Here is a 112,611-nt window from a genome sequence, read left to right as displayed (position 1 = left end):
GAGGTCTACCACGCCCTCAAGGGCCTGCTGAAGAGCAAGGGCCTGGCAACCGGCCTCGGCGACGAGGGTGGCTTCGCTCCCAACCTGCCGAGCAACCGCGCCGCACTCGACCTCATCGTCGAAGCGATCACGCTGGCCGGCTACACGCCCGGCACCGACATCGGCCTCGCGCTCGACTGTGCCGCCACCGAGTTCTTCAAGGACGGCGTCTACCACTTCGAGGGCAAGGAACTGTCCTCCACCGAGATCGTCGCGTACTACGCAGAGCTCCTCGAGGCGTACCCGCTCGTCTCGATCGAAGACCCGCTCGAGGAGGAGGACTGGGAGGGCTACGTGCACCTCACCGCTCAGCTCGGCGACAAGGTGCAGATCGTCGGAGACGACCTGTTCGTCACCAACCCGATCCGCCTGGCCAAGGGCCTCGAGATCAAGGCTGCCAACTCGATCCTGATCAAGGTCAACCAGATCGGCACCCTGACCGAGACGATGGATGCCGTCGCCCTCGCCCAGCGCGCCGGCTACACGACCGTCATCTCGCACCGCTCCGGTGAGACCGAAGACACCTTCATCGCCGACCTCGCGGTCGCCACGGATGCCGGCCAGATCAAGACCGGCGCCCCGGCCCGCAGCGAGCGTGTGGCCAAGTACAACCAGCTCCTGCGCATCGAAGAAGAGCTCGGCGAGGCCGCGGTCTACGCCGGCCGCTCCGCGTTCCCGCGCTTCAAGGCCTAACCCGCCCGGTTCACACCAGAAGTAGGACCCCAGCCCATCGGGCTGGGGTCCTTTTTTCGTCCCGCACGCCCCGAATGGGTGATTTCTGCCTGCGGATATGCACAGGATCCCCGCTCCAGCGCCCGTGGTGACCGTACTCGGCTCAAAGATCTGGCACTCTAGATCAGGGGAGACTCGGCGTGCGCCGAGCGCCCCGACGCTATCGGGAAGGAGCCACATGAGCTGGAACGGCTCTGGCATGACTCCGCCGCGCCTCCCCGAACCCCGCCGGCAGAAGCCGAGGACCGCGCAGAAGACGACAGCGACGTCCGCGCAGACGACCTCTGTGCAGTCGACGAAAGCGACGACCGCGCCGAAGTCGGGGTCAAAGACCACGCAGACGAGCGCCCAGGTGTCGCACCCGGAAACCCCAGCGGGCAACTGGCTGCGCGGGCTGCGCCTGTCCGGTTTTTCCTTCGTGATGATGGGCATCCTCGTGCTCGCGGTGGTGGTGCTCGCCCCGAGCGTGCGCACCTACGCCGAACAGCGCCAGCAGATCGATGAACTCAGCGCCAGCGTCGCCGACCAGGAGGCCGAGGTCGACAACCTCAAGGCCGAGCGGGAACGCTGGAATGACCGCACCTTCGTGACGACCCAGGCCAGGGACCGGCTTTCCTACGTAATGCCGGGCGACATCAGCTTCCTCGTTCTCAACGACACCGGAGCCAGCGCGGACGGCGCCACGGACGGCGCCGCCGTATCCACCGCCATCCAGGACACCGAAGTCGACTGGGTCGACTCGATGTTCCGTTCGGTGATGACAGCAGGACTCGCTCCCCAGGAGGCAGCACAGTGACCAGACCCCCCTTCGACCCAGCCAGCGCGGCCGACATCAGCACCGTGTCGGCCCAGCTGGGCCGGCCGGCCCGGAACGTCATCGGCATAGCCGCTCGCTGCGTCTGCGGCGCACCGACCGTGGTCGCCACGGCGCCGCGGCTCGAGGACGGCACGCCGTTCCCGACCCTCTATTACCTGTCCCACCCCGCGGCGACGGCGGCGCTGTCCTTCCTCGAAGCCACGCAGGTGATGAACGAGTACAACCAGATGCTCGCCGACGACGAGGACCTGCGCGCGCACTATCGCGCCGCGCACGAGAGCTTCCTTGCCGACCGCGAGATGATCGGTGTTGTGCCGGAGCTCGCCGGCGTGTCTTCCGGTGGCATGCCGGTGCGGGTCAAGTGCCTGCACGCCCTCGCGGCGCACGCCCTGGCGGCGGGCCCTGGTGTCAATCCCATTGGTGACCTGGCGCTCCTTCGCGCCGCCTGGTCGCCGACGGTGTGCGAATGCCTGGACTACGCCCCGCCGTCGGCACCGCCGGCCGACGCGTGAGACGGCCTTTCCGCCGCGCTCTTGCTGGCTTCGCGATCATCCTCGCCGCGGGCGTTCCCGTGGTCGCTGTGGTCGGTGACGCGCCGGCCGCCCGTGCCGACCAGGTGCGAGACCTCGAATACTGGCTCAACGACTACGGATTCAGCGAGGCCTGGGGCACCAGCACGGGCTCGGACGTGACGGTCGCCGTCATCGACACCGGCGTTGACGGCAGCGTCGCCGAACTCGACGGAGTGGTCGTCGGCGGGACGGATGTCTCCGGGCTCGGCTCCGCCAACGGCCAGACGCCGGTGGGCCTGGACAACGAGCACGGCACTCTGGTGGCCTCCCTGCTCGCCGGGCGCGGCACCGGCGAAGACAGCGGACTGATCGGTGTCGCCCCCGCGGCGTCCATTCTCAGCGTGTCCGTGGCCTTCGGCACGAGCGGCGCCGACCTGAGCAATGACGACCAGATCGCCAAGGGCATCCGCTGGGCTGTCGACAACGGCGCCGACGTTATCAATATGTCCCTCACCCGCAACACCCTGGACTGGCCGACCAGCTGGGACGACGCCTTCATGTACGCCTTCGAGAACGATGTGGTCGTGGTCGCGGCCGCCGGCAACCGGGGCAGCGGCACCACCGAGGTCGGTGCTCCGGCGACGATCCCCGGCGTTCTGACCGTCGCCGGTGTCGACCGAGACAAGGAAGCCAGCTTCGACGCCTCGTCGCAGGGCATCACCATCGCCGTCGCGGCGCCCAGCGAAAAACTCGTCGGCGTCGCCCCCGGCGGCGGGTACCTGCAGTGGGACGGCACGAGTGCGGCCGCTCCGATCGTGTCCGGCCTGGTTGCGCTCGTGCGATCGGCCTACCCCAAGCTGGACGCGGCCGGTGTGATCGACCGGGTCATCGAGACCGCCAACGCCAACGGGCACACCGTGCCCAGCCCGATCTACGGCAACGGCCTCATCGACGCCGCCGCAGCCGTGTCGGATTCGGTGCCGAGATCCACCTCTGACACCCCGACCGAGCTGCTGCAGGAGTGGATCACCCTGCACCGCCGGGCGATCAGCGCACCGACGACGCCCACCGAACCGAGCACCGCCGAGCCGGTTGTGCCTGACCCCGACCCGCCGCTACCGGAGCGGGACACCGCCGCCGCATGGCTACCCACCCCCCTCACATTGACCTACGTGAGCCTGCCGCTCGCCGTGCTGGTGGGGTTTGGTATCCTTGTAACGCTGTTCGGCATTGGGGCCACGCGGCATTTCAAGCGAATTCATTCCAAGCACTAAATCTCGCGTATCCAATCCTTGTAGGAGGCCTTCTAATCGTGCCCAAAATTCTCATCGTCGGTGGCGGCTACGCGGGTTTCTATACCGCCTGGAAACTGGAGAAATGGCTCCGTCCCGGCGAAGCCGAGGTCACCATGGTGGACCCGCTGCCGTACATGACCTACCAGCCGTTCCTGCCTGAGGTGGCCGCCGGATCCATCGATCCCCGCCACTCCGTCGTCTCGCACCGCCGTCACCTGAAGAAGACCAGCGTCCTCACCGCGAAGGTCACCAATGTGAACCACGCCGAGAAGAAGGCGACCATCACGCCTCCCGTCGGCGAACCGTGGGAATTCGAGTACGACATCGTCGTGGTCACCGCCGGTGCGGTGTCGCGGACCTTCCCGATCCCCGGCGTCGCCGACCAGGCCATCGGCCTGAAGACCATCGAGGAAGCCGTCGCGATCCGTGACAAGGTCCTCACCAACTTCGACAAGGCCGCGCAGCTGCCCGCCGGACCCGAACGCGACCGCCTGCTGACCTTCGTGGTCATCGGCGGCGGCTTCGCCGGCATCGAGGTCTTCGCCGAACTGCGCTCGTTCGCGAGCTCGCTGCTCACGAAGTACCCGGAGATCGCTTTCGAGGACACCCACTTCCACCTCATCGAGGCCATGGGCCGCATCATGCCGGAGGTGTCGGAGAAGACCGCGCTCTGGGTCATCAAGAACCTGGCCGAGCGTGGTGCAGAGGTGCACCTGAACACCCAGCTCACGTCCGCCGTCGATGGCAAGATCGAGCTGTCCACCGGTGAGTCGTTCGAATCCGACCTCATCGTCTGGACCGCCGGCGTCATGGCGAACCCGGGCATCGTGCGCAACACCGACCTGCCGGTCGAAGAGCGCGGCCGTCTGCGGGTGCGCACCGACCTGCGCGTCGGCACCGACGAAGAGATCATCGAAGACGCCTGGGCCGCCGGTGACATCACCGCCGTTCCCGACCTCTCCGGTGGCGGCGTCGGCGGTTTCTGCGTACCCAACGCTCAGCACGCCGTTCGCCAGGGCAAGCTCATGGCCAAGAACATCGTCGCCGTGCTCCGCGGCGAAGGCACCGTGGAGTACAACCACAAGAACCTCGGAGCCGTCGCCGGCCTCGGTGTGGGCGTCGGTGCGTTCCAGTCCGGCACGTTCGCCATCACGGGCTTCCCCGCCTGGGTCGCCCACCGTGGCTACCACGGTCTGGCCATGCCGAGCTGGGAGCGCAAGATCCGCGTTGTCGCCGGTTGGGTTCTCAACGTCGTTCTCGGCCGCGACATCGTGTCGATCGAGGCCGTGCAGACGCCCCGCGCCGTGTTCGAGGAGTTCGCCTCCCGTCCCAAGCCGCCGGCGGCCGCACCCGCAGAGGCCCCGGCCGCAACGGTCAAGGCGCCCCGTGCGCCGCGCAAGGCTCCGGCCAAGAAGCCCGTCGAGGTCGCCGCAGCCGAATCCGGCACGGAGACCGTCGCCGCACCGTAATGTCGCCAGTGGATGCCGCACCCTGGTGCGGCATCCACTCGTGACGCCCGGCTAGACCGGGCGTGCCCCCGTAGCCCAACCGGCAGAGGCAGGCGACTTAAAATCGTCACAGTCTGGGTTCGAATCCCAGCGGGGGCACCAGTTCGACGTCACCAGTTCGACGTCAGCAGAACGTCGTCAGCGGAGCGCCGGCGCCACGAAGCGCTGCCAGGCCCAGATGGCCAGACTCACCCCGGCGAAGCCCACCGCGGCCACCCAGAGCAGCCGCACGGTGCCGTCGCCGGCCCAGCCGGCGAAGGTCGGCGAGAGCAGCACGAACAGGGCCAGGAACGCCGGCAGGGCCAGTGCGGCCCAGACCGGCGGCGACCAGGCCAGGATGCTGCGCCCGCTCGTGCTGCCGACCGGGATGAGGACCAGCACGGCGGAGCCGATCGAGGCCAACACGACGGTGTTGACGAACTCGGCGGCGAGCGAACTGAAGAAGCCGTCCGCGGCCGGCAGAGTGCCGACGACGACGAGGCCGGCCAGCCCGAGCGCGAGCAGGCTGCCCGCCCGCACCGCGGCCAGTTGGCCCTTCTGCGCGGCCAGCGGGCCGTTGCCCACGACGATGCTGCCCAACAGGCCGAAGAGCAGCGCGGGGTGCAGCTCGAAGGCACGGGAGCCGAGCGCCGTGATCGCCACGAGCACCAGGTAGCGCGGCAGGACGGTCGTGGTCACGTCCAGGTGCAGGGCTCTGGAGCCCCACCACTGCGGAACGAGGGTGGCCACAGCGTTCACCACGGCCAGGGCGAGTATCACCGCGAGCACCAGCCGAAGGTAGTTCGGGGTCCCAGCCACCGGTCCGGAGAGCAGTACGAAGACCGCGGCGGTGACGAGCGCTGCACCGGCGATGACGGACCGGCTCAGGTTCACTGTCGGGGCGACCTCGAAGTCTTCCCGCGGGTGGTTGCGCCCCGACAAGTGATGCCCGCCGAAGACCGGTCGGCCGTCCCTGGCCTTGGACACGGTGCCGGCCAGGAGGCGGGCGGGAATGACCAGGAGCAGCAACGCGCCCAGGGTGAGGAGGCCGGCCTGCAGCCACGGGAACTGGGCGACGGTCCACGGCGGAATGACCGCGGTGCTGAACTGGGTGGGGTCGCTCCATCCGCCTGGCACCGTCAGCTCCGCCGGCAGGTCGTCGTCGGGGCCGGCCGGGGCCGGAACGGCGGGTGAGGGCGTTGCCGACGGTGTCCCTGGGGTGCCGGGGGACGGCGCCGCTGCCGTGACGGTCGGTGTCGGGGTCGGGGTGGCTTGAGGAGAGGCGGTGGGGCGGGGCGTGGGCGTGCCGGTGGGCTTTGGGGTTGCGGTCGGGCTCGGCGTGGCCGCGGCGGGGCCGTAGCGCACGCGCACGGCCTCGCTGCCGGCGCTGACGTTGCCGGCGGCATCCTGCTGGATCACCCGCAGGTCGTAGGAGCCGGCCGCGACCCCCGACCCGGAGCAGGCCCAGGTGCCGCCGGAGACGGGGCTGGTGCAGACCGAGTACGGGCCGGCGAAGACCGTGATGGTGGCCCCGTTCTCACCCTGGCCGTAGTACTGCGACCCGGTCAGCGAGAGCGTGGCGCCGGGGGCGGGAGCGGCCAGGACGGGAGCGGCCGGGGGATCGACGTCGATGAGCAGCGAGACCGGGGCGCTGGCCGGGGACGACGCCGGCGCACTGAAGTCGGTCTGCTGGGAGGCGGTGATCTGCTCCTGCCCGCTGAGAAGAGGTCCCGGCAGCATGCAGGCCCAGGCGCCGGAGGAATCCACCTGGAACGAGCAGCTCTGGCCGCTGCCGAGCGTGGCGGTGACGGTGGCGCCGGGGTAGCCGGTGCCGCGCACCAGTCCGCTCGTGCTGGACTGGCCCGTGGCGCCGCCGGTGACGGTGGGGGCCTGCAGCACCCGCACGGTCTGGGCGGCGGAGAAGCTGGACTGGCCGGTCACCTCGACGCGGAGCTCAACCGCCGGTCCGCTGGGCAGCAGCACCCCGGAGCAGCTCCAGGTGGGACTACCGTCGGCGGCGACGACGCACACCGTACCGGAGGGGGAGAACAGCCGGACCTCGTGGGCGGGATCGCGGGTGCCGGATACCGTGGTGCTGCCGCCGACGAAACTGCCGGCCGCCGGGGCCTCGATGGTCGGTGCCGATGCCGGGGGAGTGGGCGTCGGTGTCGGCGACGGCGACGGCGTCGCCGTCGGTGTCGGTGTGGGGGTCGGCGTCGGTGTCTGGCTGGGTGTCTGGCTCGGCGTCGGGGTGGCCGTCGGCGAGGGCGCTCGCGTGGGGGACGGGGACGGGGAGGGTGATCTGGTGGCCGTCGGAGACGGCGCCGACGCGGGCGGCGTCGACGGGTCCGGTGCGCTGGTCTGCGGCGGGGCGACGCTCTCCAGCGGCGCCTGCGGCGGCCGCGGCGCCGGTGTTGCCGTACCGGACGGAGTCGGAGTGGGCGGCGGAGTCGGAGTGGGCGTTGGTGTAGGCGTAGGCGTAGGCGTCGCCGTGGCCGTGGCCGTGGCCGTGGCGGTCGGGGTGGGGGTCGAGGTTGCGGCGATCGTGGGTTGCACCGGGGCCAGCAGCAGCAGACCGAGCACCGCAGCCACCAGCGCGGGGGCAGCACGAATCACGCGACGGGGTCGAACGACCGACCCGTGCGCGCGAAGATGACGTGGCGTGGACATGAACCCCCTCCATCCATTTCACGGGCCACGCCGAGGAAAGTCAACGTGGCGCGCCTCTCGGCGCAAAAAACCGCGCGATTGTTATCTCAGCCGGGGCGTTACGCCATACTGGCGATTGGGTCGGCACGAGAAGGTGGTCAGCAGATGAAGCCCGATTCCTCCTCCGAGTCGTCACTTGACCTGTCGGTCCGGCCGGATGCCACGCCCTGGCTCACCCCGGAGCAGTACTGGGAGGGTCTCACCGAGGCCACGCGGGGCCTGGACACCCCCGTCGGAGCGCTGCATCTGGACGCGCTGCGGCACAACGCACAGGACATGCTCGGTCGCGCGGCCGGCACACCGTTGCGCGTTGCGAGCAAGTCGCTGCGGGTGCGCGGCGTGCTCGAGGCCCTGCTCGCGCTGCCCGGCTACCGCGGGGTGCTCGCCTACACGCTCGCGGAGGCGCTCTGGCTCGCCGAGACCGTCGGAGACGTTCTGGTGGCCTATCCCAGCGTCGACAGGTCCGCGATCCGCAGCCTGGGCCGTTCCGCCGAGCTGGCCGGCCGGGTCACGCTGATGGTGGATTCCCTCGATCACCTCGACGCCGTCGACGCCGTGCTCCCGCCGACGAGGAGAGAGCGGATCAGGGTGTGCCTGGAGTTGGACGCATCCTGGAACGCGCCAGTGCTCGGCCGGGTGGGGGTGTGGCGCTCACCCGTGCACACGCCGGAGGAAGCCAGGGCCCTGGCACTGGCGATTGTGTCCAGGCCCGGCTTCGAGCTGGTCGGGCTGATGGCCTACGAGGCGCAGGTCGCCGGGCTCGTCGACCGGCCGGCCGGTCGCCCCGTGCGGGGTGGAGTGAACCGGTGGCTACGGCACCACTCCGTCATCGAGATCACCGCCCGCCGCGCCGCGGCCGTCGCGGCCGTGCGGCAGGTCGCCGACCTCGAATTCGTCAACGGCGGGGGCACGGGTTCGTTGGAGAGCACGGCCACCGACCGCTCGGTGACGGACATCGCCGCCGGCAGTGGGCTCTTCGGCGGGCACCTGTTCGACAACTACTCCGGGTTCCGGCCCGCGCCCGCTGCCGCGTTTGCGCTCTCCGTCGTGCGGAAGCCCTCCTCGGCGACGGCGACCCTGCTCGGCGGCGGCTGGATCGCGTCTGGCCCAGGCGGGGCCGACCGGTCGCCCCGGCTGGTCTGGCCGGAGGGGCTCAACCTGGTACCGCGGGAAATGGCCGGAGAGGTGCAGACGCCCGTCACCGGCGCGCCCGCCGGCACCCTGCGGGTGGGTGACCGGGTCTGGCTGCGGCACACCAAGTCGGGCGAGCTCGCCGAACACCTCACCGAGTTCGCGCTGGTGCACGACGGTAGGGTGGTCGACATGCTGCCGACCTACCGAGGCGAGGGCAAGGCCTTCCTGTGACCGCAACCGGAGCGCTCTGGCGCAACTGGTCCCGCAGCCAGTCGATCATCCCCGCCCGGGTAGAGCGGCCCACCAGCCCGGAGGCGGTGCAGCGCGCCGTGGCCGCCGCCGCTCGCACCGGTTCCCGCATCAAAGCCGTCGGCGCTGGCCACAGCTTCTCGGGTATCGCCCTGGCGCCCGGGGTGCAACTAGACCTGGACTGGAGCGGGATCCGCGCCGTCGACGAGGCCACCGGCCGGGTCACACTCGCTGCGGGCACCCGGCTGCAGGCCCTGCCGGCACTGCTGCGACCGTACGGGCTCGCTCTGCAGAACATGGGTGACGTCGACAGGCAGACCATCGCCGGCGCCATCTCCACCGGCACGCACGGCACCGGTGACGGCTTCACCGGGTTGGCCGGCCAGGTCGTCGGTGTGACCCTCGTCACCGCAGACGGGTCGCTCCTGTCGGTCAGCGACACCGAGAATGCCGAGCTGCTGCCCGCGGTGCGGGTGTCGCTGGGAGCCCTCGGCGTCCTGGTCGATGTCACCCTGCAGTGCGTGCCGGCCTTCCTGCTGCACGCCGAGGAAACGGCGGAACCCTACGAGGCGGTGCTGGAGTCCTACCTGCAACGGAGCAGCGCCGTCGATCACTTCGAATTCTTCTGGTTCCCGCACACCGACACCGTCCTGACCAAGAGCAACACCAGACTCCCGATCAACGCCGGTCGGGCGCCCTTGGGCCGGATGCGCCGCCTCGTCGACGACGAACTCGTCGCGAACGGTCTCTACCGGGCCACCTGCGCCGCGGGCCGGCTCCTCCCGGCACTGGTGCCGCCGGTGAACCGTGTCGCAGACCGGCTCACCGGCAACCGGGCCTACACCGACCTCTCCCACCGGGTCTTCGTCACCAATCGGACGGTGCGGTTCCATGAGATGGAGTTCGCCCTGCCGCGTGAGCGTGTTCCCCAGGCCCTGCGCGAGGTGCGCGCACTGATCGAGAAGCGCCGCTGGCGAATCTCCTTCCCCATCGAGGTGCGCTCCGCCGCCGCCGACGACGGGTGGCTGTCAGGCGCGGCGGGCCGTGCCACCGGCTATGTCGCGGTGCACCGGTACTACCGCGAAAACCCGGCAGAGTACTTCGCCGGCGTCGAGGCGATTATGCGCGCACACGACGGTCGCCCACACTGGGGGAAGATGCACGACCTGGCCGCCGACTCCCTCCGGGGGCTGTACCCGCACTTCGACGATTTCCTCGCAGTGCGTGACCGGTTCGATCCGGAGCGTCGCTTCACCAACCGCTACCTGGAAAGAGTCCTCGGCCGATGAACAGCAACACCCCGGCGTCCCGCGCCTGGCAGCACCGGGCGGGGGAGCTGGGCGACCGCCTTCCCGCCACCCTCCGCATCGGAACCGCCACCTCCGCCTTCCAGATCGAGGGCGCGGCCCGCGACGGCGGCCGGGGCGAGTCCGGGTGGGATGCCTTCACCAGGCAGAGCGGGCGCATCCTCGACGGACAGAACGCCTCGGTCTCCACCGACCACCTCGCCAACCTCACCGGAGACGTCACCCTGCTCGGTGAGCTCGGGGTGGACAGCTACCGGTTCTCCTTCGCCTGGCCGCGACTGCAGCCCGACGGCCGGGGAGGCCTGAACCGCGCCGGGCTGGCCGTGTACGACCGTCTGCTCGACGCCCTGCTGCAGCGCCGCATCAGCCCGATGGCCACCCTGTACCACTGGGATACCCCGCTCGCGCTGGCCGGCGGTTGGCGCAACCGGGACACCGCCATGCGTTTCGGCGATTACGCCCACCAGCTCGGTGAGGTTTTCGGCGACCGCATCGACGCCTGGGTGACCGTCGACGAACCCGCCAGCGTCACCTTGAACGGGTACATGACCGGGGTGCACGCCCCTGGCGACACGCTCCTGTTCGACGCGCTGCCCACCGGCCACCACCAGCTGCTCGCCCACGGTGTGGCCGTGCAGGGCCTGCGCGCCGCCGATGTGCGCGGGCAGATCGGCATCAGCAACCTGCACACGCCCGTGCAGCCCGGTACCGACCGGGAGGAGGACCGGGATGCCGCCGCGCTGTACGACCTGCTGCACAACCGGCTCTTCGCCGATCCGGTACTGCTCGGCGAGTACCCGGACCCGACCGGCGTGTTCGAGAACGAGCTGCGTTACCTGCACGAGATCGATCCAGACGACCTGCGCACCATCCACCAGCCGCTGGACTTCTACGGCGTCGCCTACGCCGGACCCAGCCGGGTGTCCGCGCACCGGGCCGCTCCGCTCGCCGCCCGCCCCGCCGGCCCGGCCGAGGACCGCCCGGCCACCGACCGGCTCCCGTTCCGGCTGGAGGCGTTCCGTGAGCATCCGGTGACCGGGAACGGCCGGCCGAACGCGCCGGAATACCTGCCGGTGCTGCTGGCCGAGCTGCGGGACCGGTACGCCGACGCCCTGCCGCCCGTGCACCTCACCGCGCTGGGAGCCGCCTACCCCGACCAGGCAGACCTCCGCGGCGCAGTGTCCGACCCGGCCCGCATCGACTACCTGGCCGAGCACCTGGTGGCGGCCGTGGAGGCCGTGGCCCCCGGTGGGCCGGCCGAGGGTGTCGACCTGCGCGGGGTGCAGGTCTGGTCGTTGCTGGACTCGTTCGAGTGGGCCGCCGGCTACACCCAGCGGTTCGGCCTGGTGCGGGTGGACTTCGCCGACCCGGCCCGCACGCGCATCCCCAAGCTCTCCTACGCCTGGCTGCAGCACGTCCTGAGCGCCCGCTGACCCCGCCAACGCTCCAGTGCCGCCTCGCGGACCTTGGAGTGTGGTGGGAAGCACATGGGAGCCTCAGCGGGCTTCGTTATGATGGCTGCACCGCACACGTTCGCACGCAATCGCAAGGAGACGCTGCCATGGAATGGCTCATCCCGGTCCTCATCGTCGGAGTACTCGTGGCGATCGCGGGTATCTATCTGTGGGCCACCTACAACTCCCTCGTCACGCTCAAGGTGCGGGTGGATGAAGCGTGGAGCGACATCACGGTGCAGCTCAAGCGTCGTGCCGACCTGATCCCCAACCTGATCGAGGCCGTCAAGGGCTACGCGGCCCACGAGAAGTCGGTCTTCGAGAACGTCACCAAGGCCCGTGCCGAGACGCTCTCCGCTCAGGGCCCGGTCGACGCCGCAGCGGCCGAGAACCACATGCAGACCGCCCTGAAGAGCATCTTCGCCGTCGCCGAGGCCTACCCGCAGCTGCAGGCCAGCCAGAACTACCTGCAGTTGCAGGGCGAACTGGTCGACACCGAAGACAAGATCCAGGCCTCACGCCGGTTCTACAACGGCGGTGTGCGCGAACTGAACACCAAGATGCAGACCTTCCCGAACCACACCTTCGCGAAGCAGCTGGGGTTCAGCCAGCGTGAATTCTTCGAGGTCACCGACTCCGCGGCCATCGCCGAGCCGCCCCGCGTGCAGTTCTAGTCGCTCAGAGCAGCCATGTATAGCGCGATCGCGCGGAACAAGCGCAACACCATCGTCATCATCGTGCTCTTCCTGGCGATCATCAGCGGGCTGGGCTGGCTCGCCGGTCTCGCCTACGGGGTGCAGGGTCCCTGGGTGCTCCTCCTCACCCTGGTCATCGCCGGCGGATACGCCCTGATCCAGTACTTCGCGGCCGGGCGGCAGTCGATCGCCATGAGCGGCGGCATCCGGGTGAACAGCGTCACCGATCACCCGCGGCTCTGGCGCATCGTCGAGAACCTCTCGATCACCACCGGCACGCCCATGCCGGAGGTGTACATCATCAACGACCCCGCGCCCAACGCCTTCGCCACCGGCCGCGACCCCCAGCATGCCATCGTGGCCGCCACAACCGGCCTGCTCGACATCATGGACGACGCCGAGCTGGAGGGCGTGATGGCCCACGAGATCGGCCATGTGCGCAACTACGACATCCGGGTGTCGATGATCGTGTTCGGCCTGGTCGTGGCCGTCGGCTTCATCTCCGACATCTTCCTGCGGATGGCCTTCTTCGGTCGCGGCAACAACAACAACGGCAACCCGCTCGTGCTGGTCTTCGGCCTGGTCGCCATGATCGTGGCCCCGCTGATCGCATCGGTCGTGCAGCTGGCCGTGTCGCGTCAGCGTGAATACCTGGCGGATGCCACCGGCGCGCTCACCACCCGGCAGCCGGATGCCCTCGCCAGCGCGCTGGCCAAGCTCGGCGAGTACGGCCGCCCGATGCGGAAGCAGAACACCTCGATGGCGCACCTCTGGATCGCCGACCCGCTCAAGCCCGGCGTGATGGACAAGCTCTTCGCCACCCATCCGCCGCTGACCGAGCGGATCGAACGACTGCACGCGATGGGCAGCAAGTTCTAACCGACTAACTGTTCCCACAGCGGACAATTGCGCCCGGTGCGCCGGGCGCAATTGTCCGCACGGGCAACAGTTGCGAGGCGGAAACTAGGCCAGCTCCGCGGCCAGGCCGGCGGCGAGCGTGCCGCGGGGCACCACCTCGATGGCGGACAGACCCTGCCACGCGGCCGTGCTGCGCAGGACCTCGGCCAGACGGGCGGCCGTGTCGGCCGGCGCCGTGGGCTCGGCCCAGCTGGCCTGCACCCGCAGCACCCCAGCCTGACGGTCGTTCTTGAGGTCCACCCGGCCCACGATGGTGTCGCCCAACAGCACCGGCAGCACGTAGTAGCCGAACTGACGTTTCTCCTGCGGCGTGTAGATCTCGATGCGGTAGTGGAAGTCGAACAGGCGCAACGCCCGCGCACGTTCCCACACCACGGGGTCGAACGGGCTGAGCACGGCCGCGGCGTCGATGCGGCGCGGCAGCCGGGCATCCCGGTGCAGCCAGGCGTCGCCGGCCGCACCGCCGCGGCCCCAGCCGGGCACCCGCACCGGGATCAGCTCCCCGGAATCCACGAGGTCGGCGATCGCCGCGCGGGCCGGTTCAGTGCGCAACCGGAAGTAGTCGGCGAGGTCCGTCACGGTGCCGATCCCGTGTGCGCGGGCCGCCTGGCCGATCAGCGTGCGGTGGGCCTCCGCGGCCGGGATCTCCCGGTCGAGCAGCTCGGTGGAGAAGACCTGCTCCGGCAGCGCGTAGACCCGCTCGAACCGGTGCCGACCGCCGCTGACCACATCCCCCCACCGGAACAGGGTTTCCAGGCCGATCTTCACGTCCGACCAGCCCCACCAGGGTCCACTGCGCCGGTTGGCGTCGTGCTCGATCTCACTGGCCCGCATCGGCCCGTTCTCGGCCAACTCGGCCAGCAGCCAGGCCAGCATGGGCGCGTTCGCCTGTGACCAGTGCGCGTCGTCGCGGCCGGCCTTGTCCCGGTAGGCCTGCATCCGCCAGCGAAACAGCGGCCAGTCATCCACCGGGATCAGCGACGCCTCGTGCACCCAGTACTCGGTGAGCCGCGGGGTCTTGCCGCTGCTCAACCGGTCGAGCTGGGCCTTGTCGTACGGGCCGAGCCTGCTGAACGCTGGCAGGTAGTGGCTGCGCTCGAAGACGTTCACCGAGTCGATCTGCAGCAACGCCAGGCGCTCGACCAGGGCCGTGAGCTGGCGGATGCCGACAGCGGCGGTGTGCCCGGCAGACGGGGCCGGCCGGCCGAAGCCCTGCGCGGCCAGGGCGACACGGCGGGCGAGGGCGGGGGAGAGGGTCTGGACCACGCCTCGACCCTACCGGCGGCGGCCGACACTGACCGTTCACACGCCGTTCAGGGCTCGGGCAGACCGGCGCCACCCACCGCTTCTAGTCTCGCAGCGACCGGCAACCCGGCGGTCGAACTTTCTCACACGGAGGACCCTGTGCTCACCACCCGAACCCTGTCCGCTTCCCTCGCAGCGACGGCCATCGTCGCGCTGACCCTCACCGGATGCGCGAGCGGCGCCGCCGACGCCGCCGGCGCCGACGGGAGCGTCGACGCGGCCACCGCCACCAGCCTGTCCGCCTTCGGCGAGCTGGCCGACCTCGAGGCCGCGGCCATCGAGGAGGGCGCCCTGAACGTCATCGCGCTCCCGAGGGACTGGGCCAATTACGGTGCCGTGCTCGACCTCTTCGCCGAGAAGTACCCCGAGATCACCATCACAGAGGCCGCCCCTGACGGCTCCAGCGCCGAGGAGATCCAGGCCGCCCAGAACCTCGAGGGTCAGGACACCGCCCCGGACGTCTTCGACCTCGGCCTGGCCGTTGCCCTCGAGAACACCGACCAGTTCGCCCCGTACCAGGTCGCCACCTGGTCAGACATCCCGGATGCGCTCAAGGAGGAAAGCGGCCTGTACGTGGGCGATTACGGCGGATACATGGCCGTGGGGTACGACCCCGACGCGGTCCCAGCGCCGGAATCCCTCGACGACCTGCTCGGCGCCGAATACCGGGGCAAGGTCGCCATCAACGGTGACCCGACCCAGGCCGGCGCCGCGTTCGCCGCCGTCGGCATGGCCGCCGTGCAGAACGACGGCTCCGTCGACGACTTCCAGGCGGGCATCGACTTCTTCGCCGACCTCAACGCCGCGGGCAACTTCGTCAAGCTCGACCCCACCCCCGCCACCATCGCGTCCGGTGAGACCCCCGTGGTCTTCGACTGGGACTACCTCAACGTGGGTTACGGCACCCAGCTGGAGGGCGAGCGCAACTGGGAGGTCGTGGTCTTCCCCGGCACCGGCTACGCCGGCTATTACAACCAGGCGATCAACGTGGATGCGCCGAACCCGGCCGCCGCGCGCCTGTGGCAGGAATTCCTCTACAGCGACGAGGCGCAGAACCTGTGGCTCGAGGGCGGCGCCCGCCCGGCCCGTGCCGACGCGTTGGCCGAAGCCGGAACCATCGACACCGACCTGTTCGAGGCCCTGCCGGAGACCCCGGAGACCACCGTGGTGCCCACGGCCGACCAGAGCGAAGCCGCAGCCACGCTGCTCGGCGAGAAGTGGGCAGCGGCTGTCCAGTAGGTACCGTGTACCGGCAGCAGCCTTCGGGCTGCTGCCGTTCGCGGTGTACGTGCTGCTCTTCCTGGCGCTGCCGACCCTGATCGCCGTCGGCACCGGATTTCTCGGCACCGACGGCGGCTTCACCCTCGACACCGTCGCCGCTCTCGGCGACCCGGTGGTGCTGTCGGCGTTCGGCAGTTCGATCTGGTTGTCAGCGCTGACCGCGATCGTGGGCGCCGTGGTGGGCGCCCTGCTCTGTTACGCCCTGCTCGGTGCCCGGCCGGACGGCGCCCTGCGCTCCACGGTCGACTCGATCAGCAGCGTGATCGCCCAGTTCGGTGGTGCCATGTTGGCGTTCGCGTTCACCGCGACCATCGGCATCCAGGGCATGGTCACCCTGTTCCTGCGCAACAGCCTGGGCATCGACATCTTCGCCGGCGGGGTCTGGCTTTACGAGCTGCCCGGCCTGGTGCTGCCGTACATCTACTTTCAGGTGCCGCTTATGGTGATCACGTTCATGCCAGCGCTGGCGTCGCTCAAGGCCACCTGGGCCGAGGCCAACGCCACCCTCGGCGGAAGCACCCGCAGCTACTGGCTGCGAATCGCGGTGCCGATCCTGGCCCCCTCGTTCCTCGGCAGCCTGTTGCTGCTGTTCGCCAACGCGTTCTCGTCGTACGCGACCGCCGCCACACTGATCAGCCAGGGGGCCCAGATCGTGCCGTTGCAGATCCGGTCGGCGCTGACCAGCGAGACCATGCTCGGTCGGGAAAACCTCGCCGGGGCCCTGGCGCTGGGCATGATCCTGGTGATGACCGTCGTGATGATCGGCTACTCGGCCCTGCAGTCCAGGGCCGCGAGGTGGCAGCGATGACCGCCACCGGGCCCGGCCGCACCGCGCGCGTCCTGATCCTCGGCCTCGTCGGCCTGGTCTTCGCGGTGCCGATCCTGGCGATGATCGAGTTCACCCTGCGCCGGGGTCTCGCCGGCGGTTACGACCTGGCCCGCTGGACCGCGCTGTTCCAGGGTGGCCTCACCGGGGAGTACCGCCTCGTGCTCGTGGCCCTGGGAAATTCGGTGGGCCTGGCGGTGGGTACGGTGGCGATCGTTCTGGTGCTGCTGGTGCCGACCATGCTGCTTGTGCACCTCCGGTTCCCCCGGCTGCGCCGGGTGCTCGAGATCATCTGCATCCTGCCGATCTCGATTCCCGCGATCGTGCTCGTGGTCGGTCTGGCGCCGGTGTTCTCCGTCGTGGCCCGACTCGCGGGCAGCGGAGTCTGGTCGCTGGCCCTGGCCTACGGCATCACCGTGCTGCCGTTCGCTTACCGGGCCATCCAGTCCAACCTCGACGGTGTGGACGTGCGCACCCTGAGCGAAGCGGCCCGTACCCTCGGCGCCGGCTGGGGCAGCGTGCTGCTGCGGGTCCTCGTGCCCAACCTGCGCCGCGGCATCCTCGCCGGCTCGTTCATCGCCGTGGCCGTGGTGCTGGGCGAGTTCACCATCGCCTCGCTGCTCGGCCGCACCAACCTGCAGACCGCCCTGGTGGTGGTCGGCAAGAACGACCCGTACGTCGCGGTGATCCTGTCGCTGATCGCCCTGTTCACGGCCTTCCTGCTGCTGCTCGGGATCGGCCGGCTCGGCGCGGCCCGGCCGGGCCGAAAAGCCGGCACCCGCACACCATCCGTCAGCCAGCCGACCTCGACCGGAGCCCCCTCATGAGCCAGACAGCCACGGCCACGCCGCAGACCGGAACCCGCACGGGCACCGTCGTCGAATTCGCCGGCGTGGTCAAACGCTTCGGCAGCCACCTGGCGTTGACCGACTTCGACCTCACCCTGGCCGCGGGCGAGCTCGTCGCCCTGCTCGGCCCCAGCGGCAGCGGCAAGACCACGGCGCTTCGCGTGCTCGCCGGCCTCGAGGACACCGACGACGGTCGCATCCTGATCAACGGTGACGACGTCTCCGGGCTGCCGACCAGTCGGCGCGACATGGGCATGGTGTTCCAGTCCTACTCGCTGTTCCCGCATCTCAGCGCCGGGCAGAACGTCGAGTTCGGGTTGCGGATGCGCCGGGTGTCGGCCGCCGAACGGCGCAGCCGGGCCACGGCGGCGTTGGCCCTCGTGGGTCTGGACGCGCACTACGACCGGTTCGCCCACCAGCTCTCTGGCGGTCAGCAGCAGCGGGTGGCGCTGGCGCGGGCGCTGGTGACCGAGCCCAGGGTGCTGCTGCTGGACGAGCCGCTCTCGGCCCTGGACGCGAAGGTGCGGGTGGCACTGCGCGAACAGATCCGGCGGATCCAGACGGAACTGGGCATCACCACCCTGTTCGTGACCCACGACCAGGACGAGGCCCTGGCCGTCGCCGACCGGGTCGCGGTGATGCGGGACGGCCGGATCGAGCAGGTGGGCACCCCGGAGGAGCTGTACACCCGCCCGGCGACACCCTTCATCGCCGACTTCGTCGGCCTGTCCAACCGGCTGCAGGGCGAGGTGCGGCACGGCTTCGCCGAGGTCTGCGGCATGACCCTGCCGTTGCTCGACCCGTCCCAGGCCGACGGCCCGGTGCGGGTGTTCGTGCGACCGGAGGATCTGGCCTTGGAACCGGCGGGCGACAGCCGGGGGACGGGCGAGTCCGGGGTCCTGGCCGGCACCGTGCTGCTCTCCAGCTTTCTCGGGTCGCTGCGGCGCACGAGCGTGCTGCTGGAGCGCGGTGAGACCGTGGTGGTGCAACACGATGTGCGCCAACGACCGGTGGTAGGGGACCGGGTGGGGGTGCGCTTCGGGGGAGCCCCCGTGCCGGTCCAGGATCTGCGCGTCACGCCGTCCTAGACTGGTTCGGTGAGCAGAGGAACGGGACGATCCGGCTGGTTCGGTAAACGGAAACGCGTCGAGCCTGCGCCGCTGCCCGGCGGCACGACAGCGACGGTTGTTCCGCCGCCGGCGCCGAACGGGGTCGACGAGAACATCCCGTCCGGGCTCCGCCTGGCCGCCGCCTGGTCGTGGCGCCTGATCGTCATCGCCGCCGCCATCGCTGTGGTGCTGTTCCTCATCGTGCAGCTGCGGTTCATCGTCATCCCGCTGCTCGTTGCGGTGCTGGTCTCCGCGCTGCTCGTGCCGTTGGTGGGGGTGCTCACCCGGCACCGGTGGCCCAAGGGCCTCGCCGTGGCGGTGGCGCTGGTGGGCACCCTCACGGTGATCGCCGGGCTGGTCACGCTGGCCGTCACCCAGATCGCCGCGGGGTCAGCGGGGCTGAGCGAGAGGTTCACCGCGTCCTACGAGAGCCTCAAGAGCGCCCTGGCCGCGTCGCCGCTGCAGCTCACCGAATCCGAGATCAGCACCTTCCTCAGCGACGCGGTCGACGCCATCCAGACCGACAGTGAGGTCTTCATCACCGGTGCGCTCTCGGTCGGTTCGTCCCTGGGCCATCTGCTCACCGGGCTGCTGCTGGCGCTGTTCAGCCTGCTGTTCATCCTCATCGACGGCAAGAGCATCTGGAAGTGGATCGTCCGGCTCTTCCCCCGGCGGGCCCGACCCGCCGTCGACGGCGCGGGCATCGCCGGTTGGACGACCCTGGGCAACTTCGCCAAGGTGCAGATCCTGGTCGCGTCGATCGACGCCATCGGCATCGGCGCGGGTGCAGCGATCCTCGGCGTTCCGATGGCCGTGCCGATCGGCATCCTGGTCTTCCTCGGCTCTTTCATCCCCATCGTCGGCGCCGTGGCGACGGGCGCGGTGGCCGTGGTGATCGCGCTGATCTTCAACGACTGGTTCGTGGCCCTTCTGATGCTGGGGGTGGTGCTGCTGGTACAGCAGATCGAGGGCCACGTGCTGCAGCCGCTGATCATGGGCACGGCCGTGAAGGTGCACCCGCTCGGCGTCGTTCTCGTCGTCGCCGCGGGAGTGATCCTCGCCGGTATCCCCGGGGCGTTGTTCGCCGTGCCCGTCGCCGCAGTCCTGAACGTTATGATCAGCTACATCCACAGCGGCGTCTGGCGCTCCGATGTACCCCCACTGGCCACCCCGGTCGGATCGGTGCTGTGGCAAATCGTTCCCCAGCGACCAGGTTTTCGGCAGCCGCGCCCCCTCGACGCCACCATTGCCACTCCAGCACGAGAGACCCGTTCATGACCGACACCCCCACAGTCCTCGCCGGCCCCACCCTGGCCGACTTCGAAGCGGCCCGCGCCGTTGTCGCGCGGGTGGCCGATCTCACCCCGATGGAGAGCTCCCGCTACCTGTCCACCATCCTGGGCGCCCCGGTGTTCCTCAAGTGCGAGAACCTCCAGCGCACCGGGTCGTACAAGATCCGCGGGGCGTACAACCGGCTCTCCAAGCTCACCGACGAGGAGAAGGCGCGCGGTGTCGTGGCCGCGTCGGCCGGCAACCACGCCCAGGGGGTCGCCTTCGCCGCCCGCGAACTGGGCATCCAGGCCACGATCTTCATGCCCGTGGGCGTGGCCCTGCCCAAGCTGCAGGCCACCCGCGACTACGGCGCCCAGGTGATCCTGCGCGGCCACACCGTGGCCGAACCATTGCTGGCCGCGGCGGAGTACGCCCGAGAGACCGGCGCCATCCTGATCCCGCCGTTCGACCACCCGGATGTCGTCGCCGGCGCCGGCACCCTCGGGCTGGAGATCCTCGACCAGGTGCCGGATCTCGACACCGTGATCGTGCCCATCGGCGGCGGCGGCCTCACCGCCGGCATGGCCAGTGTGCTCAAGCAGTACGCCGCCAGACACGGCCGCGAGATCCGCGTCATCGGCGTTCAGTCGGAGAACGCGGCGGCCTACCCGCCCTCGCTCCTGGCCGGGGAAGCCCTCGCCATCGACATCACCCCCACCATGGCCGACGGCATCGCCGTGGCCAAACCGGGGCTGCTCAACTTCGCGATCATCCGTGACGCCGTCGACGAGATCGTCACGGTCACCGAGGACGACATGGCCAGGGCCCTGCTGGTGCTGCTGGAGCGGGCGAAGCTGGTCGTCGAGCCCGCCGGTGCGGTCTCGGTGGCGGCCATCCTGGCCGGCAAGATCCGCCCGACCGGCAACACCGTGGCCATGCTCTCCGGCGGCAACATCGACCCGATGCTCATGCAGCGCGTGATCAGCCACGGCTTGAGCGCCTCCGGCCGGTACCTGAACCTGCGCATCATGCTGCCCGACCGCCCGGGCCAGCTGGCCCGGATCTCCGAGCTTCTGGCCGAGGCGGCCGCGAACGTCATGGAGGTGTTGCACACCCGACACGGCGTCGGCCTGCAGATCAGCGAGGTCGAACTCGATATCAGCGTGGAGACCCGCGGTCCTGAGCACCGCCAGCACGTCGTGGAGATCCTGCGCGCGGCCGGCTACGACCCGCGCACCGACTAGAACGCCGGCGAGCGGGGTTAGCCCGTGAAGGTCTCGACCAGGTGGATCTCCACCTGGATCTGCTTGCCGTTGGGGGTCTCGTAGCTCGTCTTCGCGCCGACCTTCAGACCGATGATGGCCTCGCCCAGCGGGCTCTTCTCGCTGTACACATCGAGGTCGCTGTCTCCGGCGATCTCGCGGCTGCCGATCAGGAAGCGCGTCTCGTCGCCCGCGATGGTGGCGGTGATGATGGTGCCCGGCTCGACTACACCCTTGCTCTCGGGGGCGTGGCCCACCTCTGCGGTGCGCAGCAGAAGCGTCAGGGTGCGGATGCGGGCCTCCATCTTGCCCTGCTCCTCCTTGGCGGCGTGGTAACCGGCATTCTCCTTGAGGTCACCCTCGGAGCGGGCCGATTCGATCTTGTTGGCGATATCGATCCGAGCCACGGTGCTGAGAGTGTCCAACTCCGCAGCGAGGCGGTCGTAGGCCTCCTGGGTCAGCCAGGTGACCGAAGTTTCGGTAGTCATGGTTCTCTCCTTCTCGTGCTGATCGGTGATACGCCGGCAGATGGTGCGCCGATGGTGCCGCAGGGAGCGGCCGTTCGTCGCTGAGACGGCCTGAGGCCGGATGCAGCTGAGATACAACTGACGCCCCGACGACTGCCAGGGCGAATACATCAGTCTAGGTCAACCAACAGCGGTAAATCAATCCGGTGTTGCTCAGCTCAGTGGTGTGCACAACCTCGGTCAGCGAGCGGGTGTAGAGCTCGCTCGGGGGCAGGTCGATGACTTTCCAGCCCACCACGGTGAAGGTCTCGTTGAGCGCCTGCACGGCACAGCTGGACGCCGTGCCCGTCGGTAGGGACACCTCGAAGGTGACGCTGATGCTGTTGTCGTCGATGATCTGGTGCCGGGTGTCGCGCGCTTCGATCGACGGGCCGGCGCCGTCAAGGCCCGCCCAGACCACCCAGCCGGTGAGCACGACGGCGAAGACGCCGGCGACGATCCAGCGCAGCCGGCGGTCGCGCCGGGTGCTGCTGGGGGTTCGCCCATAGCGATCGTCGAGGTTGCTGCTCTCGGGCACTGAAGACTCCGCACTTTTCGGTTCTAGTTTAGGCTTGACCCAAGGTTAGCTGGCATTTCTGAGGAGTTTCATGACGCTGCGGCTCTTGGCAGTGCACGCCCATCCCGACGACGAGTCGAGCAAGGGCGCGGCAACATACGCGTACTACCGGAGCATCGGTGCCGAGGTCATGATCGTCAGTTGCACGGGCGGCGAACGCGGCAGCATCCTCAACGAGGAGGTCGAGAACGTGCCCATGGCCCACCGCGACCTCAGCGGCCTTCGCCGCCTCGAGATGAAGGCGGCGCAGCAGGCGCTCGGCGTGCAACACCGCTGGTTGGGCTACCAGGATTCCGGCATGCAGGACGACGGCGGGGTACCGAAGAACTCCTTCGCCGACGTTCCGCTGGAATACTCGGCCGAACCCCTGGTTCGCATCATCCGGGAGTTCCGGCCGCAGGTTCTGATCACCTACGACGAGAACGGCGGGTACCCGCACCCCGACCACATCCGGTGCCACCAGGTGTCCGTCGAGGCGTTCGCCGCCGCGGCCGACGCCGAGCGCTACCCGGATGCCGGCCCGGTCTGGCAGATCGACAAGCTGTACTACGACCGCATCTTCAATCTCGAACGCATGGACGCGATGTACCTCGAGCTCAGCGTCACCGAGCCGGACTCCGATCTGCTCGAACCCCTCGCCACCGCCAGGGAGCGGATGAGCGAATACCCCAAGCTCGCCACCACGCACGTGCCGATCGGTGACTTCCTCGACGTGCGCGATGAGGCCCTCAAGTCCCACGCCAGCCAGGTCTCACCCACGAGCAGTTTCTTCTTCTGGCCCAATGACATGGTGCGGAAGGCCTGGCCCTACGAGGACTTCCAGCTCGTCGAATCGAAAGTTGACAGTGACATGCCCGAATCCGATCTCTTCTCCGGTGTCATCGACGAGGCCAGCGCATGAGCGTGCTGGTCGACGCCGTGCTGCTGAACCCCACGGTCGGGTACATCCTGTCCAACACCCCACCGCCGGAGTTCGACCCGGACACCGTGACCCCCGGCCCCTGGGGCTTCTTCGCGATCTTCTTCGTCGCCGCGGTCACCCTGCTGCTGGGGATGGACCTGGCCAGGCGCATCCGCCGCACCAACTACCGGGCCGAGATGCAGGAACGGTTGCAGGCCGAGGTCGCCGAGCGCGACGCGCTGGCGGCTCAGAAGAACGACCCGCCCCAGGAGTAGCTCCTTAGGGGTAGAGCGGGTTGGTCGCGATGATCAGGATCGCGACCCAGTGGCAGAGGAACGCCACGACGGTCAGCGCGTGGAAGATCTCGTGGAAGCCGAACACGCCTGGGATCGGGTTGGGCCGCTTCAGCCCGTAGACAACGGCGCCGACCGAGTAGCAGAGCCCGCCGACCATGATCAGGGTCATCATCAGGGCGTCGGCCTGGAAGAAGTCGACGATGAACATCAGGGCGCCCCAGCCGAGGGCCAGGTAGAGCGGCACGTACAGCCAGCGTGGCGCGTTGATCCAGAACACCCGGAAGGCGATGCCGAGGATGGCCCCGCCCCAGACCAGGCTGAGCAGCAGTACGGCCTTCTCCGGTGGCAGCGCCAGGACCGTGATCGGGGTGTATGAGCCCGCGATCAGCAGGAAGATGTTCGCGTGGTCGATCCGCTTGAGCAGCATCCGGGTGCGCGGCTGCCAGTTGAACCGGTGGTACAGCGCGGAGTTGCCGAACAGGAGCATGGAACTGGCCACGAACACCGCCGAACTCCACCTGGCGGCCGGGCCGTCGGCGGCGAGGAGCAGGATGATGCCGGCGACGATCGTGATCGGGAAGGTGCCGGCGTGGATCCAGCCGCGCCAGGTCGGCTTCTCTGCCACCGGATGTTCGATCTCGTCGTCGAGCAGGGGGAGGTTCGGGATGTCGTCCGCCGGGGCAGCGCTGTTCGGGGCAGTGCTGTCCGGGGCGGTGCTGTCAGGGGCAGTGCTGTCAGGAAGCGCCATGCTGACAGGATACGGCAGCCCCGCGGGCGGTGCGGCGCGAACGCGGGCCGGATTGGGCTAGCGTAACTGTGTGCAGATGCGGCAACTGACCCTCGGACGCGGACTCCTCTATCGGGTCTACCAGCGTCGGCTGCGCCGCGGGCTGACCGCAGCCGTCCTCCCTCGGCACGTGGCCATGATCATCGACGGCAACCGCCGCTGGGCCAGGCAGCTCGGCTACGATTCCGCCGCACACGGCCACCGCGCTGGGGCCGCGAAGATGCGCGAGTTCCTGGAGTGGTGCGACGACCTGGGCATCTCGGTGGTCACCCTCTACCTGCTCTCCGCCGACAACCTCACCCAGCGGCCCAGCGAGGAACTCAGCGCCCTGTTCGAGATCATCGCCGACCTCGCGGAGGACCTCTCCCACTACCGCGACTGGCGGGTGCAGCAGGTCGGCTCGAAGGAGTGCCTCCCCGGCCCCCTCGAGGGTGCCCTGGGTGCCGCCCAGGAGCGCACGGCGGGCAAGACCGGGCTGCACGTGAATCTCGCCGTCGGCTACGGCGGCCGCACCGAGATCACCGACGCCATGCGCAGCATCGTCTCCACCCACCACGCCCACGGCGGCTCCCTGGAGGACCTCGCCGAAACGCTCACGCCAGAGCTGATCGGACAGCACCTGTACACCGGCGGCCAGCCGGACCCCGACCTCGTGATTCGCACCTCGGGGGAGCAGCGTCTCAGCGACTTCATGCTCTGGCAGAGCGCGCACAGCGAGTTCTACTTCGTCGAGGCCCTCGGACCCGACCTCCGTCAGGTCGACTTCCTGCGCGCACTGCGTGACTACGCCAAGCGGCACCGCCGGTTCGGCGGATGAGACCTGCCGCTCCCTGGGACGCCTACCTGAACGGTTTCACCGAAGATCCCGGCTACCTCGACTACGGCCGGATCGGCCCGCTCTCCCTGGCCGTCGCCGCCGAAGCGCTCGGTCAGACCGACGTGCTCACCAGAGCCAGGTTCGGCAGCCTCGACCACTTCGGCGAACACGACCCGCGGATGCGCCGCGCCGTCGCCGCCGTGACCGGTTTCCGCGACGACCAGGTGGTCGCGCAGCCGAACACCAGCATGGGCCTGATGCACGCCATGTTCGGCCTCACCGGCGACGTGCTGCTCTCGCCGGCCGACTTCCCCAGTGTGCCGTTCGCGGCCGCTCGCGCTGCGGAGGCCCTGCACGTCGCCGTTCCGCTCTGGCTGGACTCCTCCGGCACTTCTGACACCGCGGGGCAGGTCACGCCGGGCCAGGTGCGCGACCAGCTCACCGACTCGACCGTGGCAGTGGCCGTCAGTCTGGTCGACTCCCGCACCGGGTTCAGGGTCGACCTGGACGGCATCCGTCAGGTCATCGGCGACCGACTGCTCATCGTCGACGCGATCCAGGGTTTCGGCGTTGTCGACGCCGCGTACGGCGCGGCCGATGTCATCGCCTCCGGCGGCCAGAAATGGGCCAGGTCGGGCTGGGGCACCGGGTTCCTCGCCCTGAGCGACCGCGCCGTGGACCGGCTCACCCCGGTGATGAGCGGCTTCACGGGCACCGGCCAGACCGAACCGTGGGACGACGTGCCGCCGCCGGTGCGCGCGGCGTCCGCCTTCGCGGTATCCAACGGCGACGGCCTGGCGCAGGCCAGGTTCGCCGCCGGGCTCGAGGAGATCGCCACCGTGGGCGTGGCCGCGATCGAGGCGGCCGTCGCCGCCAATGCCGACCGGTTGATCGACCTGGCCGATGAGTTCGGCATCCCGGTGCGCTCGCCCAGGGACGCCCGCGAACGCGCGGGCCTGGTGGTGCTCGAGCCGGCCGCCGAGCGCCTCACGGCGTTGGGTGCTGCCCTGCACAACCACGGCGTCACCGCCACCAGCCGGGGCGGCACCGTGCGGCTGAGCACGCATGCCCGGCTGAGCGAGGAGACCGTGGACATGCTGCGCGCCGCCTTCGCCGCCTACTGACCCGCCGCTGCCTGTGGCCCGAGCGCCAACGTTAACGTCTCGTGACGTTGGGCGTGTCGCTTTTCCAATTCCCAGCCTGTCGACGTACCTTCGACTCATCAGGTACGGCACCTGATCGAGACGGCCACATAAGTACGGCTCGAGAAAACAGCGTGTGGTCGCTCGCCAACAGATCCGCATCCTCGGGTGCGGGGTGGGAGTGGTTGTGACCGCTAATCGAACCGACTACCTGAACGACGAACGCCAGATGTCAGGGGTCGACCAAACCGAGCGAACCTTCGTGCTTGACACCTCGGTTCTCCTCTCCGATCCGAAGGCGATCTTCCGTTTCGCCGAGCACTCAGTGGTTCTCCCCGTGGTGGTGATCACCGAACTCGAGTCCAAGCGCAACGATCCGGAGATCGGCTATTTCGCCCGGCAGGCGCTGCGTTACCTCGACGAACTGCGGGTGACACACGAGAGGCTCGACTTCGCCATCCCGGTGGGGGAGGGCGGCAGCCTGCGGGTCGAGTTGAACCACTCGAACATGTCGGTGCTGCCCTCCGGCCTGCAGCTGGGCGACAACGACTCGCGCATCCTGGCGGTGGCGATGAACCTGGCCAACGACGGCCTCGCGGTCACCGTGGTCTCCAAGGACCTGCCGTTGCGGGTGAAGGCGGCGTCGATCGGCCTGGCCGCCGACGAATACCGGCACGAACTGGCGGTGGACTCCGGCTGGACCGGCATGGACGAGATCACCCTGAGTGCCGAGCAGGTGAACGACCTCTACGACAAGGAGTCCCTGCAGACCCGGCTGGTGCAGGACATGCCGGTCAACACGGGCCTGGTGATCCACTCCGACCGCGGCTCGGCACTGGGTCGGGTCACCGGCAGAGGCGAGCTGCGGCTGGTGCGCGGCGACCGGGACCTGTTCGGCCTGCACGGGCGTTCGGCCGAGCAGCGCCTGGCCATCGACCTCCTCCTCGACCCGGAAATCGGCATCCTGTCGTTGGGAGGTCGAGCGGGGACGGGGAAGTCGGCGCTCGCCCTCTGCGCGGGACTGGAGGCCGTGCTCGAGCGTCAGCAGCACCGCAAGATCATGGTGTTCCGCCCGCTCTACGCCGTCGGCGGCCAGGAGCTCGGGTACCTGCCAGGCGACGCGCAGGAAAAGATGGGGCCGTGGGGGCAGGCGGTGTTCGACACCCTCGGAGCGCTGGTGAGCGAGAACGTTCTCGAAGAGGTGGTCGAACGCGGCATCCTCGAGGTGCTGCCGCTCACCCACATCCGTGGGCGCAGTCTGCACGACGCCTTCGTGATCGTCGATGAGGCGCAGTCGCTGGAGCGGAACGTGCTGCTCACGGTACTCAGCCGGATCGGGCAGAACTCCCGGGTGGTGCTCACCCACGACGTCGCCCAGCGCGACAACCTGCGGGTGGGCCGCTTCGACGGGGTCGCGAGCGTGATCGAAACGCTCAAGGGGCATCCGCTGTTCGCGCACATGACCCTCACCCGCTCGGAGCGGAGTGCGATCGCCGCCCTGGTCACCGAGATGCTGGAGGGCAACGAGCTGGCCTGACGACCCCGTTGGTCGAGCTTGAGCTTCGCTGGTCGAGCTTGTCGAGACCTAGAGACCCGGTAACCAGGTCTCGACAGGCTCGACCAGCGACTACGCCAGCGACTACGCCTGCGGCGGCCGGGTCATGCTCAGCACGTCGAGGGCGGTGTCGAGCTGCTCGAGGGTGACCTCGCCGCGCTCGACGAAGCCGAGGTCGATGACGGCCTCGCGCACGGTAAGGCCCTGGGCCACGGAGTGCTTGGCGACCTTGGCCGCTGCCTCGTAGCCGATCACCCGGTTGAGCGGGGTGACGATCGACGGCGACGACTCGGCCAGGGCGCGGGCACGGTCGAGGTTGGCCTCGAGGCCGTCGACGGTCTTGTCGGCCAACACACGGGCACCGTTGGTGAGCAACCGGATCGACTCGAGCAGGGCGGTGCCCATCACCGGGATGGCCACGTTGAGCTCGAACGCGCCGGAGGCGCCGGACCAGGCGATGGTGGCGTCGTTGCCGATCACCCGGGAGCAGACCATGAGCACGGCCTCGGGGATGACGGGGTTGACCTTGCCGGGCATGATCGACGAGCCGGGCTGCAGGTCGGGGATGCTGAGCTCACCGATGCCGGTGTTGGGCCCAGAGCCCATCCAGCGCAGGTCGTTGCAGATCTTGGTGAGGCCGACGGCGATGGTGCGGAGGGCGCCGGAGGCGTCGACGAGGCCGTCCCGGTTGGCCTGCGCTTCGAAGTGGTCGACGGCCTCGGTGATGGGCAGTTCGGTCTCGTCGCAGAGCAGCTCGATGACCAGCTGCGGGAACCCGGCGGGAGTGTTGATGCCGGTGCCGACGGCGGTGCCGCCGAGCGGCACCTCTGACACCCGGGGGAGCGCGGTGCGCACCCGCTCGATGCCGAGGCGCATCTGGCGGGCGTAGCCGCCGAACTCCTGGCCGAGGGTGACCGGTGTGGCATCCATCAGGTGGGTGCGGCCGGCCTTGACGGCGGTCGCCCACAGTTCGGCCTTGGTCTCGAATGCCACAGCGAGGTGGTCGAGGGCCGGGATGAGGTCGTCGATGAGCGCGCTGGTGACGGCGATGTGCACCGAGGTGGGGAAGACGTCGTTGGAGGACTGCGAGGCGTTGACGTGGTCGTTGGGGTGCACGGGGCTGCCCAGGCGCCGGGTGGCGAGGGTGGCGAGCACCTCGTTCATGTTCATGTTCGACGACGTGCCGCTGCCGGTCTGGTAGACGTCGACCGGGAACTCGGAGTCGTGCCGGCCCGTGATGACCTCGTCGGCGGCGGCGGCGATGGCGTCGGCGATGGTGGCGTCCAGCACGCCCAGTCGGGCGTTGGCCAGGGCGGCGGACTTCTTGATCCGGGCCAGCGCCGCGATCTGCGCGGACTCGAGCACGGAGCCGGAGATGGGGAAGTTCTCGACGGCCCGCTGGGTCTGTGCGCCGTAGAGCGCGTTCGCGGGAACCCGGACCTCGCCCATGGTGTCGTGTTCGATCCGGAAGTCTGTGTTGGTCGAGCCTGTGTCAGTTGAAATGTCCACCACGGTGTGTCATACCTTTCGATTCTGTGAGCAGTTGTCGGCGGGAGGCGAGTGAGCGCCTACACGACGCCGACGACGATGTCTGGATCGGCGCGGCCCTCGAGGAGTCGGTAGTTCGCGCCGACGATAGCCAATGTACCTTCTGCGATGGCGTCGCTGATCATCTCGGAGCGCTGCACGAGCTCAGCGACGGTGTCGCGCAGGTGTTCCCGCCCCACCGCGGATGCGTCCACCAGGTCAGGGTCGAGCGGCTCGGTCGTCGGGCCGCCGACCCGTCGCACGGCCGGCACGATCTTCTCGATGATGCCGTTGATGTGCGGGGGCAGGGGAAGAGCATCCGGCGCCTGCGAGTCGATGGCGGCCTGCACGGCGCCGCAGCGGTCATGGCCGAGCACCAGAATGAGCTTCACCTTGAGCACCGCGACGGCGTACTCGAGGGAGCCGAGCACGGAGTCGGAGATGACCTGGCCGGCGTTGCGCACCACGAACAGGTCGCCGAGGCCCTTGTCGAAGATGATCTCGGCGGCGAGCCTGGAGTCACTGCAGCCGAACAGGGCGGCCGAGGGGGTCTGCACGAACGCCGTCTCGGCACGACGGTCGACGTCCTGACGCGGATGCTGGGGTTCCCCGGCCACAAACCGCTCGTTGCCGCTGGCGAGTTCGCTCCAGACCTGGGCGGGGGTGGGGCTGTCCGTCATGGGGTGGATCCATCCTGTTCGGTGCTGGACTGGTCGGTACTGGTCGATTCGGTGCTGATCTGCTCGGCGAGGGCGCCCGCGAGGACGGCGAATTCCTCGTCCGGCGCCGTGCCGATGAGCAGGTAGCTGCTGTCACCGGCCTCGGTGACGAGGGCGGCGTCGAAGTTGCCGCGCTCATCTGCCGGTGCCGGATTACGGTACACGTCCCACTCGACACCCTCGATGGTGATGGTGTCGGCCGCGGTCACATCGTCCAATTGTTCGGAGATCCAGGTGGGATTCGCGTCGACCGCCTGGGTGAGGCCGATGAACTCGTCCTCTGGGGTGAGCAGGCCGATGTACCAGCTGGACACGCCATCGCCGCCGCCCGCACGCCACTCGGCGACGTTCGCGCCCCAGCCGTCCGGCAGGATCGGGGCGGCCAGGGGAACGTCGATACCGGGCTGGGCCTGTTCGGCGACGGCGTTGAAGTCGACCAGGCGGGTGAGCGGGGTGTCGCTGCGGGGCACGAGGAGCACGAGCACGATGGCGGCGCCCAGGGTCGCCAGCAGCGAGAAGACCAGGTTGTTGATGGTCTTGCGGGAGCGGTAGTTGCGCGAGTTGGTGGCCAGACGGGTGGCGCGCTCGTCGGCGGTCTCCGGTCGGCCGAGCTCCGCGACGACCCGCAGGGGCCGAGGCTGCCGGCTCATTCCGCGGTGGCCGCGCCGCGGGCAGCGTCCAGGCGCGCCTTCGCGCCGATCAGCCATTCCTCGCAGCGGGTGGCGAGGGCCTCGCCGCGTTCCCAGAGCGCCAGGGACTCTTCGAGAGTGGATGCGCCCTGTTCGAGCACCGAGACGACGCGGATCAGTTCATCCCTGGCCTGCTCGTAGCTGAGGTCGTCGACCGGAGAGGGGGTGGTGGCGGGCGAAGTCATGTGGTCCATTCTATTTCGACGAATCCAGCGTCGACACAGCGGGCACGGTGCCGACGCCGACGGTGATGAGCAGGTCGGTGCCGGCCGGCGCCTGGTCGGCGGAGCGGAGCACGTGGCCGTCCGGCAGTTGCACGATCGCGTAGCCCCGGTCCAGGGTGCCCTGGGGGGAGAGGGCGCGCAGCTGGGAACGGAGTTCGACGACCGTCGACCCGGCCCGTTCGAGGGTGCGCTGCAGAAGCTCGGCGCCGCGGGCGACGTACCGGGTGAGGTCCTGTGACCGGCTGTCGATGATCCAGTCCGAGCCGCTGAGCACGGGCCGGCTGCGGAGCTGGCTGAGCCGGTCGACCTCGTGAGAGAGGATGCCGGTGAGCCGGCTGCTCAGCCGCGCCCTGGCCTGCTGTACCCGGTTGAGTTCGTCGGAGACATCCGGCACCACCCGCTTGGCCGCGTCGGTGGGGGTGGAGGCGCGTAGGTCGGCGACGTCGTCAAGCAGCGGCCGGTCGGCCTCATGACCGATGGCGCTCACCACCGGGGTGGTGCAGGCGGCGACGGCGCGGATCAAGCCCTCGTCGCTGAAGCCGAGCAGGTTCTGGAAGTCTCCGCCGCCACGGGCCACGATGATGACGTCGACGCTGGGGTCGGCATCCAGTCGTTGGATGGCCGCGGTCACCTCGCCCACCATGCGGTCGCCCTGCACGGCGGCGTGCACCACGCTGAAGTCCACGGCCGGCCAGCGCAGCTGGGCGTTGCGCAGCACGTCTTTCTCGGCGTCGGAGTCTTTGCCGGTGACCAGGCCGATGCGGTGGGGGAGGAACGGCAGGGCGCGTTTGCGGGAGGCGTCGAAGAGGCCCTCGGCGCTCAACTGGGCGCGCAGGCGTTCGAGCCGTTCGAGCAGGTCGCCCAGACCCACGTGCCGCAGTTCGAAGACCTGCATGGTGAGGGTGCCGCCCTTGACCCAATAGTTGGGCTTGACGAGGGCGATCACCCGGTCGCCCTGCTTGAAGTCGCCGGTGAGGCGGGCCTTGACCGACGACCAGACCGTGAAGCTCACCGTGGCGTCGATGGTGAGGTCCTTGAGCTTGCCGTAGACGTTGCCGCCGCTGGCGCCCCACTGCACGATCTCACCCTCGACCCAGGCGGTGCCGAGCCGTTCGATGTAGCCGCGGATCTTGTTGGAGAGCACCCCCACCGGCCAGGGTGAGTCGACGGTGGGCGGGGCATCACCCGCGGCGGGCATCGTGACGGCGTTCATGTCGCTCCGTTCCTGAGTGCTCTATACAGACGCGCCCGCTTAGACTGGTCGGGTGAGTACCAGTACAGAATCGCCCGTGATCGGCCTTGGCATGCCCAGAATTCCGAGCTTGCGCAACAGGCTCAAGGATACCCCGGTGGATGGGCTGAAAAAGGTGCTGCTCGCAGCACCCCGCGGCTACTGCGCCGGCGTCGACCGCGCGGTCATCGCCGTGGAGAAGGCCCTCGAGCTGTACGGCGCCCCGGTGTACGTGCGCAAGCAGATCGTGCACAACACCCACGTGGTGAGCGAACTCGAGAAGAAGGGTGCCATCTTCGTCGAGGAAGTGGACGAGGTTCCCACCGGTTCGCACATCGTCTTCAGCGCCCACGGTGTGTCCCCTGCCGTCGTGAACGCCGCCGCCGCGCGCGGCCTGTCGGCCATCGACGCCACCTGCCCGCTGGTCACCAAGGTGCACCGCGAGGCCGTGCGCTTCGCCCGTGACGACTTCGAAATCCTTCTGATCGGTCACGAAGGTCACGAAGAGGTCGAGGGAACCGCCGGAGAGGCGCCGGAGCACACCACCCTGGTGGGCAGCCCCGACGAGGCAGACACCATCACCGTGCGCGACCCCAACAAGGTGGTCTGGCTGAGCCAGACCACGCTGAGCGTGGACGAGACGATGGAGACGGTCCGTCGCCTTCGTACGCGCTTCCCGAACCTGCAGGACCCGCCCAGTGACGACATCTGCTACGCCACCCAGAACCGCCAGGTCGCGATCAAGAAGGTCGCTCGCGATTCCGATCTCGTGATCGTGGTCGGTTCGGCGAACTCGTCCAACTCGGTGCGCCTCGTCGAGGTGGCACTGGAGTACGGTGCCAAGGCCGCCTATCGGGTGGACTATGCCAGCGAAGTGAAGCAGGAATGGCTCGACGGGGTCAACACCGTCGGTGTGACCAGTGGCGCGTCCGTGCCGGAGGAACTCGTGGAGGAGTTGCTGCGCGACCTGGCCGGTGCCGGCTACGGCGACGTGGAACAGATCAAGACGGCGGAGGAAGACCTGCTCTTCTCCCTGCCCAAGGAGCTGCGCAAGGACCTGCAGGGCAAGACGGATGCGCGCGCCATCGGTGGGCGGGTCAGCCGCCCCGAGTAAGGCGGGGCCCGAGTAGGGCCCGAGCCGGTTAGGGCTGGCTGAAGTAGTCCAGCAGGGCCGCGTCGCCGGCGAGAACGGCGGCCATGGCGGCCACGAGGATCACGAAGGCGATGACGCCGCCGATGAGCGGAACGTAGAACGCCCGGCGGCGTCGCAGCAGCAGCAGGATGGAGATGGCGGCCGTGGCCAGCCAGAGAACGCCCTGACCGACGCTGCCGACCGTGACGATCGTGGCGACGGAGTCGGCGGCGGTGTAGTCACCGAGGCCGGCCTGCGTGTAGATCATCTGCAGCGACTCGGTCAGTGTGCCGAGCATGGAGATGGTGAAGAAGGCCCCGAGCAGCCCGAACACGAGCAGGCTGATGGTGACGGGCCGGTCCCAGCCCGGAGCGGGCGCCCGGGTGCCGGCCGCGGGCGTGGGGACCGGTCGTTCGGCCGATCCCCACGTCTGTGCAGCGGGTGCGGGGGTGACGGTGGCAGAGTCCGCTGGCGCGTTGGCGTCCTGCGGCGGGGTCCAGGTCCAGCCCTCCGGAGCCAGCTCGCCGTAACGAGGCTGGGGGCGGTGGTCGACCGGCGGCGTTGCGGCCGCCCGATCCTGGTCCGAGGAGTTCTCTGCCATCGTCATCCGCTAGCTGTTGGAGTGGCCGGCTGAGCCGAGCTGGCGGGTGGCCTGAGCGACGCGAGCGGCCATGGCCGACTCGGCGACCTTGCCCCAGGCGCGCGGGTCGTAGAGCTTCTTGTTGCCCACTTCACCGTCGACCTTGAGCACGCCGTCGTAGTTCTTCAGCATGTAGTCGGCGATGGCACGCGTGAAGGCGTACTGGGTGTCGGTGTCGACGTTCATCTTGACGACACCGTTCTTGACGGCCTCGGCGATCTCGGCGTCGGTCGAACCCGAACCGCCGTGGAAGACGAGGTCGAGCGGCAGGGCGCTGGTGCCGTACTTGGCGGCGACGCTGGCCTGGATCTCCGCGAGGAGCTCCGGGCGCAGCTTGACGTTGCCGGGCTTGTAGACGCCGTGCACGTTGCCGAAGGTGAGCGCGGCCATGTAACGGCCCTGCTCGCCGAGGCCGAGGGCCTCGATCATCTTGACGGTGTCGTCGAAGGTCGTGTAGAGGTTGTCGTTGATGTCGCCCTCAACGCCGTCTTCTTCGCCGCCGACGGCGCCGATCTCGACCTCGAGGATGGCGTTGATCGCCTTCGTGCGAGCGATGATGCCCTTGGCGATCTCGAGGTTCTCGTCGAGCGGGATGGCCGAACCGTCCCACATGTGCGACTGGAAGATCGGGTTGAAGCCGTCGGCCACAGCGGTCTCTGAGGCCGAGATCAGGGGCAGGACGAAGTCGTCCAGCGCGCCCTTGGGGCAGTGGTCGGTGTGCAGCGCAATGGTGACGGGGTAGTTGTCAGCGACGGCGTGCGCGAACTTGGCGAACGCGAGGGCACCCGCGGCACGGTTCTTGACGGTGTGACCGGCGAAGTAGTCCGCGCCGCCCGTGGTCACCTGGAGGATGCCGTCGGAGCCGGCTTCGGTCAGGCCCTGGAGCACGGCGTTGATCGACTGCGAGGAGGAAACATTGAATGCGGGGTACGCGAACCCCTTCGACTTGGCCTTGTTCAGCATTTCGGCGTATTGGTCTGGGGTTGCTATGGGCATTGCTTCTCCTCGAAATCGAGCGGGGTTGTCCCTCAAGTGTAGCGAGGGCAGAGGGTACAAGGTCCCGGAGGATCGGTGCTGGGTAAGCTGTGCCCGTACCGGAGAAGGCTTCCGGCTCAGTCCCTCAGCAACCCACATACGATCTCGAAGGACACCAACACACAGTGACTACCGAACACGATTCCCTCTACCTCCACCCCGATCGCAGCCTGGGCATGGAGCTGGTGCGGGCCACGGAGGCCGCCGCCATCCGTGCCGTGCCCTTCATCGGTCGCGGCGACAAGAACGCCGCAGACGCCGCGGCCGTCGACGCCATGCGCAAGTTCCTCGGCACGGTCGATTTCGACGGTGTCGTCGTGATCGGCGAGGGCGAGAAAGACGACGCCCCGATGCTGTTCAACGGTGAACACGTCGGCAGCGGCCGCGGCCCGGCCTGCGACATCGCGGTCGACCCGATCGACGGCACCTCGCTCACGGCCAACGGCCGGCAGAACGCGCTGAGCATGATCGCCGTCGCCGACCGGGGCAGCATGTACGACCCCAGCGCGGTGTTCTACATGGACAAGATCGTCACCGGCTGGGAGGGACACGGCGTCGTGGACCTCCGCCAGCCGATCGGCGAGAACATCCGTGCGCTGGCCAAGGCCAAGGGCAAGGACGTGTCCGACATGACCGTCGCGATCCTCGACCGGCCCCGGCACGCCGGCCTGATCGAAGAGGTGCGCGCCGCGGGCGCCGGCACCCGACTGATGCTGGACGGCGACGTGGCCGGTGGAATCAACGCGGCGATCACGGAGACCCGCATCGACATGTGTGTGGGTATCGGTGGAACACCCGAGGGCATCATCACGGCCTGTGCGCTCAAGGCCCTCGGCGGGTTCATCCAGGCGAAGCTGCACCCCAGGGACGACGACGAGGCCCAGCGGGCCATCGACGCCGGCCACGACCTGAACCAGATCCTGGGGGTGAACGACCTCGTCACCAGCGACAACACCTATTTCGTCGCCACCGGCGTCACCGACGGCCAGCTGGTCGGCGGCGTGCGCAAGATGGGCCCGAAGATCCGCACCGAATCCATCGTGCTGCGGGGGCGCACCGGCACCATCCGCCGGGTCGTGGCCGAGCACCTCGCGGAGAAGTGGCTCTGACCACTCCCTGACCGTCATTCACCGCTGACGGTTACCGAACGATGATGCCCAGCTGCGCGGCGAGCAACGGAGCGAGCAGCGCGAGCTGGGCATCGTCGATGGTGGCGCCCTTCAGGCCCGTCAGGCTGTGGATCGCCGAGAAGTCGCTCGAGCGCAGATCCACATCGGCGAGCCGGGCGCCGGCGACGTCGAGCGTGCCGATCCGGCAGTCGCGCAGTTCCAGCCGCTGCACGACGGCGCTGGAGAGGTCCAGTTCGTCGATGATGCAGTTGCTGAGCAGCACGTCGGTGAGGGTGGCGCCCCGCAGGTTCACGAAGTCCAGCTTCGAGCCGTCGATCTGCACGCTGCGCATGGTCGACTCGTACATCTCCACCGAACCGAGCCTGGAGTGCTCGATGCGCACGTCACGCCAGGCCGACCGGGGTGCGCTGAACACTGCGGCGTGCAGTTCGGTGGCCACGCACTCCGCCCAGGTGCTGCCGCGCAGCACCGTGGTGTTCAGGTCCACGGCGTTCAATTCGCACTCGGTGAACCCCGTTCCGGTGAAGTCCCGGCTGGAGAAATCGACCCGGCTGTACCGTTCGGCTTCACGGTCGTCACCGCGCCCGATCAGGGCGCCGTCAGAGTCAACCAGGTTGTCCAGCACGATGGGGTCGAGCTGCGGGCCGCGCGTGGTGACCCTGGCCATCAGGAGTGCGGCGTCTCGGTGACGGGCTCGAGCAGGAATACCGGGATCACCCGGTCGGTCTTGACCTGATAGTCGGCGTACGGCGGGTACGCGGCGACGGCGCGCTCCCACCAGATGGCCTTTTCGTCTCCGGTGAGCTCGCGAGCGACCATATCCTGCCTGACCGGGCCATCCTGCACCTCGACCAACGGATGCGCGAGCACATTGGCGTACCAGACCGGGTTCTTCGGGCTGCCGCCGAGAGAGGCCACCGCGGCGTAACGGCCGTCGTGCTCGACCCGCATGAGCGGAGCCTTGCGGATCTTGCCGGACTTGGCGCCGAGTGTGGTCAGCACGATGACGGGCATGCCGCGCAGGGTGGTGCCCCTGGTTCCGCCGGACGACTCGTACAGCTCGACCTGGTCGCGGACCCACTTCTCGGGGCTGGGCACGTACTCACCGTTCAGGGGCATGGTGGCTATCTTTCTCTCGGGGTGATCCGGGGATGGCGCGGCGCGTACCGGGGGATGTAACGCCAGAGAACACCGGCGCCGATCAATCCGACCACGCCCATGACACCGCTGGCGACCGACAGCGACAACGCCGCGATCATGCCCGCGACGGCCAGGGGAGCGGCGGCGCTGCCGAAGTCCGCCGTGAACCGCCAGGCACCCAGGAACGGGGCGGGGCCGGTGACCGGCGCCAGGTCGGCGCCCAGGGTCATCAGCAGACCGCTGCCGATGCCGTTGGCCAGGGACAGGAACATGGCCACGGCGATGAACCAGCCCACGTTGTCTGGCAGGTCGTGGGTGAACGCGAGTGCGAGCATCCCGACGCCCAGGCCGATCATCGAGGGGATCGCGGTCCACATGCGGCCGAACCGGTCCATGATCTGGCCGCTGGCGTAGAAGAGCGCGAAATCGATACCGCCGGCGATGCCGATGATGAGCGCGGTGTCCGGCTCATTGATGCCGATACTCACCGCCCAGAGCGGCAGCATGACCGTGCGGGTGGCCCGCATCGCGCCCACCAGGCCGGCGCCGGTGCCCAGGCGCAGCAGCACGCCACGGTAGGTCCAGATCGTCGCGAACAGGCCGGCGGCGGGCACCGCGGCAACCCGGGTCTTCGCGGCGAAGGTGACGGTCGGGTCTGGCAGCAGCATCAGCACCAGGGCCGCCGCGACGCAGCAGACGATGAAGACCCAGAAGACGGCGGTGGTGCTGCCGGTGAGGTGGATGACGCCGGCCGCGAGGAACGGGCCGACGAACCAGCCGGCCCGGAAGACCCCGCCGAGCGTGGACAGGGCCCTGGCGCGGTAGGCGACGGGCACATAACTGGTCATGAAGGCGTGCCGAGCCAGCGCGAAGATGGCCGTGGCCAGGCCGATCAGGAAGATGCCCACCGTGAGGACGATCGGGTTGGGCGCGACGATGCAGACCAGGACGGCGATGATCGCCAGCAGCGAGGCGCCGATCATGGAGTTGCGTTCGCCGATGCGCGACACCACGGCACCGCTGGGGATGTCGCCGACGAGTTCACCGACCATGACCATGGCCGCGATGAAGCCGGCCAGGGCGAGGGAGGCGCCGAGGCTGTCGGCCACCAGCGGGATGAGGGGAATCATCGCGCCCTCGCCGATCGAGAACAGCAGAGTGGGCAGGAACGCGGCCAGGGCGACTCCCCGCAGGCTGAAGGGGCGCTCGGTACTCATCGGTTCGATGCTACCCGGCGCCCGGTAGGCTGGTTTGCACAATGATTGAGCTGGATTTCTCTGAGCAGATCGCCGCGCTGCGGGCCACGTTTGACGACATCCGGTCGGTGATCGACATCGACCGCCTGAAGTTGGACATTGCCGAACTGAACGACCAGGCGGGCGCACCCGACCTGTGGAACGACTCCGAGCACGCCCAGAAGGTGACCAGTGAGCTCAGCCACCGGCAGAGCGAACTCAAGCGCATCGAAAGCATCGAGAGCCGCCTGGACGACCTCGAAGTGCTCGTGGAGCTCGCCAACGCGGAGGGCGACCAGGAGTCGGCCGACGAGGCGACGGCCGAGCTGAAGAGCGTGCAGAAGGTGCTCGGCGACCTCGAGGTACACACCCTGCTCAACGGCGAGTTCGACCCGAACCCGGCCGTGATCACGATCCGCGCCGGTGCCGGTGGCGTCGACGCCGCCGACTTCGCCGAGATGCTGCTGCGCATGTACCTGCGCTGGGCCGAGCAGCACGACTACACCACCAGCGTTCTCGACGTGAGCTACGCCGAGGAGGCCGGCATCAAGTCCGCCACCTTCGAGGTGAACGCCCCGTACGCCTTCGGCACGCTCAGCGTCGAGGCCGGCACGCACCGCCTGGTACGGATGAGCCCGTTCAACTCCGCCGGCAAGCGCCAGACCTCCTTCGCCGCCGTCGAGGTGGTTCCGCTGATCGCCCAGGCCGAGGCCGTGGAGATCCCCGACAACGACATCCGCGTCGACGTGTTCCGCTCCAGCGGCCCCGGCGGCCAGTCGGTGAACACCACCGACTCCGCCGTGCGCATCACCCACCTCCCCACCGGCCTGGTGGTGAGCTGCCAGAACGAGAAGAGCCAGATCCAGAACCGGGCCGCCGCGATGCGGGTGCTGGCATCCCGGCTGCTGCTGCTGCAGCGTGAGCAGGAGGCGGCCACCAAGAAGGAGTTTGCCGGCATCATCACCGCCAGCTGGGGCGACCAGATGCGCAGCTACGTGCTCGCGCCCTACCAAATGGTCAAGGACCTCCGCACCGAGTACGAGGTGAACAACCCGTCGAATGTGTTCGACGGTGACCTCGACGGGTTCATCGCCGCGGGCATCCGCTGGCGCAAGACGCCGACGGACTAGAAAGCTGGCGACTTGCCCCCTGGGGTATGTCGCAATTGGAAAAACCGGGGATGCTGCTTAGGCTCGAAACGCCATGATCCGATTTGATCACATCACCAAGAAATACCCCGGTACGAACCGACCGGCCCTGAACTCAATCGACGTCGAAATTCTTCGCGGCGAATTTGTCTTCCTGGTCGGAGCTTCGGGCTCGGGGAAATCCAGCTGCCTTCGCCTGATGCTCAAGGAGGAGAAGCCGTCCAGCGGCAGCATTCACGTGCTGGGCCAGGACCTGCGCTCCATCTCCAACCGCAAGGTGCCCTACTTCCGGCGCAACCTCGGGGTGGTCTTCCAGGACTTCCGGCTGCTGCCGAACAAGTCGGTCTACGACAATGTCGCGTTCAGCCTGCAGGTGATCGGCAAGTCCCGCGGCTACATTCAGCAGGCCGTGCCCGACACGCTCCAGATGGTCGGACTGGCCGAGAAGGCCCAGCGCCTGCCGCACGAACTCTCCGGTGGTGAACAGCAGCGCGTGGCCATCGCCAGGGCGATCGTGAACAAGCCGCAGATCGTGCTGGCCGATGAGCCCACCGGAAACCTCGACCCCACCACCAGCGCGGAGATCATGTCGCTGCTGGCCCGCATCAATGCCAGCGGCACCACGGTGATCATGGCCACGCACGAGGCCGGCATCGTCGACAAGATGAAGCGTCGGGTGATCGAGCTGTCCGCAGGTCAGATCGTGCGCGACGAGCGCCAGGGCGGGTACGCCACCGCGGCGATCCCGATGGTGCTGCCCGCCGGCGAACGTGCCGCGTCCAGGTCGTCCCGGATGCCCGCCACCGGTTCGGCACCGGCCGAACCCCTGACCTTCCCCGCCGACCCGAGCCCCGCGCTCACTCAGCCGAGCGAGACCGTGCCGGCCGAGTCTGGGCACGCCGAGACCGTGCCGGCCGAGCCTGTGCACGCCGAGACCGTGCCTGATTCTGCGCCGGCCGGGACCGTGCACGCCGACGCACCCGCGACGAGCCCGTCCTTCAGTGAGCCGGAGAGCGCGCCGGTGCCCGTGGCCGCCGCGGTCATCCCGGAGCCAGAGGAGATCACCGCGCCCGCGCAGGTGGAGCCCGTGCGGTTCACGGCGCTCGAACCACCCGAGCCCGTGGCTCTGCCGGCCCCGGAACCCGCGACCACCACCATGTCCCGGCCGCAGTTGCCGGTCACCCAGCATGACGAGCCGGAACAGCTCACCCTGGCCGAGAAACTCGGCCTGCGGGCTCCGGGCGAAAAGCCCGACCCCACCACCGAGCAGAACGTAGGACCCACCCGATGAGACTCGGACTTGTGCTTTCCGAAGCATCCACCGGCCTGCGCCGCAACGCCTCGATGGTGGTCTCGGTGGTACTGGTGACCTTCATCTCGCTCACCTTCGTCGGTGCGGCCATCCTCATGCAGATGCAGATCGGCCAGATGAAGAACTTCTGGTACGACCGCGCCCAGGTGGGCATTTACATGTGCACCAGCCTGTCCACCACGGACACCTGCACCGCGGGGGAGGCCTCGCCGGAGCAGATCGAGTCGGTCAAGGCCCAGCTGGAGTCGCCCACTCTGGCGGCCTTCATCGACAAGTACTACTTCGAGACCCACGAGCAGGCGTACGAGAACTTCCAGGCGCAGTTCGCCGGCAACCCTGTGGCCGAGTACGTGACCCCTGAACAGCTCAACCAGACCTACTGGGTGAACCTGGTGAACCCGGGCGACTCCGATGTTCTGGTGGAGGGTCTCTCCGGTGTGGCCGGCGTCGAGAGTGTCGCGGACCAACGCAAGTACCTCGACCAGATCTTCTCGGTGCTCAACGTGGCCAGTTACACCGCGATCGGCATTGCCGCGCTGATGCTCGTCGCGGCGGCGCTGCTGATCGCCACGACCATCCGGCTGTCAGCGTTCTCCCGCCGCAAGGAGCTGGGAATCATGCGGCTGGTGGGCGCGTCGAACCGGTTCATCCAAACACCGTTCATCCTGGAGGGTGTGTTCGCGGCGCTGCTGGGTTCGGTGCTCGCCGGTGGTGCGACGGTGGCGATCGTGCAGTACTTCGTTCAGGGGTATCTGGGGGAGAACCTCAGTGGCTTCGCCCTGGTGGGGCTGGAGGACGCGATCCTGGTGGTTCCGATCCTGGTGCTGATCGGTGCGGCGTTGGCCGCGGCGTCGGCGAACTTCGCGATCACCCGCTATCTGAAGGTCTGATCCGCGGCCCACGCGGCCGTCCACTAGACTGATGGGCTGCCCGGCGACTGCCGGGCATCCCACCGACCGATCGAGGAGAATGCCGTGCCCAGGGAAAAAGGCGAGAAGGTCGTCGCGACCAATCGCAAGGCGCGCCACGACTACCTCATTGAGGACACGTACGAGGCCGGAATGGTGCTCAGCGGCACCGAGGTGAAGTCCCTCCGCGCCGGTCGGGCCTCGCTCGTCGACGGCTACGCGTTCATCGAGTCCGGGGAGGCCTGGCTCGATGCTGTGCACATCCCCGAGTACACCGCCGGAACCTGGACCAATCACCCGCCGCGTCGTAAGCGCAAACTGCTGCTGCACAAGCAGGAGATCATCAAGATCAGCCACAAGACCAAAGAGGGCGGCTACACCCTCATTCCGTTGAAGATCTATTTCAGCGACGGCAAGGCCAAGGTCGAGATCGCCGTGGCGAAGGGTAAGAAGGAGTTCGACAAGCGCCAGACGCTGCGCGAACGCCAGGACAAGCGCGAGTCCGACCGGGCCATCTCCGCCCGCCGCAACCTCGGCGACTAGGCCGGGGGGTCGCGCCCCGCTACCGGGAACCGGGGCAGGTGTTGTAGACTGAAAGGCCGTGGTGGAAGCATCGCGGGTTTGGAAACTCAACAGCGTGTGACAACAACCGCCTTCCACCCGGCTCTGCGCCGGGGGATCGTGAACATGGGGATGATCGGTTTCGACATTGCCTGCGTAACTGTGAGAAGCGGGTCGAGGATGCAGGGTTATCTCGTAAACGATCTCTGCAAAACAATAAGTGCCAATTCAAACCGCACTGTCTCGCGTTCCGCTTTCGCCCTCGCGGCCTAAGTAGAACCACATTGAGACCGTCAGACCGGGAATGCTCTCTACTCGGACCCTGACGTCATTTAGAGAGATTGCTCCTATCCTGAGCCTCGGGGTATAGGGGGACTTAAACGAGGGCTGGGCTCGTCGGATCAGCTGCCAGTGGCAAGTTCCGGAGCCGAGTAGAACGCCTTCACTGGATACACCCGTAGAAGAAACATGACCACAGCAATGGACCGGGGTTCAATTCCCCGCATCTCCACCATTGGGTTGTTGCCACACGCTGTTGATTCCTGCGCTGTTGACCAGCGCCGAAACGCCACCCTCGCGGGTGGCGTTTCGTGCGTTGACGGCCGGGTCACGCGGCCAGGAAGGGCTGATGCCGGTAGCCGTCGGGGTCGATGGTGAGCGCGGACGACTCCGGTACCTCGAGGAAGGCGCCCGGCAGGTCGTTGAGCGGCTCGGAGACGACGACCTTCGCCGTGTCGCCGAAGGTGGCGAGGCGCTCCTGGTCGGGATACATCTGGCGCAGGGTGGGAATGTCGACCGAGTGGAACAGCGAGCGGGTGCGGCCCTGCGTGGAGTAGCGCACGGCCCACAACGAGGTGCCGTCCGAGACGGCAACGGTGCCCTGCCACGGGAATCGCACATTCTTCGCTTCGCCGACGGACTCGACCATGCGGATGTCCCGCCCGAGGGCGCCGAGCGGGTCGTCGCGCAGTCCGAGGGTGAGTGCGAGGTGGAAGACCACCTCGGAGTCCGTCGTCCCGAGCACAGTGGGGTACAGCGACGGGTCGATCGCCAGGGTGAGGTCTCGCCTGAGTTCCCGCCAGCCCGCGATGGCACCGTTGTGCATGAACATCCAGTTGTCGTGCCGGAACGGATGACAGTTGGTCTGCTGCACTGGCGGCGTGGTGGCCGCGCGAACGTGGGTGAAGAACAGCGGGCTTTCGATCGCTCGGGTGATCTCGCGCAGGTTCACGTCGTTCCAGGCCGGCTCGATGCTGTGGAAGAACGCCGGCGCCGTGCCCGCTGCCGCGTCAGTGGGGTACCAGCCGAAGCCGAAGCCGTCGCCGTTCACGGTCTCGGCGCCGAGCGGGGAATCGAGCGACTGAGCCACGATCGAGTGCTTGGCGTCGAGCACGATAGTGGACGGACGTAGCGGTTCCCCGATGTAGGCCAGCCATCTGCACATTCGCCCATCTCCTGTTCGGCTCGCCTGGGGCGGCGGGCACGCGACCATAATGCACCTATCTGCAGCATCGATGCAGGAGGTGACCTACGTCACCGTGAGACTCCTGACAAGGCCTTGACCACCCATCCGGGAAAGGTGAAGATCGTGCCAATCGAATTCACGCCGTTGTGAGCGGACGGCGGCGGGGAGGTCATCGTGGCGACGTTCGGCATAGAAGAGGAATTCCAATTCCTCGACCCTGAGACCCTGCGACCGGTGGATGCCGGTGCCACAGTCTTCGAGACCCTCTCGGCCACGACCGACTGGCGGGAGGTCACCCACCGGGAGTTCCTGGCGTCGCAGATCGAGCACGCGTCGGCGGTCTTCGAGCAGATCGATGACGCCCACGTCGCCCTCACCGGGTTCCGGCGATTGGTTGCGGCACACGCGGCCGAACTCGGTGTCGTCGTGGCCAGTATCGGCACCCCACCGGACACCACAGCGTTCCCGTCGATCACCGACACCGAGCGCTACCACCGCATCGTGCGCACCATGGACGCGGTCATCGCCGACCACCAGGTGAGCGGTCTGCACGTGCACGTGGGCATCCCCAACCGTGAGGCGGGCGTGATCGTGCTCAACGCGGTGCGGCCGTGGTTGCCGCTTCTGACGGCGATCGCGTCGAACTCACCGCTCTGGCGCGGGCAAGACACCGGACACGACAGCTGGCGCACGGTATTGCTGCGCCGGTGGACGACCTCTGGCTGCCCGCCCGCTTTCGTCGACGCCGCGGACTACGACCGGAGGATCGCCAGACTGCTGGGCATCGGCGGCACCGTCGACCTGGGTGTGATCATGTGGGACGTGCGCCTCTCCGAGCACCTGCCCACGATCGAGTTCCGGATGGCCGACGCGCAGCTGGACGCGCGGAGCACCCTGTTCATCGCGGCCCTGTGCCGGGCGCTGGTGGCGCACTCCCTCGGCGTTCCCGGCGCACAGAGCGCCGCGGCCAGAGCGTCGGCCGAGATGCCGTCGGAGTTGCTGTCGGCGGCGTTGCTGCACTCGGCGCACTACGGTATGCGTCAGGAGGTCTTCGATCCGATCATCGGCGCTCTGGTACCGGCGCACGCCTGCCTGGCCCGGCTGCTACGGATGCTGGCGCCAGAGCTGGGGCAGCTGGCCGATCTGGAGATGGCGACAGAGGCCGTGGCGCGGCTGGCGGTGGACGGCACCGGCGCCCAGCAGCAGCGGGCGGCGTTCAGCCGGAGCGGACTACCCGGCCTGCGCCGGCTGCTTTCCGCTTCTGTCACTGCGGCTACTGTCACCGCAGCCGCCGTCAACCCGGCCACCGTCAGCCCGCCCCGCGGCGACGCCAAGGTCGCGGCGGTGGTGGGATCCACCGTCGGCTAGGCGGGCGCCAGGAGGCGCAGGCCGGCGGAGGTGCTGATGGCCTCCCGCTGGCCGCCGGAGTGCACGATGTCGGTGCCGTGCACGGTGAGTTGGCTGGCGTGCGCGCGCAAGGCATCCGTCACCAGGGGCAGGTGCTCGGGGAGGTCGAACCACTCGGCGCCGGCCTGGCGGGTCTCGACGACCTCGGCGAACGGGGTTCGGGTGGCTCTGCTCGCGGCCACGGCGGCATCGTGGGCGCGCACGTGATCCGGATGCCCATAGCCGCCGCCGTTGTCGTAGCTGACCACAAGCGACGGGCGCAGCACCGCGATCAGGGCGACGAGGTCGTTGACCACCTCGGCCAGGGCGGCCACAGACAGGGCGTCCTCGGCGGCGTCGGAGGCCGGTCCGGCCAGGCCGGGCCGGATCCAGACCATGCCGGAGTCGCGGTAACGCCGCGGGGCCAGGCCTGGCACCCTGGCGGGGGGATCACCCAGCCAGAAGCGCTCGGTGACGCCCAGGATCCTGGTGGCACGGGCCAGTTCCCGCTCGCGCTCGCGGGCCAGGCGACCGGTGCCGGCCAGTGCCGTGAGCGGTCCGGGCACGATCTCGCCGCGTTCGCCGCGGGAACAGGTGACGAGGTAGACCTCGCTGCCCCTCGCGACGTATTCGGCGATGAGCGCTCCGGTGGAAATGGTTTCGTCGTCTGGATGGGCGTGCACGAAGAGGACGGCACGCTGGTCGTCGAGCAGGCTCACGCGCAGACCGCGACCGGGAGCAAACCGCAGTACACGTGCACCAGGCCGGCGGCGGAGCGGGGCCAATCGAAGACCTCGGCGCGCGCACGGGCCGCCGCGGAGAGGCGACGGGCCAGCTCGGGGTTGCCGAGCACCTCCGTGAGGGCGTCCGCCCAGTCGCGGGGGTCACGGGACTCGATGATGAGCCCGGTATCGCCGGCCAGCACGGCCTCCCGCAGACCGCCCGTGCCCTGGGCGACCACCGGAACACCGCTGGCCGCGGCCTCGAGGGCCACCAGTCCGAAGGTCTCGGAGTGTGACGGCACCAGGACGACCCTGGCGTTGCGGAACAGGGCGGCCAGCTCGACGCGGGAACGCGGGCCGACGAAGCGCACGCCGTCGGCGATGCCGTGCCCGGCGGCCAGCCGGGTGAGTTCGTCGATGTAACCGGCGTAGTCGGCAGAGGCATCACCCGCGATCACCAGCTCGGGGCGCAGGTGTGCCGGCACGGCGGCCAACGCTTCGATGGCGAGGTCGAGGCCCTTGAGCGGCTGCAGTCGTCCGGCGACCACGGCGTAGCCGTTCGGGTGGGCGCCGCGGGCCGGCGGCCGGGTGCGAGGGTGGAAGAGGGTGCCGTCGACACCGGGGTGCACGACCGTGACGCGGTCGGCGGACCCGCCCAGACGCTCCACGACGGTCGCGGCCTCCGCGGCGCTGATCGCCACGATGGCGTCGGATTCGCGGGCCAGCCAGGCCTCGCCGGCCATCCGCCCGGTTGACTCCGGACGCTCACCCTCGGACAGCGGCGTGGTGGCGTCGGCGGCGATGGAATGGAAGCTCTGCACGTGCGGCACGCCCAGGCTGCGGGCCAGGGGAAGCATGGCCATGCCGGAGAACCAGTGGTGCGAGTGGATGACATCCCACGGTCCGAGGGTGGCGGCCCGGCCACGGAATTCGTCGATGAAACCCTCGTGGTCGCCCTTGGGCACCGACCGTAGCGGTCCGGCATCCAGGTAACGCAGGGTCACGCCGGGGCCGAGGCGACGGGCGGCCGGCCTGTCGGGGGAGGACCGCCGGGTGAGGATCTCGACATGGTGTCCCGCCGCAGCCATGGCCTCTGCCTGGTGGCGGACGACGACGTTCATGCCACCGGCGTCACCGGAACCCGGCTCTGCGCCGGGGGAGGTATGCAAGGAAACGAGGGCGATGCGGAGGGGATCGGTAGCGGGAGACACTACAGAATCTTAGGACATCGGGCGGATGCGTATGATGATGACCAGTTGTATGCAATGTTCGCTTGCGGCCGGGTTCGCGCTCACCGCATCCAGTTGGAGGGTCACGTGGGCGGAATCCTTCGCTGGATCATGGCTCCCGTGATGCGCGGCTGGGTCCTGAATATCGAGCGGAAGTTCGCCGGCATCCCGCAGCCCCTCGACGCCCCGCAGGCGCACTCGGCAGGTCTGGACAGCCACCGCATCCTCCTGGTCGGCGGCGGCGCGGCCGTCGGGTGGGGCGTACTCAGCCACACCCTCGGCCTGCCGGGTTCCCTGGCCAGGGCCCTGACGGCCCGCACGGGTCGCGGCGCCGATGTCGACGTCTTCGCCGCCTCGAACATGACGGCGAGGTCCGCTGTGGGGTACATCGACGTCGACACCCTCCGCCGGTACCACGCCGTCGTGTTGACGCTGGGCGTCGGCGACGCCGGCCGGCTCACCTCTCCACGGGCCTGGCGACAGGACCTGGCCCGACTGGTCGACCGCGTCCTGCAGTCCAGTCCGAGCGGCACCGAGATCTATCTGGCCGGCATTGTCCCGCTGGCCTCCCTGCCCCTGTTCCGAACCCCGCTCGGTGCGCTGGCCGGAGCCCAGGCTCGAACGCTCAACGAGGTGAGCGCCCGGTTCTGTGCCAGACAGGACGGCATCACCTTCGTGCCGCTGCCGGCAACCCCGGCGTCGGAGTCCGGCCGGTTCCGTTCGGCCAGCGACTACGAGGTCTGGGCGGAAACCCTCGCCGCGCGCATGGTGGACCACCTCCAGCCGGAGCCTGGCTCGCCCGACAGTGCCGTGTCGGGCGGCTCGGCAGCACGCTCGGAGGCAGACACCGAAGAGGCCAGACGGCGTGCCCTCCAGGCCCTCAACCTGCTGGATACCGCCCCGGAGGAGCGGTTCGACCGCATCGTCGCCCTGGCCAGTTCCGCACTGGGCACCAGCGCCGCGGCGTTCACCGTGCTCGACGGTGACCGGCAATGGCACAAGTCTGTGGTGGGACTGACCGACACCGAGATTCCGCGGAGCAGTTCGTTCTGCACGGTCACCGTGCTGGAGCCGGCCGCACTGGTCGTTCCGGATGCGCTCCTCGACGACAGGTTCAGGACCAACCCGTTGGTCGTGTCCGGGCCCCGGCTGCGGTTCTATGCCGGCTTTCCCATCGAATCGCCCTCCGGCGAGCGGATCGGCGCGCTCTGCGTCTATGACGAGATGCCGCGGTCCGTCGCCGACGTCGACGTGGTGCTTCTGCGTGAGCTGGCCCTGGTGCTGCAGAACGAACTCTGGCAGTCGACAGGGGCGGCAGGCCCCGCTGCCGATGCCGGCGCAGTCACGGAGTGACGCGGTTCTACCTCGCTGCGCCCGCCAGGGAGCCGGTCACCGGCCCGCTCATGTCGCCGATGAGGCAGCGCACCACCCGTCCTCGATCGGCAGACCCGTCCGGCACCAGATAGGTGTAGCCGAGCGCGGATGTGGCGGTGTCTGGCAGGTCGAGGAACGGCCGGAGGGCCGCGCCGCAGCCTTCCTCTGCGGCGGCCACGACCGCATCCGTGTCGTCGATATCGTCGGAGTGTTGCGGCCGGCCCGCGATCTCGAGGTCGAGATAGACCTCCCAGTCGTGCGGGGCGGTGCAGGGCACGGGGTCGAACCCGGAGTGCAGATCACCGTCGACCACCGTCGACCACCGTGATGCAGTCGCCCACGGTGAGCTGCTCGATCTCACCGCTTCCGGCGCGCGCCACCATGCCCCCAGCGGCATCCTCCGGCGGGGCGAGCGTGAGGTCGGTGCAGCCGGTGAGCAGCAGGGCGGCAGCGGCGAGCAGGACCGGGCGGAGGCGGGCTGAACTGATACGGCGAGCAGTCATGACGCGGGGCGTTCAGGTGAACCGGTGCGGGGTCACGCCGTCGGGGCGGCCAGGGCGGCCAGGGTCAGCTCGTGCAGGCGGCCATTCGTGGCGAGGGCGCTGCCGTGCCACGGGCCGTCCTGCCCGTCGACGGAGGTGAAGCGCCCGCCGGCCTCCTGCACGATCGGCACCAGGGCGGCCATGTCGTATGGCTGCAGGTCGAATTCGCCCGCGATATCGAGATGGCCTTCGGCGAGGAGCATGTACGACCACATGTCGCCGTAGGCGCGGGTGCGCCAGACCTGACGGCTCAGCGAGACGACCGAGTCCAGCCGACCGGCCGCATCCCACTGCTGGATGCTGTTGTAGCTGAGGGAGGCGTCGGCGAGGGTTTCGACGCCGGAGACGCTGATCCGTGTGGGCGGGGCGTCCGGCAAGCGCGCGTCGCTCGACCAGGCGCCACCGCCGAGGGCCGCCCACCAGCGTTTGCCGAGGGCGGGGGAGCTGACCACGCCGAGCACGGGAACGCCGTCCACGGCGAGGGCGATGAGGGTGCCCCAGATGGGGATGCCGCGCAGGAACCCGGCGGTGCCGTCGATCGGGTCGATGATCCACTGCCGGCTGGTGGAACCCGCCGTGCCGAATTCTTCGCCGAGGATGCCGTCGGCAGGGCGCCGCTCGGCCAGCAGGTCGCGGATGGCGCGTTCAACGGCCTGATCGGCGTCGGTGACAGGCGTGCGGTCGGGTTTGGTGGTCACGATCAGGTCGAGCGACTCGAACCTGGCCATCGAGATCGCGTCGGCGGCATCGGCCAGCTCCAGAGCGAGGGTGAGATCATCGGCGAGGGTGGGCAGCGGGGTCTCGGTCACGCTCCCAGAGTAGTGCTCTCCTGCGACACGCCGATGTTCGCCCTCGATTGGCGCCGGGTTCAATACTGGTGGTAATGTCTCATGTCGGCAGGGGAAGCCCAGCCGACAAACATGCACCTCTAGCTCAATTGGCAGAGCAGCTGACTCTTAATCAGCGGGTTCCCGGTTCAAGTCCGGGGGGGTGCACCACAGTGGGAAGCCCGGTTGCGATCATTCGCAGCCGGGCTTTTTTGTCGTCCCGGGCGATTCGCCAGCCCTGCGTTTTAGGATCGAATGACACGTGACCAGACGCTCTGCGAAAGGACCCCACATTGTTCACGCACACCGACTTGATCCGACTGATGACCAGTGAGTCGCCCTCTGCAGTGTCGATTTTCCTGCAGACGCATCCCACCGGGAAGGAGGTGCGACAGGACCCGATCCGGCTCAAGAACCTCTTGGCGGACGCCCGGACCAAACTCACCCGAACCAGCCTGACCGAGGCGGAAGCCGATGCGTTGCTCCAACCAGCGACTGACCTCCTGGAGGACCGTGAATTCTGGCAGCACCGGTCCACCGGGCTGGCGCTCTTCATCGGGCAGGATCAGTTGGACGATTTCCACGTACCGCTCGACTTCGAGGACCGGGTCGTCGTGGGACACGCCTTCGATGTCCGGCCCCTGTTGCCCCTGCTCACGGCCGATGGGCAGTTCCGAGTCCTGACGGTCACGTCCGAGTCGGCTCGTCTCTACACCGGATCGCGCCACGACCTGGTCCTGGACACCACCGCGGGGTTGCCGGAGCGAGCCTCGGTGGAGAACGACTATGAAAACCCTGTGCAGGCCAGTCCACCGGCCCGGCCGAGAGTGGGCAGCGCCAACATCTCAAATGCCCAGGTGTATGGCGACGGCCCGCCCGACTTCCGCAAGGCCCTTCTCCAGGAGTTCGTCGGGGCCGTGGCCAAAGCCGTCGACAAGCTGAACGCCGCAGACCCTCAGCCCCTGGTCCTGGTGGCGGATGCCGAGGTCGGCGGACATTTCCAGCACGACGCTCATCTCGGCTCGATGCTCATCGGCGTGGTCCACACCAATCCGGCGTCGCTGGATGTGCGGGAATTGCACGACCTCGCCTACCCCGAGGCGAAGAGTCGGCTGGACAGTGGCAGGGTCGACGCCATTGCCAAAGCGGCCGAGCTCCTGGGTCGGGGCGATCAGGGCGCGACGAGCGTTCTTCCCGACATCGTGCGAGCCGCCTACCGCGGACAGGTCGACACCCTGCTGCTCGGTGAGGGCGAACCGGTCTGGGGGCGGTATGACCTGGATGCCGACCGCCTGGAGACCGGGCCGGCCTTTGAAGCGTCGGGAGAGGACCTCTGGGCGAGTGCGGCGGTGCAGACCCTGCAGCACGGCGGATCGGTACATCTGACGAAGCCGGACGAGCTGCCGGATCAAGCCGCAGCCGTCGCTCTGCTGCGGTTCTGATCGAGCGAGGCTGGGAGGCTGCTGTGCGCACCGGCGCGGCTGGAACAGCGAACCACCCGCGAGCGTTGGCACCGAGGAAGCGACGGCTGAGTGAGCGTCCGTATGCTGGTCACAACTGAGAAAGGCACACCATGAGCGCAACAACTGAGAAGGCGACACTGGCGGGCGGCTGTTTCTGGGGCGTCGAGGAGCTTGTGCGCAAGCAGCCCGGCGTGCTCTCCACCCGGGTCGGTTACACCGGCGGCGACACCCCCAACGCTACCTACCGCAACCACGGCGACCACGCCGAGGCCATCGAGATCACCTTCGACCCCGAGCGCACCAGTTTCCGTGCGATGCTGGAATTCTTCTTCCAGATCCACGACCCGTCGACCAAGGACCGTCAGGGCAACGACCGCGGCCGCAGCTACCGCTCCGCGATCTTCTACGCGGATGCCGAGCAGGAGCGGGTCGCCCGCGACACCATCGCCGATGTCGACGCATCCGGCATCTGGCCAGGCCCGGTCGTGACCGAGGTTGAACCGCTGGGCGACTTCTGGCTGGCCGAGCCCGAGCACCAGGACTACCTGCAGAACTACCCCAACGGCTACACCTGCCACTTCGTGCGGCCGGGCTGGGTTCTGCCGCGCCGCGAGGTCGCCAGCAACAGCTGATCAGTCTAGGTTGAGCGCATGAGCCACGAACGGGCCGCGGAGGAGAGATCCCCGCGGCCCGTTCTGCTGTCTCTACCTTTCTCCGGCCGGTGGCTGGTGCAGAACAGTCCGGCCCAGCGGGTGCCCAGTCATGGAAGCGACCTGTTCGGCGAGCGCTATGCGATCGATTTCGTCGGCGTCGATGAGTGGGGCCGCACCGCGGGAACGCGCGACTGGGCAACCGTGTTCGGCACGGAACCCCCTGACCGGTTCGTCGGGTTCGGCCGGAGCGTCCTCGCTCCCGCCGCCGGCTCGGTCATCGCCGTACACGACGGCGAGGGTGATCACCAGGCCCGCCGGTCTCCACTCGCTCTCCTGCCGTACGCCCTGGGGCAGGCGGCGCGGGTGCGGGCCGGTGTGGCCGCGATCGCCGGCAACCACGTCATCATCGAGCTGACCGATGGCGCCGGATTCCTCGCCCTGGTGCATCTACGGGCCGAGTCGATCCTCGTCGGCGTCGGCGAGTCCGTGACGACGGGTCAACCGGTCGCCCGCTGCGGCAATTCCGGCAATTCCACCCAGCCGCACCTGCACCTGCAGGCCATGGACAGCGCGAACCTCGGCGTGGCCAGGGGTCTGCCGATCGCCTTCACCTGCTACTCCGAACACGTCGGCCTGGCTGGCCCGCCGGTGCACCGGGCGTCGGGTGTGCCCGCTGAGGGGTCAATCGTTGAGCCGGATTCACCCGCGAGGCCGGCGAACGGAGCGGGGCGGTGACGGGCGCCGTGGACGCTGAGGTGGACCTGAACCGGTGGCTCACCACCCGGCTGGGTTCGCGGCATCCGGTGGCGGCCGTCGCCACCGTCTCTGCCGGTGCCGTGAGAGTCGCCGTACACGGATGCGAGCCCGCGGCCGATTTCGAGATCGGCTCGCTCTCGAAGGGCATCACCGGACTGCTCTACGTCGACGCCCTCCATCGGGGAGAGGTGCAGCCGGACAGCACCCTGGGTGACCTGCTGCCGCTGGATGGCAGCGCCGTGGCCGGGGTGACCCTGGCCGCGCTGAGCACACACTCCTCTGGCGTGCCCCGGCTGCCGCCATCGTCGCAGGTGCTTCGGCGCAGTTTCGCGCTGTGGCGGCACGGGACGAACCCGTACGGAGAGAGCGTGGAGGAACTCCTGGAGCAGGCGCGCGGCGTGCGCCTGGGCCGGCCTCGCCCGAAGTACTCCAATCTCGGCTTCGAACTGCTCGGCCACGCTGTGGCCGCGGCCGCACAACTGAGCTACCCCGACCTGGTCGAGCAGCGTCTGAGCAAGCCGCTGCAGCTCACCGGGATGTACACGCCCGCGCACCCCGGCGAATTGAGCCAGGTCGCCCTGGTCGGTCGCAGCCGGAACGGTCGGCCCCGCGAACCGTGGACGGGCGCGGCCATCGCACCGGCGGGGGGTATCCGCGCGTCGATCGGCGACATGGCGCGGCTCGCGGCGGCGCTGGTGGACTCCACAGCGCCCGGACTGAGCGCGTTGGATCCGGTGGCGCCGATGGCCGGTCGCGCCCGGATCGGTGCCGCCTGGATCACCGTGGACCTCAAGGACCGGCCGATCACTTTCCACAACGGCGAGACCGGCGGATTCCACAGCTGGCTGAGCCTGGATCGGCGGGCTGGCACGGCTGCCGTGGTGCTGACAGCGAGATCGGCCTCGGTGGACCGCGCTGGTCTCGCCCTGCTGAGCGACCTGTAGCGGCGCGCGGCGGGCGTGCCCGGGCCGCAGCCGGCGAAAAAATGAGCACTCCCTCATTTTTTTGCGCTGTGACCAGCACGAACGCAGCCGTTGACAAGATAGCGGGACCTTCGGCAGTGGTCCGACGGTGTAAATTACAACCGGCCTGTTGAACTTAACAGCCGATTCTCAGCCGACCATCCTGGTTCGTGTTGAGCTGTTCCAAGTGGCAATGCGCGCTTGGCATGAACACCAGAAGGAGACCCAGGTGGCGTCAACACCCGCTGGAGACATTATCCAAAGCATCGGAGGGGCCGACAACGTCGTGCACCTCACCCACTGTGCGACCCGCCTGCGCTTCACGCTCAAGGACGCATCCGTGATCGACCAGGCTGTTGTCGAAGCCATCCCGGTCGTCCTGGGCGCCGTGCCGCAGAGCGGCGACCGCTACCAGGTCGTCATCGGCGGCGCCGTCGAGACCGTGTACAACGAGATCCTCGCGCTCCCCTCGATGAAGAAAATCGGAACCGGCGAAAGCGCCGATGACATCAAGGCCGCCGAGCGCGCCAAGGGCCCCCGCGGTAAGTTCGCCGGGCTCGACACGTTCTTCGAGGTGCTCTCCGACTCCTTCCGCCCGATCCTGGGCGCACTGCTGGGTGCCTCGCTCTTCATCACCTTCATGGCACTGATGGCCACCCTCGGTGTCATCCCCGCCTGGAACGCACCCGGCGTCACGCTCGAACCCGGCTGGGCCTTCATCAACCTGATGTGGCAGGGCGTCTTCGTCTTCCTGCCCCTCATGGTCGCCTACAACGCCTCCAAGCGCCTCGGTGCCGACCCGTGGGTCGGCTTCGGCATCATGGCCGTCGTCATGCTGCCGGGCTTCTCCGCCCTGGCCGCCACCGACGGCGCCCAGACCGTGTTCGACGGCAAGGCCGCCATCGTCTCGATCTTCGGCCTGCCGCTCACCGTCACCGACTACAGCTCGCAGGTCTTCCCGCCGCTGCTGATGGCGGTCGTTCTCGGCCTCCTCACCAAGGGTCTGAAGAAGATCATCCCGGCCAGCGTGCAGCTGATCTTCGTGCCGTTCCTGAGCATGCTCGTCATGATCCCGGTCACCGCCTTCCTCATCGGCCCGATCGGTGTCTTCGGCGGAGCGGCCATCGGCGAGTTCCTCAAGTCCATCAATGACTTCTCACCGCTCATCTTCGCGATCGTCATCCCGCTGGCCTACCCGTTCATGGTTCCCTTGGGCCTGCACTGGCCGCTGAACGCCGTGATGCTGCTGAACATCCAGTCCCTCGGCTATGACTTCATCCAGGGCCCCATGGGCGCCTGGAACTTCGCCTGCTTCGGTGCCACCGCCGGTGTGCTCGTCCTGGCCATCCGTGCCAAGAACAGCCAGATGAAGCAGACAGCGACGGGTGCTCTTGCCGCCGGCCTGCTCGGTGGTATCTCCGAACCGTCGCTGTACGGCATCCACCTGCGGTTCAAGCGCATCTACCCGCGCATGCTCGTCGGCTGCCTCGTCGGTGGTGTCATCATCGGCATCGGCGGTGGCGTCACGACCAACGCGTTCGTGTTCACCTCGCTGCTCACGATCCCGGCGTTCAACAACATCCCGCTGTACGCCGCTGCCGTCGCCGCGTCGTTCTTCACCGCGATGATCCTCGTGATCCTCTCCGGCTACCTGTCGCCGGAGCAGAAGGCCGAAGCGGCCGCTCAGCTCGCCGCCGACACCGCCATGCAGGACGCGAAGAACGCTCCCGTCGTGACTGTCGCCGCACCCGTTGCCGCCGCAACCGCCACGGATGCCGCACCCGCCGGTGCCGGCACGGCCACCATGGTCGCCACCGTCGTGGCCACGATCGGTTCGCCGGTCGAGGGCGTCGTCGTTCCGCTCGATGAGGTGCCTGACCCCGTGTTCAGCAAGGGCATCGTCGGACTCGGCGTTGGCGTCGACCCGACCGGAGATACCGTCTTCGCTCCGACCGCTGGCAAGGTGCTGGTCGCCCAGCCGACCGGGCACGCCTTCGGCCTGATGCTGGAGGGCGGCATCGAAATGCTCATCCACGTGGGCATCGACACCGTGAACCTGGCCGGCAAGGGCTTCGACGTGAAGGTCAAGGCCGGCGACAAGGTCGAGGCGGGTACCCCGCTGGTGACCTTCGACCGTGCCGTGATCGAGGCGGCCGGCTACTCGCTGATCACCCCGGTGCTCGTGACGAACCCGAAGAAGTTCGGCTCCATCGACCAGGCCGCCACCGGCCACGTGTCCGTCGGAGACGCACTGCTCACGGTGACCGCCAAGTAGCAGCACGCAACACGCAACACGCCACAGGGCGGGCAAGGGAAACCTTGCCCGCCCTGTGTCTGTTGCACGGGGGTGTCGGTGATTCCGGCGTCGGCCCGTGGCATTGACAGCGCTACTGCCGGGGGCGACGGTGAACGCATGAACGAGCATCCGCCCGCAGACGCACATCCGAGCGTGGCCGAACGTGCCGCCGCCGGCAAGGCCGCCAGGGCGCACGCCCCGGTCGGAGGCCTCCGTGGCTGGGAGCCGGCCGACGACCGGTCCGACCCCGTGGCCCTACTCGAGGAACAGAACCGCACCCGGGTGCCCGACCTCGTGCCCGTGCGGCACGGCCGCATGATGGTGTCACCGTTCACGTTCTACCGCGGAGCCGCCAAGATCATGGCGGCCGACCTGGCGCACACCCCGCGCGCGGGGCTGATCGTGCAGCTCTGCGGAGACGCGCACCTGTCCAACTTCGGCGTCTTCGCCTCCCCGGAGCGCAATCTGCTCTTCGACCTCAACGACTTCGACGAGACCCTGCCGGGCCCGTTCGAATACGACGTGCTGCGCCTGGCCGCGAGCTTCACCATCGCCGCGCGTAACAACGGCTTCACCGACGAGGACGTGCGCACCGTCACGCTGAACGTCGTGCGGTCGTACCGGGAGGGCATGGCGCGATTCGCCGGGATGCGCACACTGGACATCTGGTACTCCCAGCTCTCGGAAGCCGAGCTGGTCAGCGCCATGGACATGGCTCGGGCCACGCAGAAGGGCAAGTTGGCCAAGAAGACCTCGAAGGCGCTGGAGAAGAACGCCCGCAGGGGCACCGCCAAGGCTCGGACCCGGGACAGCATGCAGGCCCTCGCGAAACTCGCCGAGCTCGTCGACGGGCACTACAGGATCATCAGCCAACCGCCCCTCGTGGTTCCCGTGCGCGACTTCGGCTCCGCCCTCGGGGCGAGCGCAGAGGAGGCCGAAGCCGCCGTCCGCCAGCAACTCGCCTCCTACCGGGCCGCCCTCCCGCCCGACCGGCGCCACCTGCTCGAACGCTTCCGGGTGGTGGATGTGGCCCACAAGGTGGTCGGGGTCGGCAGCGTCGGCAACCGGGCTTTCATCGCCCTGCTGGAGGGGCGCGACGAGCAGGACCCATTGTTCCTGCAGGTGAAGGAGGCCACCGCATCCGTGCTCGAAGACCACCTGCCGGCCAGCGAATACGACCAGCCCGGTGAACGGGTGGTGCAGGGGCAGCGGATGATGCAGGCCGCCAGCGACATCTTTCTGGGCTGGACCAGGGGAGTGCAGGCCGACCGCTACCTGTACTGGCGGCAGCTACGTGACATGAAGGGCTCCGCGGTCGTGGAGGCGATGGTGCCGATGGGCATGACGTTCTACGCGCACGCCTGCGGGTGGACCCTGGCCAGGGCGCACGCCCGTTCGGGCGACCCGATCGCCATCGCGGCCTACCTGGGCGGCAGCGACAAGTTCGACAAGGCGGTCACCGACTTCTCCCGCCGGTACGCAGACCAGAACACCAGGGACTACGAGGCCTTCCTCGAGGCCGTGCGCTCGGGCCGGCTGAGCGCCCGCGAGGGTGTCTGACCGGCCCCAACTGTTGCCCGTGCGGACAATTGCGCCCGGTGTGCCGGGCGCAATTGTCCGGAACGGGCACAGAAGCGGCCGTACGATGGCAAGACACCCCCGCAGCGGCGGCGGGCCCCGCGGCAGCGCTGCGGCATTCCAGAGGCATTCCAGAGGCGAGGAGCGTTCGTGGCCAAAGCACCCACGGTCTACGACGTCGCCGAGCGCTCCGGGGTATCGATCGCCACGGTCTCGCGCGTGCTGCGCTCACCGGATGCGGTGCGGGAGCACACCAGGCAGCGTGTGCTCGCCGCCGTCACCGAGCTCGGCTACGTGCCGAGCGCCGCGGCCCGCGGTCTGGCCGCCCGGCGCACCAACGTGATCGGGCTGTTCTTTCCCGGCCACGACGAAACCGTGCCGGACCAGCCCGTCGACTCGGCGCGCGGCGACACCGTGCCCATCGTCGACGACGACGCCGACACCTCCTCCGACACCGAGAACCTGTATTTCGACGAGGTGTTGCGCGGCGCAGAGATCGAGGCCTGGCGGCGCGGGTTCGCGCTCATGGTCGCCGCAGGGCGGGGCGCCAGTCGCGAGGCCCTGGTCACCGACATTGCCGGCCGCGTGGACGGCCTCGCCGTGCTCGCCCGCACCGTGCCGGACGAGCTGCTCGCCTATGTGGCCAGGCGCATCCCCGTGGTCATTCTGGCCGGCGCCCAGCGCGCCGACTCCTTCGACCACGTCAGCGCGAGCAACGGACCCGGCATGCGCACCCTGGCCAACTACGTGCTGCAGGACCACGGCGTGCACGACGTGGTCTACATCGCCGGCCCCACCGATTCCCCCGACGACACCGAACGGCTCGCCGGCTTTCGGGACGCCCTCACCGACTCCGGTGTGGCCGAGGCGGATGTGCGCATCCTGCGCAGCGACTTCACCCGCGACGGCGGCCGGGCCACCGCCGCGCGCGTGCTGGCGGAGCGCCGGCCTCGCGCCATCCTCTGCTCCAACGACGAGACCGCCCTGGGGGTGCTCGACGTGCTCGAGCAACGCGGCATCCGTGTGCCGGAGGATGTGCTAGTCACGGGCTTCGACGGCATCACGGCCGGCCGGCACTCCCGGCCGCGGCTGACCACGGTGCACCAGCCGATGGTGGAACTGGGCCGTGCCGCCGTGCACGCCATCACCGTCAGGCTGGACGATCCCACCCTCGACCCGCAGGCGTTCACCCTTCCCGTCGAGGTCGTGCTGCGGGAGAGCTGCCCGCGCGTCTGAGCGGGACTCAGCGCCAAAAAGGTGAGGATGCTTGCGTCCTGGGAATGTATGCGCATACAATCAGCACACAGATCCCGCGCCGCCGGTCCACCCTCGGCGCGATCAGCTCAACGATGACTGAGGAAAACCGGTAGTAATGATGCAACCCACTCGATCTCGGCCCCGATCAGGGCCTCTCCGTCTGACGCTTGCGCGCCGAACGCTGGCCGTCGCCGCCCTGGCCGTCGCCGCCTCCACGCTCGCCGCGTGCAGTATCCAGATCCAGAGCGCGCCCGATCCGTCCATCCCCGACGACACCATGCTCGTCGCGGCGGACAACGGTTCCCCGCTGTTCGAGAAGAACTTCAACCCGTTCATGATCAACAAGCGGGTCGCGGCGTTCTACATGTACGAGCCGCTGATCGTGCTCGACAACCTCAACGCCGAGGAACACCCGTGGCTCTCCACCGGGTACACCCAGCCCGACCCGTCCACCATCGTCTTCGACATCCGTGACGGCGTGACCTGGTCAGACGGTGAGGACTTCACCGCGGCGGACGTGGGCTTCACCTTCCAGCTGCTGAAGGACAACCCGTCGCTCGACCTGCAGGGCATCTGGAGCTACATCGACACCTTCGAGGTCGGCGACGACACCGTCACCGTGCACCTCACCGCCCCCGACGTGCCCGCCGCCCAGCTGATCGCCTCCACCACCCTGATCGTGCCGGAGCACATCTGGGCCGACGTGGAGGACCCCACCACCTGGCGGAACCCCGACCCCGTCGGCACCGGCCCGTACACCCTGGGCAACTTCGCCGCTCAGCAGTACACCGTCGACAAGTTCCAGGACTACTGGCGGGCCGACACTGTCGCCGCAGAGCACCTGATCCTGCCCGCCACCAACACCCAGCTGGACGTGGCCACCAAGGGGTACGACTGGGCCTACTCCTTCATCAGCGACGTCGAGGGCGCGTGGGTGGATGCCGGCAACCAGAACACCTACTGGTTCCCGCCGGGCGGAACCATCGCCCTGTTCCCCAACCTCACCAAGGCGCCGTTCAACGACGTCAATGTGCGTCAGGGGCTCTCCACGGCGCTGGACCGCGGCATGGTCGGCGATGCCGCCGCCGAGGGCTACATGGACCCGGCCGGCCAGACCAACATCCTGCTGCCCAACCAGGCGGATGTGCTCAACCCCGAGATTCCCGACTCCGGCTTGATCACCCAGGACACCGACCAGGCGTTGGAGTACTTCGCCGCGGCCGGCTACACGCAGCAGGGCGGCAAGCTCGTCGACGCATCCGGTGCCCAACTCAGCCTCACGATCACCACGGCCGCCGGCTACAACGACTGGCTCAAGGGTGTGCAGGAGGTGCAGAAGCAGTGGGGCGCCATCGGCGTCGACGTCAAGGTCGAATCCCCGCAGCCCGCCGCGTACACCCTGGCGCTCCGCAACGGCGAGTACGACCTCGCCATGGGAGCCACCGGTGGAACCGGCAACACCTTCCGCGACTTCAACAACCTGCTCTCCAGCGAGTGGGTCAAGCCCGTCGGCGAAGAGGCCAGCAACAACTTCGAGCGCTTCAGCGACCCGGCCGTGGACGAGATCCTCGCCGAATACAAGATCGCCCTGGACCCCGAGGTGCAGGCCGACCTGGCCAACCAGCTGCAGCAGGTCGTCTACGACCAGATCCCGTCGATCAGCCTGTACTACGGCGGCTCCTGGGGCCTGTTCAGCGACGCGAAGTTCACCGGCTGGCCCAGTGCCGACGACCCGTACGCATCGCCGAAGACCTACGAGTCCACTCCGCTCCTCGTTCTCACCAATCTGAAGAAGGTCAATGATGACTAGCACCACGGCGGCGCCCCGCGGCGCCGACGGTCTCGCTCCGGCGAGGCCAGGCCCCACGGATGCGCCGCACGCGCCGAGCCCGCTGGCCACCTCCCTGGGCTTCGTCGCCCGCAAACTCGGCCTGTTCGCCCTCACCCTGTGGGCGGCCGTCACGGTCAACTTCCTGCTGCCCCGGCTGATGCCCGGCACGCCGGCGGATGCCGCGCTGGCCAAGCTCGCCCAGAACGGCCCGGTCTCCGAGGCCACCAAGGCCGCCATCGAAGCCCAACTGGGCGTGCCCACCGGCAATATCTTCGAGCAGTACCTCGCCTACCTCCACCAGGTGATCACGCTGGACTTCGGCATCTCGTACACCTTCTACCCGCAGAGCGTGGGGGAGCTGGTCTCGGCCGCGCTGCCGTACACCCTCGTGCTGGTGGGGCTGGTCACCGTGGTCGCGTTCATCCTCGGCACCCTGCTCGGCGTGCTGGCCGCGTGGAAGCGCGGCACCTGGCTCGACAGCGTGCCCACCCTGGTGGGTTCGTTCATGAGCGCCTTCCCGTACTTCTGGACCGCCCTGCTGCTGTTGTTCTTCGCCGGCCACGTGCTGCGGCTCTTCCCCACCTCCGGCGCCTACGGGCCGACGGCCGAACCGAACCTCTCGTTCGAGTTCCTCGGCGACGCCCTGTACCACGGGGTGCTGCCGGCGCTGACGATCCTGATCACCTCGCTGGGCGGCTGGATCCTGGGGATGCGCAACACCATGATCTCCACCCTCGGCGACGACTACGTCACCTTCGCGGAGGCGAATGGGCTCAAGCCCCGCACCATCGCCCTGCGCTACGCCGCCCGCAACGCCATCCTGCCCAACCTCACCTCGTTCGGCCTGGCCCTCGGCGGTGTCGTGGGTGGCTCGATCCTGGTGGAACAGGTCTTCGGCTACCCGGGCATCGGCTACCTGCTCTTCAACGCCGTCACCAACCAGGACTACCCGTTGATGCAGGCACTCTTCCTGATGATCACCGTGAGCGTGCTCATCGCCAACTTCCTCGTCGACATTTTGTACGGCGTGCTGGACCCGAGGACCCGACGATGACCACCTCACTGCCACCGACCACCGCGGCCATTCGCGCCCCCATCACCTCGATCGACGCGGCTGCGTCGCCCTGGAAGGTCGTCCTCCGCGTCGCCTCCACGGTGTGGAGCAACGGCAAGGCCCGCATCGGCCTGGTCATGCTCGCCGTCTTCATCCTGCTGGCGATCTTCGCCCCGCTGATCGCCCCGTACGGGGCCAGGGAGACCGGTTTCGAGAGGAGCGCCGACGGCAGCGCTGCCCACTGGCTGGGCACCACCGCCGCCGGTGAGGATGTGCTCAGCCAGCTGCTCTACGGCGCGCAGATCAGCATCTTCGTCGGCCTCGTCGCAGGCCTCCTCTCCACGGTGATCGCCGTGCTGATCGGGCTCAGCTGGGGCTACGTGCGCGGGTTCGGCGCCGACGTGATCAACTTCGTCGTCAACCTGTTCCTGGTCATCCCCGGCCTGCCGCTCATGATCGTCATCGCCGCGTACCTCTCCGGTGGCGGCATCGGCATGATCATCGTGGTCGTCGTGATCACCGGCTGGGCCTGGGGCGCCCGAGTGCTGCGCAGCCAGACCCAGTCGCTGCGCTCCCGCGACTTTGTCACGGCCGCCGTCTTCAGCGGCGAACGCCCCTTCCGCATCGTGTTCCGCGAGATCCTGCCCAACATGACCTCGCTCATCGTGGGCAACTTCTTCGGCGCCGCCACCGCGGCGATCCTCGCCGAAGCCGGACTCGAGTTCCTCGGCCTCGGCGACTCCACGGTGGTGAGCTGGGGCACCATGCTCTTCTGGGCGCAGAACTCCAACGCGCTCCTCACCGGGCAGTGGGCGCTGCTGTTCGCGCCCGGCCTGTGCATCGCGCTGCTGGCCACCTCCCTCACCCTGATCAACTTCGGCGTCGACGGCATCAGCAACCCCCGCCTCCGGGAAGGAACCAAGAAATGACCCCGTCTCCGTTCGTCCAGACCCCGCCGGCCGCCAACAGCACCCTGCTCGAGGTGCACGATCTCTCGGTGCACTACGGCTACGGCGAGGCGGCCACCAAGGCCGTGCAGAACGTCTCCTTCCGGCTGGCCCACGGCGAGTTCGTCGGCCTGGTGGGGGAGTCCGGCTCTGGCAAGTCCACCCTCGGCTTCGCGCTCACCGGGCTCAGCAAGCCGCCGGCGCACATCGAAAAGGGCCGCATCCTCTTCGGCGGCAAGGACATCGCCAGCCTCGACGCCGAGCAGCTGCGCGAGCAGCGTCACGGCGGCATCGCCATGGTGCTGCAGTCCGGCATGAACGCGCTCAACCCGGTGCGCAGCATCCGCAACCACTTCGTCGACATCTTTCGCGCCCACGGGCACGTCGAGAGAAGCCGCTGGACCGCCCGCGCCACCGAGCTGATCGGCAAGGTCGAACTGACCCCGACCGTGCTCGACAGGTTCCCCGGCGAGCTCTCCGGCGGTATGCGGCAGCGGGTCTCGATTGCGCTGGCCCTCTCGCTCGAGCCCGAGCTGATGGTGTTCGACGAGCCCACCACGGCGCTGGACGTACTCGTGCAGCACGCCGTGATGAACACCATCATCGAACTGCAGAAGAGCGAGAACTTCACCGCCATCCTGATCAGCCACGACCTGGGCATCGTGCTCGAATCCGCCCAGCGGGTGATGGTGATGCACGAGGGCCGCATCGTGGAGGATGCGCCGGCGCGGCAGATCCTCACGAACCCGCAGGCCGACTACACCCGGATGCTGCTCTCGCACTACGCCGACCCGCGCGCCGAGGTGGTGGAACTGCCCGGTTTCGCCGACCGGCAGCAGCGCAGGGCGGAGGGAGCCGCACGGACCGAGGCGGCCACGCACACTCCAACGGTGTCGCCGCGAACCCGACGCACCGACCAGCACGCCATGATCGTCGAGAACGTCTCCAAGGTCTACCCGGCGCCGCGCCGCGGTGAGGCGCCGGTGCGCGCGGTGGACAACGTCTCGTTCACCCTCGAACCCGGCGCCGCGTTGGCCCTGGTCGGCGCCTCTGGCTCGGGCAAGTCCACCATCGCCAAGCTCATCACCGCGGTGGAGAAGCCCACCAGCGGCAGCATCCGTTTCGGCGACCTCGACGTGGGCACGCTGAACCGGCGGCACTTCCGCAAGCTGCACCGGGACGTGCAGATGGTCTTCCAGGACCCGTACTCCGCCCTGAACCCGCTGCACACGGTGGAGTACGCGCTGACCAGGCCGGTGGTGAACTTCACCGGCCTGACCGGCACCGAAGCCCGCCGCCGGGTGCTCGAACTGCTCGACATCGTGGGCCTGAGCCCGGTGGAGGAGTTCGCGGCCAAGCTGCCGCACCAGCTCTCCGGCGGTCAGCGCCAGCGCGTGGTGATCGCCAGGGCGCTGGCCAGCGACCCGCAGGTGATCATCGCCGACGAACCCGTCTCGATGCTCGACGTGTCGCTGCGGGCCGGTGTGCTCGCACTGCTCGAAGACCTGCGTGAGCAGTGGGGCGTGAGCCTGCTCTACATCACCCACGACCTGCTCTCGGCCCGGGTGGTCACCGACAACATCATGGTGCTCAACGGGGGAGCCGTGGTGGAGACCGGCAACACCGCCGCGGTGCTGCAGAATCCGCAGGACGACTACACCATCCGCCTGCTCGACGCGATCCCCAACCCGCGTAAGGACGTCGCATGACCGTGCCGTTCGGCGATCTGCAGCTGGACCCGGCGATCGAGCATTTCAGCATCGACACGGCGGCCGGGCCGCTCACGGCGTTCCGGTTGCGGCCGCAGGGCCCGCGCCGCGGTGTGGCCCTGCTGGTGCCCGGCTTCACCGGGTCCAAGGAAGACTTCCGGTTGCTCCTGCCACTGATCGCGGCGCACGGCTGGGAGGTCGTGAGTTACAGCCAACGCGGCCAAGCCGACTCCTCCGCCCCGGCCGGCATCGACAACTATCGGCTCGACGACTTCGCGGCGGATGCCGTCACGGTGGCGCACGAGATCGGCGCGGGTGGTTCGGTGCACCTGGTCGGCCACAGCCTGGGCGGTCTGGTCGCCCGAGCCGCGCTGCTGCGCAGCCCCGCGTTGTTCTCCGACCTCACCCTGCTCTGTTCCGGCCCCGGCGGCCGGCCAGGTTCGCACGAGAACGAGGCCGAGCGGGTGGCCGAGCACGGCACCGTGGCCGTCTGGGCACTGGATCACCCGGCCGGCACCGTGCTCACCGCCGACGACGAGTTCGTGCGTGACCGCCTGCTGGCCAGCTCGGTCGACAACATCCTCGGCGGCATCCGCATCCTGCAGTCGACGCCGGATACCAGCGCTGCCGTACGCGCCACCCGGGTGCCCACCCTCGTCGCGCACGGCGACACCGACGATGCCTGGCCCGTCCCGTCCCAACGGCTGATGGCCGAGCGGCTCGGCGCCGAGTACCGCATCATCCCGCAGGCCGGGCACCTGCCCAATCTCGACAACCCCGGCTTCACCGCCGCGATGCTCGACGAGTTCTGGGCATCTACCAGCTGATTTTTGTCTTGTACACCGCATCACCGCTACCCAAGGAGATCCTTCCATGCTCACTTTCCCCCAAGGCTTCCTGTGGGGCGCCGCCACTGCCGCGCACCAGATCGAGGGCAACAACGTCAACAGCAACTGGTGGCCCAAGGAACACGCCAAGGACACCACCATGGTCGAGCCGTCGGGTGATGCCGCCGACAGCTTCCACCGCTACCGCGAGGACATCAAACTGCTCGCCGACCTGGGCCTGGACTCCTACCGGTTCAGCATCGAGTGGGCCCGCATCGAGCCGGAGCGCGGCTTCACCTCTCGCTCCGCGGTGGACCACTACCGCCGCATGGTCGACACCTGCCACGAGTTCGGCATCCAGCCGATCGTGACCCTGATGCACTTCACCGTGCCGCGCTGGTTCGAGAACGACGGTTTCTGGCGCGCACCGGATGCCGCGGATCTGTTCGCCCGCTACACCGAGCTGGCCCTGCCCGTCGTGGCCGAGGGCGTCAACTACGTGTGCACCATCAACGAACCCAACATCGCCGCGATGCTCGCCGGCGGGGAGGATGCCGCCAATCTGGTGGCGCACGGCCTGCCCGACCCCGACCTGCGGGTGGCGGATGCCCTGCTGCTCTCGCACCAGCGTTCCCGCGAGGTGCTCTCGCAGGTGAGCGGCCTGAAGAGCGGCTGGACCGTGGCCACCCAGGCGTTCGTGGCCGTGGACGAGGAGGGCGCCGCCGAGAAGCTCGTCGAGTACGGTCACCCGCGCGAGGACTGGTACCTCGAGAACGTGAAGGGTGATGACTTCATCGGCGTGCAGGCGTACACCCGCACCTTTATCGGTCCGGAGGGCCCCCGCCCGGTCGCCGAGAACGTGGAGACCACTCTCACCGGGTGGGAGTTCTTCCCGCCGGCCGCCGGCATCGGCGTGCGCGCAGCCTGGGAGCTCACCGACCACGTGCCGGTCATGGTCACCGAGAACGGCATCGCCACCGCCGACGACAGCCGCCGGATCGCCTACACGCAGGGCGCCCTCGAGGGCCTGCACGCCTGCATCGACGACGGCATCGATCTGCTCGGCTACCTGCACTGGTCGGCTCTCGACAACTACGAGTGGGCCTCTGGCTTCACGCCCACCTTCGGCCTGATCGGCTGGGACAAGCAGACCTTCGCCCGCACCCCCAAGCCCAGCGCCAGCTGGCTGGGCGAGGTGGCCCGCCGCAACGGCCTGGAGTCATCGGTGGCCCCCGCCGCCGCAGCGTCCGCCGCCTGACCGGTGCCGTTGGTCGAGCTTGTCGAGACCTGGCGAGGTGTTCGTGTCATCGCGGGTGCCGGTGTGCGACACGCAGGCCCGTCACGAGGTCTCGACAAGCTCGACCAACGATCGGGTGCGACGCGCGGGGCCGCCCCGAGCGGCTAGACGAAACGCTCGAGCACCGTGCCGTCGCGCATCCGCTCGACCCGTTTCACATGCTCACGGATGTCGCGCACCCCGCGGTACACCGCCAGCTCGGCCACATCCGCCACCTTGGTCGAGGCGTGCGCCCTGGTCGGATGCGCGAACTCCTCGATCGACTCGAAACTCTCCCGCCCCCGCGGCTCCGCGCTGAACCGCTGCGCGAACCCGGTGTTCACGCGGGTGAGCTCGATGTCTCGCTCGTGCGCGGCAACCAGGCTGCGGGTGTCCACCGTGATCACGGTGTGGGCGTCGTCCCGGTACGAGCGTGCGGCGAGCAGCTCGGTCAGCCTCGACTTCTGCAGGAAGAAGAACACCCGGTCGTTCAGCATGGCGTACCACTCGCTGGGGGAGAGATCGTCGAGCGCGGCGGCCAGCGACGGCTCGTGCATGGCCTTCTGGTGGCGGATGACGGCGGTGCCGAAGTCGGGATGCTCGAGCTCGATCGACTCCCCGCGCCGCCTGGTGAGGATCGCGGCCTGCGGCGCCCCCTGGCGCACACCCCAGCGGGTGACGAGAGCGGCCGTGCTCAGCAGGCCGTGCCGCTCGATGGACGGCCACGACCCATCCGCTGCCACGTGGTACAGCTCGGGGTAGAGGCGAATCAGGTCCTTGGACAGCACGGGGCAAGCGTACCCCCGGCGCAGGGCCGCAACGCGCTACAGGTCGAAGGCCAGCCGGGCGCCGAGCGCGAGCATGACCACCGCGATACCGCCGTCGAGCACCCGCCAGGCTCCGGGCCGGGCGAACACCGGCCGCAGCAGGCGGGCGCCGAAGCCCAGGCCGGCGAACCAGAGCAGGCTGGCCGCGATGGCCCCGCCGGCCCACCACCAGCGCTCGGCGGCGCCCTGCTGGGAGGCGACGGCGCCGAGCAGCACCACGGTATCCAGGTAGACGTGCGGGTTGAGCCAGGTGAGGGCGAGTACCGTGCCGATGGCGACGCCCATGCCGGTGCCGGTGCCACCCTCCGCCCCGCTGACCACGAGGGCACCGGGGCGGAGGGCGCGCCGGGCCGCCCACAGGCCGTAGCCGATCAGGAACGCGGCCCCGACCATCCGCACGACGACCATGGCCAGCGGGGCCGCCGTCACCAGGGCGCCCATGCCGAGTACCCCGGCGAGGATGAGCACGGCATCGGAGAGGGCCGCGATGGCGACCACGGGCGCGATCACGCGGGTGCGTCCCTCGATGCCGAGCCGCAGCACGAAGGCGTTCTGGGCCCCGATGGCGATGATGAGCGTGAGCCCGGTGGCCAGGCCCAGCAGGGCGGGGAGGAGGGTGGTCGCGGGGCTCATGGTGACCACGCTAGAGAACCCTGCTCATGTAGTCCAGCTACAGTTTCTGATGATGCGTAAGCTGAGCTTATGCAGCGATTCAGCCTGGAACAGCTCAGCACGCTCCTTGCCCTCCTCGAGGCCGGCACCTTCGACGCGGCCGCTCGCACGCTGCACGTCACGGCATCCGCGGTCTCCCAGCGGGTCAAGGCGATGGAGCAGGCCTGCGGCCGGGTGCTCGTGCAGCGCACCACGCCCGTCGTGCTGACGGATGCCGGCGCCGTCGTGCTGCGCTACGCCCGGCAGATGCAGCTGCTGGAGGCGGACACCGTGCGGGCCCTGCAGGAGGGCGCTCCCACCGGTGAGAGCGTGCCGATCTCCCTCGCCGTGAACGCGGACAGCCTGGCCACCTGGTTCCTCGGCGCGCTCGCCGGGGTCGCCGAGGCGCAGGCGGTGTCCTTCGACCTGCACCGCGAAGACCAGGAACACACCACCTCGTTGCTGCGCTCCGGCGCGGTCATGGCCGCGGTCACCTCCAGCCACGAGCCGATCCAGGGCTGCGTCACCGAACCGCTCGGCCGGATGCGCTACCGCGCCGTGGCCACACCGGCCTTCGTCGCCCGCTGGCTGCCGGAGGGCCTGGCCACCCTGTCGACCGCTCCCGTGGTCACGTTCGACCGCCACGACGATCTGCAGGATGCGTTCCTCCGCGCCCACGCGGGCCGGCCGGGTGCGGCTCCCCGGCACGTCATCCCCGCCTCGAACGACTTCGCCCGGGCCGTGCTGCTGGGGCTGGGCTGGGGTGTTCTGCCCGAGCAGCAGTGCCTGGTGGAGATCTCCGATGGCCGTCTGGTGGAGCTGGCGGCGGAGCATCCGGTGGATGTGCCGCTGTACTGGCAGCGCTGGAACCTGTCGTCACCGCTGTTGGATGCCGTCTCCACGGCGGTGCGCGAGCGGGCCAGACACACGCTCAGGCCTCTGCCGGCCTGAGCGGGCGCCGGGTCAGAGGTCGGTGTGCGCCAGCGGCAGGCCGCTCAGGCTCGCCCGGATCTCGATGCTGCGGATGCGGTCCCGCGGCACATCCGTCGACGCGGCCAGGTTCTCGGTGCTCGGGCTGGTCGCCGTCCAGGTGGCGAGCACCGTGGAGCCGCCGCCGACGTCGGTCATCACCATGTCGTAGTCCTGGGGTCCGTTGTTCTTCCAGAGCTCGTTGAGATACACACACGACCAGTCGAACCGGGTGCCCCAGTCGGTGTCGGTGATGGTGAGGGCCGCGGTGAGCGCGTCGGGTTCCAGCGGCTCCATGTCCACCACCCGGGTCACCGCGGTCGCCGGGTCGGTGGGCGGCGCGGTCGGCGCGGCCTGCAGTGCGGGCGAGGAGGTCAGCCCGGCGCCGAGAGCCGCGCCGCCGAGTCCGATCAGCACGGCGGCCGTGACGCCGATCAGGGCCAGACGGATGCGACCGCGTCGGTTGCGTTTGACGGCCGCGCCGGCCAGCCGCTGCACGAGTCCCGGTTGGTGCAGCGCGGTGCGCAGGTGCTCGTCGGCGGCTGGGGCGTCCGGCTCGGCTGTGGCGAGCGCTGCGGCCTCGGTGGCGGGCAGGGCGCTGAGGATTCCGGGCATGCCGGCCAGTTCGGCCACGGCGCCGGCGCAGGCGGGGCAGGTGAGCAGGTGGCGTTCGAAGGCGTGCCGGTCCTCGGCGCTGAGCGCGCCGAGCACGTAGGCGGCGTCCCACTCGCGAAAACCGTCGGGGCTGGAGGTCATTCGGTGACCCCTCTTTCCTGTAGGGCGAGCCGCATTGCTCGCAGGGCGTAGTGCAGGCGCGACTTGACGGTGCCCTCCGGCACCTGTTCGCGGCGGGCGATCTCGGCGATCGACTGGCCGAGGTAGTAGGCGCTCACGAGCACCGTGCGGTGCTCTGGGGTGAGAGCAGTGAGGGCATCGGTGAGCAGCCACCGGTCCAGGATGCTGTCGGTGGCGTCGGCCGCGGCCGTCTCCGGCAGCGCATCCGTGCTGATCTCGCGGGCGAACCTGGCGCTGCGACGGTCGTCGATGACGAGGTTTCGGGCCACCGTGAACAGCCAGGCCCTGGCGGCCGCGTCGTCCCGGTCGAGCAGGGCGGGTCGTTTCCAGGCACGCAGCAGGGCTTCCTGCACCACGTCTTGCGCGAAGGCATAGTCGCCGGTGAGGCGCACGACGTAGCGGAACAGCGCCGGCCCGTGGGCATCGTGCAGGGCGCGGAGAAGGTCCGCGTACGGTTCCGCGTTCTGGTCCGGCACGGTCACCTCCCGCCCTGCACGATGTCCACGGTGAACACCTGGGTCTTTTCTACGCCGGTCTAATTCTGGGCGACGTTGAGGGAGAACTCGACGGAGCCGGTGTCTTCGACCGACACGAAGCCCAGGTCGGGCGCCTCGACGTCGTAGTCGCTGAAGGTGATCGGCACGCTGCCGACGACCTGGCCGCCGGTGTCGGTGAGCGCGGCCTGCAGCTCAACGGTGACCGGCTGCGTCACGCCGTGCAGGGTGAGTTCGCCGGCGGCGGTCACGGTCTGGGCAACCCCGGCCTCCGGGGCCTCGAGGGTCACCGGCTCGGTGAGCGTGAACGTGGCGGTGGGGAACTCGTCGACCTCCAGGGCGGTGTCGCGGAAGTAGGCGTCCCTGGCGCCCTCATCGGTGGCGATGCTCGCCACATCCACGGTGATCTCGGTCGCCGTCAGGGAGAGATCGTCGACGGTGAGGTCTCCGGTCACCTCACTCGTGCGCCCGGTGACGGTCACGTCATTGCCCTGCAGCACCTCGTCGACGCGGTAGCCGGCGAACGAGTCCGCGCCGATGCTCCAGGTGCCGGAGAGATCGTCGGCGTTGACCGCGGTGCCGGCGGTCGCATCCGTCGTGCTCGGGGTGCTCGCCGCGATGGTCGGGGCGGCGTCGGCGTTGCTGTTGGCGTAGTCCGCGTACACGGCCGGTCCGTACGCCAGGGCGGCGCCGCCGACAACGACAACCCCGCCCGCAATCCACAGCCCGATCTTCGTCTTCTTCTGCATGTCACCCTCGTTCGTGGTCGATAGGGATGGTGGTCATCCACCCTGAACAACGAGCGCCGGGGGTGAAAGGTTCACGCGAATTCGAGATTGGTGCGAAACTCACCCGGCTTTGCCGCTGATCCGCCGGCTCAGCTCGGCGGCGGAGTGCTCCACGGCGGCGGCAAGCTCCGGCCACCGGTCCGGCGGCACGCTCGCACGGGCGAAGGTGACGGCAATACCGGCGGCGGGCCAGCCGGAGTGGTCGCGAACGGCCACGGCCACGGATGCGAAGCCCTCGGTGACATCGCCGTCCTCGGCCGCGTACCCCTGGGCGCGCACCTCGGCCAGAAGCCTCTGCAGTTGGCGGTAGCTGCTCACGGCACGGGACGGGTGCACGCCAGGAGGCGTATCGCCCTCACCGTCGCTGGCGCGCTGCACGAAGGCCGCCGCATCGGGGAACAGCGCCCGCAGCTGCGACGCCGGCAGGGTGGCCAGCAGAGCCCGGCCGCTGGCCGTGAGATGGCTGGGCAGCCGCACGCCCACATCCGTCACCAGGGCCGGCCGGCGAGGCGCTCGTTCGTCGACGAGGTAGATCACGTCGCGGCCGTGCAGCACGGCCAGGTGCGCGCTCTGCCCGATCTTGTCCACCAGCGACGCCAGAATCGGCCGGCCCAGCCGGGCCAGGGGCTCCTGCCGCCAGAAGCCGGAGCTCAACTCGAACGCGGCCAGGCCGATGCCGTAGCGGCGGGCCTCGGGGAAGTGCAGCACGAAACCCAGCTCGGTGAGCACGCCGAGCAGCTTGTACACGGTGGAGCGGGGGAGCCCGAGTGCCTGCGCGATGGTGGCCGCCGGCACCGGCCCGCGCTGCGCGGCCAGGTGGGTGAGGATGCTCAGGGTCTGCCGAGCGGCGGGCACATCGTTCCGCGCGGGCGTGCCGCTCTGGGCGTCATCACGGGGCGGGACCATGGCGCACCTTTCAGCGGGATCCCCACTCTAACCGCGTGACGGAGCGCCGGGGTTTTCGCGAACGGTGACGACGGTGCCCATCGACTCTGCGCGGCCGCGCCCGCGGCTCGGGGCGGGTTGTGCCGGGGTCTGGCTGACCACGAGCACCCGGGTGGGGGTGGGATACAGCTCGTCCTGGGCGGGGCGTCCGCTCTGCAGCAGCTCGGTCAGGGCCGGCGGCAGGTCCAGATCGGTCACGGCTGGCGCCGTCGCCCCGTTTCGTGATCCGGTCCGTGCGGGGATGCCCAGCAGCCGAGCGGCCTGATCGTTGTATAACACCACGGTGCCGGAACGGTCTATCAGTGCGAGGCCCTCGCGCACGGACCGCAGCACCGAGTCGGTCAGGAGGTAGTTACGCGCCAGCTCCTCGGCGCCCCAACCCAGGGTCGCCCGGCGCAGGAAACGGTCGAGGAGCCAGAACCCGACCGTTCCGGCCAGCAGCAGCGTCAACGCCAGGATGAGAATGGCGGGCAGGCGCGCATCCAGCACGGTCTGCGTGGTGTTCGTACTGATGCCGGCCGTGACGATACCGACCACGTCGTCTTCTGGGTCGACGATGGGAACCACAGCGCGAACCGACGGGGCCCCGGCGCCGGAGGTGACCTCCGTGTACGCGGCTCCGGTGATGGCGCGCACGGCCTGGTCCGGGTCCTTCTGGCCGATCTTGGCGGGGTCCGGATGCGTCCACCGCACGCCCCCTGGGCTCATGATCGAGATGCTGTCGACATCGGCATTGGCGCTGACCGAGACGGTATAGGCCTGCAGCGCGGCCGTCGGATCGGCGGACTGGGCGGCCGTCACGACGAGGGGGTTGTCCGCGATTGCCACGGCGACGGACAACATCCGCTCGGCTGTGACGGTGTAACTGCGCTCGCGGGCGTCGACGAGAGCAGCCGTGCTCACGAGCACCGTCAGTACAGCGAGGAACACACAGTGGGCGACGAACAGCCGCCGGGTGATGCTCGAGCCGTACATGTGTGCGTGCACTCGTCCTTCCGCTCAGGGTCATCCCGATCAGGGTCGTTGCCGTGGTGGCAGAGCTTCATCGACACTCAGACCGTACGCCTACCCCGCCCAAACGGGTCGGATCCCGCCGGGTGGCCTACCTCTCCAAATGGCGTGCGCGCACTCGCGCGTGACCATAACATACCGGTTCCAACCGCTCCCGGTCCAGCAGAATGGCCGGTGAAAGGCCTGTTCGGGCCTCCGTGAGGCCCATGCTGTGCTAGGCTCGGTGACGGTCTTACGACCCTTCACCAGGACGCGAACGCGTAGCCCCCAGCTCGACTGGGACGGCCGCGGACGTACGGTGAGGTCCGGACGGACGCGACCCCCATGGTCGCTCCAGCCCACACCGTGTTCAGGTGTTGCGGCCGGTCCCGGCCTACCCGTCCGACACAGCGAGCCCCGTGCAGTCGACCGCCCCGGCGGTCCCCTCGGCGTGCTCCGGAGAACCCGTGACCGAAATCACCGCCGTCAAGGCAGAAGAATCCGCCAGCGAGGCGGAGCAGTCCACCACAGCAGCACCGGCAATCGCCGTCAAGGCCGACAAGCTCTACAAGGCCTTCGGTCGTAAGCCCAACGACATCGTGAAGAAGCTCCAGGCCGGCGCCAGCCGTGACGAGCTCGCACACCTCGGAACCGCCGCCGTCATCGACGCCTCCTTCGAGGTGCAGCGCGGGGAGATCTTCGTGGTGATGGGCCTGTCCGGCTCGGGCAAGTCCACGCTCATCCGGATGCTCAACGGCCTGCTCGAGGTCACCAGCGGCACCGTGACCGTCGGCGACACGAACATCACCGGCATCCCCGCGTCCCAGCTGCGCGACGTGCGCAGGCAGAGCATCTCGATGGTCTTCCAGCACTTCGCCCTGCTGCCGCACCGCACCGTGATCGACAACGTCGCCTACGGCCTGGAGATCCAGGGCATGCCCAAGGCCGAGCGGCTCGCCAAGGCTCGCACCATCATCCGCCTGGTCGGCCTGGACGGCTGGGCAGACAGCCTGCCGTCCGAGTTGTCCGGTGGTATGCAGCAGCGTGTCGGCCTCGGCCGGGCGCTGGCGGCAGACACCGACGTGCTCCTGATGGACGAGGCGTTCAGCGCCCTCGACCCACTGATTCGTCGCGAGATGCAGGAACAGCTCATCGAGCTGCAGGCCGAACTCGGCAAGACCATCATCTTCATCACCCACGACCTGAACGAGGCCATGTTCCTCGGTGACCGCATCGCGGTCATGCGGGACGGACGCATCGTGCAGATCGGCACACCGGAAGAGATCCTCACCGACCCGGCCAACGACTACGTCGCCCAGTTCGTGCAGGATGTCGACCGGGCCAGGGTGCTCACGGCCGGCAGCGTGATGGAACCGGCTCGCTCGGTGATCACCGCCACGGCCGGACCACGCGCGGCGCTCCGCACCATGCGCGACCTGCAGACCTCCGCCATCTTCGTGCTGCGTCGCGACCGCACCTTCGCCGGCGTCGTTCGCGACCGCGACGTGCTCAAGCAGGTCAAGGGTGGCGAGACCGACCTCAAGGAGATCCTCGCCGAGGCCACCTCCGTGACCGCGGACACCGCCCTCGTCGACCTGGTGGAACTGGCCGTGGAAAGCGACCTGCCCATCGCCGTGGTCGACGAGCGGAACCGCCTGATCGGCGTCATCCCGCGCGTCACCCTGCTGGCCGCCCTCGGCAATGTCAGCACGGCCACCGGCGAGCTGCCTGCAGCCGGGCCGCCCCCCACCGTTCCGATCAGCGTGATCACCGACATCCTGCGCGAGACCGCGCCGGAAGGAGTACAGCCGTGAGTGATTTCCGGATTCCGCTCGGCTCCTGGGCCGACATCTTCATCGACTTCATCACCGACACGTTCGGCTTCTTCTTCGACTTCGTGCGCGCGGTCTTCAGCGGCGCGTACGACCTCGTCGACCTCCTCCTGGCCACCCCGCCGTTCTGGGTGATCATCCTCGTGGCCGGGGTTTTGGGGCTCATGGTGCGCGGCTGGAAATTCGCCGTCGGCACCGTGATCGGGCTCGTCGTGATCGTGGGCGTCGACCAGTGGGAGAACGCCATGGACTCCCTGGCCCTGGTTCTCGTGGCCAGCATCCTGGCGATCCTGTTCAGCGTTCCGCTGGGCATCCTCGCGGCCAAGTCCAACCTGATGTCCGGCATCATCCGGCCCGTCCTCGACTTCATGCAGACCATGCCTGCATTCGTGTACCTGATCCCGGCGCTGATCCTGTTCCGCGTGGGTGTGGTGCCCGGCATCGTCGCCACCATCATCTTCGCGATGGCCCCCGGTGTGCGGCTCACCGAACTCGGCATCCGCAGCGTCGACCGTGAGGTCGTCGAGGCCGGAGAGGCGTTCGGCGCATCGCCGCTGCGCATCCTCCGCCAGATTCAGCTGCCGTTGGCGATGCCCACCATCATGGCCGGCATCAACCAGGTCATCATGCTGTCGCTCTCGATGGTCGTCATCGCCGGCATGGTCGGCGCAGGAGGCCTCGGCCAGCAGGTCGTCGCCAGCCTGGCTCGCATCGACGTGTCTCTCGGTTTTGAGGCCGGCCTGTCCGTGGTGATCCTCGCGATCTTCCTCGACCGGCTCACCGCCGCGCTCGGCAACGGCAACACCCCGATCGGGCGACTGCTCGCGGATCGGAAGCGCCGAAAGCACGTCACCGCACCGTCGGACGACGCGCCCGCCCAGCCTGCCGTCGCCGAGACTCCCGCCGCCCAGCGCGAGCCCGCGCGAGTCTGATCCTCCAGCTTTCCACCCGTACCATCCCGCACCACAGTGACGCATCACAGTGTCAAGCCAGTCACCACAGCAGGTGACACGAAAGGAACCGAATGAAGAACCGTTCACTCAAGCTCATCGCCACCGCAGCCATCGGTATGCTCGCCCTCACCGGCTGCGCCGCAGCCGAGGGCGAGACGGTGTCGGAGGACAACTCCGACGCCAAGGACATCAGCATCGCCGTGTTCAACGGCTGGGACGAGGGCATCGCGGCCTCCGAGCTGTGGAAGGCCATTCTCGATGAGAAGGGCTACAACGTCGAACTCGAGTACGCCGATGTTGCCGTCGTCTACTCCGGCCTGTCCACCGGCGACTACGACATGAACCTCGATGTCTGGCTGCCGAACACGCACGCCACCTACCTCGAAGAGTACGGTGACGACATCACCGAGCTCGCCGCCTGGAACGACGAGGCCAAGAACACCATCGCCGTGAACGCGGATGCGCCCATCGACTCCCTCGCGGAGCTGGCCGAGAACGCCGACCTGTTCGGCAACACCATCGTGGGCATCGAGCCCGGCGCCGGACTCACCGAGGCCGTCACCAACAACTCGATCCCCACCTACGGCCTCGAGGGCATGGACTACCAGACCTCGTCGACCGCGGCGATGCTCACCGAGCTGACCGCGGCCACCGACGCCGGCGAGAACATCGCCGTCACCCTCTGGGAGCCGCACTGGGCCTACGGCTCGTTCGACCTGAAGAACCTCGAAGACCCCGAGGGCACCCTCGGCGTGTCGGAGACCATCCACGCCTACGGCAAGAAGGACTTCTCCACCGACTTCCCGCAGGTCACCGAGTGGCTCGCCGACTTCGAGCTCGACCTCGACCGCCTGTACTCCCTCGAGACCGCCATGTTCGTCGACTACGACGGCCAGGACTACGGCCCCATCGTTGAGCAGTGGATCGAAGACAACCAGGAGTACGTGGACTCGCTCACCGCGTAATCCTCTGCCCCACCCGTGAACGGCCCGTGCTTCGGCACGGGCCGTTCTCGTGTCCGGTCAGGCGTGGGCGCGGATCTCCGCGCCGATGAACGCCGCCCAGGCGCCGGCCTTCCCGGTCTGTCCGGGGGCCAGCGGGCCCTCGGTGCCCTCGACGATGAAGCCCTGCGGCTTGGCGACGATGTGGGCGCCGGCGGCGGCGAGGGCGTGCGAGATCTTGGCGGCCGCATCCCCGTGGATGAACAGTTTGACCCGGGTGTCGAAGGCGGCGGCGCGCACGCCGTCGAGGGAGCCGGGCGGCAATTCCCGCAGGAACGCCTGGATCTTCTCGGTCGGACGCCAACCGTTGATCGGGCTGCCCACCACGAGCACCTCGACGCCCTGCAGGCTCGCGTCGGTGAGATCGGCCACATTGAGCGTACTGGCGTCACGGCCGAGTTCCGCGGCGATCACCTCCGCGATGGTGCGGGTGTTGCCGTAGTTGGTGTCGTAGACGACGCGTGCGCGCATGAGTCCTCCTTGGTCGGGATCGCAGCGGCCACGGTCGAAGGACAACGGTCGAGAGGACAACAGTCGAACGGCAGCGGCCGACCCAGCCATAGTGGACCGCCCCGCCGCAGCAGACAAGTCCGCCGGCGGCTCGTGCGTTGCCCGGCGGCTACTGCGTTGTCATGAACGTACCGAGGGCGTCCGTGATGGCCCGTTCGGCCTCGGCCGGAGTGATCGTGGCGTCCCCGTCGCCGGGCTGCGCACCGTAGGCGCCGAAGGAGGCATGGTTGGCGCCCTCGATCTGCACGAAGGTGGTGTCCGCGGGCAGCAACGGCGCGTTCTCCTGGATGGTGGCCGGGGTGCTCAGGCCGTCTTCGCTGCCGCTGATGCTCAACACTGCACGGTCGTCGTCGACGGGGGAGGCGCAGTAGCTGCCCAACAACACCAGGCCGGCCACGTCGTTCTCGTCGGCGTACATGCAGGCGCGCACGCCGCCCAGGGAGTGGCCGCCCACGAACCAGGTCGCCACCGCAGGCGCCGTGTCGGTGAAGGCGGCCAACGGTCGCTGATCGAAGAAGGCCAGATTGAGCACCGGCTTGGTGATCACCACGGTCATCCCGGTCTCGTGCACGGTGGGAGCCAGAGTTGCCAGGTAGGCGTACGGGTCGACCTTGGCGCCGGGAATGAAGACCAGACCGGTGGTGGACTCCCCGGCGGCCGATTCCTCGTCGGTCGGCGCGATCACCACGGCCGTCTCGGTATCGGTCACGGTCACAGCGGGGTTGTCGAACACGGCCTGTGCCGCCTCGCGGTCGGCCGGCATCACCAGCTGGGCCCAGATCAGAAAAACGACCACTCCCAGCGCCAGGGCGACCAGAGCGCTCCAGCCGACGACGCGGATGCGGCGCAGGCGAGAAGGTCGTCGTTGTGCTGCGGTGCCGTCAGCGGGGGTCTCCGGCAGGGCCATCTCAGTCGTCCAATCCGCGTGCGGCGAGTGCCTCTCCGATCGCATCGGCGGCGTACAACGAGCGTACGACCACGGGAACGGCCAGGGCGACGAGCGAGCCCTGCGCGCCGCGGGCCCGGCGGGCATCGAGCACCTCGTGCACGATCTCGGCCACCAGCGGGATGCAGCGGATGGCCAGTGCCACGAGCAGTCCCACCCGGTCCGCGTCCACCCACCGGCGGAACGGGCGCAGGAGCAGCTGGAACGCCTCGAGCACAGCGGTGACCGTGGTGGTGAGGGTGAAGAGGGCGGCCAACGCGACCGCCACCAGCAGACGGCCCGCCATCAACCCCGCCGTGGTCCAGCCCTCCACGGAGCCACCGGCGACGAGAACCTGCACCGGCACGGCGAAGACCAGGATCCAGAGGATCGGGCCGATCTGCGGCCAGGCGGCCGGGGGTGGGATGCCGGCGACGGCATAGAGGGCGACCACGACGACCAGTTCACCGGCGAGCACCAGGGGATCGGCGACGAGACCGACCACCACCATCGCGACCGCGAGCAGCCCCAGCTTGAGCAGGGCCGGCGCCCGGTGCAGCAGCGAGGTGCCCGGCCGGTACAGCCCGATCACGGCAGCCTGCTCACGACGGCAGCGTTCACGACAGCAGCGCCAGGTAGGCGGACAGCGCCACGGACGGCGCATCGTCGGCGACGACCCGGCCCTCGTCGATGACGATCACCCGGTCGAAGCCGTCGAGCACCTCGAGGTCGTGGGTGACCACGATCACCTGCTGGGTCAGCGACACCAGCAGCCCGGTGATCAGTCGGGTGTTGCGGGCATCCAACAGGGTGGTGGGTTCGTCGGCGACCACGATGCTGGGCCCGGCGACGAGCACCGCGGCCAGGGCGAGCAGCTGCTTCTGGCCGCCGGAGAGCCGGTGGGCAGGGCGGTCGGCGAGGGCGGTCAGGCCGAACCGCTCCAGCGCCTCGATGGTGCGCGCCTCGATCTCGTCCGGGGTCAGACCCCGCCGGCGTAGGGTGAAGGCCACGTCCTCCTGCACGGTGGGCATGACGATCTGGTTGTCCGGGTTGGTGAAGATGAACCCCACCTCGCGGCGCACAAGTTTGGCCTGCCGGCGCACGTCGAGGCCGTTCACGGTGACCGTGCCGCTGGTGGGGGTGACCAGGCCGTTGATCATGCGGGCCAGGGTGGACTTGCCGCTGCCGTTGGCCCCGACGATGCCGATGCGGCGTTCGGTGAGGTGCAGGTCGATACCGCGCAGCACCGGCTGGTCGTCGAAGCCGTGCGACACGGCCTCGAAGCGGATGCCGGCAGCGCTCACGCTCACGCCCGTGCGTCGACGGGCAGGGCGGCGGAGGCCCCGCGGCGAAGCGGGGTGATCAGGCCCGGGTAGGCCCGGTGCACCTGCTTGGCCACGAGCACCGTCACCACGACCTTGATCAGGTCGCCTGGCAGGAACTTGGTGCTGTCGAGGAGGGCGGCCCACAGCGGCAGGCCCAGGTTGATCGCCGTCACCGGCACCCCGATGAGGTACACCGCCACGATGCCGCCGAGCACGGTGGCGCCCAGGGCGGGCCAGAACGGGTAGCGCGGCAGCAGCCAGGCCGTGAGCAGGCCGATCACGACCGCGCCGAGCAGCCAGCCGTACGGGTACCCGGCGGCGGGGGAGGTGGTGAACCAGACCAGTCCGCCACGCCCGCCGGAGAGCAGCGGAAGACCGGCGGCCGCCAGCACCAGCAACAGCAGAACGGCCAGGAAACCCTTGCGGGCGCCGAGGATGGCGCCGGCGAGCATCACGCCGAGGGTCTGGAAGGTGATGGGCACGCTGCTGCCGCCCAGGGAGATCGCGCCGGGAAAGCCGAGGGCGGCGATGAGGGCGGCGAAAATGGCGATCTGGGCGAGGTCCCGCACGCTCAGGCGGGCCAGCCGTGCCCGGGTTGCGGTCTTCGATCGAGCTGAAACTGTGGGGGTGGTCATGTGTCTCAATCTAGAATTCGGCACCGGGGCCCCGCAGTGGAATACCTACAAAGAATCCGCCGGAACTTTGACAGCGAGGGCCGCCACCAGAGCGTCCGCCGCACGCACCAGGGTCAGATGGGTCAGGGCCTGCGGCGTGTTGCCGGCGTGGTGCCCGGTTGTCACGTCGTACTCCTCGGCCAGCAGGCCCACGTCGTTGGCCAGGCCGACCAGCCGGGTCATCAGCGCCTGCGCGTCCTCGATGCGCCCGGATGCCGCGTACTGCTCGACCAACCAGAACGAGCAGGCCAGGAACGGGTGTTCCCCGGGCTCGAGCCCGTCCAGGGCAGCGTGGGTGGTGTAGCGCAGCAGCAGGCCGTCGCGCATCAGGTCGGCCTCGAGGACCGCGACCGTGCCGAGCATCCGTGGGTCGTCGGCGGCGCAGAAGCCCACCTGGGGCAGCACCAGCAGGGACGCGTCGACCTCCTCACCGCCGAAGTGCTGGGTGTAGCAGCCGCGGGCGGTATTGAAGCCGCGTTCCTCGATGTCGCGACGCACCTCGTCGCGGATGGTCCGCCACCGCTCCACCGGCCCGGGCAGGCCGTACTCGGTGGCCCCGCGGATGGCCCGGTCGAAGGCCGTCCACACCATCACGCGGGAGTGGGTGAATTCCCTGGGGGTGCCGCGCACCTCCCAGATGCCCTGGTCCGGTCGACGCCAGAAGCTCTCGCCCACGTAGGCCCTGACGGCCGTGGCCGTGGGGTCTGCCGGGGCCAGCAGCCACCGGCCCTGGTCTTCGGTGCCGAGCAGGGCGCCGAACATCGATGCGGAGTCGTAGCGGGGCAGGCACAACCAGTCGATGCTGCCGTCGCGGCCGACCAGCGCGGCGGAGTGGCAGTCGCTGAGTAGGGCGTAATCCTCGATGTGTAGCGCCATGGAGTCATCCTCACATGGCGCCGTGCCGATGAGGGTAGACGCGCGGCTAAGCGACCAGGCGCGGCGAGGTACCGGAGGTCTGACGCGCGCCGTCGTGCTGTTCGGCCCACACCGAGATGGGGGCGGGGTTCCATGGCAACGCCGTCGGCTCGGCCCCAGAGGAGACCAGCAGGGCGCCGGTGTCCACCGACGTGATGCCGTTCACCGGCGTGTCGGTGCGCGGCTCGGCCACGTTGCGGGGTGCCGCGGTCTCTTCGGTGCGCAGACGGATGGTCTCGGTGGCGAGGATCTCGGTGAGCGCGGCGGCGATCTGGTGGGCCTTGAGACCGTGGAAGATCACATCGGTGTCGTCGGCCTGGCGGGGAACCAGGGTCCAGGCCCCGTTTTCGCCGACCAACTCTGCCAGGGCGCCGTGCAGGTGTTCGTAGATCTGGGCGTTGCTGAGCTCCGGGAGTGCTGGCGCGACTGGCGCCACAACAACCGGTGCGGTGCGGCGACGGCGTCCGAACATCGGGAGCCCCTTCCTTCTGTCAACGTGAGGATCAACGTGAGAAGTCCAGTTTCGCCCGGAACAGCCCCGAATCGTCGGGGACACGCCGCAGGCCCGCCAGTGGCGGGCAGACGCGGGCTAGCTGATCTTCTTGGCAGTGGCTCCCGGCACCGATTTGTCGTCGGCGTCCTTCACGACGTTGCCGACCGCAACCGCCACGCTCAGCCCCCAACCGATCCAGGTGAGCAGCAGGCGCCAGTCCCTGGGGCCGTTCCTGGTGGCCTGCAGAATGTGCCACCCGCCGACGACGACGCTGAACATTGCGCTGTTGAACAAGAACTTTCGCATGTGTGCCTCCTGTTTTCTACGCTACCGGACTGGGGCGGATGTGTTCTCTGGCGAACGCGAGGGTTTCGGCCAGGAGCTGCAGCCTGGTCGGTTCCGAGCGTGCGGTTCTCGTGTTCACTTCGGCCACGATCGAGCCCGACCAGCCTGAACTGGCCAGCTGCCGAAGAACCTCCGCCACCGGTTCCCGGCCTCGGCCTGGCAGCAGGTGCTCGTCGAAGACGCGGCCCTCACCCTGGGAGCCCGAACCGTCGCAGAGGTGCACGTGACGCAGCCGCTGGCCCAGGGCCGTCGCCATGGCCAGGCTGTCGTGACCGCTGAGCGCACAGTGCGAGAAGTCCAGCGTCACCGCCTCGCAGTCCATCAGGGTGGGATCCCAGCCGGGGGAGTAGGCCTTCACACCCCGCCCGCCGATCTTCCACGGAAACATGTTCTCGACGGCGATCTGCAGCCCGGTCGACCCGGTCAGTTCGCGCACGATGTCGAGGAAGTCCTCGGCATACCCGGCCTGCCAGCGGAACGGCGGATGCACCACCACGGTCGAGGCGTTCACCTGGGCGGCCAGCTCGGCGGACTTCTCCAGCTTCACCCGGGGGTCCCTGCCCCAGACGAAGTGGGTGAGCAACAGCACCGGGGCGTGGATCGAGAGGATCGGCAGGCTGTACCGCTCCGAGAGCGCCGACAGGGCCGCGGCATCCTGGGTGGTCTCGTCGCGGGTCACCATCACTTCGATGCCGTCATACCCGGCGGTTCGCGCCACCCGGAAGGCATCCTCGAGGGGCAGCGGGTAGACGCAGGTGGAACTCATGCCGATGCGAATCACGGCGTCAGCATAGTCTTCGCTGGTAACCTCCAGATACAGCCAGGTGTACCGCAGAGGCGGGCACCGGAATGGACGAGTCATCGAAACCGCAGCCGACACTACCGCCGCCGACACCCCGCAAGAACCCGGTCCCGATTCGGTCGCGCCCGGCCACTTCGACCTGGTCGTCGTCTCCAACCGGCTCCCCGTGGACTACGAGGTCGCCGAAGACGGCACCGAAAGCTGGCGCACCTCGCCCGGTGGCCTGGTCACCGCTCTCGAGCCGATGATGCGCGCCTCCGACGGCGCCTGGGTGGGCTGGCCCGGAGTGGCCGACCGGGAGTTCGCACCGTTCGAGAACGACGGCATCTCCATCGTGCCCGTACGCCTGAGCACCGAAGACCTCGAGCTCTACTACGAGGGCTTCTCCAACGACACCCTCTGGCCGCTCTACCACGACGTCATCGCCTCGCCGAGCTACCACCGCGAGTGGTGGGAAGCGTACGTGCAGGTCAACCGCCGTTTCGCGACCGCCGCTGCGGCATCCGCCGCCCCGGGCGCCACCGTCTGGGTGCACGACTACCAGCTGCAATTGGTGCCGCGCATGCTCCGCGACGCCCGCCCCGACCTGGTGATCGGGTTTTTCAACCACATCCCGTTCCCGCCATACGGCATCTTCGCGCAGCTGCCCTGGCGCAAACAGATCCTCGACGGCCTGCTCGGCGCTGACCTGATCGGCTTCCAGCGTCTCGCGGATGCCGGTAACTTCTCCCGCGCCGTGCGTCGCCTCTACGGCTACGCCACCCGCGGCGTCGCCGTGGACGTGCCCAGCCAGAACGGTCAGCACCGCCGGGTCATCGCCAAGCACTTCCCGATCTCGATCGACGCCGAAGCGTACGAGGCAATGGCCAAGCGTCCGGAGATCCAGGAACGCGCCAGGCAGATCCGGGCGGACCTCGGCAACCCCAAGACGATCATGCTCGGCGTCGACAGGCTGGACTACACCAAGGGCATCGGCCACCGCATCAAGGCGTTCGGCGAGCTCCTGCAGGACGGCACGCTGAGCGTGGAGGACGTCACCCTCGTGCAGGTCGCCAGCCCGTCCCGCGAGCGGGTCGCCACCTACATGCAGCTGCGCGACGAGATCGAACTCGCCGTCGGCCGCGTGAACGGCGACTACTCCACCATCAGTCACACCGCCATCAGCTACCACCACCACGGTTACCCGCGGGAGGAGATGGTGGCGCTCTACCTGGCCGCAGACGTGATGCTCGTCACGGCCCTCCGCGACGGCATGAACCTCGTCGCCAAGGAATACGTGGCCGTGCGCTACGACGGCGACGGTGTGCTCGTGCTCAGCGAATTCGCCGGCGCGGCCGACGAACTCAAACAGGCCGTGCTGATCAACCCGCACGACATCGACGGCATGAAGGCGTCGATCATGAAGGCCATCACCATGCCCAAGCGCGAACGCACCAGACGGATGCGTGCCCTGCGTCGCAAGGTCTTCGACAACGACGTGGCCACCTGGTCAGCCTCGTTCCTGCAGACCCTCACCGGGGGAGCGGCCGTGCAGAGCGGTGTGCCGGAGAACCTGGTCAGCGCCCTGCGCGACATCAGCTCGGCCGAGACCATCCTGGTGGCCCTCGACTTCGACGGCACCCTGGCGCCGCACGTGGACGAGCCGGAGGACGCCCGTGCGGTCGACGGCACCCACGACGTCGTGCAGCGTCTGCTCGACCTGCCCGGCGTGCGGGTCGCGTTCGTTTCCGGGCGCGCCCTGGTGAGCCTCAAGCACGTCGCCGAACCGCAGAACGACGTGCTTCTCACCGGTTCGCACGGCATCGAGGTGCAGCTGGATGCCAACGGCATCGAATTGGACCTGGTGCCGGAAGAGGTCGAGAACCTCGACACCCTCACCCGGGTGCTCGAGCGCATCTCCGGTCCGGTGTTCGGCACCTGGATCGAGCAGAAGCCGGCCGGCCTGGCCCTGCACACCCGCCTGGCCACGGCGCAGGACGGTCAGGCCGTGCAGCGGGAGGCCCGCGACCAGCTCGCCGAGCTGCTGCCGTCGCTCACCGTGCGCGAGGGCAAGAACGTCTTGGAATTCTCGGTGCGCTCCAGCACCAAGGGCGACGCCCTCGAACGCCTGCGCAAGCACACCGGCGCCGACCGGGTGCTCTACGCCGGCGACGACGTCACCGACGAAGACGCCTTCACGGTGCTCGGCGAGGGCGACCTCGGCCTGAAGATCGGCCCAGGGGCGACCCTGGCCGGGTACCGGGTGCGCGGCCCCAAGGAAGTCACCCAGGTGCTCGCGCTCCTGGCCGACTTCCGCGCGGCTGCGCAGCCGGAGTAACCCGCCGTCGCGGGCGTGCCGCCGGGTCCCTGACCTGCGTGCCGCCCGCGACGTTCTAGACTCGGACCATGTCTGAGATCGATATCAAGCCCCGCAGTCGCGACGTCACCGATGGCATCGAAGCCACCACCTCCCGCGGCATGCTCCGTGCGGTGGGCATGGGCGACGCCGACTGGGACAAGCCCCAGATCGGCATCGCGAGCTCGTGGAACGAGATCACGCCGTGCAACCTGTCCCTGGACCGCCTCGCGCAGGCGTCCAAGGAGGGTGTGCACTCCGGCGGCGGGTACCCGCTGCAGTTCGGCACCATCTCCGTCTCCGACGGCATCTCGATGGGCCACGAGGGCATGCACTTCTCCCTCGTCTCCCGTGAGGTCATCGCCGACTCCGTCGAGGTCGTCATGCAGGCCGAGCGCCTCGACGGCTCCGTGCTGCTGGCCGGCTGCGACAAGTCCCTGCCAGGGATGCTCATGGCCGCCGCGCGCCTCGACCTCGCCAGTGTCTTTCTCTACGCCGGGTCGATCGCTCCTGGCTGGGTCAAGCTCTCCGACGGCACCGAAAAAGACATCACCATCATCGACTCGTTCGAAGCCGTCGGCGCCGTCAAGGCCGGCCGCATGAGCGAGGCCGACGCCAAGCGCATCGAGTGCGCCTTCGCCCCCGGCGAGGGTGCCTGCGGCGGCATGTACACCGCCAACACCATGGCCAGTGTCGCCGAAGCACTGGGCATGAGCCTGCCCGGTTCCGCCTCACCCGCCTCCGCCGACCGCCGCCGCGACTACTACGCCCACCGCTCCGGCGAGGCCGTCGTCAACCTGCTGCGCCTGGGCATCACCGCCCGCGACATCCTCACCAAGAAGGCGTTCGAGAACGCCATCGCCGTGGCCATGGCCTTCGGTGGCTCCACCAACGTGGTGCTGCACCTGCTCGCCATCGCCCAGGAGGCCGAGGTCGAGCTCACCCTCGACGACTTCAACCGCATCGGCGACAAGGTGCCGCACATCGGCGACCTCAAGCCCTTCGGCAAGTACGTCATGAACGACGTCGACCGTCACGGCGGGGTACCCGCCGTGATGCGCGCGCTGCTCGAAGCCGGCCTCATCCACGGCGACTGCCTCACCGTCACGGGCAAGACCGTGGCCGAGAACCTCGCCGAGATCGACCCGCCCGAACTCGACGGCAAGGTCCTGCGCACCCTGGACAACCCGATCCACGCCTCAGGCGGCATCACCATCCTCAAGGGCTCGATCGCCCCTGAGGGCGCCGTCGTGAAGACCGCCGGCTTCGACAGCGATATCTTCGAGGGCCCCGCCCGGGTCTTCGAACGCGAGCGCGCAGCCATGGACGCCCTCACCAACGGGGAGATCCTGGCCGGCGACGTCGTCGTCATCCGCTACGAAGGCCCCAAGGGCGGACCTGGCATGCGCGAGATGCTCTCGATCACCGCCGCCATCAAGGGCGCAGGTCTCGGAGCCGATGTACTACTATTGACTGATGGTCGATTCTCAGGCGGCACAACCGGACTGTGTATCGGCCATATAGCACCCGAAGCGGTGGACGCAGGTCCTATCGCATTCGTGCGCGATGGTGATCTGATACGGGTCGATATCGCAGCTCGCTCGCTTGACCTACTGGTCGACCCTGCCGAGCTGACCGCCCGCCGAGAAGGCTGGGCACCGCTTCCTCCCCGTTACACCCGTGGCGTTCTCGCCAAGTACTCCAAGCTCGTGCAGTCAGCCGCGCTGGGCGCGACCACGGGCTGATCGACACCATCCGTCACCGATTAAGGGAATTGCCTCTCATGACCACGGAACCCTATCCCGTGCCATCCCCGTCCGTTTCCGCGCCGTCGGCCGAGCCCTCGGCACCGCCGAAGGTGCTCACCGGCTCCGGTGCGATCCTGGAGACGCTCAAACTCCTGGGCGTCACCGACGTGTTCGGCCTGCCCGGCGGCGCCGTCATCCCGCTCTACGACGAGATCATGAGCCAGGACGACATCCGGCACATCCTCGTGCGCCACGAGCAGGGTGCCGGCCACGCCGCCGAGGGTTACGCGTCCTCGAGCAACCGGGTGGGGGTGGCCATCGCCACCTCGGGCCCCGGCGCCACCAACCTGGTCACCGCCATCGCCGACGCCTACATGGACTCGGTGCCGCTCTTGGCGATCACCGGCCAGGTGTTCAGCACCCTGATGGGCACGGATGCCTTCCAGGAGGCCGACATCGTCGGCATCACCATGCCGATCACCAAGCACTCCTTCCTGGTGAAGCGGCCGGAGGACATCCCCGCGGCCCTCGCGTCGGCGTTCCTGATCTGCAACACCGGCCGCCCCGGCCCGGTGCTGGTGGACATCACCAAGGACGCCCAGCAGCTGAGCGCGCCGTTCATCTGGCCGCCCAAGCTCGACCTGCCCGGCTACCGGCCGATCACCAAGGCGCACGGCAAGCAGGTGCAGGCCGCGGCCGCGCTGCTGGCCGGCGCGTCCAAGCCCGTGCTGTACGTCGGCGGCGGGGTCATCCGGGCCAAGGCCTCCGAGGAGCTCCTCGAGTTCGCCGAGCTCAGCAAGACCCCCGTCGTCACGACGTTGATGGCTCGCGGCGCGTTCCCCGACTCGCACGAGCAGCACCTCGGCATGCCCGGCATGCACGGCACGGTCTCCGCCGTGCTCGCGCTGCAGGAATCCGACCTCATCATCGCCCTCGGCGCCCGCTTCGATGACCGCGTCACCGGCAAGGCGAGCGAGTTCGCCCCGAACGCGACCATCGTGCACGTGGACGTCGACCCGGCCGAGATCGGCAAGATCCGCGCCGCCGACGTTCCCATCGTCGGTGACGCCAAGGACGTCATCGCCGACCTCACGGTGGCCTACCGGGACGCGATCGCGACGACCACCCCCGACATCCACGAGTGGTGGACCTACCTCAACGGGCTGCGCGAGAAGTTCCCGCTGGGCTACAGCGAACCGGCCGACGGCCTGCTCGCTCCGCAGTACGTGATCAAGCGCATCGGCGAGCTCACCGGCCCGGAGGGCGTCTACGCCGCCGGCGTCGGCCAGCACCAGATGTGGGCGGCCCAGTTCATCAAGTACGAGCGACCCAACTCCTGGCTCAACTCCGGCGGCGCCGGCACCATGGGCTATTCGGTGCCCGCGGCCATGGGCGCCAAGGTCGCCCAGCCAGACCGCACGGTCTGGGCCATCGACGGCGACGGTTGCTTCCAGATGACCAACCAGGAGCTGGCCACCTGCACGATCAACAACATCCCGATCAAGGTGGCGATCATCAACAACTCGTCCCTGGGCATGGTGCGCCAGTGGCAGTCGCTGTTCTACGACGGCCGGCACTCCTTCACCGACCTCAACACCGGTCACGGCACCGCCATGGTGCCCGACTTCGTGAAGATGGCCGACGCGTACGGCGCCCTGGGCATCCGGGTCACCAGCGCCGACCAGGTCGACGACGCCATCAAGCTGGCCCTGGCCACCAACGACCGGCCGGTGGTGATCGACTTCATCGTGAGCCGTGACGCCATGGTGTGGCCGATGGTGCCGCAGGGTGTCAGCAACAGTTTCGTTCAGTACGCCAAGGACCACGCCCCCACCTGGGAAGAGGAGTAACCATGAGTACCCACGTTCTCAGCCTCCTCGTCGAGGACAAGCCCGGCCTGTTGACCCGCGTCGCGGGCCTGTTCGCCCGGCGCGGCTTCAACATCGAGAGCCTCGCGGTCGGTCACAGCGAGATCGCCGGTCTGTCGCGCATCACCATCCTCGTCGACGTCGAGGATGCGCCGCTCGAGCAGGTGACGAAGCAGCTGAACAAGCTGATCAACGTCATCAAGATCGTCGAACTCGACCCCGCCCAGTCGGTGCAGCGCGAGCACCTGCTGGTCAAGGTACGCGCCGACAACAGCACCCGTTCCCAGGTGCTCGAGGCCGTCACCCTGTTCCGCGCCCGCGTCGTCGACGTGGCCACGGATGCCGTGGTCATCGAGGTCACCGGCGACTCCGGCAAGGTGCAGGCGTTCCTGCGCGTGCTCGAGCCGTACGGCATCAAGGAGATCGCCCAGTCGGGCCTGCTCGCCATCGGTCGCGGATCCAAGTCGATCACCGAACGCGTCTTCAAAAACTAGGTCTCGACAAGCTCGACCAACGAAACTTTTCTCGACAAATACAACAACCAAGGAGAACACCACATTGTCTGAAATCTTCTACGACAAAGATGCCGACCTGTCCCTGATCCAGGGCAAGAAGGTCGCCGTCATCGGCTACGGCTCGCAGGGCCACGCCCACGCGCAGAACCTGCGCGACTCCGGCGTCGAGGTCGTCATCGGACTCAAGGAGGGCTCGAAGTCGCGTGCCAAGGCCGAAGAGGTCGGCTTCACCGTGAAGACCGCCGCCGAGGCATCCGCCTGGGCCGACGTCATCGTGATCCTCGCTCCCGACCAGGTGCAGCGTCACCTCTACAAGGACGACGTCCTCCCCAACCTGGCCGAGGGCAAGGCTCTCGTCTTCGGACACGGCTTCAACATCCGCTTCGGCTACATCGAGGCGCCCGCCGGCGTCGACGTGGTCATGGTCGCCCCCAAGGGCCCCGGCCACACCGTGCGTCGCGAATTCGAGGCCGGCCGTGGCGTTCCCGTCATCGTCGCCGTTGAGAAGGATGCCTCTGGCAACGCCTGGCCGCTCACCCTCAGCTACGCCAAGGCGATCGGTGGCCTGCGTGCCGCCGGCATCAAGACCACCTTCACCGAAGAGACCGAGACCGACCTGTTCGGCGAGCAGGCCGTTCTCTGCGGTGGCGCGTCGCAGCTGATCCAGTACGGCTTCGAGGTTCTCACCGAGGCCGGCTACCAGCCGCAGGTTGCCTACTTCGAGGTGCTGCACGAGCTCAAGCTCATCGTCGACCTGATGTGGGAGGGCGGCATCGCCAAGCAGCGTTGGAGCGTCTCCGACACCGCAGAGTACGGCGACTACGTCTCCGGTCCGCGCGTCATCGACCCGAGCGTCAAGGAGAACATGAAGGCCGTTCTCGCCGACATCCAGAACGGTGCATTCGCCGAGCGCTTCATCAACGACCAGGACGCCGGAGCTCCCGAGTTCCTCGCTCTGCGCAAGAAGGGCGAAGAGCACCCGATCGAGGCCACCGGCCGCGAGCTGCGCAAGCTGTTCGCCTGGAACGCCTCGAACGACGACGACTACGTCGACGGCGAAGCCGCCCGCTAACTCGCAGCTTCTGTTCTTCCCGAAGGGGCCGGTCACTCGACCGGCCCCTTCGGCATGCCCGCCCGTACACCGACTTGCCGCATGTTGCCCCTTCGGCGCTGCAGAACGGGGTGTTTGCGGCAACTCGGCGGCCGCGGCAGCCCGATAGGCTTCCCCGCGTGAGTACCAGAGCCCTAGCCACCGTTGCCCTGGTCGGCGCGGTGCTCTACGTGCTCGTCGACGTCGTTCTGCAGCAGCTGCCGCCGCACTACAGCGTCGTGTCCGAGGCCGAGAGCAACCTCGCCGTCGGCCCCTATGGCTGGATCATGAACCTGAACTTCCTGGCCAGGGGAGTGGTCACGGTCTGCATCGTCGCCGCCCTGGCACGGTTCGGCCCGCGCACCCGGCTGCAGCGCACCGGTCTGGCGTTCACCCTGCTGGCCGGAGCAGCATCCGCCGCCCTCGCCTTTCTGCCCACCGACATCCCCGCAGCGGATGCGCCGGGCCTGGCCCCCAGCACCGCCCTCGGCACCGCGCACCTCGCCGTCGCGGTCGTGGGCTTCTTTGCCGCTCTGGCGGGCTTCGTGCTGCTCACTCTGTGGCTGCGGGGGAGTGACCGGCTGCGCGCGGCGTACCCGGCCGCCGCCATCCTCACCGGCGTTGCCCTCGGCGGGCTGGCCTGGCTGGGTGTGGCCGCCACTCTCACCCCCGGTGTGATCGGCCTGGCCGAGCGGGTGTGCCTGGCCGGTGTGCTCGGCTGGGTCATCGCGGTCGCTCTCGTGGTGCGTCGCCGCTGAGCCGATCGCGCCCGCAGCGCGTACTATCACCTGCACATCACAGAGCGGTGACGAGAGGAGCTCCCCATGAAAGCACTCGTGTACGGCGGCCCGGGCGAGAAGACCTGGTCCGAGGTCCCCGAGCCGGAGATCGTGCGGTCCACCGACGCGATCGTGCGGATCGACACCACCACCATCTGCGGCACCGACCTGCACATTCTCAAGGGCGACGTGCCCGCGGTCGCGCCAGGGCGCATCCTGGGCCATGAGGGGGTGGGCACGGTCGTTCAGATCGGCGAGTCGGTGGAGTCCATCGCGGTGGGCCAGCGCGTGTTGATCTCCTGCATCAAGTCCTGCGGTCACTGCGCCAACTGCAAGACCGGTCTCTACTCGCACTGTCTCGGCGACGAGGGCCGGTCGGGCATCGGCTGGGTCCTCGGCCACCTCATCGACGGCACCCAGGCCGAGCTCGTGCGGGTGCCGTACGCCGACAACTCGCTGTACCCGCTGCCGGACTCGGTCACCGACGCCGAGGCCGTCATGCTCTCGGACATCCTGCCCACGGGCTTCGAGATCGGGGTGCAGTACGGACAGGTCGCCCCGGGCGACGTCGTCGCCGTGATCGGCGCCGGCCCGGTCGGGCTGGCCTGTGTCGCCACGGCCGGACTCTACGGGGCCGGGGCGATCGTGGCGCTCGACATCGACGAGAACCGGCTGACGCAGGCCAGGGCGTTCGGTGCCACCCACACCGTGCGTTCCGACCGGCCGGACTGGAGGGACGAGGTGCTCTCGGTCACCGACGGGGCCGGGGTGGATGTGGCGATCGAAGCGGTCGGCATCCCAGAGACCTTCACGATGGCGACCGAGATCGTGCGGCCGGGCGGCCACCTGGCCAACGTGGGGGTGCACGGCAAGCCGGTGCCCCTGCACGTGGAGAACCTCTGGATTCAGAACATCAGCATCAGCATGGGCCTGGTGAACACCAACACCACGCCGATGCTGCTCAAGCTGGTGGCGCAGCACAAGATCCCGGCCGAGCGGTTGGCCACGCACCGGTTCGGCTTCGATCAGGTGCTGGAGGCCTACGACACCTTCGCCAGGGCGGCGGAGACCAGGGCCCTCAAGGTGCTGATCAGTCTCTGAACAGTGGCCCACCCTGCAACAAGCCCGCCCTCCATTATGCCCACCCTCCAATAAGCTGAGCCCATGACTTCTCCACGGGATGACGAGGCCCTCGGCTGGGCCGGCGACGACGACCCCACGCTCGTCTCCAGTAGCAGCAACGGCAGCAGCAGCCCCGAGCAGGGCACTGAGCCGACCGAGCCGGGCACCGACCTGCCGGAGGGCTGGGCCGTGACCGGTTCCCCCGGCGGCTACGTCGACGCCCCCACTCAGAAGGCCGCAATGTCGTCCCCGGCCCTCGTGGGTCTGGGCATCCTCGCCGGCGCGTACCTGCTCTACACGATCGGGTGGGTCATCGGCGTCGGCCGCCTGACCAATCCGTTCAGCGACCCGCTGGCGCAGTTCATGTTCTCCCTCGGCACCTGGCTGGCCATCGCGGCGCCCGCCGTCTGGTTCGCCTCCTCGTACTGGCTGACCCGCGGCCGGCCCCGGCTGCGCTGGACCTGGCTGATCCTGGGCGTCATCCTGCTCGCCCCACTGCCCTTCATCGCCGGAACCGGGGGACTCTGATGAGCGCCGACAAGACTGACAAGACCACCGTGACGGCGAAGGACTACAAGAACCGCACCCGTCGCACGCCGGGCTGGCTCTCCGCCACCATCGCCATCGGGTTCGGCCTGTTCTACGCCTACAGCGCCTGGTCGGGCCTGGGCAACCTGATCGGCCTCAACGAGGCAGCGCAGAGCCTGGACACGACGCTGAACGGATTCGGCTGGGGCCTGCTGCTGACCGGTGTGCTCGCGCCGGTCGTGGTCTTCGGCATCGCCTTCTGGTTGGGCCGCCGCCGCGAAGCCGGTCCCCAGGCGCTGCTGCTGCTCGCGGGCCTGTGCCTGGTCTCCGCGCTGTCCCTCGACATCTTCGTGTTCGGCCTCGGCAGCCTGATCGTATAGCGAGCGCTCAGGCTCACCCGGCCAGCGCCACCAGGAGCACCAGAGCGATCAGCAGCAGCTGCCCGACCAGGCGCGGGATCAGCGGGATCGCCACGGCGCCGAAGCGGTCCTTGTGCCTGGCGGCGTAGGCGTTGGCCGGGAACACTGCGACCAGGAACACGGCCAGGGCGACACCGGACGTAACACGGGTGGATTCCACCAGCAGTCCGATCCCGCCGGCGATCTCGCAGATCCCGGTGAAGATCACCAGGTTCGTCGGCGACCAGAGGCCGGTGGATCGCAGTCGTGGCGGGATCATCGCGGCCATCGTGCGCTGCACGGCCGGAGCGAAGTGGCTGATCCCGGCGACGATGAAGACCACCGCCAGAACGATTCGCAGCACGGCTAGGACGTTCGTCACGGACTCGGGGCTCATCGCTCCATTCTGGTGCCAGTAAAGTGTTGTGGTATCTGGCGCCCCAAGATCGTGGCGCGAGCTTCCCTCGCCTGACGCTTTCTAAGGATCTGTTTTCGTGTCGAAGCCCGTTGTATTAATCGCCGAAGAACTCTCGCCCGCCACCGTCGATGCCCTCGGCCCCGACTTCGAGGTGCGCTCCGTCGACGGCACCGACCGTGCCGCGCTGCTCGCCGAGCTGGCCACCGCCAACGCCATCCTGGTTCGCTCCGCGACCAAGGTCGACGCCGAAGCCCTCGCCGCCGCCCCGCACCTCAAGGTCATCGCCCGCGCCGGCGTTGGCCTCGACAACGTCGACATCAAGGCCGCGACCGCGGCCGGGGTCATGGTCGTCAACGCCCCCACCTCCAACATCATCTCCGCCGCCGAACTCACCGTCGGCCACATCCTCAGCCTCGCCCGGCACATCCCGCCGGCGCACGGCGCCCTGGCCCAGGGGCAGTGGAAGCGTTCCAAGTACACCGGCATCGAGCTCTACGAGAAGACAGTCGGCATTATCGGCCTCGGCCGTATCGGCGCCCTCGTGGCCGCCCGGTTGCAGGCCTTCGGCGTGAACATCATCGCGTTCGACCCCTACATCACCTCGGCCCGCGCCCAGCAGCTCGGTGTGCACCCGGTCACCCTCGACGAACTCCTCGAGCAGTCCGACTTCGTCACCATCCACATGCCCAAGACGCCGGAGACCACCGGCATGATCAGCGCCCCGCAGCTCAAGCTGATGAAGCCCACCGCGTTCGTGGTCAACGTGGCCCGCGGCGGCCTGATCGACGAGGCCGACCTGTACACGGCCCTCGTCGAGGGCACCATCGCCGGCGCCGGCCTGGACGTCTTCGTCAACGAGCCGCCGACCGGATCGCCGCTGCTGGGCCTGGACAACCTGATCAGCACCCCGCACCTCGGTGCCTCCACCGACGAAGCCCAGGAGAAGGCCGGCGTGTCCGTGGCCAAGTCGGTGCGCCTGGCGCTCTCCGGCGAACTCGTGCCAGACGCGGTCAACGTCGCCGGCGGAGTCATCGACCCCACCGTTCGCCCCGGCATCCCGCTCGTCGAGAAGCTCGGCCAGGTCTTCTCCGGCCTCGCCGCCCACAGCCCGCTCACCAGCGTCGACGTCGAGGTGCGCGGCGAGATCGTCGAGTTCGACGTCTCGGTGTTCAAGCTCGCCGCGCTCAAGGGCATCTTCACCAACGTGGTCAGCGAGACCGTCTCCTACGTCAACGCTCCGCTCCTGGCCGAGCAGCGCGGTGTGGCCGTGCGCCTCATCACGGATGCCGAGTCGCCGGAATACCGCAACCTGATCACCCTGCGTGGAGCGCTGGCCGATGGCTCGCAGGTCTCGGTCTCTGGAACCCTGGTCGGTCCCAAGCAGATCGAGAAGATCGTCGAGGTCAACGGCTACGACGTCGAGGTACCGTTCGCCGAGCACCTCATCGTGATGCTCTACACCGACCGTCCCGGGATTGTCGCCGTCTACGGCCGCGAATTCGGCGAGGCCGAGATCAACATCGCGGGCATGCAGATCGCCCGGCACGAGGCCGGCGGCAAGGCCCTCAGCGTGCTCACCGTGGACTCGCCCGTTCCCGCGAGCCTGCTGACCGCGCTGCGGGAAGCGATCACGGCCGACGTGATGGTGACCATCGACATCACCGAATAACCGCCTGAAAACGAAAAGCCCCGGACGCGAGTCCGGGGCTTTTCGTCTGGGTGGAGAGTGATCACACCTCGTCGATCGAGCGCTCCTGCTTGACGATGCTCTCCCCGCTGACCGGGTCGACCGCGCTGCGGGTGGTGCTGACGCTGCTGCGCTTGCGGGTGACCATGACGATACCCAGGATGAAAACCAGGAAGCCGGCTCCCATCAGCAGGTAACCGACCAGATCAAGGTCGACCCAGTCGACCTGGATGTTCAAGGCCCACACGAGGATGGCGCCGACGACGAACAGGAAGATTCCCAATCCGATACTCATAGGTAACTGCTTTCTTCGGGAGTGGCACATGCGCGTCGGCGACGCGCACGGTCAGGGTTCTCCAGCATAGACAGCCAAACGCGCACAGTAGGGTTGATTTGCAGGGTATCTCCACACCACAGTCACGCCACTTTCGCCAGCCCACCGGCTGCCTCACCGTAATCGGAGCCGCATGTCCCGCTCAGTCAAGCTCGCAGTCATCGCCGGAGACGGCATCGGCCCCGAGGTCGTCGCCGAAGCCCTCAAGGTGCTCGACGCCGTGACCCAGGCCGAACCGGTCGACTTCGAGCTCACCCACTTCTCGCTCGGAGCCACCCGGTTCCTCGAGACCGGCGACGTGCTCACCGACGACGACCTTGCGGCCATCAGCGCTCACGACGCCATCCTGCTCGGAGCCGTCGGGGGAGTGCCAGGCGACCCGCGACTGAAGAACGCCAACATCGAGCGCGGGCTGCTGCTCAAGCTGCGCTTCTCGCTCGACCACTACGTGAACCTGCGCCCGAGCGTGCTCTTCCCCGGCGTGCCGAGCCCGCTGGCCGCCCCCGGCGAGGTCGACTTCGTGGTGGTGCGTGAGGGCACAGAGGGCCCGTACGTCGGCAACGGCGGCGCCATCCGTCAGGGCACACCGCACGAGGTGGCCAATGAGGTCTCGGTCAACACGGCCTACGGGGTGGAGCGGGTGGTGCGTTACGCGTTCGAAGCGGCCCAGAACCGTCCGCGCAAAACGCTCACCCTGGTGCACAAGACCAACGTGCTCGTGTTCGCCGGCAGCCTGTGGCAGCGGATCGTCACCGAGGTCGCCGCCGAGTACCCGGAGGTGGCCGTCGACTACCTGCACGTCGACGCGGCGACGATCTTCCTCGTCACGAATCCGGGTAGATTTGACGTCGTCGTCACGGACAACCTCTTCGGCGACATTCTCACTGACCTGGCAGCGGCAATCAGCGGCGGCATCGGCCTGGCGGCATCCGGCAATATCAATCCGGACGGTCGTTTCCCCAGCATGTTCGAACCGGTACACGGTTCGGCACCCGACATCGCGGGCCGGCAACTGGCCGACCCGACGGCGGCGATCCTCTCGGTCGCGCTCCTGCTCGAGCACCTCGGGCTCACGGATGCGGCGGCTCGGGTGAGCGCGGCCGTCACGGCCGACATCGGTGCCCGCAGCAGCAGCGCCGCGGTGTCACGACCGACCAGCGCGATCGGCGATGCCATCGTGTCCCTCCTGACCGACACTCCCGCCTAGACCCAAGGGACTCCCATGAGCCAGCAGACCACCACCTTCCCGCTCGAATTCGAGCTCACGCCGTCCGAGACCGCACGCACCCGCGCGGCGCGGGAGACCATCCTCTCCGACCCCGGTTTCGGTAAGCACTTCACCGACCACATGGTCACCATCGACTGGACCATCGAGGACGGCTGGCACTCCGCCAGGGTCACCCCGTACGGTCCGCTCCAGCTCGACCCGGCGTCCTCCGTGCTGCACTACGGCCAGGAGATCTTCGAGGGCATGAAGGCGTACCGCCACGCCGACGGCTCCATCTGGACGTTCCGGCCGGACAAGAACGCCGAACGTCTGCAGCGCTCCGCGCGCCGCCTGGCCCTACCCGAACTGCCCGTCGCCGACTTCATCGAATCGATCAGGCAGATGGTCGCCGTCGACGGCGACTGGGTGCCCAGCGCCCCGGAGACCAGCCTGTACCTGCGCCCGTTCATGATCGCCAACGAGAGCTTCCTCGGCGTGCGGGCCGCCCACAAGGTGGGGTACTACGTCATCGCCAGCCCGGCCGGCGCGTACTTCACCGACGGTGTCGCACCGGTGAGCATCTGGCTGTCGACCGAGTACTCCCGCGCCGGCCGCGGCGGCACCGGAGCGGCCAAGTGCGGCGGCAACTACGCCGCCTCCCTGCTGCCGCAGCAGGAGGCCTACGACAACGGCTGCGCTCAGGTGCTCTTCCTCGACGGGGAAACCGGCACGCACATCGACGAACTCGGCGGCATGAACGTGTTCTTCGTGCACGGCACCGACACCCTCGTCACACCGCGACTGACCGGCACCATCCTCGAGGGCGTGACGCGGGACAGCATCATGCAGCTCGCCCGCGACCGAGGCATGACCGTGGTCGAGCGGGACGTGACCGTGGACGAGTGGCGCGACGGCGTCGCATCCGGAGAGATCACCGAGGTGTTCGCCTGCGGCACGGCCGCCGTGGTCACCCCGATCGCCCAACTCAAGGGTGTGGGCTTCACCATCGGCGACGCCGCGGCGCCAGCCGGGGAGATCACCATGGCCTTGCGCCAGGAACTCACCGACATCCAGTACGGCCGCCTGCCCGACCGGCACGGCTGGCTGATGCGCCTCGACGAAACGTCGGCCGAAACGTCGGCCGAGGCCGCGACGGGCAGCGAGGCGAACGCGTGAAGATCGCCCGCTACAGCCACGCCGGTACCATCGCGTTCGGCATCGTCGACGACGACGAACTCGTCGTCCTGACCGGGGACCCGATGTTCGCCGGGTACAACCCCACCGGAGCGCGCATTCCGCTGGTGGATGTGGCGTTGCTGGCACCCGTCATTCCCCGCTCCAAGGTCGTCGGCCTGGCCGGCGCCTACTTCGCGGATGCCGCGGAGAAGGCCGCCGCGCTGGCGGCACCGGGCGCCAAGGCCGAGCCGCGCTTCTTCCTCAAGCCCAACACCACCGTGGTGGGACCGAACGACCCCATCGTGCTGCCAGCGGCCTCAGACGACGTGCGCGTGGAGGGTGAGCTGGCCATCGTGATCGGCCGGGTCGCCAAGAACCTCAGCGTCGCCGACGCGCCGGCGGCGATCTTCGGTTACACCGTCGCCAACGACGTCACCGCGGTTGACCTGGGCGAGGCCGACGGCCACGGTGCCAGGGCCAAGGGCTTCGACTCGTTCTGCCCGCTCGGTCCGGTGATCGACACCGAGTTCGATCCCACGGATGGCCGCGTGCTCGGCCGCGTCAACGACGCCGAGTTCCAGAACGGCGAGGTGTCGCTGCTGGCGTTCTCCATGGCGGAGATCGTCTCGTTCCTCTCGCACTCCTTCACCCTGTTGCCCGGCGACGTGATCCTCACCGGGTCGTCGAGCGCGGCCAGGCAGGTCTGGGACGGCGACACCGCCAGCATCGAGATCCCCGGCCTGGGTGTGCTCACCAACCCGGTGCGCGACGCCCCCTAGCCCGCGAACTGGTCCCGAAGCGGACAAATGCGCCCGGTACGCCGGGCGCACTTGTCCGCACGGGCAACAGTTAGCGCGTGGCTGGGGGCGGCGCGGGGAACCATGCGCGCACCTGGTCGGCGGCCGTGGTCAGCAGCGCGGCCGACTCGGCGGCGTTCACCCGGGCCAGCAGCATCGCGCTCATCGAGAGCGACGCCAGGGTGCGCACTCGTTCGTCGGTGCGGTCACTTCGGTCGTCGGCGGCAGCCAGGGCGGCGCCGGCGAGGGCATGGCGCAGTGCCGACGCGAGATCGGTGCGGTACGCCTCGACCACCTCCCGGGCCGGCTCGTCGTGCGAGGCGAGGCCCGTGGCGCAATTGACCAGCAGGCAGCCCCGCCGGGGCGAGTCCAGCGGTAGCCTGCCCACAGCCTCGCGGAGCTCATCGAAGTAGGCGATCAGTTCGGGCCGGCCAGCGCCATCCGCTTGCAGGCCCCGCAGGCGCGGGCGGATGACCGTGTCACGGTAGTCGGCGACCGCGGCGTCGAAGAGACCCCGTTTGCTGCCGAACGCGTGGTACAGGCTCGATCGGTTGACGCCGGTGGCGGCCTCGAGGTCGGCCAGAGAGGCGCCGTCGTAGCCGAGGTCCCAGAAGACGTCGCGGGCGGACTGCACAACAGTGGTGCTGTCGAACGTCTGGAGCCGTCCCATGCCTGCCTGCCTTCCGTCCGCGGACGCCTGGTCCGTGGGGTGTTCCTGTGAATGTTCTGTACCGTTCGTTTCACTATAACCGATAGCCGAGCTATAGTAAAACGATTGGTGCAGAAAGCGAGTGGGCGCCACGAGCGCCTCGGCACCGATCACGAACAGTAAGGAATCTTTCATGACGACAGCCTCCAGCACCCAGATCCAACTCGCCGCCCGGCCCACCGGATGGCCCACCGCCGCCGACTTCAGCACCGCCGTGATCGAGCTGCCCGAGCTGGCGGCCGGTCAGGTGCGCGTCGTCAACGACTTCATCTCGGTCGACCCCTACATGCGCGGTCGCATGAACGACGTCAAGTCCTACATCGCCCCCTTCGTGCTCGGCGAGACCATGGGCGGCGGCGCCGTCGGCCACGTGGTGGAGTCCACCGTCGAGTCCGTTCCCGTCGGCAGCCTGGTCGTGCACCAGTACGGCTGGCGCGACGTGGTGCAGGAGGACGCGGCCGGCTTCCGTGTCGTTCCCGAGATTCCCGGTGTGCCCGCGTCCGCCTATCTCGGCGTGCTCGGCATGACCGCGCTGACCGCATTCGTTGGGCTACTCGAGGTCGCCAAGTTCCAGCCAGGCGACACCGTGTTCGTCTCCGGCGCCGCCGGGGCCGTGGGCAGCATGGTGGGCCAGATCGCTCGCCTCAAGGGTGCCGCCCGTGTGATCGGCTCCGCCGGCACCGACGAGAAGGTGGCCCTGCTCACCGAGAAGTACGGCTTCGACGCCGCGTTCAACTACAAGACCGGCGACCTCGCCACCCAGCTGGCCGAGGCCGCCCCCGAGGGCATCGACGTGTACTTCGACAACGTCGGCGGCGACCACCTCAGCGCGGCCCTCGGCGCCTTCAACGACGGCGGCCGGGCCGCCCTCTGCGGTGCGATCTCGCAGATGAACCGCACGGATGGCCCCACCGGCGTGCAGAACATGATGAACATCGTCACTCGCGGTCTCACCCTGCAGGGCTTCACCGTGGGCAACTACCTGCAGCACTTCCCGGCCTTCTCCGAGCAGATGGGCGCCTGGTTCGCGGCCGGCGACATCGTCTTCGACGAGACCGTCGTCGACGGGCTCGAGAACTCCGTCGACGCCTTCCTCGGCATGCTCCGCGGAGAGAACACCGGCAAGATGGTCGTCAAGACCAACGTCTCCGACGCCGTGAACTAAGACTCGAGCACCGCATCCAGATTCACTGAATTCGATCTAGGAGAACCATGACCTCTGTACTTTTTGTCGTCAGCGCTGCTGACCACTGGACCCTCAACGACGGGTCGCTGCACCCCACCGGATACTGGGCCGAAGAGCTCGCCGAGCCCCATCGCCTCTTCACCGAGGCCGGCTGGTCGATCACCGTCGCTACCCCGAATGGCGTCGCCCCCACGGTCGACGAGGGCAGTCTGGCCGCCGGTGCCACCGGCGGCGAGGACCGCTCGGCCGAGCTGCGCAGCTACCTCGAATCGATCCCGGCGCTGAAGACCCCCAACTCGCTCGACGACGTGACCGTCGCCGACTACGACGTGGTCTTCTACCCCGGCGGACACGGCCCGATGGAGGACCTCGCGGTCGATACGACCAGCGGGCAGATCATGACGGATGCCATCACCTCCGGCACGATCCTCGGTGTGCTCTGCCACGCTCCGGCCGCACTTCTGGCCGCCGAGGCCGAGGACGGCACGTGGCCGTTCCTGGCCTACCGCATGACCGGCTTCACCGACGCCGAGGAAGCCCTGGGCGGACTCGCCCCCAAGGCCAAGTGGCTCGTGCAGGCTCGCCTGGTCGAGCTGGGCGCCGACTTCGTCGAGGGAGCATCCTTCGCCGAGCACATCGAGATCGACCGCAACCTCTACACCGGCCAGAACCCTGCGTCGTCGGTCAAGCTCGCCACGGCGATCATCGACGCGGTCGCCGCGCATAAGTAACAGCGCTGAGCTAGCACCACCACGCAGTCTCGCGAAGGCGGTCCCGTGGTCACCTCACCATCCCGAGGTGACCACAGGGCCGCTTTCGTGCGTGTGGGGCGCGATGTACCGCGCCCCGCTCTCGAATCGAGTGGGCCGAGATTTGTTGGCGTACCCTGTGTCGCGAGGTGCCGCTAGAACGGCGGGTTCTCCGGTGCCGGTCGTGTCGGTGTCCGGGTCGGTCGTGGCCGGGGTGTGAGGTAGTTCTCCTCTGCGGGTCGCTTCCGGGCCTTGGGGCCCACCACCGGCGGCCGAGGACGCGGTGGGGCCATCGGATTGGCCGGATCGGTGCGGTAACTGCGCCTTCCCGGCGAGGTCCAGACCAGAATCCCGCCCGGTTCCTGGGTGACCCGCCACTGCGAGAGGTGCTTGAGGCGATGGTGGGGTTCGCAGAGGTGCGCGAGGTTGTCGCAGTCGGTCGGGCCGCCGTCGGCCCAATCGTCCGTGTGATCCACGTCGCTGGTGACCGCGGGGCGGGAGCAACCGGGGAACCGGCAGGTTTCGTCTCGTACCCGGAGCCATTTCTTCATGGCCTTGGTGTTCTTGTGCTGGATTTTGCCCAGGGAGAGCACCACGCCGGTTTCCGGGTGGGTGAGCAGCCGGGTGAAACTCGGGGCGTGCCCGGCAATTTCCCGGGCCATGTCCGGAGAGATCGGCCCGTAGCCCTCGAGGGTGGCGGGTTCCTCGTCTAGACCCAGCAGGGTGAGCACGGGAACGGTGATCATCACCTTGCCGCGGATTCCGGCGCCCATGCCGTCGGGTGTGATGCCGTCCAGGAGGAGTTCCCGGGTGATGTCGGCGCGGAGTTGGTCGAGGGTGCGTTGGTTCTGCTCATCGCTGTCGGCCGAGTTCCCCTCTTCACCGGCTGCATCAACTTCAACTCCAGCACCCGTGCCGGCCGCCTCGGCCGCGGTCGCCACGGATTCGCTGCCGGGCACGGAGCCCAGCGCGGTGCGTAGTGGGACGGGGTCGCCGATTCTCTTCAGGCTCCCGGCCATGGACTCGATCCGGTCGTAGGCGGCTTTCGTGTCGTGCGCGGTGCCGTACCAGTGCAACCAGCCCATCCCATCGGGGGCTGCCTCCCAGTAGGTGCGCCGCTCGGCGAGGGCGTTCTTCGTGCGGACCGCGATCGACTTCGGGTGCAGTCTCTCCCGGAGGCGTCGGGCTTTGTCCCTGAAGCGGCCCACCGGTAGCCGTTTGGCGTCCGGCAGCAGCTTCGCCTCGAACGACTCCTGGTCCTCCATCGGCACGGTGCGCATCTGATCCACCAGCACGGTCGCGTGCCGATAGCTGATTTCTCCCGCAGCCAGCGCCTCGAAGGTGGCCGGGGCACACGTCACCCACAGCGCCTGCTCCATCAAGCGTTCCACCGTGCGTTCGGCCACCCGCAACAGGCACGCGGTCTCACTCACGATCGTTCGGCGGGCCACCTCACGGTCGTCCCACCGACTGTAGGCGGCGGCCCGGGCCTGATCGTCGGTGAGTGCCGACGCGTTCACGTCGGCGAGCCGGATGCTCTCCGGGTTGCCGTGCAGGCGCGACGACACTTGCGGGTCTTCGCTCCAGCTCTGCAGCTCGACGAGGAACTCGACCTGCCGGGCCTGTGCTTGCGCGATGGCGCGGGCCTCGGCCGCGATCAGTTCCGTGCGCCGGGCCAACTCGGTGCGGACCAGCTCGTCCAGGGCGACATTGGGGACGTAGGGCTCGTACGCGCCCGATTCTGCCGACTCGCCGGCCGGCGTCGGTTCGTCGGACCGGCCTGGCTCATCCGGTGGAGTCGGGTGGTCGGACCGGCCCGGCTCACCGGGCGGCGTCGGGCTGAGTGGGGGTGGGGTGGATCCGGGTGGAGCGGACTCCGGAGAGTAGTCGTCATCGTCCGGAGTGGGCGGTGGTGCCTGGTCTGGGCTACTCATAGTGAGATCGTCTCACCTACCACCGACATTGACGCCGCACGCAGACGCACCCCACCCACGCATCCGCGAACCGTGAGAAAAGCACCGTAACTCGCGCGTTTTCGGGGCTTAAGTCACAGTTCGCGAAAGGTAGGGGGGCGAGTGGGCGAGACCGGGGTGGGGCTAACGGGCGAGGGCGCTGAGGATCTCGGCCACGTCGGAGGTGTCATTCCAGAGGTGGAAGGCGACTCGGGCGCGTCCCGCCCGGCCGGACGCCGTGATGCCGGCGGCGGTGAGGCGGGCAAGGTCTGTGCCGGCAGGGTCGGCCCAGGTGATGATCGCCTGATCGCGCTGGGGGAGACCGAGCCCGGCGCACAGGGCATTGCCCAGGCCGGTGTCGTGCGCGTGCACCGCGGCCGCATCGAGCGTGCTGAAGAACTCCAGCGCCACCCTGGCTCCCACCCAGGCCGGCCAGGCCGGCGACACATCGAAGCGGCGCGCATCCGTGGCCAGGGTCATGGTGGGCCCGTAGCAGGATGCCCACGGGTCCTCACCCGCGAACCAGCCTGCCTGCACCGGGAGCAGCAGCTCGGCCAACTCGGGCCGCACGGTGAGAAAAGCGGCACCGCGGGGCGCGCCCAACCACTTGTAGGCATGGCAGATGGTGGCGTCGAACTCGGCCGCGTTCACCGGCAGCCAGCCCGTGGCCTGGGTGGTGTCGCAGAGCGTGAACGCACCCACCGCGGCGGCCGCGGCCCGGATGGCGGGCGCATCCGCGATCTCACCGGTGGCGGACTGCACGAGCGAGAACGCGACCAGCCAGGTGCGCTCGCTCACGGTCGCGGCCAGCTCGCCCACCGGCACGTGTCGCACGGTGATGCCGCGGTGCTCCTGCTGCAGGAACGGGAACACCATCGAGGTGAAGTCCCCGTCCACGCAGACCACCTCCCGGCCGGCCGGCACGGATGCGGCCAACACGGCGGCCATGACCGACGCCTGCGACCCGATGGCCACCCGGTCGCTGGCGACCCCGACCAGGCCGGCGTACAGCGCCCGCGCCCGGTCGATCTCCTCCTGGTAGTGCGCGGGAGAGGCCCCGCCGCGTCTCCAGGTGTCGGCATCCGAGTGCAGCGCGCGAACCGTGTCGAGCGTCGGCAGCCCGGCGGTGCAGGCGGCCAGGTATCGGGTGGCCGAGGGGGAGTACGCGGCCCTGGCCTCCGCCATGGTCAGCGCGGGCGTCTGCGTGACGGCGGGAGTCTGCGTGGATGCGGGAGTCGAAGCGGAGGATGCCATCTCTCCAGCGTCCCGCCCCCGCATTCATTCGACAATGCCCAGTGCACGATCAATCGCATAACTAATCGTTATGCTTCAGTCATGCCCGACACCATTAACCGTGCACTCGACGTAGATTCTCATGCGCTGCGCATCGTGCAGCGCATCAACGAGCTCGGCTCGATCACCGCGGCCGCTCGCTCCCTCGGCTACAGCCAGCCGGCCGTGAGTCAGCACCTCAAGCGGCTCGAAGCCCGGCTTGGCTTGCCCCTGGTGGTCAAGGCCGGCCGCGGCGTGCGGCTCACCGAGGCCGGCCGCATCCTGGTCCGGCACGCCGCCACCGTGACCCAGGCGCTGGATGCCGCGGCAGGCGAACTCAGCGACCTGGCGGGACTCCGCAGCGGCCGGGTCACCCTCGCGGCCTTCCCCTCCGCGTCGGCCACGGTCATCCCCACCCTGCTCCGTGGGCTCTCTCAGCGGCACCCGGGCGTGCAGCTGAGCTATCTCGAGGCGGAACCTCCCGAGGCCGTGCGCGCCGTGCGCGACCAGGCCGCCGACCTCGCCCTCACCTTCAGCTACACCGGCGACCAGGCCGACCCGCACCGGCAGAGCGCGCAGGGTCTCACCGTCGTGCCGCTCTGGCGCGACGAGATGTTCGTGGTCGTGCCTCGCGAGCATCCGCTCGCCGGGCAGGACCGGATCGACCTGGCCCTGCTGGCGGCCGACCAGTGGATCGGCGGCTGCCCGCGCTGTCGCTCGCACCTGCTCGACCTCGCCGGCCGCAGTGGCTTCAGCCCGAGCGTCTCGTACGAGACCGACAACGTCGTGGCCGTGTTCGGCCTGGTCGCCGCTGGCCTCGGCGTGGCCCTCGTTCCGGCACTGGCGATCGCCGCGTCGCCGCTGCCGGCCGGCATCGTCGCCCGGTCCACCGCGGGTGGCGACTTCCGCACGATTCACCTCGTCGGCACGATCGGCGCCGACACGGTGCCGGCGGTGGCCGCCACCATCCGCGCGATCGCGGAGATCGATGCGTCGCCATGGTCACTGCACGCCCCGGCGGCGCAGTCCGCACACGCCGCGCTCGGCGCGCCGTCGGTAAGATGACAGCAGTATGTCTACTACAACAGCGCACCCGTTCTCGACCGCAACCGGCACTGACGTGCGCGTGCGGTTCTGCCCTTCGCCCACCGGAACGCCGCACGTCGGCCTCATCCGCACGGCCCTGTTCAACTGGGCCTACGCCCGGCACAACGGGGGTAAGTTCATCTTCCGTGTCGAGGACACCGATGCCGCCCGCGACAGCGAGGAGAGCTTCACCCAGCTGCTCGACGCCATGCGCTGGCTGCGTCTGGACTGGGACGAGGGCGTCGAGGCCGGCGGCCCGAACGAGCCGTACCGCCAGTCCCAGCGCTACGACATCTACCGTGACGTGATCAACAAGCTGATCGAGTCCGGTCACATCTACGAGAGCTTCGCCACCGGTGAGGAGATCGCCGAACGCAACATCAAGCTCGGCCGCGACGCCAAGCTCGGCTACGACAACTACGAGCGCGACCTCACCGACGAGCAGAAGGCCGCCTTCCGGGCCGAGGGCCGCGAGCCCGCGCTGCGCCTCAAGGTGCCAGACACCGAGCTTTCCTTCGACGACCTGGTGCGTGGCGAGATCACCTTCCCGGCCGGTTCGTTCAGCGACTTCGTCGTGGTTCGGCCCAACGGGCATCCGCTCTACCCGTTCGTGAACCCCGTCGACGACGCGCTCATGGGCGTCACCCACGTGCTGCGCGGCGAAGACCTGCTCTCCTCCACGCCCCGCCAGATCGCGCTGTACCACGCGCTCATCGACATCGGCATCACCACCTTCGTGCCGCGCTTCGGCCACCTGCCCTACGTGATGGGGGAGAAGAACAAGAAGCTCTCCAAGCGCGACCCCGAGTCGAACCTGTTCCTGCACCGCGAGCGCGGCTTCATTCCCGAGGGCCTCGTGAACTACCTCTCCCTGCTGGGCTGGTCGCTCACGCACGACCGCGATGTCTTCTCGATCGAGGAAATGATCGCCGCCTTCGACGTGGTGGACGTGAACCCCAACCCGGCTCGCTTCGACCTCAAGAAGGCCGAATCGCTGAACGGCGACCACATCCGCCTCCTCGAGCCGGCCGACTTCGCCGCCCGCGTGGTGCCGTACCTGGTGACCGCCGGCATTCTCACCGAACCGCTCAGTGACGATGAACAGGCCATCCTCACGGCAGCCGCCCCGCTCGTGCAGGAGCGCATCGCCCTGCTCGGCGAGACGCCCGACATGCTCGGCTTCCTGTTCGAGAGCGCCGACAAGCTCGAGCACCAGGCGGATGCGCTCAAGTCGCTTCCGCAGAACGCCGCCGAGATCCTCACGGCCTCCACGGATGCGCTCCGCAGTATTCCCGAAGCGGAATGGACCCACGAGCGGGTGCACACCACCCTCACCGAGACCCTGATCGACGGACTCGGCCTCAAGCCGCGGGTCGCGTTCGGCCCGCTGCGCGTGGCCGTGTCGGGCCGCAAGATCTCGCCGCCGCTGTTCGAGTCCATGGAGATTCTCGGCCGGGCCGACTCGCTGGCCCGCCTGGATCGGCTCTCGGCGACCCTGGTGTCATGACGTCCGGTGGTTCACTGAGCGCCGGAGTCGGCAGCGATTCCGCTGCGGGCACGGCCGCCGGTGTCGCGAGCGTTGAGGCGCCGTACGACGTCGTCATCATCGGCGCCGGACCGGCCGGGCTCGCCGCGGGGCTCAACCTCGTGCGTGCCCGCCGGCGCACCCTGATGATCGACAGCAACCGGCCCCGGCACTCCGCCACCCTGCGCTCGCACGGGTTCATCACCCGCGACGGCGTGCCTCCGCTGGAGCTGCGCCGGATCGGCCGCGAGGAGTACGAGGCCTACCCGGCCGCGGAGTTCCACATGGGTCTGGTGCGCACGGTCGAGCAGTTGCCCGGTGCCGACCTCGCCGACGCCACCGCGGCCCGGTTCACCGTGTCCACCAAGGGCATGCGCGGCGAGAAGAACCGCGTGGTCACCGCCCGCACCGTTCTCATCGCCACGGGCCTGGCCGAGACGCTGCCGGCGCTGCCGAGCATCCGCGCCTGGTATGGCACCAACCTGCACAGCTGCATCGGCTGCGACGGTTATGAAGAGGCCGACCGCGCCCTCGCCCTGATCGGCGAGACCGACGACCTGGCCGAACACGCGCTGCTCATCTCGCAGTGGACCGATGATTTGATTGTCTTCACCAACGGCATCGCCCAGGTCAGCGACGCCGACGAGGCGTCTCTGGCCGCGCGGGGCATCCGCGTCGACCGGCGCCCCCTCACCGACGTGGTGGGGGAGCGCGGCGCCATGACCGGCATCCAGGTCGCCGACGGCGAGTTCGTGGCCAGGGCGGGCGGTTTCGTGCGCCCCCGGTACGAGGCGGCCGCGACCTTTGTGGCCGCGCTCACCCCGGCCACGGATGCGTACGGCCTCATCGTCGTCGACCCGCAGGGCCGCACCTCGGTGCCCGGTCTCTACGCCGCGGGCGACACCACCCCGCCCGGCCCGGAGCAATTGCTCGTCTCCGCCGGTGAAGGCGCGCGCGCCGCTGTGGCGATCAACCGGGAGCTGCTCGGCCCACTTGCGACACACCCTCCGCTCAATTTGGCGGCCCGTACCGAAGTGGGCTAGAGTTACTTTTCGGCGCGGTTCTCGGACTACGCCATTGGGGTATGGTGTAATTGGCAACACGGATGATTCTGGTTCATTTGTTCTTGGTTCGAGTCCAGGTACCCCAGCAGTAACAGGCGCAGGATTCCGCGGCGAAACAGCCCATCGCCCGTCCTCCCGATCAGGCCCAAATTGGCCGCTGTGACCAGAAATGGACCAGAAACCCCATTGCAGGGTCACTGTGACCACTTATCGCCCGGACTGATACGGACCCGTCCCGGCATAGTCGGAACAGTCACGAAAGGCCCCGCACACCTTCTGGGTATGGACGCGACGACACAGATCACTCCGACGTTTCTCACCCAGCGTGAACTCGCCGAAATGCTCCGGCTACCCGAGCGCACATTGGAAGACTGGCGCCTCACCCACACGGGGCCGCCGTTCCTCAAGCTCGGCCGGCACGTACGCTACGACGTTCAGGACGTGCTCGCCTGGGCTCAGGAGCACCGGCATGGCTAGGCCACAGATCGCTGCCGGCGTGCTGGGCACCATAACTGTGGGAGTCCTGCCAAACGGCCGGTACCGAGCCCGCGCTTCCCTCCGAGACGACGGCGGAGTCCTGCATCGTCTGTCCGCGGTTGCTCACACTGACGAGAACGCGCGCGCAGACGTTCGGCGGCAGGCAGCGGTGATCGGTACCGGCGGCACCGGCGCTCTCTCGTCCAAGAACACCGTTAACCAAGTGGTGGAACTCTGGCTCTCTCAAATAGCCGCCCGCGCGAAGACGGGCAGCCTGACGTATTCCACGTACGAATCGTATGAGACAACCGCGCGCCTCATCATTTTGCCCCGCTGCGGAGGGATCAAGCTCGAGCGACTCACTGTCGGTCGGTGTGACCGCATCCTCCAAAAAATACTCGAGGAAGAATCCATCTCCAAAGCACGCCACGCCCGCGCCGTGCTGAGCCTCATCTGCGGCTACGCCGTCCGCGACGACGCGCTGCCAAGCAACCCGGTGCGTGACGTGCAGCGTCTGCCGACAGCCCCGAAGAAGGAGTCCACGCTCACCACGGAGCAACTCAACGGCATTCGTGAGCTCATGCAGGATTGGCGAGTCACGCGCGCGGACGGTCCCAGACCCAACTACCGCATTCTGATCGACGGCATGGAAATCATGCTGGGCACCTCAATCCGAATCGGAGAATGCCTCGGCCTGCGCCGCTGCGACGTGGACATGACAACCCGACCACCAACCCTCGTCGTCAACGGCACCATCGTCAGCACAAAAGCTGAAGGAATCCACCGGAAGGACACACCCAAGCGCTCCCGACAGCGACGCAGCATCGCCCTGCCATCGATGGCGGCAGCCGCTGTGCGCCGACGGCTGGCACTCGCTGAACCAGACCCGGATGCTTCACTATTCCCAACTAAGACCGGCCGTGCACTCAGCGTCAGTAACTATGAGCGCCTGCTGCGCTCATTCATTGCCGACGAGCGCGCGCAGCTGGTGAAGATGGGAGTCGACGTCGACGAGTACACCACCCACATCTACCGACGTACGGCCGCGACACTCGTCGAGCGTGCGGCAGGTATCACCTTGGCGTCTCGACTCCTAGGCCACGCGAACGAGCAAACCACGCGAAACAGCTACGTGGTCACAGCTGACCAGGTAGACATCGTGACCGCAGAGATTCTTGATGACGTGCTGGGTGGCTGAACAACAACACTCACAACGCGTGCCAGGTAACTCCGGCGTCATTGGTAATCACCCGCGAACAAGGTGTATCAAATGGGTGTCAGAAGGAATTGCCGCAGCTTGGATTCCAGATGGGGCCAAACACAAGTGGGAAAGTCTGGATAAGCAATCAGAAGGCCCCATATACTCCAGATATGGCGTCTACAACCGTAACTGACCCGTCGCAAGAGATGGCCGAGCAGAGGGCGCTGTGGCGGAGACAAACGAACTCTCTGCCTTCGCTACGTGGGGGCAAGCGAGTGTGGTTTGCACTAGTCGTCGAACTCGTTGAGCAGATCGCAGCCGGCAAAGCGCAAGTCCTGGATTCAAGACCCGATGTGCCTGCGGAGTTTTTTGATGTCGCGACACGCAAGGTGGGTGCGGCTCCCTCGGCAGTGACGTCAACATGGCGCGAATACGGAAGTTTTCTCAAGAGCATAGGTTTCGCACAAGCTGCGCGGGGCGGACTCGATCTAACTCCGTCCGGTCACAATTTTCGGACGAGTCCTGTGCCTGAAGCGTTAGGGGCCGCCTTAGCAAGCCGTTTTAGGCTCTTTGTGGAATCGCTCGCGTTCGTTTCTAACGCGCCCTCCACTGTGGAGGACCTCGACAGCCATCTTCGCGGTCTGTACGAAACAGGTTGGACCAGTCTCAGCGGTACTCGTGATCGTATCGATTGGCTCGACGCACTGGGACTAGTTGAAGGCGCCGGTGGCCGGCGTTGGAAAACGACCGAAGTTGGAGAGGCACTCCTTTCCCGCTGTGTGAGCGTTAGCCCGGAAGCCTTAGTGACGAGTCCAACTGCTGTGCGTGACTTCAGCGAGGCACCGCCGGAGATTGGGGTTCTCCTCAGCCAACTCTCGACTACCAATGATCTCCATGAGGCTCGGAGTACCTACAACATTTGGGTGCCAAGCCCAGCGGCAAGTCCCAACAAAGTTGAAAACCTGAGAACGATCGTAAACGCGGCACTCGATCCGACTGATCGCGAAGAGCTTCTTGGCTTTATCGCCGACACCTTCTCGCTGCAACGCAGCAGTGTCGATTCGATGATGCCTTTTCTCCGTGCGTCCGGCCTCCTCCACGAGATAGGACTCGGCGTTTATCAGGCCACGACTCCCGCTAGATCGTGGATCGAATCGGAGGAAGATATCAACTTCATCCGAATACTCCATTGCAATATGCGTTTTGTTGGCGAAATGATTCGTACGGTGAAGCCTGGCGTCACCCGTGCCGACATGTATCTAGAATCGGCGAAGTACGGTCTCAATGTCGACAAGAGCAGGTGGATCGCATCATTTCTCGAAGACGTTGGCTTGGTCGAGCAACCGCGATATGGGAGCCTTCGGGCAACCCCGCTCGGACTAGCGTTCCTTGAGGAGTTGCCACTCGCCTCAGCTCCGACTACAGACGACCCCGAACAGGTCCTGTTGGTCGAACAAACTCAGAGAGATCTCGCGGATCTGAATTCTCGCACCGATCAACTTGTGACACTCTCAAAAGCGCCGCACGCTCAGAGTCTCGGTTCAGGGAAGGCGTTTGAGATTGCGGTCCGTGACGCATTTCTCACGATGGGGTTCCATGCGAGAACAATCAGTGGATCGGGTGATACCGATGTTGTTGTGAGCTGGCGGAACCAGGCAGGCGATGAACTGGTTGCCATTGTGGAAGTTAAGTCTCGATCAAACGGCCAAGTGACCCATACCGATATCAGTGACGTGGCGCTAGAGACCCACCTGAGCCAAAATCGGGCCAATTACGCGGCCGTCGTAGGACCATCATTCGCTGGCGAGACTATCAAGAACATGGCTGCCAAGAGAAGTTGGGCGCTTGTGGACGCCCAGCGGTTGGGAGAGATCACTGAGGCTGCCGTCGAGCTGGGTTTGAGCCCGCAAACGACAGGTCTCCTTTTCAAGGTTCCCGGTGGACTTGACGAACTTGCCCATGCAATCGAGCAGCGACAGCGAGAACTCTCTGTCGTTTCGTTTGCGGTGTCTCAGCTCGTCAACGAACAGAGGGAGACGGGCGACTCGATAACGGCCCGCGACATGTCTCGGGACGGAAGAAAATCAGATCTTCATCCCACCCTTGAAGAGGTCCTCAACGCGCTCTCGCACGTGGCGCGCACGGCCCCTGAAGCAATTCGAGAAATGCACAAGCATGACGACGTCAAGTTCTCGACATACGCACTCGGTGACGTGAGCGCGGCAGCTTCACGCTTGCGAGCGCTGGCGAACGCCATGGAGACATCGCTGCCGCAGGATCCCAACAGCTGACTTTGAGAGTCTCAAGGCCACCATCGTGTAATTCAGCTGGCCCGCTATGGTCTGTATCAATTGGCGATCGACCCTCTGACGTGTCAGGCGTGGCCTGGTCGTGGAATTACTTCTCGGCTTCGTACAACTCGGAGAAGAGGATTGGCCTTGACCCCGGAGAGTGGACACGGGCGAGTTGGATCTCAGCGGCCTGTGACGAGTATTGCATCTCGAACTCCACTGGCGTGACATGCCCGATCGAGGAGT

110 protein-coding genes, 3 tRNA genes and 1 other RNA gene (1 of these 114 only partly in view) are annotated in these 112,611 nt (G+C 68.4%); 71 read left to right on the top strand and 43 right to left on the bottom strand.

Annotated elements, in window-relative coordinates; genetic code table 11:
• The 6 genes from eno to K2F54_RS06600 all read left to right on the top strand — a co-directional run.
• Window positions 1-732 carry the 3' portion of a phosphopyruvate hydratase gene (eno, locus tag K2F54_RS06625; protein ID WP_220605064.1) on the top strand. It extends 549 nt beyond the left edge of the window, so 732 of the gene's 1,281 nt are visible here — the last part of the coding sequence; its start codon lies beyond the left edge, outside the window; its stop codon occupies window positions 730-732.
• Window positions 733-949: 217 nt separating this feature from the next.
• Complete coding sequence (locus K2F54_RS06620; RefSeq protein ID WP_255576786.1) at window positions 950-1,567, top strand: FtsB family cell division protein; 618 nt, start codon at window positions 950-952, stop codon at window positions 1,565-1,567.
• Complete coding sequence (locus K2F54_RS06615) at window positions 1,564-2,100, top strand: DUF501 domain-containing protein (RefSeq protein ID WP_220605063.1); 537 nt, start codon at window positions 1,564-1,566, stop codon at window positions 2,098-2,100. Before K2F54_RS06620 ends, K2F54_RS06615 begins: the two co-directional genes overlap by 4 nt.
• Window positions 2,055-3,374, top strand: a complete 1,320-nt coding sequence (locus K2F54_RS06610; RefSeq protein ID WP_220605062.1) for a S8 family peptidase — start codon at window positions 2,055-2,057, stop codon at window positions 3,372-3,374. The genes K2F54_RS06615 and K2F54_RS06610 overlap by 46 nt, the downstream gene beginning before the upstream one ends.
• Before the next feature lie 38 nt (window positions 3,375-3,412).
• Window positions 3,413-4,864, top strand: a complete 1,452-nt coding sequence (locus tag K2F54_RS06605; protein WP_220605061.1) for an NAD(P)/FAD-dependent oxidoreductase — start codon at window positions 3,413-3,415, stop codon at window positions 4,862-4,864.
• 64 nt (window positions 4,865-4,928) lie between these two features.
• A tRNA-Leu gene (locus K2F54_RS06600) sits at window positions 4,929-5,005 on the top strand.
• A gap of 36 nt (window positions 5,006-5,041) precedes the next feature.
• Here the strand turns inward: K2F54_RS06600 and K2F54_RS19435 are convergent.
• Both K2F54_RS19435 and K2F54_RS06590 read right to left on the bottom strand, forming a co-directional pair.
• Window positions 5,042-6,865: a hypothetical protein gene (locus K2F54_RS19435; RefSeq protein ID WP_220605060.1), complete on the bottom strand. Its 1,824-nt coding sequence runs from the start codon at window positions 6,863-6,865 to the stop codon at window positions 5,042-5,044.
• 22 nt (window positions 6,866-6,887) lie between these two features.
• Window positions 6,888-7,574 carry a hypothetical protein gene (locus tag K2F54_RS06590; RefSeq protein WP_220605059.1) on the bottom strand — a complete coding sequence of 229 codons (687 nt, stop codon included), beginning with the start codon at window positions 7,572-7,574 and terminating at the stop codon, window positions 6,888-6,890.
• Window positions 7,575-7,696: 122 nt separating this feature from the next.
• Here K2F54_RS06590 and K2F54_RS06585 point away from each other — a divergent pair, with 122 nt between their 5' ends.
• The 5 genes from K2F54_RS06585 (at window position 7,697) to K2F54_RS06565 (ending at window position 13,309) form a co-directional block, all read left to right on the top strand.
• Window positions 7,697-8,956 carry an alanine racemase gene (locus K2F54_RS06585; RefSeq protein ID WP_220605058.1) on the top strand — a complete coding sequence of 420 codons (1,260 nt, stop codon included), beginning with the start codon at window positions 7,697-7,699 and terminating at the stop codon, window positions 8,954-8,956.
• A complete protein-coding gene (locus tag K2F54_RS06580; protein WP_220605057.1) occupies window positions 8,953-10,263 on the top strand; it encodes a D-arabinono-1,4-lactone oxidase in 1,311 nt (436 codons plus the stop codon). The genes K2F54_RS06585 and K2F54_RS06580 overlap by 4 nt, the downstream gene beginning before the upstream one ends.
• Window positions 10,260-11,714, top strand: coding sequence for a glycoside hydrolase family 1 protein (locus K2F54_RS06575; protein ID WP_220605056.1), 1,455 nt, complete (start codon window positions 10,260-10,262; stop codon window positions 11,712-11,714). The genes K2F54_RS06580 and K2F54_RS06575 overlap by 4 nt, the downstream gene beginning before the upstream one ends.
• Window positions 11,715-11,842: 128 nt before the next feature.
• Entirely contained in the window at window positions 11,843-12,409 is a 567-nt protein-coding gene (locus tag K2F54_RS06570; RefSeq protein WP_220605055.1) for a LemA family protein, read from the top strand.
• Window positions 12,410-12,424: 15 nt separating this feature from the next.
• The gene (locus K2F54_RS06565; protein WP_220605054.1) at window positions 12,425-13,309 is read left to right on the top strand and encodes a M48 family metalloprotease; all 885 of its coding nucleotides are present in this window, start codon (window positions 12,425-12,427) and stop codon (window positions 13,307-13,309) included.
• Window positions 13,310-13,393: 84 nt separating this feature from the next.
• On the opposite strand, the gene K2F54_RS06560 is transcribed toward K2F54_RS06565, so the two are convergent.
• A complete protein-coding gene (locus K2F54_RS06560; RefSeq protein ID WP_220605053.1) occupies window positions 13,394-14,614 on the bottom strand; it encodes a winged helix-turn-helix domain-containing protein in 1,221 nt (406 codons plus the stop codon).
• 138 nt (window positions 14,615-14,752) lie between these two features.
• Between K2F54_RS06560 and K2F54_RS06555 the strand changes: the two genes are divergently transcribed.
• From K2F54_RS06555 to ilvA, 6 genes are read left to right on the top strand one after another with little or no spacing between them, the layout of a single operon-like run.
• On the top strand, window positions 14,753-15,892 hold the full coding sequence (locus tag K2F54_RS06555; RefSeq protein WP_220605052.1) for an ABC transporter substrate-binding protein: 1,140 nt from the start codon (window positions 14,753-14,755) through the stop codon (window positions 15,890-15,892).
• Complete coding sequence (locus K2F54_RS06550; protein ID WP_220605157.1) at window positions 15,882-16,742, top strand: ABC transporter permease; 861 nt, start codon at window positions 15,882-15,884, stop codon at window positions 16,740-16,742. The genes K2F54_RS06555 and K2F54_RS06550 overlap by 11 nt, the downstream gene beginning before the upstream one ends.
• Window positions 16,739-17,587 (top strand): ABC transporter permease, encoded by an 849-nt coding sequence (locus tag K2F54_RS06545; RefSeq protein ID WP_220605051.1) that lies wholly within the window; start codon window positions 16,739-16,741, stop codon window positions 17,585-17,587. Before K2F54_RS06550 ends, K2F54_RS06545 begins: the two co-directional genes overlap by 4 nt.
• Window positions 17,584-18,696, top strand: coding sequence for an ABC transporter ATP-binding protein (locus tag K2F54_RS06540; RefSeq protein WP_220605050.1), 1,113 nt, complete (start codon window positions 17,584-17,586; stop codon window positions 18,694-18,696). Before K2F54_RS06545 ends, K2F54_RS06540 begins: the two co-directional genes overlap by 4 nt.
• A gap of 9 nt (window positions 18,697-18,705) precedes the next feature.
• The gene (locus K2F54_RS06535; RefSeq protein ID WP_308287547.1) at window positions 18,706-19,995 is read left to right on the top strand and encodes an AI-2E family transporter; all 1,290 of its coding nucleotides are present in this window, start codon (window positions 18,706-18,708) and stop codon (window positions 19,993-19,995) included.
• Complete coding sequence (gene ilvA, locus K2F54_RS06530) at window positions 19,992-21,233, top strand: threonine ammonia-lyase (RefSeq protein WP_220605049.1); 1,242 nt, start codon at window positions 19,992-19,994, stop codon at window positions 21,231-21,233. The genes K2F54_RS06535 and ilvA overlap by 4 nt, the downstream gene beginning before the upstream one ends.
• Before the next feature lie 17 nt (window positions 21,234-21,250).
• Here the strand turns inward: ilvA and greA are convergent, their stop codons facing one another.
• Window positions 21,251-21,739, bottom strand: a complete 489-nt coding sequence (gene greA, locus K2F54_RS06525; protein ID WP_220605048.1) for a transcription elongation factor GreA — start codon at window positions 21,737-21,739, stop codon at window positions 21,251-21,253.
• A gap of 154 nt (window positions 21,740-21,893) precedes the next feature.
• Complete coding sequence (locus K2F54_RS06520; protein WP_220605047.1) at window positions 21,894-22,295, bottom strand: DUF4307 domain-containing protein; 402 nt, start codon at window positions 22,293-22,295, stop codon at window positions 21,894-21,896.
• A 70-nt stretch (window positions 22,296-22,365) separates the two neighbouring features.
• Between K2F54_RS06520 and mca the strand changes: the two genes are divergently transcribed.
• On the top strand, window positions 22,366-23,235 hold the full coding sequence (gene mca, locus K2F54_RS06515; RefSeq protein WP_220605046.1) for a mycothiol conjugate amidase Mca: 870 nt from the start codon (window positions 22,366-22,368) through the stop codon (window positions 23,233-23,235).
• Window positions 23,232-23,510 (top strand): hypothetical protein, encoded by a 279-nt coding sequence (locus K2F54_RS06510; protein ID WP_220605045.1) that lies wholly within the window; start codon window positions 23,232-23,234, stop codon window positions 23,508-23,510. The genes mca and K2F54_RS06510 overlap by 4 nt, the downstream gene beginning before the upstream one ends.
• 4 nt (window positions 23,511-23,514) lie before the next feature.
• On the opposite strand, the gene trhA is transcribed toward K2F54_RS06510, so the two are convergent.
• Window positions 23,515-24,279 (bottom strand): PAQR family membrane homeostasis protein TrhA, encoded by a 765-nt coding sequence (gene trhA, locus K2F54_RS06505; RefSeq protein ID WP_220605044.1) that lies wholly within the window; start codon window positions 24,277-24,279, stop codon window positions 23,515-23,517.
• Window positions 24,280-24,355: 76 nt separating this feature from the next.
• On the opposite strand from trhA, the gene K2F54_RS06500 reads away from it, so the two are divergent.
• The 3 genes from K2F54_RS06500 (at window position 24,356) to phoH2 (ending at window position 27,814) form a co-directional block, all read left to right on the top strand.
• A complete protein-coding gene (locus tag K2F54_RS06500; RefSeq protein WP_220605043.1) occupies window positions 24,356-25,135 on the top strand; it encodes an isoprenyl transferase in 780 nt (259 codons plus the stop codon).
• Window positions 25,132-26,259, top strand: coding sequence for an aminotransferase class V-fold PLP-dependent enzyme (locus tag K2F54_RS06495; protein WP_220605042.1), 1,128 nt, complete (start codon window positions 25,132-25,134; stop codon window positions 26,257-26,259). The genes K2F54_RS06500 and K2F54_RS06495 overlap by 4 nt, the downstream gene beginning before the upstream one ends.
• 247 nt (window positions 26,260-26,506) lie before the next feature.
• On the top strand, window positions 26,507-27,814 hold the full coding sequence (gene phoH2 / locus K2F54_RS06490; RefSeq protein ID WP_220605155.1) for an RNA 5'-3' helicase PhoH2: 1,308 nt from the start codon (window positions 26,507-26,509) through the stop codon (window positions 27,812-27,814).
• Window positions 27,815-27,916: 102 nt separating this feature from the next.
• Here phoH2 and K2F54_RS06485 read toward each other — a convergent pair whose 3' ends face one another.
• Genes K2F54_RS06485 through xseA form a run of 5 tightly spaced genes read right to left on the bottom strand, consistent with a single transcriptional unit; the run spans window position 27,917 to window position 32,204 of the window.
• On the bottom strand, window positions 27,917-29,344 hold the full coding sequence (locus tag K2F54_RS06485; RefSeq protein ID WP_220605041.1) for a class II fumarate hydratase: 1,428 nt from the start codon (window positions 29,342-29,344) through the stop codon (window positions 27,917-27,919).
• Between the two features lie 56 nt (window positions 29,345-29,400).
• Complete coding sequence (locus tag K2F54_RS06480; protein ID WP_220605040.1) at window positions 29,401-30,039, bottom strand: carbonic anhydrase; 639 nt, start codon at window positions 30,037-30,039, stop codon at window positions 29,401-29,403.
• Window positions 30,036-30,728 carry a DUF4245 domain-containing protein gene (locus tag K2F54_RS06475; RefSeq protein ID WP_220605039.1) on the bottom strand — a complete coding sequence of 231 codons (693 nt, stop codon included), beginning with the start codon at window positions 30,726-30,728 and terminating at the stop codon, window positions 30,036-30,038. The genes K2F54_RS06480 and K2F54_RS06475 overlap by 4 nt, the downstream gene beginning before the upstream one ends.
• Window positions 30,725-30,952: an exodeoxyribonuclease VII small subunit gene (locus tag K2F54_RS06470; protein ID WP_374107271.1), complete on the bottom strand. Its 228-nt coding sequence runs from the start codon at window positions 30,950-30,952 to the stop codon at window positions 30,725-30,727. Before K2F54_RS06470 ends, K2F54_RS06475 begins: the two co-directional genes overlap by 4 nt.
• A 10-nt stretch (window positions 30,953-30,962) precedes the next feature.
• Window positions 30,963-32,204 (bottom strand): exodeoxyribonuclease VII large subunit, encoded by a 1,242-nt coding sequence (gene xseA / locus K2F54_RS06465; RefSeq protein ID WP_255576784.1) that lies wholly within the window; start codon window positions 32,202-32,204, stop codon window positions 30,963-30,965.
• Window positions 32,205-32,295: 91 nt separating this feature from the next.
• Between xseA and K2F54_RS06460 the strand changes: the two genes are divergently transcribed.
• A complete protein-coding gene (locus tag K2F54_RS06460) occupies window positions 32,296-33,336 on the top strand; it encodes a 4-hydroxy-3-methylbut-2-enyl diphosphate reductase (RefSeq protein ID WP_220605153.1) in 1,041 nt (346 codons plus the stop codon).
• Window positions 33,337-33,364: 28 nt separating this feature from the next.
• On the opposite strand, the gene K2F54_RS06455 is transcribed toward K2F54_RS06460, so the two are convergent.
• Together K2F54_RS06455 and fbaA are read right to left on the bottom strand one after the other, a co-directional pair.
• Window positions 33,365-33,961, bottom strand: coding sequence for a DUF6264 family protein (locus K2F54_RS06455; protein WP_220605037.1), 597 nt, complete (start codon window positions 33,959-33,961; stop codon window positions 33,365-33,367).
• 3 nt (window positions 33,962-33,964) lie between these two features.
• The gene (fbaA, locus tag K2F54_RS06450; RefSeq protein ID WP_220605036.1) at window positions 33,965-34,990 is read right to left on the bottom strand and encodes a class II fructose-bisphosphate aldolase; all 1,026 of its coding nucleotides are present in this window, start codon (window positions 34,988-34,990) and stop codon (window positions 33,965-33,967) included.
• Between the two features lie 215 nt (window positions 34,991-35,205).
• On the opposite strand from fbaA, the gene glpX reads away from it, so the two are divergent.
• Entirely contained in the window at window positions 35,206-36,138 is a 933-nt protein-coding gene (gene glpX / locus K2F54_RS06445) for a class II fructose-bisphosphatase (RefSeq protein ID WP_220605152.1), read from the top strand.
• Window positions 36,139-36,169: 31 nt separating this feature from the next.
• Here glpX and K2F54_RS06440 read toward each other — a convergent pair whose 3' ends face one another.
• Genes K2F54_RS06440 through K2F54_RS06430 form a run of 3 tightly spaced genes read right to left on the bottom strand, consistent with a single transcriptional unit; the run spans window position 36,170 to window position 38,516 of the window.
• Window positions 36,170-36,826, bottom strand: a complete 657-nt coding sequence (locus K2F54_RS06440) for a pentapeptide repeat-containing protein (RefSeq protein ID WP_220605035.1) — start codon at window positions 36,824-36,826, stop codon at window positions 36,170-36,172.
• A complete protein-coding gene (locus K2F54_RS06435; RefSeq protein WP_220605034.1) occupies window positions 36,826-37,278 on the bottom strand; it encodes a nitroreductase family deazaflavin-dependent oxidoreductase in 453 nt (150 codons plus the stop codon). The genes K2F54_RS06440 and K2F54_RS06435 overlap by 1 nt, the downstream gene beginning before the upstream one ends.
• A 5-nt stretch (window positions 37,279-37,283) precedes the next feature.
• A complete protein-coding gene (locus K2F54_RS06430; protein ID WP_220605033.1) occupies window positions 37,284-38,516 on the bottom strand; it encodes an MFS transporter in 1,233 nt (410 codons plus the stop codon).
• A 41-nt stretch (window positions 38,517-38,557) separates the two neighbouring features.
• Here K2F54_RS06430 and prfB point away from each other — a divergent pair, with 41 nt between their 5' ends.
• From prfB to ssrA, 5 genes are all read left to right on the top strand, one after another.
• On the top strand, window positions 38,558-39,664 hold the full coding sequence (prfB, locus tag K2F54_RS06425) for a peptide chain release factor 2 (RefSeq protein WP_220605032.1): 1,107 nt from the start codon (window positions 38,558-38,560) through the stop codon (window positions 39,662-39,664).
• Window positions 39,665-39,737: 73 nt separating this feature from the next.
• Window positions 39,738-40,973 carry a cell division ATP-binding protein FtsE gene (ftsE, locus tag K2F54_RS06420; protein WP_220605031.1) on the top strand — a complete coding sequence of 412 codons (1,236 nt, stop codon included), beginning with the start codon at window positions 39,738-39,740 and terminating at the stop codon, window positions 40,971-40,973.
• The gene (gene ftsX / locus K2F54_RS06415) at window positions 40,970-41,884 is read left to right on the top strand and encodes a permease-like cell division protein FtsX (protein ID WP_220605030.1); all 915 of its coding nucleotides are present in this window, start codon (window positions 40,970-40,972) and stop codon (window positions 41,882-41,884) included. Before ftsE ends, ftsX begins: the two co-directional genes overlap by 4 nt.
• An 84-nt stretch (window positions 41,885-41,968) precedes the next feature.
• The gene (smpB, locus tag K2F54_RS06410; protein WP_066599783.1) at window positions 41,969-42,445 is read left to right on the top strand and encodes an SsrA-binding protein SmpB; all 477 of its coding nucleotides are present in this window, start codon (window positions 41,969-41,971) and stop codon (window positions 42,443-42,445) included.
• A 146-nt stretch (window positions 42,446-42,591) separates the two neighbouring features.
• Window positions 42,592-42,977: a transfer-messenger RNA gene (gene ssrA, locus K2F54_RS06405) on the top strand.
• A gap of 93 nt (window positions 42,978-43,070) precedes the next feature.
• On the opposite strand, the gene K2F54_RS06400 is transcribed toward ssrA, so the two are convergent.
• A complete protein-coding gene (locus K2F54_RS06400) occupies window positions 43,071-43,907 on the bottom strand; it encodes a class II glutamine amidotransferase (RefSeq protein WP_220605029.1) in 837 nt (278 codons plus the stop codon).
• Between the two features lie 195 nt (window positions 43,908-44,102).
• Here K2F54_RS06400 and K2F54_RS06395 point away from each other — a divergent pair, with 195 nt between their 5' ends.
• Window positions 44,103-45,296, top strand: a complete 1,194-nt coding sequence (locus tag K2F54_RS06395; RefSeq protein WP_220605028.1) for a carboxylate-amine ligase — start codon at window positions 44,103-44,105, stop codon at window positions 45,294-45,296.
• On the opposite strand, the gene K2F54_RS06390 is transcribed toward K2F54_RS06395, so the two are convergent.
• The gene (locus K2F54_RS06390) at window positions 45,293-46,033 is read right to left on the bottom strand and encodes a PIG-L family deacetylase (RefSeq protein ID WP_308287546.1); all 741 of its coding nucleotides are present in this window, start codon (window positions 46,031-46,033) and stop codon (window positions 45,293-45,295) included. The two genes, K2F54_RS06395 and K2F54_RS06390, sit on opposite strands and share 4 nt — an antisense overlap.
• The gene (locus K2F54_RS06385) at window positions 46,030-47,247 is read right to left on the bottom strand and encodes a glycosyltransferase (protein ID WP_308287545.1); all 1,218 of its coding nucleotides are present in this window, start codon (window positions 47,245-47,247) and stop codon (window positions 46,030-46,032) included. Before K2F54_RS06385 ends, K2F54_RS06390 begins: the two co-directional genes overlap by 4 nt.
• A gap of 105 nt (window positions 47,248-47,352) precedes the next feature.
• On the opposite strand from K2F54_RS06385, the gene K2F54_RS19515 reads away from it, so the two are divergent.
• Entirely contained in the window at window positions 47,353-48,618 is a 1,266-nt protein-coding gene (locus K2F54_RS19515) for a GAF domain-containing protein (RefSeq protein WP_220605027.1), read from the top strand.
• A gap of 7 nt (window positions 48,619-48,625) precedes the next feature.
• Here the strand turns inward: K2F54_RS19515 and K2F54_RS06375 are convergent, their stop codons facing one another.
• From K2F54_RS06375 to hisN, 3 genes are read right to left on the bottom strand one after another with little or no spacing between them, the layout of a single operon-like run.
• The gene (locus tag K2F54_RS06375; RefSeq protein WP_220605026.1) at window positions 48,626-48,952 is read right to left on the bottom strand and encodes a hypothetical protein; all 327 of its coding nucleotides are present in this window, start codon (window positions 48,950-48,952) and stop codon (window positions 48,626-48,628) included.
• On the bottom strand, window positions 48,939-49,142 hold the full coding sequence (locus K2F54_RS06370; RefSeq protein WP_220605025.1) for a hypothetical protein: 204 nt from the start codon (window positions 49,140-49,142) through the stop codon (window positions 48,939-48,941). The genes K2F54_RS06375 and K2F54_RS06370 overlap by 14 nt, the downstream gene beginning before the upstream one ends.
• A 32-nt stretch (window positions 49,143-49,174) precedes the next feature.
• Window positions 49,175-49,990 (bottom strand): histidinol-phosphatase, encoded by an 816-nt coding sequence (gene hisN, locus K2F54_RS06365; protein ID WP_220605024.1) that lies wholly within the window; start codon window positions 49,988-49,990, stop codon window positions 49,175-49,177.
• Window positions 49,991-50,103: 113 nt separating this feature from the next.
• Between hisN and K2F54_RS06360 the strand changes: the two genes are divergently transcribed.
• From K2F54_RS06360 to K2F54_RS06295, 14 genes are all read left to right on the top strand, one after another.
• A tRNA-Lys gene (locus tag K2F54_RS06360) sits at window positions 50,104-50,179 on the top strand.
• A 152-nt stretch (window positions 50,180-50,331) separates the two neighbouring features.
• Entirely contained in the window at window positions 50,332-51,450 is a 1,119-nt protein-coding gene (locus tag K2F54_RS06355) for a baeRF3 domain-containing protein (protein WP_220605023.1), read from the top strand.
• 131 nt (window positions 51,451-51,581) lie between these two features.
• Window positions 51,582-52,103, top strand: a complete 522-nt coding sequence (gene msrA, locus K2F54_RS06350; protein ID WP_220605022.1) for a peptide-methionine (S)-S-oxide reductase MsrA — start codon at window positions 51,582-51,584, stop codon at window positions 52,101-52,103.
• A gap of 18 nt (window positions 52,104-52,121) precedes the next feature.
• Entirely contained in the window at window positions 52,122-52,859 is a 738-nt protein-coding gene (locus K2F54_RS06345) for a M23 family metallopeptidase (protein WP_220605021.1), read from the top strand.
• Window positions 52,856-53,824: a serine hydrolase domain-containing protein gene (locus K2F54_RS06340; protein ID WP_308287544.1), complete on the top strand. Its 969-nt coding sequence runs from the start codon at window positions 52,856-52,858 to the stop codon at window positions 53,822-53,824. The genes K2F54_RS06345 and K2F54_RS06340 overlap by 4 nt, the downstream gene beginning before the upstream one ends.
• A 247-nt stretch (window positions 53,825-54,071) precedes the next feature.
• On the top strand, window positions 54,072-56,117 hold the full coding sequence (locus K2F54_RS06335) for a glucose PTS transporter subunit IIA (protein ID WP_220605020.1): 2,046 nt from the start codon (window positions 54,072-54,074) through the stop codon (window positions 56,115-56,117).
• A 138-nt stretch (window positions 56,118-56,255) separates the two neighbouring features.
• Window positions 56,256-57,698, top strand: coding sequence for a DUF2252 domain-containing protein (locus K2F54_RS06330; protein ID WP_220605019.1), 1,443 nt, complete (start codon window positions 56,256-56,258; stop codon window positions 57,696-57,698).
• A 168-nt stretch (window positions 57,699-57,866) separates the two neighbouring features.
• A complete protein-coding gene (locus K2F54_RS06325; protein ID WP_220605018.1) occupies window positions 57,867-58,952 on the top strand; it encodes a LacI family DNA-binding transcriptional regulator in 1,086 nt (361 codons plus the stop codon).
• Between the two features lie 136 nt (window positions 58,953-59,088).
• Window positions 59,089-60,783: an ABC transporter substrate-binding protein gene (locus K2F54_RS06320; protein WP_255576783.1), complete on the top strand. Its 1,695-nt coding sequence runs from the start codon at window positions 59,089-59,091 to the stop codon at window positions 60,781-60,783.
• Window positions 60,776-61,858: an ABC transporter permease gene (locus tag K2F54_RS06315; protein ID WP_374107270.1), complete on the top strand. Its 1,083-nt coding sequence runs from the start codon at window positions 60,776-60,778 to the stop codon at window positions 61,856-61,858. Before K2F54_RS06320 ends, K2F54_RS06315 begins: the two co-directional genes overlap by 8 nt.
• Window positions 61,855-62,787 carry an ABC transporter permease gene (locus tag K2F54_RS06310; protein ID WP_220605017.1) on the top strand — a complete coding sequence of 311 codons (933 nt, stop codon included), beginning with the start codon at window positions 61,855-61,857 and terminating at the stop codon, window positions 62,785-62,787. Before K2F54_RS06315 ends, K2F54_RS06310 begins: the two co-directional genes overlap by 4 nt.
• Complete coding sequence (locus K2F54_RS06305; protein WP_220605016.1) at window positions 62,784-64,514, top strand: ABC transporter ATP-binding protein; 1,731 nt, start codon at window positions 62,784-62,786, stop codon at window positions 64,512-64,514. The genes K2F54_RS06310 and K2F54_RS06305 overlap by 4 nt, the downstream gene beginning before the upstream one ends.
• Window positions 64,511-65,341, top strand: a complete 831-nt coding sequence (locus K2F54_RS06300; RefSeq protein ID WP_220605015.1) for an alpha/beta fold hydrolase — start codon at window positions 64,511-64,513, stop codon at window positions 65,339-65,341. Before K2F54_RS06305 ends, K2F54_RS06300 begins: the two co-directional genes overlap by 4 nt.
• Window positions 65,342-65,387: 46 nt before the next feature.
• Window positions 65,388-66,599: a glycoside hydrolase family 1 protein gene (locus tag K2F54_RS06295; protein ID WP_220605014.1), complete on the top strand. Its 1,212-nt coding sequence runs from the start codon at window positions 65,388-65,390 to the stop codon at window positions 66,597-66,599.
• A gap of 143 nt (window positions 66,600-66,742) precedes the next feature.
• Here the strand turns inward: K2F54_RS06295 and K2F54_RS06290 are convergent, their stop codons facing one another.
• Both K2F54_RS06290 and K2F54_RS06285 read right to left on the bottom strand, forming a co-directional pair.
• Window positions 66,743-67,405 carry a DUF7002 family protein gene (locus K2F54_RS06290; protein WP_220605013.1) on the bottom strand — a complete coding sequence of 221 codons (663 nt, stop codon included), beginning with the start codon at window positions 67,403-67,405 and terminating at the stop codon, window positions 66,743-66,745.
• A gap of 36 nt (window positions 67,406-67,441) precedes the next feature.
• Window positions 67,442-68,077, bottom strand: coding sequence for a LysE/ArgO family amino acid transporter (locus tag K2F54_RS06285; RefSeq protein WP_220605012.1), 636 nt, complete (start codon window positions 68,075-68,077; stop codon window positions 67,442-67,444).
• 69 nt (window positions 68,078-68,146) lie between these two features.
• On the opposite strand from K2F54_RS06285, the gene K2F54_RS06280 reads away from it, so the two are divergent.
• Window positions 68,147-69,046 (top strand): LysR family transcriptional regulator ArgP, encoded by a 900-nt coding sequence (locus K2F54_RS06280; RefSeq protein WP_220605011.1) that lies wholly within the window; start codon window positions 68,147-68,149, stop codon window positions 69,044-69,046.
• 12 nt (window positions 69,047-69,058) lie between these two features.
• Here the strand turns inward: K2F54_RS06280 and K2F54_RS06275 are convergent, their stop codons facing one another.
• The 5 genes from K2F54_RS06275 to K2F54_RS06255 all read right to left on the bottom strand — a co-directional run bounded on the left by K2F54_RS06275 (window position 69,059) and on the right by K2F54_RS06255 (window position 73,073).
• Window positions 69,059-69,820: an anti-sigma factor family protein gene (locus K2F54_RS06275; protein WP_220605010.1), complete on the bottom strand. Its 762-nt coding sequence runs from the start codon at window positions 69,818-69,820 to the stop codon at window positions 69,059-69,061.
• Entirely contained in the window at window positions 69,817-70,341 is a 525-nt protein-coding gene (locus K2F54_RS06270; protein ID WP_220605009.1) for a sigma-70 family RNA polymerase sigma factor, read from the bottom strand. The genes K2F54_RS06275 and K2F54_RS06270 overlap by 4 nt, the downstream gene beginning before the upstream one ends.
• Before the next feature lie 53 nt (window positions 70,342-70,394).
• Window positions 70,395-71,102, bottom strand: a complete 708-nt coding sequence (locus K2F54_RS06265; RefSeq protein WP_220605008.1) for a YceI family protein — start codon at window positions 71,100-71,102, stop codon at window positions 70,395-70,397.
• 99 nt (window positions 71,103-71,201) lie between these two features.
• Complete coding sequence (locus tag K2F54_RS06260) at window positions 71,202-72,047, bottom strand: IclR family transcriptional regulator (RefSeq protein ID WP_220605007.1); 846 nt, start codon at window positions 72,045-72,047, stop codon at window positions 71,202-71,204.
• A gap of 27 nt (window positions 72,048-72,074) precedes the next feature.
• A complete protein-coding gene (locus K2F54_RS06255) occupies window positions 72,075-73,073 on the bottom strand; it encodes a sensor histidine kinase (protein ID WP_220605006.1) in 999 nt (332 codons plus the stop codon).
• Window positions 73,074-73,618: 545 nt separating this feature from the next.
• On the opposite strand from K2F54_RS06255, the gene K2F54_RS06250 reads away from it, so the two are divergent.
• The 3 genes from K2F54_RS06250 to K2F54_RS06240 all read left to right on the top strand — a co-directional run bounded on the left by K2F54_RS06250 (window position 73,619) and on the right by K2F54_RS06240 (window position 76,826).
• Window positions 73,619-74,890 carry a quaternary amine ABC transporter ATP-binding protein gene (locus tag K2F54_RS06250; RefSeq protein WP_308287556.1) on the top strand — a complete coding sequence of 424 codons (1,272 nt, stop codon included), beginning with the start codon at window positions 73,619-73,621 and terminating at the stop codon, window positions 74,888-74,890.
• Window positions 74,887-75,840, top strand: coding sequence for an ABC transporter permease (locus K2F54_RS06245; RefSeq protein WP_220605005.1), 954 nt, complete (start codon window positions 74,887-74,889; stop codon window positions 75,838-75,840). Before K2F54_RS06250 ends, K2F54_RS06245 begins: the two co-directional genes overlap by 4 nt.
• 92 nt (window positions 75,841-75,932) lie before the next feature.
• Window positions 75,933-76,826: a glycine betaine ABC transporter substrate-binding protein gene (locus K2F54_RS06240; protein WP_220605004.1), complete on the top strand. Its 894-nt coding sequence runs from the start codon at window positions 75,933-75,935 to the stop codon at window positions 76,824-76,826.
• 57 nt (window positions 76,827-76,883) lie between these two features.
• Here the strand turns inward: K2F54_RS06240 and K2F54_RS06235 are convergent, their stop codons facing one another.
• From K2F54_RS06235 to K2F54_RS06195, 9 genes are all read right to left on the bottom strand, one after another.
• Window positions 76,884-77,333 (bottom strand): flavodoxin family protein, encoded by a 450-nt coding sequence (locus tag K2F54_RS06235; RefSeq protein WP_220605003.1) that lies wholly within the window; start codon window positions 77,331-77,333, stop codon window positions 76,884-76,886.
• 148 nt (window positions 77,334-77,481) lie between these two features.
• Window positions 77,482-78,279 (bottom strand): alpha/beta hydrolase, encoded by a 798-nt coding sequence (locus tag K2F54_RS06230; RefSeq protein ID WP_220605002.1) that lies wholly within the window; start codon window positions 78,277-78,279, stop codon window positions 77,482-77,484.
• 1 nt (window position 78,280) lies between these two features.
• Entirely contained in the window at window positions 78,281-78,889 is a 609-nt protein-coding gene (locus tag K2F54_RS06225; RefSeq protein WP_220605001.1) for a CbiQ family ECF transporter T component, read from the bottom strand.
• A 25-nt stretch (window positions 78,890-78,914) separates the two neighbouring features.
• Window positions 78,915-79,607: an energy-coupling factor ABC transporter ATP-binding protein gene (locus K2F54_RS06220; RefSeq protein ID WP_308287543.1), complete on the bottom strand. Its 693-nt coding sequence runs from the start codon at window positions 79,605-79,607 to the stop codon at window positions 78,915-78,917.
• On the bottom strand, window positions 79,604-80,257 hold the full coding sequence (locus K2F54_RS06215) for a biotin transporter BioY (RefSeq protein ID WP_220605000.1): 654 nt from the start codon (window positions 80,255-80,257) through the stop codon (window positions 79,604-79,606). Before K2F54_RS06215 ends, K2F54_RS06220 begins: the two co-directional genes overlap by 4 nt.
• 45 nt (window positions 80,258-80,302) lie before the next feature.
• The gene (locus K2F54_RS06210; protein WP_220604999.1) at window positions 80,303-81,172 is read right to left on the bottom strand and encodes a glycoside hydrolase family 15 protein; all 870 of its coding nucleotides are present in this window, start codon (window positions 81,170-81,172) and stop codon (window positions 80,303-80,305) included.
• 46 nt (window positions 81,173-81,218) lie between these two features.
• On the bottom strand, window positions 81,219-81,683 hold the full coding sequence (locus K2F54_RS06205; protein ID WP_220604998.1) for a hypothetical protein: 465 nt from the start codon (window positions 81,681-81,683) through the stop codon (window positions 81,219-81,221).
• A gap of 117 nt (window positions 81,684-81,800) precedes the next feature.
• On the bottom strand, window positions 81,801-82,010 hold the full coding sequence (locus tag K2F54_RS06200) for a hypothetical protein (protein WP_220604997.1): 210 nt from the start codon (window positions 82,008-82,010) through the stop codon (window positions 81,801-81,803).
• Between the two features lie 16 nt (window positions 82,011-82,026).
• Window positions 82,027-82,830, bottom strand: a complete 804-nt coding sequence (locus K2F54_RS06195; RefSeq protein WP_308287542.1) for a sugar phosphate isomerase/epimerase family protein — start codon at window positions 82,828-82,830, stop codon at window positions 82,027-82,029.
• Between the two features lie 43 nt (window positions 82,831-82,873).
• Between K2F54_RS06195 and K2F54_RS06190 the strand changes: the two genes are divergently transcribed.
• The 9 genes from K2F54_RS06190 (at window position 82,874) to K2F54_RS06150 (ending at window position 93,216) form a co-directional block, all read left to right on the top strand.
• Window positions 82,874-85,168 (top strand): bifunctional alpha,alpha-trehalose-phosphate synthase (UDP-forming)/trehalose-phosphatase, encoded by a 2,295-nt coding sequence (locus tag K2F54_RS06190; RefSeq protein ID WP_374107269.1) that lies wholly within the window; start codon window positions 82,874-82,876, stop codon window positions 85,166-85,168.
• Window positions 85,169-85,236: 68 nt separating this feature from the next.
• Complete coding sequence (ilvD, locus tag K2F54_RS06185; protein WP_220604995.1) at window positions 85,237-86,931, top strand: dihydroxy-acid dehydratase; 1,695 nt, start codon at window positions 85,237-85,239, stop codon at window positions 86,929-86,931.
• A gap of 38 nt (window positions 86,932-86,969) precedes the next feature.
• Window positions 86,970-88,784 carry an acetolactate synthase large subunit gene (locus tag K2F54_RS06180; protein ID WP_220604994.1) on the top strand — a complete coding sequence of 605 codons (1,815 nt, stop codon included), beginning with the start codon at window positions 86,970-86,972 and terminating at the stop codon, window positions 88,782-88,784.
• A gap of 2 nt (window positions 88,785-88,786) precedes the next feature.
• Window positions 88,787-89,296, top strand: coding sequence for an acetolactate synthase small subunit (ilvN, locus tag K2F54_RS06175; protein WP_220604993.1), 510 nt, complete (start codon window positions 88,787-88,789; stop codon window positions 89,294-89,296).
• A gap of 64 nt (window positions 89,297-89,360) precedes the next feature.
• Complete coding sequence (ilvC, locus tag K2F54_RS06170; protein WP_220604992.1) at window positions 89,361-90,389, top strand: ketol-acid reductoisomerase; 1,029 nt, start codon at window positions 89,361-89,363, stop codon at window positions 90,387-90,389.
• Between the two features lie 158 nt (window positions 90,390-90,547).
• Complete coding sequence (locus tag K2F54_RS06165; RefSeq protein WP_220604991.1) at window positions 90,548-91,165, top strand: DUF998 domain-containing protein; 618 nt, start codon at window positions 90,548-90,550, stop codon at window positions 91,163-91,165.
• 66 nt (window positions 91,166-91,231) lie between these two features.
• Window positions 91,232-92,287, top strand: a complete 1,056-nt coding sequence (locus K2F54_RS06160; RefSeq protein WP_220604990.1) for a zinc-dependent alcohol dehydrogenase family protein — start codon at window positions 91,232-91,234, stop codon at window positions 92,285-92,287.
• Window positions 92,288-92,350: 63 nt separating this feature from the next.
• Window positions 92,351-92,836 carry a DNA polymerase III subunit gamma/tau gene (locus K2F54_RS06155; protein ID WP_220604989.1) on the top strand — a complete coding sequence of 162 codons (486 nt, stop codon included), beginning with the start codon at window positions 92,351-92,353 and terminating at the stop codon, window positions 92,834-92,836.
• Window positions 92,836-93,216, top strand: a complete 381-nt coding sequence (locus K2F54_RS06150; protein WP_220604988.1) for a bacitracin resistance protein — start codon at window positions 92,836-92,838, stop codon at window positions 93,214-93,216. Before K2F54_RS06155 ends, K2F54_RS06150 begins: the two co-directional genes overlap by 1 nt.
• Window positions 93,217-93,229: 13 nt before the next feature.
• Here the strand turns inward: K2F54_RS06150 and K2F54_RS06145 are convergent, their stop codons facing one another.
• Window positions 93,230-93,631 carry a DoxX family protein gene (locus K2F54_RS06145; RefSeq protein WP_220604987.1) on the bottom strand — a complete coding sequence of 134 codons (402 nt, stop codon included), beginning with the start codon at window positions 93,629-93,631 and terminating at the stop codon, window positions 93,230-93,232.
• Between the two features lie 97 nt (window positions 93,632-93,728).
• Here K2F54_RS06145 and serA point away from each other — a divergent pair, with 97 nt between their 5' ends.
• Entirely contained in the window at window positions 93,729-95,321 is a 1,593-nt protein-coding gene (gene serA / locus K2F54_RS06140) for a phosphoglycerate dehydrogenase (RefSeq protein WP_220604986.1), read from the top strand.
• A 61-nt stretch (window positions 95,322-95,382) separates the two neighbouring features.
• On the opposite strand, the gene K2F54_RS06135 is transcribed toward serA, so the two are convergent.
• Window positions 95,383-95,634 (bottom strand): DUF6458 family protein, encoded by a 252-nt coding sequence (locus K2F54_RS06135; RefSeq protein ID WP_220604985.1) that lies wholly within the window; start codon window positions 95,632-95,634, stop codon window positions 95,383-95,385.
• A gap of 172 nt (window positions 95,635-95,806) precedes the next feature.
• Between K2F54_RS06135 and K2F54_RS06130 the strand changes: the two genes are divergently transcribed.
• From K2F54_RS06130 to K2F54_RS06120, 3 genes are read left to right on the top strand one after another with little or no spacing between them, the layout of a single operon-like run.
• Window positions 95,807-96,880 carry a 3-isopropylmalate dehydrogenase gene (locus K2F54_RS06130; RefSeq protein ID WP_220604984.1) on the top strand — a complete coding sequence of 358 codons (1,074 nt, stop codon included), beginning with the start codon at window positions 95,807-95,809 and terminating at the stop codon, window positions 96,878-96,880.
• A gap of 15 nt (window positions 96,881-96,895) precedes the next feature.
• Window positions 96,896-98,056 carry a branched-chain amino acid aminotransferase gene (locus K2F54_RS06125; RefSeq protein WP_220604983.1) on the top strand — a complete coding sequence of 387 codons (1,161 nt, stop codon included), beginning with the start codon at window positions 96,896-96,898 and terminating at the stop codon, window positions 98,054-98,056.
• Window positions 98,053-98,835, top strand: coding sequence for a fumarylacetoacetate hydrolase family protein (locus K2F54_RS06120; RefSeq protein WP_220604982.1), 783 nt, complete (start codon window positions 98,053-98,055; stop codon window positions 98,833-98,835). Before K2F54_RS06125 ends, K2F54_RS06120 begins: the two co-directional genes overlap by 4 nt.
• Before the next feature lie 70 nt (window positions 98,836-98,905).
• Here the strand turns inward: K2F54_RS06120 and K2F54_RS06115 are convergent, their stop codons facing one another.
• The gene (locus tag K2F54_RS06115) at window positions 98,906-99,523 is read right to left on the bottom strand and encodes a TetR/AcrR family transcriptional regulator (protein ID WP_220604981.1); all 618 of its coding nucleotides are present in this window, start codon (window positions 99,521-99,523) and stop codon (window positions 98,906-98,908) included.
• 172 nt (window positions 99,524-99,695) lie between these two features.
• Between K2F54_RS06115 and K2F54_RS06110 the strand changes: the two genes are divergently transcribed.
• Entirely contained in the window at window positions 99,696-100,727 is a 1,032-nt protein-coding gene (locus K2F54_RS06110) for an NADP-dependent oxidoreductase (protein ID WP_220604980.1), read from the top strand.
• 47 nt (window positions 100,728-100,774) lie between these two features.
• Window positions 100,775-101,479, top strand: coding sequence for a type 1 glutamine amidotransferase domain-containing protein (locus K2F54_RS06105; protein WP_220604979.1), 705 nt, complete (start codon window positions 100,775-100,777; stop codon window positions 101,477-101,479).
• 173 nt (window positions 101,480-101,652) lie between these two features.
• Here the strand turns inward: K2F54_RS06105 and K2F54_RS06100 are convergent, their stop codons facing one another.
• Together K2F54_RS06100 and K2F54_RS06095 are read right to left on the bottom strand one after the other, a co-directional pair.
• A complete protein-coding gene (locus tag K2F54_RS06100) occupies window positions 101,653-103,431 on the bottom strand; it encodes an HNH endonuclease signature motif containing protein (protein WP_220604978.1) in 1,779 nt (592 codons plus the stop codon).
• A 162-nt stretch (window positions 103,432-103,593) separates the two neighbouring features.
• On the bottom strand, window positions 103,594-104,703 hold the full coding sequence (locus tag K2F54_RS06095; protein ID WP_220604977.1) for an aminotransferase class V-fold PLP-dependent enzyme: 1,110 nt from the start codon (window positions 104,701-104,703) through the stop codon (window positions 103,594-103,596).
• An 81-nt stretch (window positions 104,704-104,784) separates the two neighbouring features.
• Here K2F54_RS06095 and K2F54_RS06090 point away from each other — a divergent pair, with 81 nt between their 5' ends.
• From K2F54_RS06090 to K2F54_RS06060, 7 genes are all read left to right on the top strand, one after another.
• Complete coding sequence (locus K2F54_RS06090) at window positions 104,785-105,786, top strand: LysR family transcriptional regulator (protein WP_220604976.1); 1,002 nt, start codon at window positions 104,785-104,787, stop codon at window positions 105,784-105,786.
• A gap of 7 nt (window positions 105,787-105,793) precedes the next feature.
• Window positions 105,794-107,314 (top strand): glutamate--tRNA ligase, encoded by a 1,521-nt coding sequence (gene gltX / locus K2F54_RS06085; protein ID WP_220604975.1) that lies wholly within the window; start codon window positions 105,794-105,796, stop codon window positions 107,312-107,314.
• A complete protein-coding gene (locus K2F54_RS06080) occupies window positions 107,311-108,375 on the top strand; it encodes an NAD(P)/FAD-dependent oxidoreductase (RefSeq protein WP_220604974.1) in 1,065 nt (354 codons plus the stop codon). Before gltX ends, K2F54_RS06080 begins: the two co-directional genes overlap by 4 nt.
• A 35-nt stretch (window positions 108,376-108,410) precedes the next feature.
• Window positions 108,411-108,482, top strand: a tRNA-Gln gene (locus K2F54_RS06075).
• Window positions 108,483-108,678: 196 nt separating this feature from the next.
• Window positions 108,679-108,873, top strand: coding sequence for a helix-turn-helix transcriptional regulator (locus K2F54_RS06070; RefSeq protein ID WP_220604973.1), 195 nt, complete (start codon window positions 108,679-108,681; stop codon window positions 108,871-108,873).
• 169 nt (window positions 108,874-109,042) lie between these two features.
• On the top strand, window positions 109,043-110,071 hold the full coding sequence (locus tag K2F54_RS06065; RefSeq protein WP_308287540.1) for a tyrosine-type recombinase/integrase: 1,029 nt from the start codon (window positions 109,043-109,045) through the stop codon (window positions 110,069-110,071).
• Between the two features lie 173 nt (window positions 110,072-110,244).
• On the top strand, window positions 110,245-112,365 hold the full coding sequence (locus K2F54_RS06060) for a restriction endonuclease (protein ID WP_220604971.1): 2,121 nt from the start codon (window positions 110,245-110,247) through the stop codon (window positions 112,363-112,365).
• Window positions 112,366-112,611: the final 246 nt, after the last annotated feature.

Source organism: Cryobacterium inferilacus (genome assembly GCF_019599185.1).
In the GTDB taxonomy this organism is placed as follows: Bacteria; Actinomycetota; Actinomycetes; order Actinomycetales; family Microbacteriaceae; genus Cryobacterium; species Cryobacterium inferilacus.
The sequence above is the reverse complement of the archived record's forward strand: the minus strand, read 5'-3'. Positions and strand labels throughout refer to the sequence as shown.

Bases quoted from the DNA above. Each gene is read 5' to 3' on its own strand.
- gltX (WP_220604975.1), top strand. From the start codon at position 105,794: ATGTCTACTACAACAGCGCACCCGTTCTCGACCGCAACCGGCACTGAC.
- fbaA (WP_220605036.1), bottom strand. From the start codon at position 34,990: ATGCCCATAGCAACCCCAGACCAATACGCCGAAATGCTGAACAAGGCC.
- K2F54_RS06310 (WP_220605017.1), top strand. From the start codon at position 61,855: ATGACCACCTCACTGCCACCGACCACCGCGGCCATTCGCGCCCCCATC.
- ilvA (WP_220605049.1), top strand. From the start codon at position 19,992: ATGACCGACACCCCCACAGTCCTCGCCGGCCCCACCCTGGCCGACTTC.
- K2F54_RS06480 (WP_220605040.1), bottom strand. From the start codon at position 30,039: ATGACGGACAGCCCCACCCCCGCCCAGGTCTGGAGCGAACTCGCCAGC.
- K2F54_RS06230 (WP_220605002.1), bottom strand. From the start codon at position 78,279: ATGGCCCTGCCGGAGACCCCCGCTGACGGCACCGCAGCACAACGACGA.
- K2F54_RS06095 (WP_220604977.1), bottom strand. From the start codon at position 104,703: ATGGCATCCTCCGCTTCGACTCCCGCATCCACGCAGACTCCCGCCGTC.
- K2F54_RS06620 (WP_255576786.1), top strand. From the start codon at position 950: ATGAGCTGGAACGGCTCTGGCATGACTCCGCCGCGCCTCCCCGAACCC.
- ilvD (WP_220604995.1), top strand. From the start codon at position 85,237: ATGTCTGAGATCGATATCAAGCCCCGCAGTCGCGACGTCACCGATGGC.
- K2F54_RS06090 (WP_220604976.1), top strand. From the start codon at position 104,785: ATGCCCGACACCATTAACCGTGCACTCGACGTAGATTCTCATGCGCTG.
- K2F54_RS06475 (WP_220605039.1), bottom strand. From the start codon at position 30,728: ATGAGCCGGCAGCCTCGGCCCCTGCGGGTCGTCGCGGAGCTCGGCCGA.
- K2F54_RS06430 (WP_220605033.1), bottom strand. From the start codon at position 38,516: ATGAGTACCGAGCGCCCCTTCAGCCTGCGGGGAGTCGCCCTGGCCGCG.
- K2F54_RS06355 (WP_220605023.1), top strand. From the start codon at position 50,332: ATGACCAGTGAGTCGCCCTCTGCAGTGTCGATTTTCCTGCAGACGCAT.
- K2F54_RS06200 (WP_220604997.1), bottom strand. From the start codon at position 82,010: ATGCGAAAGTTCTTGTTCAACAGCGCAATGTTCAGCGTCGTCGTCGGC.
- K2F54_RS06180 (WP_220604994.1), top strand. From the start codon at position 86,970: ATGACCACGGAACCCTATCCCGTGCCATCCCCGTCCGTTTCCGCGCCG.
- K2F54_RS06585 (WP_220605058.1), top strand. From the start codon at position 7,697: ATGAAGCCCGATTCCTCCTCCGAGTCGTCACTTGACCTGTCGGTCCGG.
- K2F54_RS06205 (WP_220604998.1), bottom strand. From the start codon at position 81,683: ATGTTCGGACGCCGTCGCCGCACCGCACCGGTTGTTGTGGCGCCAGTC.
- mca (WP_220605046.1), top strand. From the start codon at position 22,366: ATGACGCTGCGGCTCTTGGCAGTGCACGCCCATCCCGACGACGAGTCG.
- prfB (WP_220605032.1), top strand. From the start codon at position 38,558: ATGATTGAGCTGGATTTCTCTGAGCAGATCGCCGCGCTGCGGGCCACG.
- K2F54_RS06610 (WP_220605062.1), top strand. From the start codon at position 2,055: ATGCCTGGACTACGCCCCGCCGTCGGCACCGCCGGCCGACGCGTGAGA.
- K2F54_RS06540 (WP_220605050.1), top strand. From the start codon at position 17,584: ATGAGCCAGACAGCCACGGCCACGCCGCAGACCGGAACCCGCACGGGC.
- K2F54_RS06285 (WP_220605012.1), bottom strand. From the start codon at position 68,077: ATGAGCCCCGCGACCACCCTCCTCCCCGCCCTGCTGGGCCTGGCCACC.
- K2F54_RS06160 (WP_220604990.1), top strand. From the start codon at position 91,232: ATGAAAGCACTCGTGTACGGCGGCCCGGGCGAGAAGACCTGGTCCGAG.
- K2F54_RS06370 (WP_220605025.1), bottom strand. From the start codon at position 49,142: ATGACTGCTCGCCGTATCAGTTCAGCCCGCCTCCGCCCGGTCCTGCTC.
- K2F54_RS06155 (WP_220604989.1), top strand. From the start codon at position 92,351: ATGACTTCTCCACGGGATGACGAGGCCCTCGGCTGGGCCGGCGACGAC.
- K2F54_RS06080 (WP_220604974.1), top strand. From the start codon at position 107,311: ATGACGTCCGGTGGTTCACTGAGCGCCGGAGTCGGCAGCGATTCCGCT.
- msrA (WP_220605022.1), top strand. From the start codon at position 51,582: ATGAGCGCAACAACTGAGAAGGCGACACTGGCGGGCGGCTGTTTCTGG.
- K2F54_RS06570 (WP_220605055.1), top strand. From the start codon at position 11,843: ATGGAATGGCTCATCCCGGTCCTCATCGTCGGAGTACTCGTGGCGATC.
- K2F54_RS06440 (WP_220605035.1), bottom strand. From the start codon at position 36,826: ATGGCCAGGGTCACCACGCGCGGCCCGCAGCTCGACCCCATCGTGCTG.
- K2F54_RS06100 (WP_220604978.1), bottom strand. From the start codon at position 103,431: ATGAGTAGCCCAGACCAGGCACCACCGCCCACTCCGGACGATGACGAC.
- K2F54_RS06575 (WP_220605056.1), top strand. From the start codon at position 10,260: ATGAACAGCAACACCCCGGCGTCCCGCGCCTGGCAGCACCGGGCGGGG.
- K2F54_RS06435 (WP_220605034.1), bottom strand. From the start codon at position 37,278: ATGCCCCTGAACGGTGAGTACGTGCCCAGCCCCGAGAAGTGGGTCCGC.
- K2F54_RS06460 (WP_220605153.1), top strand. From the start codon at position 32,296: ATGCCCAGAATTCCGAGCTTGCGCAACAGGCTCAAGGATACCCCGGTG.
- K2F54_RS06510 (WP_220605045.1), top strand. From the start codon at position 23,232: ATGAGCGTGCTGGTCGACGCCGTGCTGCTGAACCCCACGGTCGGGTAC.
- ilvN (WP_220604993.1), top strand. From the start codon at position 88,787: ATGAGTACCCACGTTCTCAGCCTCCTCGTCGAGGACAAGCCCGGCCTG.
- K2F54_RS06130 (WP_220604984.1), top strand. From the start codon at position 95,807: ATGTCCCGCTCAGTCAAGCTCGCAGTCATCGCCGGAGACGGCATCGGC.
- greA (WP_220605048.1), bottom strand. From the start codon at position 21,739: ATGACTACCGAAACTTCGGTCACCTGGCTGACCCAGGAGGCCTACGAC.
- K2F54_RS06470 (WP_374107271.1), bottom strand. From the start codon at position 30,952: ATGACTTCGCCCGCCACCACCCCCTCTCCGGTCGACGACCTCAGCTAC.
- K2F54_RS06495 (WP_220605042.1), top strand. From the start codon at position 25,132: ATGAGACCTGCCGCTCCCTGGGACGCCTACCTGAACGGTTTCACCGAA.
- K2F54_RS06210 (WP_220604999.1), bottom strand. From the start codon at position 81,172: ATGGCGCTACACATCGAGGATTACGCCCTACTCAGCGACTGCCACTCC.
- K2F54_RS06545 (WP_220605051.1), top strand. From the start codon at position 16,739: ATGACCGCCACCGGGCCCGGCCGCACCGCGCGCGTCCTGATCCTCGGC.
- K2F54_RS06110 (WP_220604980.1), top strand. From the start codon at position 99,696: ATGACGACAGCCTCCAGCACCCAGATCCAACTCGCCGCCCGGCCCACC.
- K2F54_RS06215 (WP_220605000.1), bottom strand. From the start codon at position 80,257: ATGACCACCCCCACAGTTTCAGCTCGATCGAAGACCGCAACCCGGGCA.
- xseA (WP_255576784.1), bottom strand. From the start codon at position 32,204: ATGAACGCCGTCACGATGCCCGCCGCGGGTGATGCCCCGCCCACCGTC.
- K2F54_RS06280 (WP_220605011.1), top strand. From the start codon at position 68,147: ATGCAGCGATTCAGCCTGGAACAGCTCAGCACGCTCCTTGCCCTCCTC.
- ftsX (WP_220605030.1), top strand. From the start codon at position 40,970: ATGAGACTCGGACTTGTGCTTTCCGAAGCATCCACCGGCCTGCGCCGC.
- K2F54_RS06135 (WP_220604985.1), bottom strand. From the start codon at position 95,634: ATGAGTATCGGATTGGGAATCTTCCTGTTCGTCGTCGGCGCCATCCTC.
- K2F54_RS06400 (WP_220605029.1), bottom strand. From the start codon at position 43,907: ATGTGCAGATGGCTGGCCTACATCGGGGAACCGCTACGTCCGTCCACT.
- K2F54_RS06105 (WP_220604979.1), top strand. From the start codon at position 100,775: ATGACCTCTGTACTTTTTGTCGTCAGCGCTGCTGACCACTGGACCCTC.
- K2F54_RS06265 (WP_220605008.1), bottom strand. From the start codon at position 71,102: ATGCAGAAGAAGACGAAGATCGGGCTGTGGATTGCGGGCGGGGTTGTC.
- K2F54_RS06345 (WP_220605021.1), top strand. From the start codon at position 52,122: ATGAGCCACGAACGGGCCGCGGAGGAGAGATCCCCGCGGCCCGTTCTG.
- trhA (WP_220605044.1), bottom strand. From the start codon at position 24,279: ATGGCGCTTCCTGACAGCACTGCCCCTGACAGCACCGCCCCGGACAGC.
- ftsE (WP_220605031.1), top strand. From the start codon at position 39,738: ATGATCCGATTTGATCACATCACCAAGAAATACCCCGGTACGAACCGA.
- K2F54_RS06060 (WP_220604971.1), top strand. From the start codon at position 110,245: ATGGCGTCTACAACCGTAACTGACCCGTCGCAAGAGATGGCCGAGCAG.
- K2F54_RS06500 (WP_220605043.1), top strand. From the start codon at position 24,356: ATGCGGCAACTGACCCTCGGACGCGGACTCCTCTATCGGGTCTACCAG.
- K2F54_RS06235 (WP_220605003.1), bottom strand. From the start codon at position 77,333: ATGCGCGCACGCGTCGTCTACGACACCAACTACGGCAACACCCGCACC.
- K2F54_RS06315 (WP_374107270.1), top strand. From the start codon at position 60,776: ATGACTAGCACCACGGCGGCGCCCCGCGGCGCCGACGGTCTCGCTCCG.
- K2F54_RS06115 (WP_220604981.1), bottom strand. From the start codon at position 99,523: ATGGGACGGCTCCAGACGTTCGACAGCACCACTGTTGTGCAGTCCGCC.
- K2F54_RS06275 (WP_220605010.1), bottom strand. From the start codon at position 69,820: ATGACCTCCAGCCCCGACGGTTTTCGCGAGTGGGACGCCGCCTACGTG.
- K2F54_RS06455 (WP_220605037.1), bottom strand. From the start codon at position 33,961: ATGACGATGGCAGAGAACTCCTCGGACCAGGATCGGGCGGCCGCAACG.
- K2F54_RS06145 (WP_220604987.1), bottom strand. From the start codon at position 93,631: ATGAGCCCCGAGTCCGTGACGAACGTCCTAGCCGTGCTGCGAATCGTT.
- phoH2 (WP_220605155.1), top strand. From the start codon at position 26,507: ATGTCAGGGGTCGACCAAACCGAGCGAACCTTCGTGCTTGACACCTCG.
- K2F54_RS06295 (WP_220605014.1), top strand. From the start codon at position 65,388: ATGCTCACTTTCCCCCAAGGCTTCCTGTGGGGCGCCGCCACTGCCGCG.
- K2F54_RS06150 (WP_220604988.1), top strand. From the start codon at position 92,836: ATGAGCGCCGACAAGACTGACAAGACCACCGTGACGGCGAAGGACTAC.
- K2F54_RS06070 (WP_220604973.1), top strand. From the start codon at position 108,679: ATGGACGCGACGACACAGATCACTCCGACGTTTCTCACCCAGCGTGAA.
- K2F54_RS06320 (WP_255576783.1), top strand. From the start codon at position 59,089: ATGATGCAACCCACTCGATCTCGGCCCCGATCAGGGCCTCTCCGTCTG.
- K2F54_RS06330 (WP_220605019.1), top strand. From the start codon at position 56,256: ATGAACGAGCATCCGCCCGCAGACGCACATCCGAGCGTGGCCGAACGT.
- K2F54_RS06300 (WP_220605015.1), top strand. From the start codon at position 64,511: ATGACCGTGCCGTTCGGCGATCTGCAGCTGGACCCGGCGATCGAGCAT.
- K2F54_RS06125 (WP_220604983.1), top strand. From the start codon at position 96,896: ATGAGCCAGCAGACCACCACCTTCCCGCTCGAATTCGAGCTCACGCCG.
- K2F54_RS06305 (WP_220605016.1), top strand. From the start codon at position 62,784: ATGACCCCGTCTCCGTTCGTCCAGACCCCGCCGGCCGCCAACAGCACC.
- K2F54_RS06240 (WP_220605004.1), top strand. From the start codon at position 75,933: ATGAAGAACCGTTCACTCAAGCTCATCGCCACCGCAGCCATCGGTATG.
- K2F54_RS06565 (WP_220605054.1), top strand. From the start codon at position 12,425: ATGTATAGCGCGATCGCGCGGAACAAGCGCAACACCATCGTCATCATC.
- K2F54_RS06260 (WP_220605007.1), bottom strand. From the start codon at position 72,047: ATGGTCCCGCCCCGTGATGACGCCCAGAGCGGCACGCCCGCGCGGAAC.
- glpX (WP_220605152.1), top strand. From the start codon at position 35,206: ATGGAGCTGGTGCGGGCCACGGAGGCCGCCGCCATCCGTGCCGTGCCC.